General features: G+C 38.3%; 117 protein-coding genes, 2 tRNA genes, 3 rRNA genes, 1 pseudogene and 2 riboswitches (2 of these 125 running past the window's edge). Of the genes and pseudogenes, 20 read left to right on the top strand and 103 right to left on the bottom strand.

The genetic code is table 11. The annotated features are described in order from the left end of the window. The 6 genes from dltC to IGL49_RS09865 form a co-directional block, all read right to left on the bottom strand. Positions 1-194, bottom strand: the 5' portion of a protein-coding gene (gene dltC / locus IGL49_RS09840; protein ID WP_002356389.1) for a D-alanine--poly(phosphoribitol) ligase subunit DltC. Its footprint begins 43 nt before the window's first position; only the first 194 of its 237 coding nucleotides appear in the window; its start codon is at positions 192-194; its stop codon lies beyond the left edge, outside the window. Positions 195-226: 32 nt separating this feature from the next. Then, the gene (gene dltB / locus IGL49_RS09845; protein ID WP_104855309.1) at positions 227-1,432 is read right to left on the bottom strand and encodes a D-alanyl-lipoteichoic acid biosynthesis protein DltB; all 1,206 of its coding nucleotides are present in this window, start codon (positions 1,430-1,432) and stop codon (positions 227-229) included. Further along, positions 1,429-2,949: a D-alanine--poly(phosphoribitol) ligase subunit DltA gene (gene dltA, locus IGL49_RS09850; protein WP_104855308.1), complete on the bottom strand. Its 1,521-nt coding sequence runs from the start codon at positions 2,947-2,949 to the stop codon at positions 1,429-1,431. Before dltA ends, dltB begins: the two co-directional genes overlap by 4 nt. Positions 2,950-2,963: 14 nt before the next feature. Further along, positions 2,964-3,113: a teichoic acid D-Ala incorporation-associated protein DltX gene (locus tag IGL49_RS09855; RefSeq protein WP_002356384.1), complete on the bottom strand. Its 150-nt coding sequence runs from the start codon at positions 3,111-3,113 to the stop codon at positions 2,964-2,966. Positions 3,114-3,317: 204 nt separating this feature from the next. Continuing rightward, complete coding sequence (locus IGL49_RS09860; RefSeq protein WP_104855307.1) at positions 3,318-5,414, bottom strand: ABC transporter permease; 2,097 nt, start codon at positions 5,412-5,414, stop codon at positions 3,318-3,320. Then, on the bottom strand, positions 5,404-6,171 hold the full coding sequence (locus tag IGL49_RS09865; protein WP_104855306.1) for an ABC transporter ATP-binding protein: 768 nt from the start codon (positions 6,169-6,171) through the stop codon (positions 5,404-5,406). The genes IGL49_RS09860 and IGL49_RS09865 overlap by 11 nt, the downstream gene beginning before the upstream one ends. Before the next feature lie 405 nt (positions 6,172-6,576). On the opposite strand from IGL49_RS09865, the gene nrdD reads away from it, so the two are divergent. Continuing rightward, complete coding sequence (gene nrdD / locus IGL49_RS09870) at positions 6,577-8,760, top strand: anaerobic ribonucleoside-triphosphate reductase (RefSeq protein WP_104858187.1); 2,184 nt, start codon at positions 6,577-6,579, stop codon at positions 8,758-8,760. A gap of 32 nt (positions 8,761-8,792) precedes the next feature. Further along, complete coding sequence (gene nrdG / locus IGL49_RS09875) at positions 8,793-9,389, top strand: anaerobic ribonucleoside-triphosphate reductase activating protein (RefSeq protein WP_002356379.1); 597 nt, start codon at positions 8,793-8,795, stop codon at positions 9,387-9,389. A 44-nt stretch (positions 9,390-9,433) separates the two neighbouring features. On the opposite strand, the gene dinB is transcribed toward nrdG, so the two are convergent. The 14 genes from dinB to IGL49_RS09945 all read right to left on the bottom strand — a co-directional run bounded on the left by dinB (position 9,434) and on the right by IGL49_RS09945 (position 20,533). After that, complete coding sequence (dinB, locus tag IGL49_RS09880) at positions 9,434-10,552, bottom strand: DNA polymerase IV (RefSeq protein WP_104855304.1); 1,119 nt, start codon at positions 10,550-10,552, stop codon at positions 9,434-9,436. Between the two features lie 125 nt (positions 10,553-10,677). Then, complete coding sequence (locus IGL49_RS09885; protein WP_104855303.1) at positions 10,678-11,436, bottom strand: ABC transporter permease; 759 nt, start codon at positions 11,434-11,436, stop codon at positions 10,678-10,680. Then, the gene (locus IGL49_RS09890; protein WP_104855302.1) at positions 11,420-12,082 is read right to left on the bottom strand and encodes an ABC transporter ATP-binding protein; all 663 of its coding nucleotides are present in this window, start codon (positions 12,080-12,082) and stop codon (positions 11,420-11,422) included. Before IGL49_RS09890 ends, IGL49_RS09885 begins: the two co-directional genes overlap by 17 nt. A 14-nt stretch (positions 12,083-12,096) precedes the next feature. Continuing rightward, entirely contained in the window at positions 12,097-12,969 is an 873-nt protein-coding gene (rsmI, locus tag IGL49_RS09895) for a 16S rRNA (cytidine(1402)-2'-O)-methyltransferase (protein ID WP_104855301.1), read from the bottom strand. A 111-nt stretch (positions 12,970-13,080) separates the two neighbouring features. Continuing rightward, complete coding sequence (locus IGL49_RS09900; RefSeq protein ID WP_002356372.1) at positions 13,081-13,428, bottom strand: DNA replication initiation control protein YabA; 348 nt, start codon at positions 13,426-13,428, stop codon at positions 13,081-13,083. Further along, a complete protein-coding gene (locus IGL49_RS09905; protein WP_129317373.1) occupies positions 13,421-14,260 on the bottom strand; it encodes a PSP1 domain-containing protein in 840 nt (279 codons plus the stop codon). Before IGL49_RS09905 ends, IGL49_RS09900 begins: the two co-directional genes overlap by 8 nt. A 116-nt stretch (positions 14,261-14,376) precedes the next feature. Beyond that, a complete protein-coding gene (gene holB / locus IGL49_RS09910) occupies positions 14,377-15,327 on the bottom strand; it encodes a DNA polymerase III subunit delta' (protein ID WP_002384059.1) in 951 nt (316 codons plus the stop codon). Position 15,328: 1 nt separating this feature from the next. Next, positions 15,329-15,658: a cyclic-di-AMP receptor gene (locus tag IGL49_RS09915; RefSeq protein ID WP_002356367.1), complete on the bottom strand. Its 330-nt coding sequence runs from the start codon at positions 15,656-15,658 to the stop codon at positions 15,329-15,331. Between the two features lie 19 nt (positions 15,659-15,677). Further along, on the bottom strand, positions 15,678-16,316 hold the full coding sequence (gene tmk, locus IGL49_RS09920; protein WP_104855299.1) for a dTMP kinase: 639 nt from the start codon (positions 16,314-16,316) through the stop codon (positions 15,678-15,680). Between the two features lie 208 nt (positions 16,317-16,524). Further along, the gene (recR, locus tag IGL49_RS09925; protein WP_002356363.1) at positions 16,525-17,121 is read right to left on the bottom strand and encodes a recombination mediator RecR; all 597 of its coding nucleotides are present in this window, start codon (positions 17,119-17,121) and stop codon (positions 16,525-16,527) included. Positions 17,122-17,296: 175 nt separating this feature from the next. Beyond that, positions 17,297-17,959, bottom strand: coding sequence for a thiaminase II (gene tenA, locus IGL49_RS09930; protein WP_104855298.1), 663 nt, complete (start codon positions 17,957-17,959; stop codon positions 17,297-17,299). Between the two features lie 11 nt (positions 17,960-17,970). Further along, entirely contained in the window at positions 17,971-18,624 is a 654-nt protein-coding gene (locus tag IGL49_RS09935; RefSeq protein ID WP_104855297.1) for a CbiQ family ECF transporter T component, read from the bottom strand. After that, positions 18,615-19,973 (bottom strand): ABC transporter ATP-binding protein, encoded by a 1,359-nt coding sequence (locus tag IGL49_RS09940; protein WP_104855296.1) that lies wholly within the window; start codon positions 19,971-19,973, stop codon positions 18,615-18,617. Before IGL49_RS09940 ends, IGL49_RS09935 begins: the two co-directional genes overlap by 10 nt. Then, positions 19,970-20,533, bottom strand: a complete 564-nt coding sequence (locus IGL49_RS09945) for an ECF transporter S component (RefSeq protein WP_104855295.1) — start codon at positions 20,531-20,533, stop codon at positions 19,970-19,972. The genes IGL49_RS09940 and IGL49_RS09945 overlap by 4 nt, the downstream gene beginning before the upstream one ends. Before the next feature lie 104 nt (positions 20,534-20,637). Continuing rightward, positions 20,638-20,728: riboswitch (TPP riboswitch) on the bottom strand. 178 nt (positions 20,729-20,906) lie between these two features. Here IGL49_RS09945 and IGL49_RS09950 point away from each other — a divergent pair. Together IGL49_RS09950 and IGL49_RS09955 are read left to right on the top strand one after the other, a co-directional pair. Beyond that, entirely contained in the window at positions 20,907-21,692 is a 786-nt protein-coding gene (locus tag IGL49_RS09950; RefSeq protein ID WP_104855294.1) for a TraX family protein, read from the top strand. Positions 21,693-21,854: 162 nt separating this feature from the next. Next, positions 21,855-23,216: an MFS transporter gene (locus IGL49_RS09955; RefSeq protein ID WP_104855293.1), complete on the top strand. Its 1,362-nt coding sequence runs from the start codon at positions 21,855-21,857 to the stop codon at positions 23,214-23,216. A 50-nt stretch (positions 23,217-23,266) separates the two neighbouring features. Here the strand turns inward: IGL49_RS09955 and IGL49_RS09960 are convergent, their stop codons facing one another. Beyond that, positions 23,267-24,457, bottom strand: a complete 1,191-nt coding sequence (locus IGL49_RS09960; RefSeq protein WP_104855292.1) for an MFS transporter — start codon at positions 24,455-24,457, stop codon at positions 23,267-23,269. 143 nt (positions 24,458-24,600) lie between these two features. Between IGL49_RS09960 and IGL49_RS09965 the strand changes: the two genes are divergently transcribed. Beyond that, entirely contained in the window at positions 24,601-24,957 is a 357-nt protein-coding gene (locus tag IGL49_RS09965) for a winged helix-turn-helix transcriptional regulator (protein ID WP_002356348.1), read from the top strand. Between the two features lie 93 nt (positions 24,958-25,050). Here the strand turns inward: IGL49_RS09965 and thiD are convergent, their stop codons facing one another. From thiD to galE, 8 genes are all read right to left on the bottom strand, one after another. Beyond that, on the bottom strand, positions 25,051-25,881 hold the full coding sequence (gene thiD, locus IGL49_RS09970; protein ID WP_104855291.1) for a bifunctional hydroxymethylpyrimidine kinase/phosphomethylpyrimidine kinase: 831 nt from the start codon (positions 25,879-25,881) through the stop codon (positions 25,051-25,053). After that, on the bottom strand, positions 25,878-26,513 hold the full coding sequence (thiE, locus tag IGL49_RS09975) for a thiamine phosphate synthase (protein WP_104855290.1): 636 nt from the start codon (positions 26,511-26,513) through the stop codon (positions 25,878-25,880). The genes thiD and thiE overlap by 4 nt, the downstream gene beginning before the upstream one ends. Next, on the bottom strand, positions 26,510-27,328 hold the full coding sequence (locus tag IGL49_RS09980) for a hydroxyethylthiazole kinase (RefSeq protein ID WP_104855289.1): 819 nt from the start codon (positions 27,326-27,328) through the stop codon (positions 26,510-26,512). Before IGL49_RS09980 ends, thiE begins: the two co-directional genes overlap by 4 nt. Continuing rightward, positions 27,312-27,800 (bottom strand): energy coupling factor transporter S component ThiW, encoded by a 489-nt coding sequence (thiW, locus tag IGL49_RS09985; protein ID WP_241690089.1) that lies wholly within the window; start codon positions 27,798-27,800, stop codon positions 27,312-27,314. The genes IGL49_RS09980 and thiW overlap by 17 nt, the downstream gene beginning before the upstream one ends. A gap of 140 nt (positions 27,801-27,940) precedes the next feature. Then, positions 27,941-28,029, bottom strand: a riboswitch (TPP riboswitch). 148 nt (positions 28,030-28,177) lie between these two features. Next, the gene (locus IGL49_RS09990) at positions 28,178-28,492 is read right to left on the bottom strand and encodes a YbaB/EbfC family nucleoid-associated protein (RefSeq protein ID WP_002382484.1); all 315 of its coding nucleotides are present in this window, start codon (positions 28,490-28,492) and stop codon (positions 28,178-28,180) included. Between the two features lie 20 nt (positions 28,493-28,512). Further along, positions 28,513-30,273: a DNA polymerase III subunit gamma/tau gene (gene dnaX, locus IGL49_RS09995; RefSeq protein ID WP_104855287.1), complete on the bottom strand. Its 1,761-nt coding sequence runs from the start codon at positions 30,271-30,273 to the stop codon at positions 28,513-28,515. A gap of 72 nt (positions 30,274-30,345) precedes the next feature. Next, positions 30,346-31,596, bottom strand: coding sequence for a UDP-glucose--hexose-1-phosphate uridylyltransferase (locus IGL49_RS10000; RefSeq protein ID WP_164982968.1), 1,251 nt, complete (start codon positions 31,594-31,596; stop codon positions 30,346-30,348). After that, the gene (gene galE, locus IGL49_RS10005; protein ID WP_104855285.1) at positions 31,577-32,569 is read right to left on the bottom strand and encodes a UDP-glucose 4-epimerase GalE; all 993 of its coding nucleotides are present in this window, start codon (positions 32,567-32,569) and stop codon (positions 31,577-31,579) included. The genes IGL49_RS10000 and galE overlap by 20 nt, the downstream gene beginning before the upstream one ends. Positions 32,570-32,836: 267 nt before the next feature. On the opposite strand from galE, the gene IGL49_RS10010 reads away from it, so the two are divergent. Further along, positions 32,837-33,004 (top strand): DUF3042 family protein, encoded by a 168-nt coding sequence (locus IGL49_RS10010; RefSeq protein WP_002356337.1) that lies wholly within the window; start codon positions 32,837-32,839, stop codon positions 33,002-33,004. A gap of 163 nt (positions 33,005-33,167) precedes the next feature. On the opposite strand, the gene IGL49_RS10015 is transcribed toward IGL49_RS10010, so the two are convergent. Both IGL49_RS10015 and IGL49_RS10020 read right to left on the bottom strand, forming a co-directional pair. Next, positions 33,168-35,006 (bottom strand): FAD/NAD(P)-binding protein, encoded by a 1,839-nt coding sequence (locus IGL49_RS10015; protein ID WP_104855029.1) that lies wholly within the window; start codon positions 35,004-35,006, stop codon positions 33,168-33,170. Between the two features lie 13 nt (positions 35,007-35,019). Beyond that, positions 35,020-35,370 (bottom strand): DUF488 domain-containing protein, encoded by a 351-nt coding sequence (locus IGL49_RS10020; protein WP_104855030.1) that lies wholly within the window; start codon positions 35,368-35,370, stop codon positions 35,020-35,022. Between the two features lie 442 nt (positions 35,371-35,812). Between IGL49_RS10020 and IGL49_RS10025 the strand changes: the two genes are divergently transcribed. After that, positions 35,813-36,364: a hypothetical protein gene (locus IGL49_RS10025; RefSeq protein WP_241690094.1), complete on the top strand. Its 552-nt coding sequence runs from the start codon at positions 35,813-35,815 to the stop codon at positions 36,362-36,364. A gap of 20 nt (positions 36,365-36,384) precedes the next feature. After that, entirely contained in the window at positions 36,385-36,783 is a 399-nt protein-coding gene (locus IGL49_RS10030) for a hypothetical protein (RefSeq protein ID WP_104855031.1), read from the top strand. 51 nt (positions 36,784-36,834) lie between these two features. On the opposite strand, the gene IGL49_RS10035 is transcribed toward IGL49_RS10030, so the two are convergent. The 6 genes from IGL49_RS10035 to IGL49_RS10060 form a co-directional block, all read right to left on the bottom strand. After that, on the bottom strand, positions 36,835-37,233 hold the full coding sequence (locus tag IGL49_RS10035) for a rhodanese-like domain-containing protein (protein WP_002356334.1): 399 nt from the start codon (positions 37,231-37,233) through the stop codon (positions 36,835-36,837). A gap of 15 nt (positions 37,234-37,248) precedes the next feature. Next, positions 37,249-38,220: an ROK family glucokinase gene (locus IGL49_RS10040; protein WP_002356333.1), complete on the bottom strand. Its 972-nt coding sequence runs from the start codon at positions 38,218-38,220 to the stop codon at positions 37,249-37,251. Continuing rightward, positions 38,221-38,439 carry a YqgQ family protein gene (locus IGL49_RS10045; RefSeq protein WP_002356332.1) on the bottom strand — a complete coding sequence of 73 codons (219 nt, stop codon included), beginning with the start codon at positions 38,437-38,439 and terminating at the stop codon, positions 38,221-38,223. Positions 38,440-38,456: 17 nt separating this feature from the next. After that, positions 38,457-39,167 carry a rhomboid family intramembrane serine protease gene (locus IGL49_RS10050; RefSeq protein ID WP_104855032.1) on the bottom strand — a complete coding sequence of 237 codons (711 nt, stop codon included), beginning with the start codon at positions 39,165-39,167 and terminating at the stop codon, positions 38,457-38,459. A 10-nt stretch (positions 39,168-39,177) separates the two neighbouring features. Further along, the gene (locus tag IGL49_RS10055) at positions 39,178-39,720 is read right to left on the bottom strand and encodes a 5-formyltetrahydrofolate cyclo-ligase (protein ID WP_002394065.1); all 543 of its coding nucleotides are present in this window, start codon (positions 39,718-39,720) and stop codon (positions 39,178-39,180) included. A gap of 87 nt (positions 39,721-39,807) precedes the next feature. Beyond that, positions 39,808-40,578 (bottom strand): alpha/beta fold hydrolase, encoded by a 771-nt coding sequence (locus tag IGL49_RS10060; RefSeq protein WP_104855033.1) that lies wholly within the window; start codon positions 40,576-40,578, stop codon positions 39,808-39,810. A gap of 165 nt (positions 40,579-40,743) precedes the next feature. Between IGL49_RS10060 and IGL49_RS10065 the strand changes: the two genes are divergently transcribed. The 3 genes and pseudogenes from IGL49_RS10065 to IGL49_RS10075 all read left to right on the top strand — a co-directional run bounded on the left by IGL49_RS10065 (position 40,744) and on the right by IGL49_RS10075 (position 44,059). After that, positions 40,744-41,319 (top strand): DUF805 domain-containing protein, encoded by a 576-nt coding sequence (locus tag IGL49_RS10065; RefSeq protein WP_104855035.1) that lies wholly within the window; start codon positions 40,744-40,746, stop codon positions 41,317-41,319. Positions 41,320-41,409: 90 nt separating this feature from the next. Next, positions 41,410-42,969, top strand: coding sequence for a hypothetical protein (locus tag IGL49_RS10070; protein ID WP_164982993.1), 1,560 nt, complete (start codon positions 41,410-41,412; stop codon positions 42,967-42,969). A 157-nt stretch (positions 42,970-43,126) separates the two neighbouring features. Continuing rightward, a pseudogene (locus tag IGL49_RS10075) lies at positions 43,127-44,059 on the top strand (DUF4950 domain-containing protein). Between the two features lie 294 nt (positions 44,060-44,353). Here the strand turns inward: IGL49_RS10075 and IGL49_RS10080 are convergent. Continuing rightward, positions 44,354-45,418 carry an FUSC family protein gene (locus IGL49_RS10080; protein ID WP_104855037.1) on the bottom strand — a complete coding sequence of 355 codons (1,065 nt, stop codon included), beginning with the start codon at positions 45,416-45,418 and terminating at the stop codon, positions 44,354-44,356. A gap of 371 nt (positions 45,419-45,789) precedes the next feature. Between IGL49_RS10080 and IGL49_RS10085 the strand changes: the two genes are divergently transcribed. Then, the gene (locus IGL49_RS10085; protein ID WP_104855038.1) at positions 45,790-46,308 is read left to right on the top strand and encodes a hypothetical protein; all 519 of its coding nucleotides are present in this window, start codon (positions 45,790-45,792) and stop codon (positions 46,306-46,308) included. A 211-nt stretch (positions 46,309-46,519) separates the two neighbouring features. Here IGL49_RS10085 and rpmG read toward each other — a convergent pair whose 3' ends face one another. From rpmG to IGL49_RS10115, 6 genes are all read right to left on the bottom strand, one after another. After that, positions 46,520-46,669 (bottom strand): 50S ribosomal protein L33, encoded by a 150-nt coding sequence (gene rpmG / locus IGL49_RS10090; protein WP_002356321.1) that lies wholly within the window; start codon positions 46,667-46,669, stop codon positions 46,520-46,522. Between the two features lie 125 nt (positions 46,670-46,794). Beyond that, positions 46,795-48,933, bottom strand: a complete 2,139-nt coding sequence (locus IGL49_RS10095) for a penicillin-binding transpeptidase domain-containing protein (RefSeq protein ID WP_104855039.1) — start codon at positions 48,931-48,933, stop codon at positions 46,795-46,797. Positions 48,934-49,098: 165 nt separating this feature from the next. Next, positions 49,099-51,036: a threonine--tRNA ligase gene (gene thrS / locus IGL49_RS10100; protein WP_104855040.1), complete on the bottom strand. Its 1,938-nt coding sequence runs from the start codon at positions 51,034-51,036 to the stop codon at positions 49,099-49,101. A 394-nt stretch (positions 51,037-51,430) separates the two neighbouring features. Further along, on the bottom strand, positions 51,431-51,610 hold the full coding sequence (locus IGL49_RS10105; RefSeq protein WP_002356318.1) for a 2-hydroxymuconate tautomerase: 180 nt from the start codon (positions 51,608-51,610) through the stop codon (positions 51,431-51,433). A gap of 162 nt (positions 51,611-51,772) precedes the next feature. Beyond that, positions 51,773-53,218, bottom strand: coding sequence for a L,D-transpeptidase family protein (locus IGL49_RS10110; RefSeq protein WP_164982994.1), 1,446 nt, complete (start codon positions 53,216-53,218; stop codon positions 51,773-51,775). Positions 53,219-53,363: 145 nt separating this feature from the next. Further along, positions 53,364-54,227 (bottom strand): aminoglycoside 6-adenylyltransferase, encoded by an 864-nt coding sequence (locus tag IGL49_RS10115; protein WP_104855041.1) that lies wholly within the window; start codon positions 54,225-54,227, stop codon positions 53,364-53,366. A gap of 122 nt (positions 54,228-54,349) precedes the next feature. Here IGL49_RS10115 and IGL49_RS10120 point away from each other — a divergent pair, with 122 nt between their 5' ends. Both IGL49_RS10120 and IGL49_RS10125 read left to right on the top strand, forming a co-directional pair. Then, the gene (locus tag IGL49_RS10120) at positions 54,350-54,931 is read left to right on the top strand and encodes a YdcF family protein (RefSeq protein WP_104855042.1); all 582 of its coding nucleotides are present in this window, start codon (positions 54,350-54,352) and stop codon (positions 54,929-54,931) included. Positions 54,932-55,087: 156 nt separating this feature from the next. Next, positions 55,088-56,032 (top strand): endo-beta-N-acetylglucosaminidase, encoded by a 945-nt coding sequence (locus IGL49_RS10125; RefSeq protein ID WP_104855043.1) that lies wholly within the window; start codon positions 55,088-55,090, stop codon positions 56,030-56,032. A 280-nt stretch (positions 56,033-56,312) separates the two neighbouring features. Here IGL49_RS10125 and IGL49_RS10130 read toward each other — a convergent pair whose 3' ends face one another. The 34 genes from IGL49_RS10130 to IGL49_RS10295 all read right to left on the bottom strand — a co-directional run bounded on the left by IGL49_RS10130 (position 56,313) and on the right by IGL49_RS10295 (position 84,619). Then, a complete protein-coding gene (locus IGL49_RS10130) occupies positions 56,313-57,143 on the bottom strand; it encodes a DUF6287 domain-containing protein (protein ID WP_104855044.1) in 831 nt (276 codons plus the stop codon). A 318-nt stretch (positions 57,144-57,461) separates the two neighbouring features. Beyond that, positions 57,462-58,181: a YebC/PmpR family DNA-binding transcriptional regulator gene (locus IGL49_RS10135; RefSeq protein WP_002356305.1), complete on the bottom strand. Its 720-nt coding sequence runs from the start codon at positions 58,179-58,181 to the stop codon at positions 57,462-57,464. Between the two features lie 86 nt (positions 58,182-58,267). Further along, a complete protein-coding gene (locus tag IGL49_RS10140) occupies positions 58,268-59,455 on the bottom strand; it encodes a nucleotidyltransferase (protein ID WP_164982995.1) in 1,188 nt (395 codons plus the stop codon). Positions 59,456-59,535: 80 nt separating this feature from the next. Beyond that, the gene (locus IGL49_RS10145; protein ID WP_002356302.1) at positions 59,536-60,276 is read right to left on the bottom strand and encodes a class I SAM-dependent DNA methyltransferase; all 741 of its coding nucleotides are present in this window, start codon (positions 60,274-60,276) and stop codon (positions 59,536-59,538) included. A gap of 1 nt (position 60,277) precedes the next feature. Next, a complete protein-coding gene (gene rsfS / locus IGL49_RS10150; protein WP_104855046.1) occupies positions 60,278-60,616 on the bottom strand; it encodes a ribosome silencing factor in 339 nt (112 codons plus the stop codon). A 46-nt stretch (positions 60,617-60,662) separates the two neighbouring features. Next, positions 60,663-61,253: a bis(5'-nucleosyl)-tetraphosphatase (symmetrical) YqeK gene (yqeK, locus tag IGL49_RS10155; protein ID WP_104855047.1), complete on the bottom strand. Its 591-nt coding sequence runs from the start codon at positions 61,251-61,253 to the stop codon at positions 60,663-60,665. Next, the gene (locus IGL49_RS10160; protein WP_002365150.1) at positions 61,231-61,890 is read right to left on the bottom strand and encodes a nicotinate-nucleotide adenylyltransferase; all 660 of its coding nucleotides are present in this window, start codon (positions 61,888-61,890) and stop codon (positions 61,231-61,233) included. The genes yqeK and IGL49_RS10160 overlap by 23 nt, the downstream gene beginning before the upstream one ends. A gap of 17 nt (positions 61,891-61,907) precedes the next feature. Further along, the gene (gene yhbY, locus IGL49_RS10165) at positions 61,908-62,219 is read right to left on the bottom strand and encodes a ribosome assembly RNA-binding protein YhbY (RefSeq protein WP_002356298.1); all 312 of its coding nucleotides are present in this window, start codon (positions 62,217-62,219) and stop codon (positions 61,908-61,910) included. 23 nt (positions 62,220-62,242) lie between these two features. Further along, positions 62,243-63,352: a ribosome biogenesis GTPase YqeH gene (gene yqeH / locus IGL49_RS10170; protein WP_104855048.1), complete on the bottom strand. Its 1,110-nt coding sequence runs from the start codon at positions 63,350-63,352 to the stop codon at positions 62,243-62,245. After that, positions 63,349-63,876 carry a YqeG family HAD IIIA-type phosphatase gene (locus IGL49_RS10175; protein ID WP_002356296.1) on the bottom strand — a complete coding sequence of 176 codons (528 nt, stop codon included), beginning with the start codon at positions 63,874-63,876 and terminating at the stop codon, positions 63,349-63,351. Before IGL49_RS10175 ends, yqeH begins: the two co-directional genes overlap by 4 nt. A 221-nt stretch (positions 63,877-64,097) precedes the next feature. Beyond that, positions 64,098-64,886, bottom strand: coding sequence for an acetyl-CoA carboxylase carboxyl transferase subunit alpha (locus IGL49_RS10180; protein ID WP_104855049.1), 789 nt, complete (start codon positions 64,884-64,886; stop codon positions 64,098-64,100). Between the two features lies 1 nt (position 64,887). Continuing rightward, entirely contained in the window at positions 64,888-65,754 is an 867-nt protein-coding gene (gene accD / locus IGL49_RS10185) for an acetyl-CoA carboxylase, carboxyltransferase subunit beta (protein ID WP_002356293.1), read from the bottom strand. Positions 65,755-65,848: 94 nt separating this feature from the next. Further along, a complete protein-coding gene (locus tag IGL49_RS10190; RefSeq protein WP_104855050.1) occupies positions 65,849-67,219 on the bottom strand; it encodes an acetyl-CoA carboxylase biotin carboxylase subunit in 1,371 nt (456 codons plus the stop codon). Between the two features lie 7 nt (positions 67,220-67,226). Next, positions 67,227-67,652: a 3-hydroxyacyl-ACP dehydratase FabZ gene (fabZ, locus tag IGL49_RS10195; RefSeq protein ID WP_002356286.1), complete on the bottom strand. Its 426-nt coding sequence runs from the start codon at positions 67,650-67,652 to the stop codon at positions 67,227-67,229. Positions 67,653-67,655: 3 nt separating this feature from the next. Next, positions 67,656-68,150, bottom strand: coding sequence for an acetyl-CoA carboxylase biotin carboxyl carrier protein (accB, locus tag IGL49_RS10200; protein WP_104858677.1), 495 nt, complete (start codon positions 68,148-68,150; stop codon positions 67,656-67,658). 1 nt (position 68,151) lies between these two features. Continuing rightward, positions 68,152-69,387, bottom strand: coding sequence for a beta-ketoacyl-ACP synthase II (gene fabF, locus IGL49_RS10205; protein ID WP_104855052.1), 1,236 nt, complete (start codon positions 69,385-69,387; stop codon positions 68,152-68,154). A gap of 18 nt (positions 69,388-69,405) precedes the next feature. Next, complete coding sequence (gene fabG, locus IGL49_RS10210) at positions 69,406-70,143, bottom strand: 3-oxoacyl-[acyl-carrier-protein] reductase (RefSeq protein ID WP_104855053.1); 738 nt, start codon at positions 70,141-70,143, stop codon at positions 69,406-69,408. 3 nt (positions 70,144-70,146) lie between these two features. Next, positions 70,147-71,076 carry an ACP S-malonyltransferase gene (fabD, locus tag IGL49_RS10215; protein WP_104855054.1) on the bottom strand — a complete coding sequence of 310 codons (930 nt, stop codon included), beginning with the start codon at positions 71,074-71,076 and terminating at the stop codon, positions 70,147-70,149. Between the two features lie 32 nt (positions 71,077-71,108). After that, positions 71,109-72,065, bottom strand: a complete 957-nt coding sequence (fabK, locus tag IGL49_RS10220; protein WP_104855055.1) for an enoyl-[acyl-carrier-protein] reductase FabK — start codon at positions 72,063-72,065, stop codon at positions 71,109-71,111. A 136-nt stretch (positions 72,066-72,201) separates the two neighbouring features. Next, positions 72,202-72,429 carry an acyl carrier protein gene (locus IGL49_RS10225; protein WP_104855056.1) on the bottom strand — a complete coding sequence of 76 codons (228 nt, stop codon included), beginning with the start codon at positions 72,427-72,429 and terminating at the stop codon, positions 72,202-72,204. A gap of 52 nt (positions 72,430-72,481) precedes the next feature. Further along, positions 72,482-73,447 carry a beta-ketoacyl-ACP synthase III gene (locus IGL49_RS10230; RefSeq protein ID WP_104855057.1) on the bottom strand — a complete coding sequence of 322 codons (966 nt, stop codon included), beginning with the start codon at positions 73,445-73,447 and terminating at the stop codon, positions 72,482-72,484. A 15-nt stretch (positions 73,448-73,462) separates the two neighbouring features. After that, positions 73,463-73,903: a fatty acid biosynthesis transcriptional regulator FabT gene (gene fabT, locus IGL49_RS10235; protein WP_002362455.1), complete on the bottom strand. Its 441-nt coding sequence runs from the start codon at positions 73,901-73,903 to the stop codon at positions 73,463-73,465. A gap of 389 nt (positions 73,904-74,292) precedes the next feature. Beyond that, complete coding sequence (locus IGL49_RS10240) at positions 74,293-74,523, bottom strand: YkuJ family protein (protein ID WP_002379802.1); 231 nt, start codon at positions 74,521-74,523, stop codon at positions 74,293-74,295. A 100-nt stretch (positions 74,524-74,623) separates the two neighbouring features. After that, positions 74,624-75,514, bottom strand: a complete 891-nt coding sequence (locus IGL49_RS10245; RefSeq protein ID WP_104855058.1) for an NAD(P)-dependent oxidoreductase — start codon at positions 75,512-75,514, stop codon at positions 74,624-74,626. A gap of 72 nt (positions 75,515-75,586) precedes the next feature. Beyond that, a complete protein-coding gene (gene bgsB, locus IGL49_RS10250; RefSeq protein ID WP_104858166.1) occupies positions 75,587-76,810 on the bottom strand; it encodes a cell wall glycolipid biosynthesis glucosyltransferase BgsB in 1,224 nt (407 codons plus the stop codon). 46 nt (positions 76,811-76,856) lie between these two features. Further along, positions 76,857-77,861: a cell wall glycolipid biosynthesis glucosyltransferase BgsA gene (bgsA, locus tag IGL49_RS10255; RefSeq protein ID WP_104855060.1), complete on the bottom strand. Its 1,005-nt coding sequence runs from the start codon at positions 77,859-77,861 to the stop codon at positions 76,857-76,859. A gap of 192 nt (positions 77,862-78,053) precedes the next feature. Then, positions 78,054-78,127 (bottom strand) — tRNA-Asn (locus IGL49_RS10260). Between the two features lie 6 nt (positions 78,128-78,133). Next, a 5S ribosomal RNA gene (gene rrf, locus IGL49_RS10265) occupies positions 78,134-78,249 on the bottom strand. A gap of 96 nt (positions 78,250-78,345) precedes the next feature. After that, positions 78,346-81,258: ribosomal RNA gene (locus IGL49_RS10270) — 23S ribosomal RNA — on the bottom strand. Positions 81,259-81,435: 177 nt separating this feature from the next. Further along, positions 81,436-81,508: transfer RNA gene (locus IGL49_RS10275), tRNA-Ala, on the bottom strand. Positions 81,509-81,587: 79 nt separating this feature from the next. Further along, a 16S ribosomal RNA gene (locus IGL49_RS10280) occupies positions 81,588-83,148 on the bottom strand. Together the 16S, 23S and 5S rRNA genes with 2 tRNA genes alongside form the textbook arrangement of a ribosomal RNA operon. A gap of 434 nt (positions 83,149-83,582) precedes the next feature. Continuing rightward, positions 83,583-83,831: a hypothetical protein gene (locus IGL49_RS10285; protein ID WP_002387756.1), complete on the bottom strand. Its 249-nt coding sequence runs from the start codon at positions 83,829-83,831 to the stop codon at positions 83,583-83,585. Continuing rightward, positions 83,815-84,186 carry a hypothetical protein gene (locus tag IGL49_RS10290; RefSeq protein ID WP_002385270.1) on the bottom strand — a complete coding sequence of 124 codons (372 nt, stop codon included), beginning with the start codon at positions 84,184-84,186 and terminating at the stop codon, positions 83,815-83,817. The genes IGL49_RS10285 and IGL49_RS10290 overlap by 17 nt, the downstream gene beginning before the upstream one ends. A 64-nt stretch (positions 84,187-84,250) precedes the next feature. After that, positions 84,251-84,619, bottom strand: a complete 369-nt coding sequence (locus IGL49_RS10295) for a CvfD/Ygs/GSP13 family RNA-binding post-transcriptional regulator (RefSeq protein WP_002365178.1) — start codon at positions 84,617-84,619, stop codon at positions 84,251-84,253. 183 nt (positions 84,620-84,802) lie between these two features. Here IGL49_RS10295 and IGL49_RS10300 point away from each other — a divergent pair, with 183 nt between their 5' ends. Further along, entirely contained in the window at positions 84,803-85,969 is a 1,167-nt protein-coding gene (locus IGL49_RS10300) for a MalY/PatB family protein (protein WP_104854188.1), read from the top strand. Between the two features lie 33 nt (positions 85,970-86,002). Here IGL49_RS10300 and IGL49_RS10305 read toward each other — a convergent pair whose 3' ends face one another. Together IGL49_RS10305 and IGL49_RS10310 are read right to left on the bottom strand one after the other, a co-directional pair. Continuing rightward, positions 86,003-86,209 carry a DUF3955 domain-containing protein gene (locus IGL49_RS10305; protein ID WP_104854187.1) on the bottom strand — a complete coding sequence of 69 codons (207 nt, stop codon included), beginning with the start codon at positions 86,207-86,209 and terminating at the stop codon, positions 86,003-86,005. Positions 86,210-86,373: 164 nt separating this feature from the next. Next, on the bottom strand, positions 86,374-86,964 hold the full coding sequence (locus IGL49_RS10310) for a peptidylprolyl isomerase (RefSeq protein WP_002361120.1): 591 nt from the start codon (positions 86,962-86,964) through the stop codon (positions 86,374-86,376). Between the two features lie 204 nt (positions 86,965-87,168). On the opposite strand from IGL49_RS10310, the gene IGL49_RS10315 reads away from it, so the two are divergent. Together IGL49_RS10315 and IGL49_RS10320 are read left to right on the top strand one after the other, a co-directional pair. Continuing rightward, a complete protein-coding gene (locus tag IGL49_RS10315; RefSeq protein ID WP_104854186.1) occupies positions 87,169-88,179 on the top strand; it encodes an NAD(P)/FAD-dependent oxidoreductase in 1,011 nt (336 codons plus the stop codon). A gap of 148 nt (positions 88,180-88,327) precedes the next feature. Beyond that, positions 88,328-89,290: a phosphoglycerate dehydrogenase gene (locus tag IGL49_RS10320; protein ID WP_104854184.1), complete on the top strand. Its 963-nt coding sequence runs from the start codon at positions 88,328-88,330 to the stop codon at positions 89,288-89,290. Positions 89,291-89,354: 64 nt separating this feature from the next. Here the strand turns inward: IGL49_RS10320 and IGL49_RS10325 are convergent, their stop codons facing one another. The 19 genes from IGL49_RS10325 to efrA form a co-directional block, all read right to left on the bottom strand. Continuing rightward, the gene (locus IGL49_RS10325; RefSeq protein ID WP_104854183.1) at positions 89,355-90,908 is read right to left on the bottom strand and encodes a bifunctional metallophosphatase/5'-nucleotidase; all 1,554 of its coding nucleotides are present in this window, start codon (positions 90,906-90,908) and stop codon (positions 89,355-89,357) included. Positions 90,909-91,005: 97 nt separating this feature from the next. Continuing rightward, positions 91,006-92,286, bottom strand: a complete 1,281-nt coding sequence (locus IGL49_RS10330) for an extracellular solute-binding protein (protein WP_002359172.1) — start codon at positions 92,284-92,286, stop codon at positions 91,006-91,008. Positions 92,287-92,309: 23 nt separating this feature from the next. Beyond that, positions 92,310-93,599, bottom strand: a complete 1,290-nt coding sequence (locus tag IGL49_RS10335) for an MBL fold metallo-hydrolase (protein ID WP_002359171.1) — start codon at positions 93,597-93,599, stop codon at positions 92,310-92,312. Beyond that, positions 93,583-94,401: a carbohydrate ABC transporter permease gene (locus tag IGL49_RS10340; RefSeq protein WP_002355144.1), complete on the bottom strand. Its 819-nt coding sequence runs from the start codon at positions 94,399-94,401 to the stop codon at positions 93,583-93,585. The genes IGL49_RS10335 and IGL49_RS10340 overlap by 17 nt, the downstream gene beginning before the upstream one ends. Before the next feature lie 4 nt (positions 94,402-94,405). Next, a complete protein-coding gene (locus IGL49_RS10345) occupies positions 94,406-95,281 on the bottom strand; it encodes a carbohydrate ABC transporter permease (RefSeq protein ID WP_104854182.1) in 876 nt (291 codons plus the stop codon). After that, on the bottom strand, positions 95,281-96,351 hold the full coding sequence (locus IGL49_RS10350; RefSeq protein WP_164982988.1) for an ABC transporter ATP-binding protein: 1,071 nt from the start codon (positions 96,349-96,351) through the stop codon (positions 95,281-95,283). Before IGL49_RS10350 ends, IGL49_RS10345 begins: the two co-directional genes overlap by 1 nt. 208 nt (positions 96,352-96,559) lie before the next feature. Then, positions 96,560-97,498, bottom strand: a complete 939-nt coding sequence (locus IGL49_RS10355) for a glycosyltransferase family 2 protein (protein ID WP_104854181.1) — start codon at positions 97,496-97,498, stop codon at positions 96,560-96,562. A gap of 202 nt (positions 97,499-97,700) precedes the next feature. Continuing rightward, a complete protein-coding gene (locus IGL49_RS10360; protein ID WP_002355140.1) occupies positions 97,701-98,030 on the bottom strand; it encodes a HesB/YadR/YfhF family protein in 330 nt (109 codons plus the stop codon). A 54-nt stretch (positions 98,031-98,084) separates the two neighbouring features. Next, positions 98,085-98,750 carry a potassium channel family protein gene (locus IGL49_RS10365; protein WP_002355139.1) on the bottom strand — a complete coding sequence of 222 codons (666 nt, stop codon included), beginning with the start codon at positions 98,748-98,750 and terminating at the stop codon, positions 98,085-98,087. Between the two features lie 103 nt (positions 98,751-98,853). Next, positions 98,854-99,486, bottom strand: coding sequence for a response regulator (locus tag IGL49_RS10370; protein WP_002355137.1), 633 nt, complete (start codon positions 99,484-99,486; stop codon positions 98,854-98,856). Beyond that, positions 99,461-100,564: a sensor histidine kinase gene (locus IGL49_RS10375; RefSeq protein ID WP_104854180.1), complete on the bottom strand. Its 1,104-nt coding sequence runs from the start codon at positions 100,562-100,564 to the stop codon at positions 99,461-99,463. Before IGL49_RS10375 ends, IGL49_RS10370 begins: the two co-directional genes overlap by 26 nt. Beyond that, the gene (liaF, locus tag IGL49_RS10380; protein WP_104854179.1) at positions 100,561-101,292 is read right to left on the bottom strand and encodes a cell wall-active antibiotics response protein LiaF; all 732 of its coding nucleotides are present in this window, start codon (positions 101,290-101,292) and stop codon (positions 100,561-100,563) included. Before liaF ends, IGL49_RS10375 begins: the two co-directional genes overlap by 4 nt. A gap of 151 nt (positions 101,293-101,443) precedes the next feature. Further along, positions 101,444-101,923, bottom strand: a complete 480-nt coding sequence (greA, locus tag IGL49_RS10385; protein WP_002355133.1) for a transcription elongation factor GreA — start codon at positions 101,921-101,923, stop codon at positions 101,444-101,446. 260 nt (positions 101,924-102,183) lie between these two features. Beyond that, a complete protein-coding gene (mltG, locus tag IGL49_RS10390; protein WP_002375722.1) occupies positions 102,184-103,569 on the bottom strand; it encodes an endolytic transglycosylase MltG in 1,386 nt (461 codons plus the stop codon). Positions 103,570-103,775: 206 nt separating this feature from the next. After that, positions 103,776-104,453 (bottom strand): HAD family hydrolase, encoded by a 678-nt coding sequence (locus tag IGL49_RS10395; protein ID WP_164982989.1) that lies wholly within the window; start codon positions 104,451-104,453, stop codon positions 103,776-103,778. 74 nt (positions 104,454-104,527) lie between these two features. After that, entirely contained in the window at positions 104,528-105,679 is a 1,152-nt protein-coding gene (wecB, locus tag IGL49_RS10400) for a non-hydrolyzing UDP-N-acetylglucosamine 2-epimerase (RefSeq protein WP_164982990.1), read from the bottom strand. 13 nt (positions 105,680-105,692) lie between these two features. Then, a complete protein-coding gene (locus tag IGL49_RS10405) occupies positions 105,693-106,184 on the bottom strand; it encodes a gamma carbonic anhydrase family protein (RefSeq protein WP_010717715.1) in 492 nt (163 codons plus the stop codon). 97 nt (positions 106,185-106,281) lie between these two features. Beyond that, entirely contained in the window at positions 106,282-108,051 is a 1,770-nt protein-coding gene (gene efrB, locus IGL49_RS10410; protein ID WP_104854176.1) for a multidrug efflux ABC transporter subunit EfrB, read from the bottom strand. Beyond that, entirely contained in the window at positions 108,048-109,775 is a 1,728-nt protein-coding gene (efrA, locus tag IGL49_RS10415; RefSeq protein WP_002414139.1) for a multidrug efflux ABC transporter subunit EfrA, read from the bottom strand. The genes efrB and efrA overlap by 4 nt, the downstream gene beginning before the upstream one ends. A gap of 227 nt (positions 109,776-110,002) precedes the next feature. Here efrA and IGL49_RS10420 point away from each other — a divergent pair, with 227 nt between their 5' ends. From IGL49_RS10420 to rnjA, 3 genes are all read left to right on the top strand, one after another. Then, on the top strand, positions 110,003-110,389 hold the full coding sequence (locus IGL49_RS10420) for a YbaN family protein (protein ID WP_104854175.1): 387 nt from the start codon (positions 110,003-110,005) through the stop codon (positions 110,387-110,389). A 304-nt stretch (positions 110,390-110,693) separates the two neighbouring features. Next, positions 110,694-110,906, top strand: coding sequence for a DNA-directed RNA polymerase subunit epsilon (locus IGL49_RS10425; RefSeq protein WP_002355123.1), 213 nt, complete (start codon positions 110,694-110,696; stop codon positions 110,904-110,906). A gap of 1 nt (position 110,907) precedes the next feature. Beyond that, positions 110,908-112,593, top strand: a complete 1,686-nt coding sequence (gene rnjA, locus IGL49_RS10430) for a ribonuclease J1 (protein WP_104854174.1) — start codon at positions 110,908-110,910, stop codon at positions 112,591-112,593. A 104-nt stretch (positions 112,594-112,697) separates the two neighbouring features. Here the strand turns inward: rnjA and IGL49_RS10435 are convergent, their stop codons facing one another. From IGL49_RS10435 to IGL49_RS10450, 4 genes are all read right to left on the bottom strand, one after another. Beyond that, positions 112,698-112,898 carry a cold-shock protein gene (locus tag IGL49_RS10435; protein WP_002355121.1) on the bottom strand — a complete coding sequence of 67 codons (201 nt, stop codon included), beginning with the start codon at positions 112,896-112,898 and terminating at the stop codon, positions 112,698-112,700. Positions 112,899-113,051: 153 nt separating this feature from the next. Beyond that, a complete protein-coding gene (gene radC, locus IGL49_RS10440) occupies positions 113,052-113,750 on the bottom strand; it encodes a RadC family protein (RefSeq protein ID WP_085406584.1) in 699 nt (232 codons plus the stop codon). Positions 113,751-113,804: 54 nt separating this feature from the next. After that, positions 113,805-114,464, bottom strand: coding sequence for an HAD family hydrolase (locus IGL49_RS10445; protein WP_002385286.1), 660 nt, complete (start codon positions 114,462-114,464; stop codon positions 113,805-113,807). Then, on the bottom strand, positions 114,448-115,343 hold the 3' portion of the coding sequence (locus IGL49_RS10450) for a bifunctional folylpolyglutamate synthase/dihydrofolate synthase (protein WP_104854158.1). Its footprint extends 427 nt past the window's final position; only the last 896 of its 1,323 coding nucleotides appear in the window; its start codon lies beyond the right edge, outside the window; the stop codon is at positions 114,448-114,450. Before IGL49_RS10450 ends, IGL49_RS10445 begins: the two co-directional genes overlap by 17 nt.

A 115,343-nucleotide genomic window follows, 5' to 3' on the forward strand; every position in this document is an offset into this window, starting at 1 on the left:
CCCCATACTTCACGGTCAAAGTCTGATACAGGAACTTGGATTCCTAATTGTCCTTCAATTTCTACTAATAATTGAACCGTTGCTAAAGAGTCCAATAACCCTTCTTCAAATAATTGAATGTCTTGATTGTTCACAACTTCGTCTGTTCCTGTAATATCTTCTAAAATGTTTAATACTGTTTCTTGAATGTTCATGGTAAATTGCCCCTTTATATTTTTATTTTTGTTTATTTAAACCATAGTTTGTCTAAAAATCCTGAGAAAATCAGGAAGCTGACACAAACCGCTTGGAAAGTTAAAAAGACTGCAAATGCATGTGTAAATTTGTTTGATGGTAGCTTGTCTTTATGTTTTTTCTTAAAACGTAGCCAAGCATCTGTCATACAAATTAGTGTTGCATGGTAGAGCCCATAAGCGATGTAGAACCACGTTAATCCATGCCAAATGCCCATAATTAAGAACAACGCAAAGTAACCAATATTAGAAGTTACAATCCGACTCTTAAAGATTTTCTTTTTCATTAAGAAAAACATTAAGCGCATGTAAATATAATCACGGAACCAAAAAGATAGGGTCATGTGCCAACGATTCCAGAATTCTTTAATATTCCAACTTAGGAACGGTTTGTTAAAGTTCATTGGTGTATCATAGCCCATTAAATAACTTGTGCCAACGGCCAGTAAACTATAGCCTGCGAAATCAAAGAATAGATACAAACTATAATTATACATATAGCCGACTGTCCACCAGGATAAACCACCTTGTGCCAAGGCCATTTTTTCCACATGTGGTAAAAAGACACCACCAAGATAATGACTGATGATAAACTTATACAAAAATCCTAGAAATAAATAAAAAATTCCTTTTTCTAAAAAGTCTAAATATTTCTCCGCACTCGGCGGGTTTTTCAAATCTTTTTCAAAGCGCCGATAACGATCGATGGGCCCAGAGGAAATGGTCGGGAAAAACAAAAGAAACTGAATGTAACGAAACGGATGATATTCCTTCATTACGCCATCCCGTAAATCCATAACCACTTGGACCGCTTTAAAGGTTAAATAAGAAATCCCTAAAAAGCCAAGTAAGGTTGTTTTGCCTGTCATAAAGGGAGAAACTTTCACCCAAACAAGCGGTAATATAGCTAAAAAGACAGCCAGATAAAAGACCCAACCCGCATTTTTATTTTTTCGATAAGCAGCATAGCCCCACGTTAGTAACGTTTGATAAATAACATATACAATCAGAGCGACTCCTTGTTGCCAAAATTCGCCACCAAAACTGATATATAGAAAGACCAGTGTCACGAGTGTTTGGTACCAAGGCCAACGTGTCCCTTTAATGGCTAAGGTTAAAATCATCGGCAACAGGGCCGCAATTAGCAGAACAAAGTAATACGGTGCATTATAGGGAATCATATGAGGAAAATTCGTCATGTGGCATTCACCTCATTCATCAACCCTTTCCGATCAATTTTGCCATTGCTTGTCAAAGGTAATTGTTCAACGTATACAAATTTTTGTGGAATCATATAGTCCATTGTCAACGTGGCTAACTCTTGTTTAATTGCCTTAGTTAATTGAAAATCACTTGAAAATTCATGTGCTTGCGGCACGACATACGCAATTAATTGTTGGACTTTATTTCCTTGATATTTCGGCACAACGACTGCTTGTTTCACGTAGGAAACATTTGTTAAGTGATGATCGACTTCTTCTAACTCAATGCGGTAGCCATGCAATTTAATTTGAAAATCTAAGCGTCCTTCATACTGCAATAGGTTATCGACTAACTTTCCAGCATCGCCTGTGCGATAAGCTGGTACGCCATCTAATTGGAAAAAAGCTTCAGCTGTTTTCGCAGGATTATTTAGATAGCCCTTGGAAACACTTGGTCCAGCAATGACGATTTCGCCAATTTCACCTGCAGGTAATTTTGACATGCCTTCCATAATATAAATTTGCGTATCCTCTTTCACATACCCGATTGGTAAACGTTGGACATTTTTTAAAACTTCTTGGGTGATTTCAATGGCACTAATCGCTACAGTCGCTTCTGTCGGCCCATACGTATTATAAATATGCGCAGTTGGGAAACGAGCGGCTAATTTCTCAGCCGTTGGTTTTGGTAATTCTTCTCCACAGAATAAAAACGTGCGCAGTGCTGGTAGATGTTCACCATCAAAGGTTGGTTCCATTAGACACAATTCAATAAAGGACGGTGTTGAAACCCAGACGTCGATCGTTAATTGTGGCAAACGCGTAAATAATTGCTTAAAATCGTTAATGATTTCATTGGGTAACGGAGTTAATGAGCCGCCTAACGCCAATGCGGGATAAATAGACATCACCGATAAATCAAACGAATAAGGTGCCTGTGCTAAAAAGCGTGCCCCTTCTTCTAAACCAAAATCTTGCAACAACCAATTCGTAAAGCTAACTAAATTATCATGGCTGATTTGCACACCCTTTGGTACGCCAGTTGTCCCTGAAGTGAAAATGATATAGTAATTACTTGCTCCTGTGACAGGCGCCAACGCAGGCGCATGCCGGGGTGCATGCCTCATCATTTCTGTTAATTCTTCCGCCGTAATTACTGGCACTTCGGTGGCTAATTCAGGCCATTCATGCACAGCAATAACTGCGGTTGGTTTGGCTACGTTTAGAATTAGTTCAATGCGTTCTTTTGGTGTATGTGCATCAATGGGGATATAGCTAAAACCAGCTTTCGATGCGCCTAAAAAACTCACAATCATTTCAAAATCTAATTCTCCGTATACGACAATCGCTGACTTGTCCGTTTTCAGCTCAGCTAAATAAGCGGCTAGATTGTCTGATTTTTCTTTTAACTCTCCATACGTAGAGACTTTTTCTTCGGTTAAATAAACAGGACGTTGGGGTTCTTTACGTGCCCATTCATCAATCGTTTGAATCATATTAATTACTTTTTCCATATATAGCCGCCTCCTTAAAACTCGTTATAAATGAAGGTTCCTCCATTGATATTCTTGTAATGATAAAGATAAATTAATGCAATGACAATGAAAGAATAAAATAACGTTTTACCGATGAATTTAAGACTTTCGTTATTGAGAATTTTCTGAAAAGTTGTTTTCATTATCATTCACCTCCTAAGGTTAATCGCTATCCATTATTTTATGCTATATTTCAGCAAAGTCCATTGAAATTTCTTACAATTTAATAAAAAAACTAACAATTTCGTCACTTCTTAAATTTTCATGATTTTCATAAACTGAACTCTCATAATTTTTTCGCATAAAGAAACTGTAAAAACCGCTTCAAAACGGCTTTTACAGTTTCTTTAAAAATGGATGTGTCGAATCATCCGTGCATAAATGGCAGACGTTAAAATATAAAAAATTAGATAAACAATTATTAAGATTCCACAAGAAAGATATACTAACAAATATCCTGGACTCTTAATAAATTGGCTTAACAAATAAATGGCAAAGGTGGTATGCAAAATCCCAATGACCATCGGCGGAAAGAATATCAAACTATTTTGTCGATAAATTTGCTTAGTTATCGCTTTACTAGAAACACCCATCCTTTTTAAGGTCACGTAATCTTGACGCTCGCTCACAGCGGAAAACAGTTGCCGTAACATCAAAATACTTCCCGTAATAAACAACGCTAAAACCGCCACAAACATAGAGACATATAAAGTCAAACCGTTAATTTTTCGTTCATAGCGTAAAGATGCATAGCGATCATTAATATTTAGCCGCCAAGTTTCTGTGACATCATCTTGCGTATTATTCGCCTTTTCGTTTGGCATTCGTTTGGCAAAACCACTCAACTGCTGGTTGGTTTTTTCATACTTATACAAAATCGGCGCTTGCCATTCTGTGGCAATTTGTTTATTTACCGCTTCATAAAGTTTTTCACGGCTTTTCGTGTCAATATTTACAGCCTTAATCTGATACTGAATGGAAGTTTTTGTCACTTTCTGGTAAAGGGCATCGGAAACGACAATCGTTGGTAAGAAATATTGCAATAAAAAATTACCTAGATAGTTAGGCAGCACTTGTTGCAGTTGTGCCGTCTCCCCTTCAACAAATTGCAGTTTCGATTCATAACGAGACATACCACTTAAAATATTGGTAAAGCTATCCATATAGATTACACTTTTGTCATTTTTTAAATGCAGATCTTTCAAATAAGGATTAATTTTTTGATAGTTGCGATAATTGGAGAAGGATAAAACATTAACTGCTTCAATCGTTTCCTGTTCCTCTTGCGTTTGACCAATTCGCAAACTGCGTTCAATTCCAGTAATTTTATAAGAAAGTGTCACTTCATTTTTTATTTTGGTGTCCGCTGCTTCGTCGAGAACTTTCTTCAATTTAGGATAGCTTTCCTGCGAAACCAAAAAATCTACGGGACCATCACTGTTGACCTTGTGCATACTAATCGTATACACAAAAACCATCACACCGATCCCACTCAAAGCTGTCGCAATTAACAAGGTCAAACCAGTGAGTGTTTTGCTACTTTTAAATAAGTAACGTTTGGCGTTGCCTAAAGTAATCATGCGTAAATCTTGGTAATACCATTTTTTTCTATGATTAAATAAGCGAATGATAAAATACATGGTATAACGGAAAAATAAATAAGTTCCCACCACACATAGACCCAAAATGATAAAAGGTGTCAACGTAATAATCATTGGAATCGAGATATCAAGTGAATTATTTAATTGTTTATACACAATACCTGTCGCTAAATTACGAAAATCAAACGCAATAAAATAACCAGCCAGTAAACAAATAGGTCCTAAGATACCTAGAAACTGCCGCCGTTTCGTTAAACGACTATAATTAATTTGACCAATTTTTTCTTGGTGCATAAGCTGCGACAACGGATAACGATAAATCATCCAAATACTTCTTAAGCAGACGATCAAAATCATAAACGCAAAAGCTACACCGGTTTCAATAACAGAACGCCAAGAAATATAGAAGAAACTGGGCACTTCTAAAAACATAACTTTGGCTAAAATCATTGAAAACAACTTGGTGAAAATCACTCCTAAAATAATCCCATTAATTAGCGAAACAAAGCCTAAAACTAAATTTTCCACTAAGAAAATTAGTGAAACTTGACTCTTTCTCAAGCCAATTAATCGATACAACCCAATTTCTTGGCTACGTTTGCCAATAAAAAAGCGATTTGCTGCCAACATAAAGCCCAAAATAATAATGGTGACTAAGGTACTACCGAGTCCTAAAGATCGCTTAATTTCGATATCACGGCCTGCACCTGCGACCAGAGGCTGGTTATAAGCAATCGCACGGAAACAATAATAAACGACTGCTGCAAAAGTCATACTAATGTAATAAACCAGATAATTAGGTACGTGAGCTTTTAAATTTTTTAATGATAGTTTAAAAATCATTTGCGCGCCCGCCTCCACCAATCGTTGCTTGCATATCTATCACACGATTAAAAAATTCCTTACGTGATCCTTGACGAACAACTTCTGAGAAAATCGCACCGTCTTTAATGAACAAGATGCGATTGCAAAAACTGGCCGTGTACGGGTCATGTGTCACCATCAAAATTGTGGCATCATCATGTAGATTAATTTCAGCTAAATATTTCAACAATTCTGTTGCTGATTTTGAATCCAGTGAGCCAGTGGGTTCATCTGCAAAAATAATTTTAGGGTTCGTAATCAAAGCACGAGCAGCTGCTACCCGTTGTTTTTGTCCCACAGAAATCTCTGGTGGATAAGCAGATAAAAGCTCCTGAATCCCCAAAATCGAAGTCACATGTAACAAACGTTTATCCATTTCTTCTAATGAAACTTTTTCTACAGCTAAAGGCAACAGAATATTGTCCTTCACATTTAACGTATCAATTAAGTTAAACGATTGAAAAATAAATCCCATTTCGTTTCTCCGAAAATCACTTAATTGATTATCTCGCATTTTTAAAATATCTTGTCCGGCAATGCGCACAATTCCTGCGGTTGGTAAAACGATTGAGGATAAGACATTCAACAGTGTCGATTTTCCAGCACCGCTGGGACCCATAATCCCCACAAATTCACCTTCATCAATAGTAAATGAAATATTATCTAATACTTCTGTTTTATTATTTAAACGACCATATGTCTTGCTGACATGACTTACTTCTACAATTTTTTTCATTTTTCTCGCTCCAACGTTTTGTTATTACTCTTATTTTACCAAGAAAAAATCTGAATGAACATCGTTTTATCTTACAATATCGTTCGGTAGTCAAAGAATAATTGTCACTTCGTGAATAAATCCGCAAACAATTATTACTTAATAATTGTTATTTTTTAGTGTTTCTTTTAGCGAATTGGCAAAAAAATCTTTGCTGTTTTTTAATTTGGACAAAAAAATTTTTTCACGTAAAAAAATTTACTCAATCCTTTTCTTCATTTGTTTTCATATTTTTTCAAAACACCACAAGCACAATATATAGTGTTTGTCTAGTGATATTTTACTAAAAATACGCAATATATCGATTGAATTTAGTCGGTCTTTGTATTAGGATAGTTACTAACGAGATATAAGGAGCTGGATAAAATGATGAAGATTACTGATGAAAAAACCGAGAATGTCAATCTCTCAACAATTAAGGTCGTCAAACGAGATGGTCGTTTAGTGACTTTCGATGATCAAAAAATATACGACGCTTTGATCAAAGCTGAACAAAAAATACATGACCAAGTTACTCCTTTGACACATCAAAAAGTCCAATCGATTGTTGCCGATGTCAATCGAGAAATTGCCGAACGTTTTACCAATAACGTAAAAATTTATGAAATCCAAAATATTGTGGAACATACCCTCCTATCCAACAATGAATATGCCTTAGCCGAAGAATACATTCATTACAGAACACAACGTGATTTTGAGCGTAGTAAAGCGACTGATATTAATGTATCTATTGGTAAATTAATTAATAAAGATCAGACTGTCGTGAACGAAAATGCCAACAAAGACAGCGATGTTTTTAATACGCAACGTGATCTAACAGCTGGGATTGTTGGGAAATCGATTGGTTTAAAGATGTTGCCTTCACACGTGGCTAATGCCCATCAAAAAGGCGACATTCATTACCATGATTTGGATTATCATCCTTATACTCCCATGACAAACTGCTGTTTAATTGATTTTAAAGGCATGCTAAACAATGGCTTTAAAATTGGGAACGCTGATGTCGAATCACCAAAATCAATTCAAACGGCCACTGCACAAATTTCTCAAATTATTGCCAATGTAGCTTCCAGTCAATATGGTGGTTGCTCTGCCGATCGGATTGATGAATTATTAGCGCCGTTTGCGGAACGCAATTATGAAAAACATTTAGCAGATGCGCAAGAATGGATTGAAGGAGAAGAACGCCAAAAAGCATTCGCTCAGAAGAAAACGAAAAAAGATATTTTTGATGCCATGCAAAGTCTTGAGTATGAAATTAATACCTTATTTACTTCCAATGGACAAACCCCGTTTACTTCTCTGGGATTTGGTTTAGGTACTAACTGGTTTGAACGAGAAATTCAACGGGCGATTTTACAAATCCGAATCAATGGCTTAGGGATTGAAAAACGAACAGCTATTTTTCCAAAATTGATTTTCACGATTAAACGAGGCGTTAATGCGCAACCTACTGATCCAAACTACGATATTAAACAACTGGCACTAGAATGCGCAACGAAACGCATGTACCCTGATGTTTTAAACTATGATAAAATCGTTGAACTGACAGGTAGTTTCAAGGTACCGATGGGCTGTCGTTCCTTTTTACAAGGCTGGAAAGACGAACAAGGTGAAGAAGTAAATGTTGGCCGCATGAATTTAGGCGTTGTGACCTTGAACTTACCAAGAATTGCTTTAGAAGCGCAAGGAAGTCAAGAAAAGTTCTGGCAAATTTTAAATGAACGGTTGGCGATCGTTAAAGATGCTTTGGTTTATCGTGTCGAACGAGTTAAAGAAGCTAAACCAGCGAATGCGCCGATTTTATACATGTATGGCGCTTTCGGAAAACGTTTAGCTACACAGGATTCCGTAGATGAACTGTTTAAAAACAAACGTGCCACGGTTTCACTTGGTTATATTGGCTTGTATGAAGTGGCTTCTGCCTTTTACGGCGGTGCTTGGGAAGACAATCAAGAGGCCAAAAACTTTACACTCGATATTTTAAAAGAACTGAAAAAAAATGCCGACAACTGGGGCAATGAATATGGCTATCATTTTAGTGTCTATTCTACACCAAGCGAAAGCTTGACTGACCGTTTTTGTCGTTTAGATACTGAAAAATTTGGTCTCGTCGAAAATATTACAGATAAAGAATATTACACAAACAGTTTCCATTATGATGTACGCAAAAATCCAACGCCTTTTGAAAAACTTGATTTTGAAAAGGATTATCCAAAATACTGTTCTGGTGGTTTTATCCACTACTGTGAATACCCCATGTTACAGCAAAATCCCAAAGCACTTGAAGCAGTCTGGGATTACGCTTATGACAAAGTTGGCTATTTAGGAACCAATACGCCAATTGATCATTGTTATGCCTGTGGTTTTGAAGGGGACTTCAACCCGACCGAACGAGGCTTTGAATGTCCAGAGTGTGGCAATCATGATCCTAAGACTTGTGATGTCGTTAAACGGACTTGTGGTTATTTAGGTAATCCACAAGCTCGCCCCATGGTACACGGTCGTCACAAAGAAATTTCCTCTCGTGTGAAACATTTAAAAAATTAAACTCGATTATTCTATAGAAAGAAGTTTTGCTGATGCGTAATCCGAAACCACAAGAATGGAAAACCGAAGACTACAGCCAAAAAAAGATTGCCGATTACAAAGCGTTCAACTTTGTTGATGGCGAAGGTGTACGCAATAGTTTATATGTGAGTGGCTGTCTCTTTGCTTGTGAAGGTTGTTTTAACAAAGCTGTCCAAAATTTCAATTATGGTACGCCGTTTACAGAATCTTTAATGAATCAGATTATTGAAGATTTGTCCCATGACTATGTCCAAGGTTTAACTCTTTTGGGTGGTGAACCTTTTCTGAATACAGATGTTTGCCTTAGCGTAGTCAAACGTGTGCGGGAAACATTCGGCTCAGCCAAAGATATCTGGTCTTGGTCAGGGTATACCTTTGAAGAACTACTTTTAGAAACGCCTGATAAGCTTGAACTACTCCATTCAATTGATATTTTAGTCGATGGGCGCTTTGAACTGGCAAAACGTAATTTAAATTTACAATTTCGTGGCAGTAGTAATCAACGGATTATTGATGTACCCAAATCACTTGCTGCTGGCAAAGCTGTTATTTGGGAAAAATGTCATGATGCCGAAACGTCTTATGAACAAATCAAAAAATCAATTTAAAAAAGTTAGCCCTTTAGCCATCTCTTGAGGATGTGTCTAAAGGGCTAACTTTTTTCCCATAAAGGTAAAACAATGTTTTCATACGCTAGTGGATCTAAATTCGTTAAAGTAATGCCTAATAAACGGATTCCTTGTTCTAAACCTAAAATATCTTCCCAAATTAAATTCGCTTGATAGAAAAGTTCTTCTTTTTTAGAAATATATTCAGGTAGTGTCACGCGTTTCGTAATCGTCGTATAGTCAGTATAACGAACTTTTAGGACTACTGTTTTGCCATGCTTTTGCACTCGTTGCAACGCGCGTTCAACCCCTGCTGCTAATTGTCTCAATTGAGCCGTAACCTGCTCTTCCGTCGTTAAAGGGGTGCCGTAAGTATGTTCTTTCCCTACTGACTTACGATCTCTAGTCACTTGAACTGGCGCATCATGGATACCGCGGACTTTACGATACAATGAATAACCCATTTTACCGAATAACCGAATCAACGTCATCTCATCTTGCTTATATAAATCTGCTCCGGTAAAAATCCCTAGTTCATGCATTTTAGGCACTGTTTTTTTCCCGATTCCGTGGAAGTCTTCAATCGGTAATGCTTTCAAAAAATCTTCGGCCTCTTCCGGTAAGACAACTGTCAGGCCCTTTGGTTTCTGAAAATCTGATGCTAACTTGGCTAAAAACTTATTGTAACTAACACCTGCCGAGCAAGTTAAATGCAATTCATGCCAAATATCATATTGGATCATTTTTGCAATTTTAATAGCCGACTTACTGTTGGCCTTATTTTCAGTTACATCTAAATACGCTTCGTCAATAGATACTGGTTCAATCACATCAGTGTAACGGCGAAAAATTTCACGGATTTCTTGAGAAATTTCACTATATTTCTGATAATTACCTGGCTTAAAAATGGCACTTGGACATAGTTCATACGCCTTTTGAGCACTCATAGCCGAGTGAATGCCGTATTGTCGAGCAATATAATTCGCTGTGGTCACCACTCCTTTGCCCCCAGTATCACTTGGATGGCGCGCAATAACTAACGGATGTCCTACTAGCTCTGGATGATCTCGCTCTTCAACTGAAGCAAAAAACGCATCCATATCAATATGTATAATTTTTCTCGACGTATCTTTTTTTAAGGGAAAACGTAATTCGCTCATCATTTTGATTCGCCTCCTCCCTCCATTATATACGAACGTCCGTTCTTTTTCAAATTGAAACTTCTTTATTTAAACCAGAAAAAACTGAAAATCCGTGAAGTTATAAACACAGATTTCCAGCTTTTTAATTAAACGACCAATTGTTTTTGTTGATTATAGTAGCCTTTATAGGCAAGATAAGTTGCAATTACTGAACCAATACTTGTTGCTGATAGCAACATAAAGGTCACCATAATCTGATATTTTATCGCATGGACAGGATCAACGCCCGCAAAAATCAAGCCTGACATCATCCCAGGCAAACTAACAATTCCAACAGTTTTGGCAGAATCAATCGTCGGCGCCATCCCCGTTTTGACACTTTGTTGGATAATTGGTAAAGAGGCGAGTTTGATAGTTGCACCTAATGCTAGTTTCTCCATTACCGCTTGCCGTTGGTTTTGAAAAAGAGTATCTAAATTACGATAGCATAAACCAATTGCCACCATCGAATTGCTAGCAATCATCCCACTGATAGGAATGATTTGAGAAGGAATAAACTTAATAGAACCAGAAAAAATCAAAATACCAATGGTAATTCCTGTACTACAACCAATTGCAATAAAAGAAATCAAAAAGCCCTTTTGTAATTGCTGGCTGCGTTTTTTTGCATTAAAGGCTGCGTTGGAAACAATCACCAAAACCATGACGAGCGTTAAAATCAGGTTATTGACTTGAAAAACATATTTTAATAAATAGCCGACTGCGACTAATTGAATGACTGCTCGAATCACACTAATAATAATATCTTTTGTAAAACCTAATTTTTCTTTAGTACTAATAATTAATGCGACCACCACTAGCATGGCTGAAAAAAATAAGGATAAATTATTAACTGCTAAATCCATCTGTCGGTGCCACCTTTCCTGCTACAATACGAATCACTTGCTGTGCTTGCTGAATTTCTTCGGTATCATGTGTGACACGAATCAGCGTGACTCCTTGCTCTTTGTTTAATTGGTTTAACAATTGATTGACAATTTGTTTGCTTTCTTCATCTAATCCCGTTGTAACTTCGTCTAATAATAAAACATCTGGTACAAAAATAATGTTTCGTAGCAAAGCAACCCGTTGTCGCTCACCACCAGAGAGTTCGGCTATTTTCTTTTCAAGATAAGTAGCGGGCAATTTCACTTGTTGGAGCAATGCCACGACTTTTTCTTGATTAAACGCTTCTTGTCTGACAGTAAATGGAAATAACAAATTATCATACACGGTTTCACCAAATAAAGTTGGCTGCTGAAAACAATAAGACACCTTTTGGCGGTATGTTTCGATTGGCATTGTAGTAATTGGCGCTTCTTGATAAAAAATTTCGCCTTCTGTAGGACTTAATAATGAAGATAAAATTTTTAAAAATGTACTTTTCCCGCTACCTGAAGGACCAATAATTGTTGTATTGCTGCCTGTTTCAAATGACAAATCAATATCAGAAAGAATGCTACGACCATTTACTTGATAAGACACGTCTTCTGCTCTCAATAAATTACTCATGTTTCTCTCCTTTTTTAAATGGAATGATATTCTTTATATACTTCTTGTTTTTTTACATTTCTCAATTTAGCCACTTCTTTGATTGCCTCTTTGGAACTCCGTCCCTCTTCCTCCATTAGAACTTGCACATGTTCCTTGAGAGAAATAGCCGGCATTGCTGCTATTGTCTCTTTCTCACCAGTAAATCCGCTCACTAATAAACAACATTCGCCTTTTAGCGTATTTTCTGCTAAATACTCTGTTAGTTCTCCTAAGGTACCACGCAAATATTCTTCATGAAGTTTTGTTAATTCTCGACAAATCACCGCGGGGCGTTCTTGACCATAGACTTCAGCAAACGTTGCTACCGTTTTCGCAATCCGATAGGGGGACTCATAAAAAATCTGTGTCGGCCGTTCTTCTTTTAATTCTGATAACACGTCTTTCTGTTCTTTTTTCTTTCTTGGTAAAAAACCATAAAACGTAAATGGCTGTGGTAAAAGACCTGAAGCAATCAAAGCGGTCATTCCTGCCGTAGGTCCTGGCAAGGCAATCACTGCCAGTTCTTCTTCAAGACATGCCGTAACCAATTCATGACCAGGATCACTAATTGAAGGCATCCCTGCATCGCTAACTTGGGCAATCGTTTCACCGCTCAGCAATCGTGTAATCAGTTGAGGAATTCGCTCTTTGTAATTATGTTCATGTAAACTAATTTGTGGTGTCGTAATCTCAAAATGATTTAGCAATTTTTGTGTGTTTCTTGTGTCCTCACTAGCAATCACCGTTGCTTCTTTCAATATGTTTAAACAACGAATACTCATATCTTCTAGATTGCCGATCGGTGTTGGGACAAGATACAATTTTCCTTTTGTTGTTTGCTTATCAAAACTTTTCTGTTTTTGCATAGCGCATCCCTCATTTTCATTTTTCGTTCTATAAATAGATAAAGGTTTGATTTGACAATCGATTGACTGTCAAACCAAACCTTTCCTTTTTATTTGCAGTGTCCACTAGACTTAACGCGTGCGTTCCCCATAAATAACATCAAGACAAAAGGCACATTCTTCATCATTTTCACGTCTTGAACCATATAAAATATTGCAGACATGGAAGCCCTCTTCATAAAGTTTTTCCAAATTCATACGTGATTTTGATAGCTCTTGTTTTTCAGTTTCAGTTGTATTTCCTGCTAACTTATTCAGTTCTTGGAGATGCTCCCGTAAGCGTTGATTTTCGATTTCCAACGTGGTATTTTTTTCTACCAACTCATGGAGTGCTGCTTTAATTTCTCTTAATTGTGTCACGGAACTGTCTAAATCAGTTTCCAACGAATTTAATCCATCATAGAGCGAACGTTTATCCATTTTGATCACCTTTTTCAGCAGCAACTTTCGCAGTAGCTTCTTTGATTTCTTCGTAATCATAATCCGCTGCGATTTCACGACCATGCAGACGAACTTTGACAATCCGACTTAATAGATTCAACCCGACGACTTTGCCTTTGCCATCTGGCGTTATCACTTCTTTTCCATAATCTGGTAATTCTTTTTTAGCGGCTTCATATTCGTCGTTTTCGTATTTCAAACAACACATTAAGCGGCCACATAATCCCGAAATTTTGACAGGATTTAAAGATAACCCTTGATCTTTAGCCATTTTGATTGAAACTGGCATAAAATCTCCTAGAAATGTTGAGCAACATAGTTGTCTGCCACAAGGGCCAATGCCACCTAATATTTTCGCTTCATCTCGGACACCAATTTGACGTAACTCAATTCGCGTCCGGAAAATAGCCGCTAAGTCTTTGACTAATTCACGAAAATCAATTCGCCCATCTGCCGTAAAGTAAAAAATCATTTTGCTACGATCGAAGGTATATTCTACTCGCACTAATTTCATTTTTAAGTCATGAGCTCGAATTTTTTCATTGGCAATGCTTTTGGCAGCTTCTGCATCAGCCAAATTTTTTTGTTCTTTTTCTAAATCAATGGCTGTTGCTTTATTTAAAATGGGTTTTAGGTCCTCTGGTAAATCGTCTGAATCGACTGTTTTTTTAGGAATAGCAACAGTAGCTAATTGTTTTGACTGTTGAGATTCAACGAGTACTTTCTCATTATAAATATACTCAGATTTTCCAGGAGCAAAATAATAGATATGACCGGCTTCACGGAAGCGAACTCCTACTACTTCTACCATTTTATTCCTCCTAATCTAGTTCAAGTGAACGTCGCTTCAATCGGTTAAGGAACTTGCTGAAACAACTAAGTTCCTACTGTATTATGAAACTGAATGCCACTTGGCACTTTTTTCCTTTATGATTTAGGGTGAATCATTTGGATAACTAATTGTTCACAAACATTTTGCCAACTAACATTGGCTGTCCATTTTTGGCGTGCTTTCAAAATTAGCGCCAACCGTTCCGCCTGCTCTTCCGTTACTTTTTTGGCTTGCTGTGTCGCAACACTTTCTTCCAATAATTGACGGTAATAAACCATGAGCAAGTCAAAGCTAAGCGCTTGTTGTTCTTTTTCCTTAAATACTTTGACCATTTTCTTCTGAACGTAGATAAATGCCTGTAAATCATTACTTTTTAGATAATTAAACCATTGCAAAATGATTTCCCTAGCTTCATTAAACCATTCATCTTGAGAGATTTCAACTGCTTTCTCAAAACTATTTGTCAGCTCAGCTAAAAGGGTTGCAGTCTTTTCACCAATCCCCTGTTTGATTAAGCGATCAATTAATGTTTTTTTGACTAATGGTTGAAAATGTAAGGTTTGGCATCGTGATTGAATCGTTGGTAAAATTCGAGAGAGTGAAGTGGTTTCTAAAATAGCTAAAATTTGTCCTTCTGGTTCTTCTAAAAATTTTAAGAGACTATTGGCTGCGCCGGTACTCATTTTATCTGCTTCTTGAATTAAGAAAACTTTTTTAGCAGTCTCGACCCCACTTTTAGAAAACTCCGCTTTTAATTCACGGATTTGGTTCACTTTGATGGTCTGCCCATCTGGCGCAATTCTTAAAACATCTGGATGTTCATTTTCATTAATCCGCACACAATTATGGCATTCGTTACAAGGCTGTTGATTTACTAAATTCGTACAAAAGACATGTTTCGCCATCCATAAGCCAAATTCTTGTTTTCCAGTTCCTGTATCTCCTTCAAAAAGATAAGCATGGGCAAGACGACCATGCTCAAAACTTTTTTGGAGTTGCTTGTACAGCAAAGGTTGCATTTGCTGTAGCTGTTGCGCTTCATTCATCTTAATATTGATGGAATCCTTCAACTGGTAAGACGAAGCAAGTAGCGCCGCCTACTTCAACTTCCACAGGATAAGGAATTTGGCCATCCATTGTGATATCTAAAGTCACAGGTGTTGAAACATATTGTTTTCTTGATTGACATGTTTCTTTAATTAAAGCTAATGTTTCGTCGACACGTTCATCATCAATCCCAATAATAAATGTGCTGTTTCCCGCTTTTAAGAATCCACCTGTTGAGGATAATTTTGTAGCACGAATATTGGCATCAATAAATTCGTTGGCTAATCGGTTACTATCTTTGTCTTGTACAATGGCTAAAATAATCTTCATGGTCTACACCTTCCTATAATTAAAAGTTTTCTGAATAACGTTCAATAATCGCCTGATACGTTGCTTCTACGACAAGTTCTAAACTCATCCGTGCATCAATCTTTTTGATACGTTGTGGATTTTCTTCTGCTAATTTCAAATATTCATGGCGAACACGTTGATGAAATTCTAATCCTTCTGAATCTAAGCGATCAATTTGCTGTGTTCGATTTTCTTGAATCCGCCGTAAGCCAGTATCTGAGTCAACGTCTAAGTAAATTGTAAAATCTGGTGAGACACCTTCTGTCGCAAACGCATTAATTGAAGCAATGGGTGCAATCCCAATTCTACGCCCAGCGCCTTGGTAGGCTAATGAGCTGTCAACAAAACGATCACATAGGACTAAATGACCCGCTTCCAAAGCTGGCAAGATTTTTTCCACTAAATGTTGACGACGAGCAGCTGCGTAAAGTAAAGCTTCTGTTCGCTCATCCATTCTGTCATTTCTTGGATCTAAAATAACTGTTCGAATCTTTTCGGCAATCGGTATGCCGCCTGGTTCTCTTGTAGTGACAACTTTTCGTTTTGACTCTTTAGCTAATCTTTCAGAAACTTCCTTCAAAACACTGGTTTTGCCAGCGCCATCTGGACCTTCAAATGTGATAAAAATACCCTGCACGTGCGAAAACTCCAATCAATTTTTACTTGTATCTATTATACTTCATCTTGCTCTATCAGTCTAATTGAAATCCTTACGTCCTATTTAAAGTGATGCATCCGCTGAAAAAAAGAAACTGAAAAAGAAGTACTGAAAAGCTTGAACTGCGACATTTTCTCACAGAAACGACCTACTTCGATTTCAACCTCTTTTTCCAACGATGTTCCTTTTAAATTTCTCGACGTCCTTCGACTGCTTTTAGCAAGGTTATTTCGTCTGCATATTCAATATCGCTGCCGACAGACAAGCCGTGTGCCAAACGAGTAACGGTGATTCCAGCTGGTTTAATGAGCCGTGATAAATACATCGCCGTCGCTTCTCCTTCAGTGGTAGCGTTGGTTGCTATAATGACCTCTTTCACTTCATCATCGTGCAAACGTTTGATCAAAGAGGCAATATTAATATCTTCTGGCCCTGTTCCTTCCATCGGTGAAAGCACCCCGTGGAGTACGTGATACAAGCCTTGATATTCACGCATTTTTTCCATTGCCATAACGTCTTTTGGTTCTTCCACTACTAAAATAATACTACGGTCACGATTTTTATCTTGGCAAATTTCACAAGGATCTTCTTCAGTAATATTTCCGCAAATACTACAGAAATGGAGATCTCTCTTGACACTAATTAGCGCTTTTGCAAAAGCATTAGCGTCTTCTTCTTTCATATCAATTGTATAAAAAGCAAGCCGTGTCGCTGTTTTTTGACCAATTCCTGGTAATTTCATATAACTTTCAATCAATTTTGCAATCGGTTCTGGATAATTCATGAGGCTTCTACAGTCCTTTCTTAGCAAGGCGTTTCTGTTATTACTAAACGAGTTATAACAGATTTTGCGTCACTGAATATCTTATCACGCCCTGTCAAAAAAGCAACTGACAATTACTACTTTCTAATACAAAAACAAGTCGTTAGTTACGAGCACTAAACGACTTGTTTTTGTATTAACCAATCCAGGTTTCGTGTGTATAGGCCATTTCCCAAAAAGCGTATTCCATCTCACTGCTGATAACAAAAGCGGTGATCATAGCTGCTTGTTCTTGTGGTGAACTTTCTTCATATAATTGGTCTAACAGTTGGCGTTCCTCTTGGACGTGTTGGTACGCCTCCTCCCCAGCATAGGTTTCAATCCAACGTTGGTACAGTGGCTCTGGTGAGTGTTGTTTGACTAACTGTGCACCAATTTCTTGATAGAGCCAAGAACAAGGCAACATACTTGCTGCGGCCGTCTTAGGCGTTCCTTCAATAAGTTGGCGATACATATGAGAAACATAGTGATAAGCGGTTGGTGCAATCGGTGTCGCTGTAACTTCTTCTTCCGTAATCGCTAGTTCTTCAAAAAAAGTTTCACGAATAGCTAATTCGCCCAACGCGAGATTTTCCGCATTTGTTAAGAGTAATTTTTTTAATCGAGGTTGTTGCGTCTGTGCCGCAATCAAGCGATAAAGTTGACTAAAATGTTTTAAATAGTAATGATCTTGAATTAAATAGTAGCGAAAAATCGTTGGACTCAAGGTTCCTTCATGTAATTCTGTGATAAAAGGATGCTGAAAACTCCCTTGCCAAGAAGCTTGCGCTTGTTCTTTGGCTTGTTCTGTAAATGTCATAGGTTTCTCCTTTACGTTAGAAAAATAAACAAATTTGTAAAAATGATGATCAAAATAGCAAGCCCAAGACTGACTTTTGCTGACACAAAATGCTCTTTTCGACTTCTGGTGGCTCCTTCTTCATAGCCATGGGCAGACATTGCTTCAGTATATTTATCTCGCCAAGAAACAGCAACGAGCAGTGTTTTAACATAGAGCATCGGCGACCAAAAATGAAATGTTTTGCCACGGAGCAGGCTCGCTTCTTTTAAATCATTAATTTCTCTTTTCACTTCCGGTAAGGCGTGAACCACCACTAAAATTCCATAAACAAAGTTCGGTGCTAGCCCCTTTTGTTCCAATAACAACAATAATTCTTCAAAATCAACGCCTACAGCAAAAGCTAGTCCTAAACCGGCAAAGGCATATGTTCGACTAAACAAAAGCCAGGCTTGTTGACTACTTGTACCATGCAGATAAATAGACCAGAAAGTTCCGATGGCTGGTAAAAGTGGCAAGAAAAATAACCAAAGAAGTAAGCGGGATTTTCGCTGGCCTATTAAAAAAATGACACAACCCATAAAAACCGCCAAATTTGCCAAAATGGACTGAGAAAAAGATAATTCAAAGGTCAAAATAAGAATCAAAGAAGCATAGATCGCTGCATTCGTTTGCCTTATTTGCATGTGGTTCCCTCCTGCCAGATATTCAGTTGTTGCTGCAGCAATTCTATTCGGTAATTGCTCACGCCAGAGAGAGGTTCTAGCCGATGCGTGACGATTAGAAAATCTTGTTGCGCACTTTTTTCTTTGATCCATTCAACAAAATAACTGCATGCGCGCTCATCTAACCCAGCAAAAGGTTCATCTAAAAGTAAACAGTCCAAATCTAAGCTCAGCAAACTAATTAATTGCACCATCTTTTTTTGCCCTTCACTTAGTTGGAAAACACTATGCTCTAGTTTTTCTTTTAACCCTAAAAAAGTTAAGGCTTCCTCTTGTTTTCTTCTTTTTTCTGCCGTCATGTTCTGACCAAACAAAAGCTCTTCTCGTAAAGTCAACGTGACAAACTGACGATTGGCTTGTTGCACCGCTAATGTCATGTGTTGGTACAACTTTTTTGAAGACCGCAAGCGGCGGCCTGCCAAGAACATTTTCCCTTGATATTTTTGTCTTTGAACGATGGCTTTTAATAAGGTTGATTTACCCGCCCCATTTGGCCCCGTCAACGTGGTAATTCCTTTTAAAAAAAGAGCTTCTTTTTCTTCAAGTAGCACTCGTTTTTCCTGAGACAAACGAAAATTTTTCAATTGGAGCATCGGTTGTTTTACCGTAGAATTTGTAAGGTGAAATGTCTGCGGTTTTGTTTTGATAAACGTCAGCGGTTGTTTTTCAAACTGGCCGTTTTTCAACGTGACGACTTGGTCCACAACATCAGCGTAATCGCTGAAATCGTGGTCGCACACCAAAATCGTTTTGCCTGCTTGATGAAGTCTTGCTAAAATTTGAATAAATTGTTTTCGAGAGGTTGGATCAATACTTGCAAAAGGTTCATCTAATAAAAGAATATCTGGGTTCATTGCTAGCAGAACTGTCAACGCCGCTTTTTGTTTTTCACCACCAGATAACGTCGCTAATTCTCGTGTGAATAAGGTTTGAGTCTGAACAAGTTGAAGTGCTGTTTGGATTTTTCGGTTCATTTCTTCAGGAGAGATCCCTAGATTTTCTAAAGCAAAAATCAGTTCTCGTTCCAAGGTTTTCATTGTAAATTGTTGACTGGGATTTTGAAAAAGCATGCCAATTTTTTGCGCCTTTTCACGAGTTGATAATTGTCGGCGTTCCATTCCTTCAATCAAAATTTCTCCTTGATAGTCAAGCGGAGCAAACCCTGCAATCAAGCGTAAAAGCGTTGATTTTCCACTGCCACTATCACCAATTAATAAGGAAAACGTTCCTTGAGGAATTACTAAATTTGTCTTTTCAAACAAGGGTTGTTCTCGTGAAAAGGACACAGCTTTTAATTGAATACTATTCATTTTGCCTTCACAGCTAACCCTTGCGCAGACTGATACATTCGTATAATAACTTTCGTTAAGAAAATACCAAAGAAACAAATAGAAGCGAACCGAACGCTAATTAAAGCAATGTTCATCCCCAGACCGTAATTGCCATAACCAAACTTAAAGTATTCATACACATAACTAAAAATAGTCGTCCCAATCGCACTATAAAATAACGTTAGTGTATCGTAACGTTTATAGCGTGTTACCAAAAAGCCACTTTCACTGCCTAGGCCTTGAATCACACCAGAAATTAACACACTAGGTCCGAAATACGAACCGTAAAGCATTTCTGCTAAGGCGGCTAAAACTTCCGCCAAAACAGCACTCCCTGCTCGTGGAATCAGCATCGCTGCAATTGGTGCTACCATGGTCCACATTCCAAATAAAAGCTCATTGGCAAATGGACTCAGTCCTAATGGTAACAGCGCAGCATTCACTAACGCATAGAGGAAACCTGCTCCCATAAAAACACCGCCAAACAAAAAGGCTAAAAAAGCGAGTAAGACGACTTGTTGCAATGACCATTTTTTCAATAAAAAAACTCCTTTCTCTTAACAAAAAGCAAAAGGAGTGACTTAAATAAACCCTGATAAAAGAAAACACACTCATCCTAGGACAGAATGAGTGCGTGAAAAATCAAAGTAAATCGGCATTTCCCTGCGACAGTACTAACTGCATCAGGTTCAATGGGTATCATCTCAGCCATAACAGCACCCCAAATGTTTTTTATTAAAATGTACTTTTACTATAGCATAGAATAATTATAAAAACTAGTCTTGGTTCTTTTTTCTTTCATCAAAAGCTGACGAAATCAAACAATTTTGTAAGATAACTGTTAGGCAAATAAATGGTTGATTGTTATGGATTTTGTTATATTGTTCTTTATGAAAGAGAGGAGTTTATACTATGGGTAAAACATTAACTGGCTTTCATTTGAAAGTCATTGGAGTTATTTCAATGGTCTTTGACCATCTATTGCAATTTTTTAGTTTTTTAGGCGTGCCTGGTTGGTTCGGTTGGATTGGACGAATCGCTGCACCTATTTTCTTATTTGAAAGTTCTGAAGGCTTCATTCACACAAGTAATCGGCGAAAATACATGTTCCGGTTATTGTTAGGCTTCTGGATTATGGGGATTCTGAACGGCATTTTAAATGCGTATTTTTCAACAGGTGGCTTAATTATCAATAATATTTTTGGGACGTTATTTTTAGGTACGGTCTATATGCAGTCTATGGAATATTTTAAACAAAAACAAATTGGTAAAGGGCTTCTTTGGTTTATTGTGCCTTTATTAATCAGTGCTCTACCTTTCGTTATTTTTAGTTCTCCAGATATACTAAGCAACCCTGCTATCTTAATTGGTTTCCAACTTTTCAATCTGATTGTGCCATCACTAATGATGACAGAAGGTGGGTTTTTATTTGTTCTCTTAGCCGTCGCTTTTTATCTATTCCATGGCAAAAAATGGTTACAAATTTCAGCGATTGGCGTTGTTGCGTTAATTTCAGCAGCCAGTTATAATTTCCAAGAACTATTTGGAGCGAACCACCAATGGATGATGATTTTAGCAGCCATTCCAATTGTTCTTTATAACGGCGAAAAAGGCCGTGGCATGCGGAATTTCTTTTATATTTTCTATCCAGCCCACATTGCTATTTTTGCAATTATTAGTTTCTTCATGCAACGTTAATTATTTTCTGCTTGACGATTGCCTAAAAACTGTTTACAATGCAACATGTAAACAAATCGTACAGATAACACGCGAGTTGCGTGTCGAGAGAGAGGCGGTTTCTATTCTTATAGAAACTGCTTCTATTTTTTTACGAAAAATGAAAACTATAGAGGTGATTAAATGGAACAAAAAAACGTACGATTATTCCCTGCCGTTTTAGCGACAGGAATTATGTCTTTTGCTGGCGTTTTAATTGAAACGGCAATGAATGTAACCTTTCCGACATTAACGAAGGAATTTGGCGTTTCCACCGGTACCGTGCAGTGGGTAACAACAATTTATTTATTAGTTATTTCTATCATGGTGCCCTTATCCAATTATTTATTAAAAACCTATTCGCTAAGACGCTTATTTATTGTTGCGAATCTTTTCTTTTTGATTGGTTTAGCGATTGATGTTTATTCACCAACTTTCAGTATCTTGTTATTAGGCCGACTCTTCCAAGGGGCTAGCACTGGGATTGCTTTACCACTTATGTTTCATATTATTTTGAACTTTACTCCGCTAGAAAAACGGGGAACAATGATGGGAGTAGGCACATTGACCACTTCAATTGCTCCAGCCATTGGTCCAACGTATGGTGGAATTTTAACTTCTTCCCTGTCTTGGCATGCCATCTTCTTATTCTTAATTCCTGTTTTACTACTTTCTTTGTTTATGGGATTATCTGCTATTCCAGAAATACCTGTTAAAAAAACCACTACCCTTGATTTAGTTAGTTTAATTGGTATTGCCCTGTTATTTAGTGGTTTGTTGATGTTTTTAAGTAAAATTGGCACATTGTTTGGCTGGCTTTCACTTCTGGTAGCCATTATTGGCTTTGTTATTTTTTATAAACGAGCAACGACCGCTGAACAGCCACTAGTTCGTTTGACAATTTTAAAAAATCCCGCCTTCGTTTTATTTTTATGCGGCTTTTTAGTTTGTCAATTCTTATTGTTAGGTATTTCCTTTGTCTTACCAAACTTTGTTCAAATCGTCCTTGAAAAAAATGCGTTTGTAGCTGGGCTAGTCATGCTACCAGGTGCTACAGTTGGGGCCATTTTGGCACCACTTTCTGGACGAGTTTTGGATCAATACGGCGCTAAAAAACCCATATTATTCGGCTTAAGTTTGGCGACAATCGGTTGGCTAGCTTTAACAATTTTACTAGAGATGCCTGTTTTATTAGGATTCGTTACTGGACATGTTACCTATATGATTGGTCTAGGTTTTGCATACAGTAATATGATGACGACTGGTATGAGCTTGTTAGAGGAGAAAGATTTTGGCGACGGCAATACGTTATTTAATACCCTTCAACAATTTTCTGGCGCTATTGCAACGGCCATTGTAGCGACGATTATTAATATCGCTCAAGACCACGCAGATAATTTTGCTCAGGGGACAACGATGGGTTCACTCATTTCTCTGATTTTCTTGCTAACCTTATTAGTAATTGTTTTGATTGCTTGTTGGAATTATTTCCGCAAAAAAGTTTAAAAAAAAGCAGCTGGTCAGTTCCGTAGTGACCAGCTGCTTTTTTTAGTTTTCTAAAGATAGTTGTTTTTTTGTTCTTCTTGCTTCCGAATATAAAGTACAAACAAGACAGCAATCAACACGATAAAACCACCAAAAATCGGTGTATATGTTACTGATAAATGATCTGTGACCACCCCACCTGTCATTGAGCCGACGGTAATCCCAATATTAAAGGCTGCAATATTAAAAGCTGAGGCCAAAGTGATATCTTCTGGGACATACTTTTCCGCTAATTCTACAACATATAATTGTAAGCCAGGTACATTCATAAAGGCAAATAGCCCCAACATCAAACTTGCTAACAAGCCTAGAAGACTATTATCCATTAAAACAGTAATAAATAAAAAGACTAAGGACAGAATTAATAAGCTAAACATTTTTACTAACGAATCTAAGGGTTTATTATTTGCCCAATGACCACCTACTGTATTGCCAATTGCGACCATTACACCATAAACGACTAAAATAATCACTACCACGTTGGCTGAAAAGCCTAAATTTTCCAATAATGGTGACAAGTACGTATATGCAGCAAACGTTCCACCATAACCAAAAGCAGTAATTAGAAAAGAGAAAACGAGGGATTTGTTCGTAAAAATTCGCGTGATTCCTTTTAAGTCAACCTTTCCTGGTATCGGTAAATTTTTGGGAACTAAAAAATAACTAGCAATCAGTCCCACCAAGCCAATACTGGCTATAAAAAGAAAGGACATATGCCAAGCTGTTTGTTGTCCAATAAACGTCCCTAAAGGTACGCCAGTCACTGTTGCAACCGTTAAGCCCGTAAACATAATAGCAATAGCGCTGGCTCGACGTGATGGCGGCACAACATCTGCGGCGATGACAGTCGAAACAGACATGAAAATACCATGCGCCAATGCAGAAAGTATCCGCCCTATCAATAAAATAATAAACGTTGACGCAAACGCAGCAATTAAATTCCCACTAATGAAAAGAAGCATAATCCCCAGCATTAATGAGCGACGATTCCATTTTCCTGTCAAAATTGTTAATAACGGCGCCCCAATCGTCACACCTAAAGCGTATAAAGAAACAGTCAAACCAGCTTGGGAAAGACTAATATGAAAACTTTTAACAATCATTGGTAATAAACCCACACTAATAAATTCCGTTGAGCCGATTGCGAAAGCATTGATAGCTAATGCAAAGAGCGTTAAATTTGGTGAAATTTTCTTTTCCATTCTCTTCCTCCTAAAAACATTTGAATTTCAACAAAAATTACTATATACTAAGATTGATTTTTTGATAAGTACCTACTTTTTTGTATCATAGGTACCTTTTAGTAACTTTTGTTTATTATCAACCTATTAAGGAGGAATGTTTTTTGGAAACTCGTACATATGCGATTGGTGTGGAAGCAACGATGGATGTTATTGGCGGCAAATGGAAACCAATTATTCTGTGTAATTTACGGCACGGCGCCATGCGCCCCAGCGATTTAAAACGCGGCATTACTGGCATTAGTCAAAAAATGCTGACACAGCAATTACGGGAACTCGAAGAAGACAACATTATCGAGCGGAAAGTTTACAACCAAGTTCCACCAAAAGTCGAATATTATTTAAGCGATTATGGTCAAAGCCTCTCTGCTGTCTTAGATAATTTATGTAATTGGGGAGAATCTCACGTGGCTCATTTGCAAGAACAAGGCCAAGAAATTTATTTAAAATGTGAAGATTAGTGAACAAAACGTTTATAAACTATATCAAAAAGGAGCTTTAAGCTATTTAAGAGCCTGGGGAAAAATCTAAAATGATTTTTCCCCAGGCTCTTCTTATGCTTTAATAACTTGAATATCTTGCGTTAATTGGGCCCAATGATTAGTGGGTCCGTGGCCATGTCCAACAGAAATTGCTTGGCTGATGGCCCCTTGAATAAACTGTTTGCCAATCACAATCGCCGCTTCTAACGGCGTGCCTTTTGCTAATTCGGCTGCGATACACGCTGAAAAAGTATCTCCTGTTCCATGAGTATTTTTCGTTACAACTCGCGGTGCACTTAGCCAAAAGCTCGAACCGTCTTCCATTAACACATAATCAGCCGCTTGTTGATTCGTGCTATGTCCGCCTTTCATAATAATATTTTTTGTGCCCAATTGCTGTAATTTTTTTGCTGCTGTTTGCATTTCTTGCTCTGTCTTGATGGTTGTCTCTAGTAAAACTTCCGCTTCTGGTAAATTAGGTGTCACGACCGTTGCTAGTGGCAACAATTGCTCTTTAATTGTTTGAACTGCCTCGGCTTCTAACAAATGATGTCCACCTTTAGCCACCATTACAGGATCGACAATCAACGGACCAAAATCAACTTTTTGCAAATTGCGGACAACAGCTTCGACACGCTCACTATCTGCTAACATTCCCGTTTTTGCTGCCCCAATTTTAAAATCAGCCGCCAGTGATTGAAATTGTGCATCAATAAATGAACTAGGAATCGGTAAGCTATCTTGCACCCCGTACGTATTTTGTGCCGTCAATGCAATGACAATATTTAAGCCAAATACTTGCCGCGCTTGAAATGTTTTTAAATCTGCTTGCATGCCTGCTCCCCCACCAGAATCAGAACCAGCAATCGTGACTACTTGTGGGGTCAAATTATATTCGGTCATTTTCTCGCCTCCAACATTTGCTCCGTTACACGCATCAACCCCTGCACTTTCTCGGTTATCTGTTCAGCCAGCATAATTTCACTGACCAGTGAAACACCAGCCACTCCCGTTCCCATAAGTTGTTCTATATTTTCTTCTTTGATCCCACCAATCGCCACAACCGGAATCGTGACTGCTGCGGTAATTTCAGAAAGTGTCTGCAAAGAAGTTAACGGACTGTCCTTAGTCGTTGTGGGGAAAATTGCGCCCACGCCTAAATAATCGGCGCCCTCGTTTTCCGCTTCAACTCCTCGTGCCACCGTTTTGGCTGAAACACCTACGATTTTTGTAGACCCAACCAGTTTTCGCACAAGAGCAATCGGCAATTCATCATCACCTATGTGCACACCTGCCGCATCCACTGCCAAGCAAATATCGACGCGATCATTAATAATCAACGGAATCTGATACGCATCTGTTACCGCTTTGACTTTCACTGCTAATTCGTAAAAGCGCCGGGTTGACACTTCCTTTTCGCGCAGTTGCACCAATGTCACTCCACTGCGACAAGCAGTTTCAATTCGTTTTAAAAATTCAGTATCACTAAAATCATACCGTCCTGTCACCAAATAAACTTTCAATTGCTCTCTCATAGCACTCGTCCTTTCACCGCCTCAAACCAATCCTTCTCCTTCATTAAAAGAGATAACTGATTTAACGTATTTTGGCGAAAATCGGCCAGCCCTTGGCTCTTAGTCTTGGCTTTTTCTCCGCAAAGATTAAAATAGCTCACTGCGGCTACTGCCGCAGTCATTGGCGCGTTGCCTTCACCTAATAAAGCGGCAACTAATGCGCCGACTAAATCACCTGTGCCAGTGAAACAATCCAACTCAGGAACGCCATTTTGTAAGACAATCACTTGCTCTTGGCTAACCAAAACATCTTGAATCCCTGTTGCTAAAAATACCGTCTGGGGAAACTTTTGCGTTTGTTGACGTAAAGCCTGAATCAGTTCCTCAATTGCTTCTTCACTTTGATCCAAAGGACTGCCATCCACTCCTCGGCCATGACTAACCAACTGACAAAAAGTCCGCATTTCTGAAAGATTCCCTTTCACAACGGTTGGCTGATTGCGCACCAGCTTTTCCCCGACTTCACTCCGAATATCACTGGCGCCATAACCGACTAAATCGACTACGGTCGGTTTATTCACTTGCCGAGCATAATCACTAGCTGCTAACAAGCTCTGCTCTCGTTCTTGTGATAAATGGCCTAAATTCAAAACCAAGGCACTGGTTTGCTGAAACAATTGCGGAAATTCCCGTGGATCATCTGCCATAATGGGCTTAGCATCAATATAAAGTAATGCATTCGCCATAGACTCACACGTAATTTCATTCGTAATGCACTGAATTAATGGTGCTGTTGTCAGTGGAAAAATCGTTTCAAACTTAACGCTTGTTTTCATAAAAGTACCCTCCCAAAAATAATTCCTGTGTTTGTTTAAATACCCGAGTTTCTTTCAGCTTTACTAAGACAAGCCAGGCAATCACTGAACCAATCAGTGTGGCGCCAATAAATCGTGGTGTATAAATGAACCAATAAAAATCCTGCTTACTGCCAGTAAACCAAACCATTATAGGATAGGACAATAACGAGCCAATGATGCCTGTACCAAAAATTTCTCCTAGCATCGACCAGCCTAATTTTTGTCCCCATTGATAAAATAAACCAGCAAAAAATGCGCCAAAGACGGCACCTGTTAACGCTAATGGCGGAATACCTAAGAACGTCATACGGATTAAGCCGCAGACAAGTGCCATGAGCGTTCCGTAAAGAGGACCTAATAAAACTCCGGCAATAATGTTCATGACACTGGACATAGGGGCCATTCCCTCAATTCGCATTAACGGCGATAATACGACGTCCATCGCAATCATTAAAGCTAGTAACGTAACTCTGTGGATTCGATTTTTTTCCACGTAAAAAAACTCCTTTCTGCGAGAAGCAAAAGGAGGCGCGACTGAAAAAGACAGAAAAACCCAACCACAAATAAACGTAGTTGGGTGCAATAATCGGTCAAAATTTCAAGACATTTCCCTGCGCCAGTCCTAACTGTTTCAGGTTCCATGGGTATAATCTCAGCTAATAGCACCCCAAATGTTTCTCTTCAATTGGCTTTAGTATAGCATAGTTTTTTGGAAGCGACTACTAAAATTGCCAAAGAGTTTTCCCGCCAAAATAGAAAAAAACACCATGCCCCAAAAGTTCGATTTTTTGGGCATGACGTTTTTCATACTCGCGTTTGTCTTATTTTTTAGAATCCTGGCATTCCTTTGGTGTATTTACCTAAAGTTGCTTCGGTTTCTTTTTCAATTTTTACTAACGCATCGTTGACAGCCATAATGACTAAATCTTGTAACATATCGACGTCTTCAGGATCAACCACGTCTTCTTTAATCGTCAAATCTTTCATTGTGCGATCACCAGTAAATGTCGCTGTCACAAGTTGATTGGTTGCTTCACCGATAAATTCTTTTTCATTTAGCGCTTCTTGCGCTTTGGCCATTTCTTTTTGCATTTTTTGTACTTGTTTCATCATGCCTTGCATGTTGCCCATTCCTCGCATCATAATTCCTCGACTCCTTCATATTAATCATCTAGTACTTCGACAAGCTCTTCACCAAACATAGCGATTGCTTCATCTACTACTGGATTTTCTTGTGAATTTTCATTTGTTACAGGCGGTTCGTCCGCTAGACGAGCCATTTCATTTTCAGGTTCAGAATGATTCAAACTGCCCTGATTTTGGTTAATAAAACTTTGTCTTAGTTTTGGCCAACTTTCTCTAGTAATGCAGACCATCTCTGGTGTATAGTCCATCAAACGGCTTAAATTATTATTGAAAGCTAACTGCATCTCTTCATCGTCTGTTGCACGAGCACAAACAATCTCATAGTCAAATGCCACCACGATCCCCTTAGGACTCGCTGCGACAGGTTCACTAGCCTTTAGCATCGCACGTTGAGTCACAGATAGTGTTTGCAGTAAGTCTTCCCAGACATTTTTCACATTCATTAAATGCGTTCTAGTCGCTTCGTTTAAGACTTGATATACCCGTTCTGTGGGTACACGGAACGAACTTTTTGGCGCTTGTGGTCGTGCTTGTTGACGTGGCGCATCTGCTTCTTTGGCAGCTACACCGTGTTTCTTTAATTCAGTCAGTTCTTTCTTCAGTTGCCCAATTTGATTTTGTAAATCGGCTAATTCTGGATTTTCTTCTGCGCTACCACCTTGATTAGCTGTTTCTGGCGTGTTGTGTTTATTGGGCTGCACCGTTTTAGCCAATTTGACAGTGGCTACTTCCAAATAGATATTCGCATTGTTGGTAAAGCGGATCTCATTTTGTGTGTCACTTAAAATTTGGATTAGTTGGTAGATTTTTTCAGCAGGCGTTTGTGTAGCTAGTTCCTTAAATGCTTCTGTCAAGGTTCCTGCTTTTTCTGCTAATAACTTCGGTGCTTGCTGATACATCAGCAAATCTCGACAATATAATAACAAATCTTCTAAGAAACGGCGCGCTTCTTTGCCTTCGCCTAAAATACTTTCCAAGCCTTCTAATGCTCGTTCAACATCACCGGCGACACAACACTGAATATAATGATCCATCATTTCATAGGTTAGGCTGCCCGTCACTTGCATTGCATCTTCCAATGTTACTTTTTCATCACTAAAGGAAATCGTTTGATCCAAGATACTCAAGGCATCTCGCATCCCGCCTTCCGCAGCACGACCAATCACATATAGGGCTTGTTCCTCATAATCAAGAGCCATTTCCTGCATGATATGGGCCATATGATCGACGATATCTTGCGTACTAATTCGCTTAAAATCAAAGCGTTGTGTCCGCGAAATAATCGTTAACGGAATCTTGTGTGGTTCAGTCGTTGCTAAGATAAAAATAACATTTTGTGGCGGTTCTTCCAAGGTTTTTAAAAGTGCATTGAACGCGCCTGTCGATAGCATATGAACTTCATCAATAATATAAACTTTATAGTCTGCTTGCGTCGGTGCATACTTTGCTTTATCACGAATATCACGGATTTCTTCCACGCCATTATTACTCGCCGCATCAATTTCAATGACATCATTTAAACGACCTTCCGTAATGGCTACACAGGTTTCACAAACATTACAAGGTTCACCATCTTGACTATGTTTACAGTTAATCGCTTTAGCGAAAATTTTTGCGGCACTGGTTTTACCTGTACCACGAGGGCCAGTAAATAAATAGGCATGAGATGTTTTCTTTTTCACTATCGCATTTTTCAGTGTCTGAGTAATTGCTTTTTGTCCTACTACGTCATCGAAACGTTGTGAACGCCAGACCCGATAAAGTGCTTGATAAGCCATTTTTTTACCCTCCCTTATTTTTCATTCTTATCTATTATACGTGATTTTTAGTCATTCGGCATCTTTTTTCTTTTAATGAGTCACTGGCGCAACCATTGCTAAAAAAGCCGCTTTTCCTTCACTTGTTTCTGCAAACGCACTGGCTTCTTTTAGACGCTGTTGATACGCTGAAACCACATTTTCAAGTGTCTGCGTTTCCTGGTTGCTCCAAGTCGTTAAACCTTGGACTTCCGCTAACGTTAACGAAGGCTTTGCTTGAGGTCGACTAAAAATTAAGTCCATGACATATAAAAGTTCTTTTCGTCGTGCAACGATTTGTATCTCATCCGTTGGCAGTTTCAGCATTTGCCATTGCTCAAAAATATCATTTGCGGCTTGGGCAACTTCTGACGCATTCGGCCCCTCTAGGCGAAATGTCGCAACTGGCCAATTCACCATTCCTGCGTTGATTAAAGGATAGTTAGCTAACTCAACATATTCTGAAATACTCGCGGCGGCTAATGGAAATTGTTGCAAACCCGTTTGATAATAGACATGCTCATTTTGTTCAAAGACAGCATCAATCCCAGCAAAATAATGAGGAAAGACCTCCACAATTTTCAACAACTGCTGAAAAGTCTTAACTGAACGTTTCACTGCCTGATGTTTTTCAAACGCAATCACACCTTGTTGCTGATATTGTGCCTGTTTTACAAAGGAAAACCCCCAGCTTTCGCCATCTAAGTTCATCCGAATCACCCGATGGTTCGTAGTCGCAGGAAATTGCTGACTTCCCTGGTAGCCTTCTGTTGCCATGCACCATTCACAGCGGGGATATCTTTGGTCAGAGAGCGTTGCTTTTGGCGCCTCACTGTGTACCTTACTTGCTAAAAAATCACCATAGACCGTTGAAAAAACAACAGGTTCTTCCTGTTCAATGACCGTACCGTTTTTTTGACAAAGTTGGTAAAAATACTCGGTAGCCTCTTGTGGCTCTTTAGCATAATGTTGTGCAAAAAAAGCATTAACCACAGAAGGGGGCGGTGTCAACAAATCCATCAATTGCACCATGAACTGTTCTTTTTGTTGCTCTGTTTTTACAAATTGGTTGGCAATCGCAATTTGACACAATTGTTCCGCCAAATCAGCGGCGGGTGTTGCCACAGGCCGTATGTCTACTTCGCCTAATTCTTGTTCACCAATCATTGCTAATAAACGGTTCTGAAGATATAAGCGATCCAATTCCATCCAACCACCTGCTTGAATAGCAAGTGTGGTAAAATCGGCAATCATTTGACTCGTGGTCATCGATTCATTCCTCCTATTACTTTTCTTGATACCCATGTGGATGAGCTTGGTGCCATTGCCAAGCGGTGGCGATAATGTCCTTGACCTCAGTTACTTCTGGTTGCCAGCCTAAAACCCGCTTGGCTTTTTCACTAGAAGCAATCAACGTGCTAGGATCCCCTGCTCGGCGTGGCGCGATTGTCGCAGGAATTTCTTGGCCTGTCACTTCACGAGCAGCATCTAACATTTCTTTAACAGAATAGCCGTTGTTGCTGCCAAGGTTAAAGACGTCACTTTCGCCGCCATTTTTCAAGTATTCTAAAGCCAAAATATGTGCTGCAATCAAGTCTTCAATATAAACATAATCTCGAATGCACGTGCCATCTGGTGTATCATAATCATCCCCAAAAATACTTAGCTCTGCTCGTTGGCCTAATGCTACTTGTAAAATAATCGGCACAATATGCGTTTCTGGCGTGTGATCCTCCCCAATTGAGGCATCTTTTTTTGCTCCTGCGACATTAAAATAACGCAAAGCAACATATTTCATTCCATAAGCGTTGTCGCACCATTTCATGATTTTTTCCATCATTAATTTACTTTCCCCATACGGATTTTTAGGATTCGTTGGGGTTTCTTCTGTAATAGGCATTGCTTTTGGTTCGCCATAAGTGGCTGCTGTGGAAGAAAAAACAATATGTTTCACTCCGAATTCTTGCATGACTTCCAAGGCAATTTGAGTGCCGTGAACATTGTTATTGAAATACATTAACGGTTGCTCCACGGATTCTCCTACTAAAGAATTGGCCGCAAAGTGCAACACCCCTTCAATTGATTCCTTTTCAAAGACACTACGTAAAAAAGCTTTATCACGAATATCGCCTTCATAGAAAGTCGCTTGTTCATGAACGGATGCACGATGCCCCGTTAATAAATTATCAACAACCACAACGGCATATCCTTTTGAAATTAATTGATCAACGGCATGTGAGCCAATGTAGCCTGCGCCACCTAATACTAAAATAGACATAAATACGCTCCTTTTACTCTCTAATTTCTTTTTCTATTGTACCATTAAATAAGGTTTACTTCTGAATTATTTCATTTTGTAAACAGGATTTAATTTGGCCATTTCTCCTTATTCATTTTTCCTATAAAAATACAGAAAGGACTTGTTAAATTTTAACAAATCTCTAAATTAGTCGTAGAGTTTATGAAAAATCATTGTAACTATTGGATTTTTTTGCTGTTTTCCGTCATAATAGAAACAAATACAATTTGAAAGAAGGAATGAACGATGAAAAAATTTGTATCAGGTATGTTAGTCGGTACTGCTATCACAGTTGCTGCTTTAGCCGGTGTGGCTACAACTATTAAAAAAACAGTTATTGATCCAATTGAAGAAAAAGAAGATATGATTGAAGAAAACCGTAAAAAAGCGATGCGTAAACGTATTGCACGTTAAAAAATAGCTGTGACGTTGAGACAAAAAATCTAACGCCAAGAAATCAGCAGGAGCGCTTCTGCCTCTGTTGATTCGCTTAAGCATAACAAGTGGTCATCCATCGCTTTGATGGATGACCACTTGTTATGCTTTCTTTTTTTATAAAAGGAGCTGACTACTTTTCTTAACTATTAAAAATAGTGGCAGCAATCCGATCCATGTCGCGCATATTCCAAGGATCCACACCAGGACGAGTTGCGGCGGCTGTTAACCAATGAATACCTTCTGTTGGAATACCACAACTAAAAAGGCCTGTTGCCACCTGTCCATCTTTTGTGATGACTTGATTCGTGGCAGGCACAATCAAGAGTGCGCCTGTTTTGACTATTTGACCATCGGCTAATACCAGTTGATGGAGCGTAGCTAGCTTATCGGCTAACAACTGCCTCGTTAAAGAATTCAAACTTTTTTCATTATTGACTTTGGGAATGCGCGCTTCAATTAAAAAGTGACTATTACACCGATTTTCAGGAAACAAATTAGCATAAGTGATAAATTGACCCGCTTTCATTTCGACACGCATTTCTGGCCCCAGAATCGTGACTAGTCCCAGTTCAACTAATACCTGTAGCTCTTCTGTTCTTTCAACAGAAGGTCCCACCGACAAAAAGGTATTCAACGGTGTAAACCATTGCCACAACCACTTTTGACTCTCGTCATTCGTTAATAACCCTTCATCCAAAACAAAGCGAATCTCATCTCTCAAATCTTTTAAACTGTCTAAAGCAGTGGTCAAAGGACCGCTAAGATTGCCTTTCTTTGCTTCTTGAATATCCCATTTTAAATACTCTAGTAAGAACGAACGAAAACTTTCATGAGTGGTTTTCTCTTTTTCAGGATGTTCTAACGCTTGCCAATCAAACCAATCTTGTTTTTTAAAGTGGACTAAGCTTTCAGACGCTCCCTGGGTTTGAATAAACAGCTGTTGAAAGGCCTCTTTAGAAAGATGCGGATATTTTTCTTCGATTAAGCAGGTGTAATACACATATTCCACTTCTTTTTTTAAATACCCAAAAAACTCTGCGCCTGTAACCTGTCCTTTTTTACGACATTCAGCTAAATACGTTTCGGTTAAAAAAACAGGCTGATAGATTTCACCGTAGCCTTTTTGATTAATCCCTCGAGGATGAGAAGGAAAACCGCGACCAGAACCAGCAATAATAATGGGCTCTCTTCCAGAAGGTTCATAACGTAAGCGGCCATTTTGACGAGAAAAAACACCTCCGCGGCCAATCGTCAAGGCAGATAAATAGTCAAAAAATGCCAAACCTAAGCCTTTTAACACAACGGGTTGTTTTGCGGGTATATTGGCAAGTGCCAATAAAGCATCCGCCGCATTTTTAGGAGAAGAATAAAACAAACGATACTCCTTGGCGTAGTCCGCAAGTTCTTGTTCAACAGTCGTCAATTCATTTTCTTGATGACCCAAGGCTAAAATTACTTTATCTGCCGTAAACTCAATGGATTGGGTATACACATAATAGTTATCATCTCCTGCCCGCACAGCAGTTACTGGCTCTTTAAAAAACGTCAGCGATGTTTGTTCGTTACACCGCGTGGCTAAATACGTATAAAACCATTTTTGGTACATACCATAAAAAGCCCTCGAGCAGTGATCGTTCGGTCCAAGGCGATGACATTCTTTCAACAACTCAAGATAATTATAAGGTTGTTGCTGTTGAATGTACTGCGCAGCTTCTGTTTGGGTCCATTCATAGAGAGTGGGGCCCTTGACAATTGGTCCTTCGCCACTAAAAGATTCATCTGTAAATAAAGTGACTTGACTAATCACGGTGTTCATTAATAAATAATTAGGTTGCTCTGCTCGCCAAATTTTCCCACCTGGACCGTATGGATCAAACAACGTGAGCTGAACATTTATTTCCGTTTTACGAGCCCATTCAATGACTCGTTCTGCAGCTGATAAGCCTCTGGGTCCAGCACCTACAATTGCAATTTTCATCCAATCACCTACTCTATTTTTCTAATAATTCTTTTAAGACAACCGCTTGATTATGCGCTGTATCTTTCGCTCCATAGACCAGCGTAACTATTGGCTGATTTTTTACAATTGTCTGTAACTGCTTAAACGCTGTGGCAGTTGGCTCATGTTTCAATTCTTCTTGGTATTTTTGTTTAAACTCGGAATATTTATTTGCTTCATGATTAAACCATTTCCGTAGCTCCGTACTAGGGGCCACTTCTTTGAGCCATTCATCTAACTTTTCAGATTCCTTGGATTTTCCTCGTGGCCAAACACGGTCAACTAAAACACGATAGCCATCTTGCTCTGTCGGTGCTTCATATGCTCGCTTGATTTGAATCATCTGCCTTCACCTCTTCTCTTTATTGTAGCTCAAAAAATGAGGACTGACAAAAAAGAAAGTAAGTTCTTGTAATTAAAATACTAATAAACACAGAATATTTTTATATTAGCTGTGAAAAGAAAAATTATTTTTTAACCATAAAAAAATTGATACTATTCTAAAAACGAGGCGAAGAGATACTAAATATGGCTTTTTGAAAAACCTTGTATCATTCTGTTAATATAAATGGTTCTATCATAAATTCTTATGATTAAACAACCATTGATTTCTACAGCAGCAATTATTACAATTTAATTAAATAAAAAAAGGATGGATGAGTATTATGAAAAAAATTTTTATCAGATTTACAAGTGTTGGTTTGTTGTCTTTGGTTTTTTCTCCTATTGTCACTTCTGCCGCTGAATTAAAACAATCACCCCCAGATATTGATAGTATGTAGACTTTGCTTTATAAAATGCAGGCAGATGAAAAAATTGCTGTTCTACCTGATGGTTCTATCGTTTCTGGAAATGGCATTGAAATTATAAATCCTGATACACAAAATGTAGTTGCTGTTGTAGAACCTGAAACATCCCCTTTATCTATTACAGTCGAAGAGTATCGAAACAAACAAAAATATTCACTTAACGAAGACTTAACTACTTCATTAATCAGACGAGGTTCACCTGCACCTAATAACAAAAATTATAATATAATGGTTCGTAAAGATACTTATCTTACTTCAAATTCCTTCAGTTCTCGCGGTTGGCGCTTTGCTGGTTATAACTATTTTCCGCAAAGCGGCACTGGAGCTTATCTTCTTTGGTATACATTTAAAGACTCTGCTATGATTGGTAGTATTTCAGAGGCACGAAATACGTATAGAACAGGTATCGCTCACGGAATTAGCGTCTACCCAGGTTCTCCTCGTTACCATACAGGTCCAGGCAATTTGACTACCTATTATACCTATAACCCAATTCCTGGTGCAAGCTATCTTGTTGCGAACTGGTAACTATAGAAAGGAGTATTGACATGAAAAAAAAGAACCTATACCCAGCGCTGATACTTTTTTTCCTAGTCAGTAGCATCGTGTGCTTATTTACTTTCAAACAAAATTTGCTGACAGTTAAAGCAGATGCTTTGTCAGCACAGCAAGCAGTAAAAACTGAAATTAACCCCACTATTCAAGCAGCATTGAAAGATGCAGAAAAACAAGAAAACCCACTCGAAAAATGGAGTGAAATGGTGCAGTTAAGTTCAGCAGATGATACAACGATTTTATATGCTTTAGAAGGCTTCATTCATGGACAAGTTATTCAAGGCGAAGGCACACCCGATGAAATCGTCTATGATAGCGACACCGATTCTAACGCCACAACTTTAGGTGAAATTCGTCAAGCCATTCGAGAACATTACAATTTAAACGAATAAAAGAGACAGAACGTATTTATCATTAATGATAAATACGTTCTGTCTCTTTTATTAACTATTTCTCTTTTTCACTTTCCCAGTCCAGCCATCATAGCCGCCTTTTAAAATATAAATATCAGTATAGCCATTTTTGCGTAATAAATTAGCTGCTCGGATACTTAAAGCTTTCTTCTGATCATAAAGATAAACAGGTTGATCCTTACGAAGAGAGCCAATTGTTGTTTTTAACATGCTGTATGGCATGCTGCGCGCCCCTAAAATATGCCCAGCATCAAATGTATCTTTCTCACGAACGTCAATCACTTGTGCTTTACGCATTGTTTCTTTGAATTCTTCTTCCGTCAACATTTTTGCTGAACGTTTCACCATAATTTTCAAATATAATTCATTGAATACCATCGCTAGTACAATAACTAGCAAAATACCATTGATTACCCATAAAATACTCATTCTAAAAAGCCCTCTCTATTTCTCTTTTGAAAATTGTAATGCTAGTGAAGCGGCACCAATCACGCCGGCCTCATTACCTAGCTCTGCTAATTTGATTTTTGTACTATTTCGAACTTGCGGGAAGGTAAATTCTTGGAAATATTTTTCTACACGACTACGTAAAAATTCTCCTGCTGCAGAAACACCTCCACCGATAACTACGCTGTCTGGATTTAGCGTGTTACCTAAGTTTCCTGTGGCTAAGCCTAAATAGAAACAAACACGATCCACCACCATTAAAGCAAAATGATCGCCTTTTTCAGCAAATTCAAAAACGTCTTTACTTGAAACATCTTGTCCATCATCAATCGCTTGTTTCAGTTCAGAGTCACCTGCAAACTCTTCTGATAAATGACGTGCAACACGAACGACACCAGTGGCACTAGAAACGGTTTCTAAACAGCCGCGTTTGCCACAAGTACAGTCAAAACCGTTAGGATCAACCGTCACATGCCCAACTTCACCAGCACAGCCAGCAACACCGTGGAGCAATTCTCCCGCTGCAACAATGCCTCCGCCAACACCTGTTCCTAAAGTAATAAAAATCACGTCGGGATTGTTTTCCCCCGCGCCCTTCCAACGCTCACCTAAAGCAGCAACATTGGCATCATTATCTAAGGCAAACGGAATTCCTAAAGCAGATTCGATTTGTTCTTTGACAGGCTGTACAGTCGTCCAGTTTAAATTATAGGCACCTACAACAGTTCCTTTTTCAATGTCGACACTTCCTGGTGTTCCCATACCAATTCCCACAAAATCTTCTTTTTTCATATTATAAAGATCTATACGGTGACGAATACTTTCAATAATTGATGGCACAATATGCTTGCCATCTTCTAAAATATTCGTTTCAATACTCCATTTTTGTTGAACAACGCCATCAGTTGTTAAAATAGCAAATTTGATGGTCGTTCCACCTAAATCAATCCCAATAATTTTCTTATCCATTTAGTCGATTCCTTTCTGCTTCCCTCTAGATTCTTCTATTCGATGCTCTCTTTGCAAAATATGCCGGGCCTGTAAATACGTATCTCGGTCTACCAATTGACCTTCATACAATTTTTTTAATTCAATCATCATTAACTCAATATCATAAATCCGTGCACCGACATAAATATACATCCCAAACTGTTTAAAAAGTTGTTGTACATCATATAACGTTTCCATACGAAAACACTTCCTTATTATACAGGTAAACCGTATTTTTTAAAACCCAATAACAGACAAATTACGACAAGAAAAATAAAAATTAACGTGGCCATAATTCGCTCGTGCTTATTAAATGCTTCTTCACGATTTGGAACAGCAAAAGCCGTCGCTACTAATAGTCCACCAATTAGACCGCCAACATGACCCATCATATCTACAGAGCTACTAAACAAGTTAAATAACAAATTAATCACAATAAACATTGAATAGCGTTGCACCATATACATAATCGCTGGATTGTTTCTAAAATGGCGTCCTAAAATAACAAATGCGCCAAACAAACCAAAAAGCGCTGTACTAGCACCCGCTGAGACACTGTTGGGTGTCCCAAAGGCAAAACTGGCGATATTCCCAGCAATCCCACTCAATAAATAGATTCCCAAATAGCGCCAATGCCCATAAATTGCCTCAACCTGTGCGCCGATATAATAAAGAGTAACCATATTCAAAATAATATGCATAAACCCAATATGAAGAAACATTGGCGTGATAAACCGCCAGTATTCATGATTTTGAGCTACCAGTGGACGAACCATTGCCCCCCAATTAACTAAGTTTAAAATATTTTCTGATCCTCCAGTTAATTCCAATCCAAGGAAAACAATGATTGAAATACCCAAAAGGGCATACGTAATGAACGGCTGATTTTTTAGCCGTTTCAATTTCATTTCTGTTTGATAATTCATTCCATTCCTCCTATTGTATAAATAATTGTTCGATTGGCTGATCAAACGCTTCTGGTTGCCATTGTTCATGGAGTTGTTCACTAAAAACTAAACTACATGAATGGCCCGAAAAATGTTCCAAATAACGATCATAAAAACCACCGCCGAAGCCTATTCGATAGCCAGCACGATTGAAAACAATCCCTGGCACAATCAATAAATCAATCGCTGTAGCTGTTATTTCTGCCGCTGTTAACGGAGGTTCTTCCACGCCAAATGCACTGGTGTCATAAACCGTCTCTGGAAAGACTTGATAAAAGTGCATTTTGCCTCCTTTAAATGTTCGCGGCACCGCCACTTGCTTACCCTCTTGCATGGCCCTTTCGAAAATTGGCTGTGTTGATAATTCTAGCGGTAACGACCGAATCATTCCGATTGTTTGTGCTTGTTGCCATTGCTGACTAGCAAACAACTGTTCATAGAGACTTGATTCTTTATGTTGTTTAATTTCTGGATGTTGTTTTAGCCATTCCAGGGCAGTTAAGCCCACTTTTCTCAACTTGTTTTTCTCCATGTACACCTTCAACCCCTTTTCTGTTAAGTTTATAGAAAGTGTTCTTAAAAAACAAGCTGATTCCCCTTTTCTCTTTGAAAAATCCCGTTATTTTTCTAACGTTTTTGACGCTTCTTTAAAAAAGTCAACAACCAAATCCATTGTTTCTCCTTTCACTAAATGTCGCTCACCGACTTCCGTTATAAATTGCGTATTTTTTGCATACGTTTTCCCAGACACTAATTGTTCAAAAGCAGCCATGTCTTCATAGGGAATTTTTTCGTCTTCTGTTCCATGCCAGAACAGCATCGGTCGTTCTTGCAGTCTTTCTGGCGTTTGTGATAAATCGTATTGGTGCACCCAGCTTAGCAACAATGGCAAGTCTTTAGGCACAAAAATATCAAATTCTTTCGCCCGTTGAATCACTCGCTGAATATAGCGCGCTGGATATGGCGTTCCCATTAAGCAAGCAGCAGCTTGAATCTCAGGATGTTGTGTCATAAGAGCGCTGGTAGTAATACCGCCCATGGATACACCACCCACACCAATCCAATTTTCTGTAATCAGCCCTAATTTATGAAAATGATGAATAATTACTGGAAATTCAATCAAATTATATTGAATACTACTCCAAAATGTAATCGAAGGGATCGTGGAAATAGGTCCTGTTTTTCTTTCTCCGTGGTTCATGGCATCTGGTAAAATGACCCGAAACCCCTCGTATGCTAATTTTCTCGCTTGTGTTAAAGATAATTCTTTTGCCGATTGCCAACCATGATAGTAAACAATTAAAGGTAAGGCTTCGTTTTTTTGCTCTTCCGTTGTCACTTCTAATACTGGAATTTTTGCTATGTAACGATGTCTAATACTGATTTTCATTCATAATTCCTCCATTATAAAATATCTTCTCTTATTTTACCGTTTTTTGATAAAACCTGCTTCTTATATGATTTATCAAAAAAAACACAAAATATGCGAATTCGCATTTTCCTATTTTATTACTTTCCGTTATAATCATTTTATTAAATACAAAGGGGTGTTTTTATGGTTAAAATTGAGGAAAAAGGCAAAGTAACATTTGGACAAGCTTTTAAAGATTATTTTCGTGGATATGTGGATTTTAAAGGTCGGACCACACGTGCTGGTTATTGGTGGATGACCTTGGTATTAAGCATTTTAGGACTTATTTTTTATATTGCTATTGTCGGCAAAGCCGTGTCAGCCATTTTAGCAGCTGAATATTTTGAAACCTATGATTTTGGAAACTTATTACCGTTGATGCTTTTTGCACTTGTTTTATGGTTAGCTTTATTATTACCAACGTGGGCAATGTGCGTACGTCGTTATCGTGATGCTGGGATGACAGGTTGGGGAGTGCTTGTTTTATATCTACTTTCTATTGCATGTAGCTATACACAAGTTTTCTCTGTTATGTCAACATTTAAATATGATGTTCAAACAGATACTGTGATAACAGGTGGCAGTCCCGTCTTCTTATTTTTCACTCTTGTGATTAGTCTGTTTTTCTTCTTACTAACAGTCTTACCGACAGATAAACTAACAACAACTAGCCAAAATAGCGTCTTACGCTTCTTCTTCCGTTACAAAGAAGTGAAGTAAGGAAAAGTTTTAAGCCTTTCTTTTAAAAGAAGGGCTTTTTTCTTATTTTAAAATCTTTATGATAAAATAAGAACTAGTCTAGCTAAAAAAATGGAAGGAGAAAATATGGCTACTTTTAAACGGATTCTGAATCTAGAAAATTATATTTTTACTTTTTTTATTTTATTCGTCTTTTACGGCGCAATTAACTCTCCCTATTCGCTGGTAAAAATTCTTTTGGAAAAGCCTAAGCACTTGCTTGTTTTACTTCCTCTATTAATTATTCTATTGTTGATTATTTATAAAAACAAAAAATTTCTTTACACTAAGATTCAAGCACTCTGGCACTTAATAAAAACCCATGATTGTGTGGTTATTATTGGTAGTTTGATCAGTTTATTTTTACTGCAACTTTTACTCCTGACGCAGATTACTGTGCCAATTGGTTGGGATGTTTTTGACAACTTTCATAGTATTACCACTGAAAATAAGGATTATTCAAAAATCGTACTGTCTTTAAATCCCAATAACGAATTTTTCTTTTTCATGATGTATTACCTTAATAAATTTTTGCGTTTCGTTGATGTAACAGGGAGCTGGAGCAATACTTGGTTTAGTTGGCAAGTGGTTAATTGCTTGTTTATTAATAGCAGTTTATTTCTCTTTTATCATGCCTCTAAACGTGTCTTTAATCCATTAACGGCCTTCGTTGCTTACAGTTTATTTTTTCTTTCTTTCGGATTGTCTCCATGGTTACTCACGCCTTATACAGATACGGCCGTCTTATTGTTCATCAACCTAGTCTTTTTTGCATATAGCCTTTTTGACCAAGTTTCCCCTCCCTTCGTAAAATATTGTTTATTACTGTTTATTGGAATTGGCTTAGCTTGGTGTTTTTTAATGAAACCTTCGTCTATTATCTTTTTTATTGCATTTAGTTGTTTAAAAGTGCTGCAACTTCTTTTAGTAAATCGGAACAAACAGTCTATCGTAAAATTAACCGTGGTTGCTCTCTTTTTACTGACCGGTTTCGCTAGCGCATATTCTAGTTTTCAATTTTTTGTAGAAAAACAAACGATTACGGAAATCGATAAACAACAAGCCAAACCTTGGACACTTTTTGTAATGATGGGCTTGACGGGAACTGGCGGTTACAATGATGCAGATACACAAGCAGTAAATCAGTTGCCCACACAAGAAGCCAAAAAAGCTTATACCATAAAAACAATCCAAGAACGTTTAAAAAATAAAGGCTTCTTTGGTTATCTCCGTTTTCTGGTTCAAAAAAATCGTCATAATACTGCCAATGGTGATTTTGACTGGGGTTGGGATGGTGGTGATTTAATACCAGAAACACCTTCTAAAAATCGTTGGCAAGAACACTTGCGGGCACTGTATTATCCGCAAAATCCAAAAAGTAACTATCTACGAATTTATATGCATTTCTTCTATTTACTCACATTATTAGGTCTATTGTTCAGTATTCCTCTAAAAGATTCAAAAAATAACTACGCGATTTTAAAATTAGCTTTCATTGGAGCTATTCTATATTTATTGCTCTTTGAAGGCGGCCGTTCTCGCTATCTAATCCAGTTTATGCCGTTTTGGTACTTGTTATCAGCGAGTGGTTGGCTGGGGTTGAGAGATATCCGAAGATACAAAAAACAGTAAAATAGAAAAGAGGATTTAGTTAAAAATGAAAAAAAGTTTACTGGGGTTGATTGTTTTTTTATCCTTACTGACCCTTACTTCATGCAGAAATAAAGTGACCACAAAAGAGCTAATGGCAAACGAGTGGACCGTGAACTCCAACGTTGATGAAGTAATAATGATTGTATCATTCAGCGAAGATACCGCTACTTTCAAAATCAATACAGATGAACGCACATCAACTGCAAAAAATGATTTGGAAAAAGTAGGCGAAGAATTAGGTAAGCAAATTGCAAATAAAATAGACTACAAAGTCAAATACCATCTAAAAAACAATCAAATTCGTTGGGAAAATGAAGGAAAAGAAGTAGCTTACAAGATAAAAAAAGAAAAGCAAAATCTACTTTTCACGCCTACTAAGACAAACAATTCTGATAACCAAACAAAACTAGTTTTAAAACCTTACACAAAGAAAAGTATTGATTCTTCCACTCAAAAAGATAAAACGAAAGAAACCAGCTCTAATTATCAAAACATCTCATCTGGAACAATCCAATCTACCCCTTCATCTACTACTAAAGAACCGCTAGCACAAGCTAGCTTAGCTGATTTTATAGGCGGTTGGGGTATTCCTCAAAGTGATAACTTATTTTTTATAAATGCTGACGGAACGCTTACTAGCACTACTCAATCGAATGTTCCTCTTCAAAATGTAAGTTTTTCTGTGGATGAGAATGGTAATCAAACAATGACGTTTCTTTTGAATAATACGCCCCGAATAGTAACGAAAAATAATGACGGTACTTTAACTGTTGATGAACAAGTATACACTTATCTAGGTAATATTACGTTGGAACAATTAATTAAAAGAAATAATCAAGCTCAACAAGTTTTTGAACAATCTGAACAGCAACCGCCACAAAACTCTGATTCTGGTGAATAGATACAAAATTCTAAATCAGACCAACCTATATACGATACGGTACGAAGTGGTGAAGGTGGGCGACAGTTAGCTGAAAGAAATGGTTTAACCTTAAAAGAATTATTAGCGTTAAATCCAGGCATTGAAACCTCTGTTTTTTATCCGGGTCAGTCATTACGAATTAAATAGAATTTTAGGTATACTAATAGATAAATAGTCTATAAAAGTAGAACTGGACCATCTACAATTTACTTTTGGGTACCAGTTGATGACAATCAGTTTGACGAAGTGGAACTAGACCTTGTCCCGACTGGCTCAGCAAAAATTGCGGCATTTAAAGATAACAGTTGCTCATTGATTAACAGCATGCGTATAATTTGATAATATGGAATATACGCTAAAATGAATCTTTCCCCATTCTCTATAATTAAAGTAATGCCTAAGGAGCCTAACACTCTTTCAAGAAAGAGTGTTAGGCTCCTTTTATTCCGACAATTTCAGCCACTGCTTGCGATTGCAATAAGACATAGTTTTTACAAAGACAAAATGATAAAACAAACCATAAGCTAGCCCCAACATATTTAACAAAATTCTTAAGTAAAGACTTGTTTCTAGCCCAAATATCATAGAAGCTGCCATGATAGCACCAACACAATTAAAAATCGTTTTACTTTTATAAGACGTACATAGGCCTAAACAAAGACCTCCTAAAATACCAAGCAGGTTCGTTGGTAAATAAAATAACAAGATAGCCGATACTATAGAGCCAATAACGACCCCTATTATTCGTTCTTTGGCTCGTTCAGACAATTTAAACGTGTCATACCCAGAAAATAATGAAGAACTAGCAAATGTTGCCCACATAAAGCGGTCAATCTGAAGGTGCGTTCCTATAAAAAGTAATAAGCTAATGCCTAAAGCGTAATAACCAAACCAAATATTTCTTTGATTAAAAAAACCATTTTCCTTAACCATCTGTATAAAAGTAATCTCATGATCCAACTTTTTATGTTTCACATGATAAACAAAAGCTAAAAGTAGATAGGCAAACACTAATACAAAGAAAGTTTGTTCTAATTGCTGAAACGATTGATAGTGAACAGTGCCAACTAAATATAAGTAGGAGAACGTATACAAGCCAGGATTACCCATTTTAGGGTTTTTACCAGTTAAGAAAAACAATGCCAGCAAGCAGATAAAATGAAGAACTAATTGTAAAAATGATACAGAAATCAATGAAATTAGTGGACTAACACCCAGAATTGTTAACACGATTCCTAAACTAAGCAAGGCCTGTTTTTCCCTATAGCCGTATGAGACGAAACGGATACTCAACAGCAAACAAAATAATACAATTGAAAAAGGCGCTACAGCTTTTCCAAAGAAAAAAGTAATCGTCGACACCCATAAAATCGCAAACGAAACTAATAAAAGATCTCTTATTAACAAAGCGCGCCAAAAATATCTCCGCTGTTTTTTAGTGTCCGCTTGATGAATTTTTTGTTTTAAAATAAATGGATCTAACTGCAATAATTGATAAAAAGTCACCAAAAATCATCTCCTAAAACTCGACTCTTCTCAATTCATTATTCCAACTTTTCCTTCTACAAAATCATAAAAAAAGTAGTTGTGACGAAAATTTTACTACAACTTTTTTTCTGAATCAATACATGCTTTATTTCTTAATTCAATACCTCTCCCGATACGATTTGCTTACTTCATAAAAAATAAGCCTAGAAAAAATCAAAACGATTAATTCTAGACTCAAAATTAAATAACTGTTGAACAAAAGCTAGCGCTTTTTTATGTGCGTACATTTTTATACAAATATAGCTAAAAAAATTTTTTATACAAAAAAAATATTGATAATAAGTATAGAGTATGATTTAATTATAATATAAAGAAAAGGAGGTTTTTTTATGAAAAACAAGTTTAAAGTTGTTGTTGTTATTGGTTTGTTGTATGCTAGCTTATCATCTTTTGCTTCTAACGTTAATGCAGTTGCTATCGGTGGAACAGAAAACTTCAAGGTTGATGAAAGCGATAACAAAAAAGCATTAGAGTTTGTTGAAAATACTAGTGACTTAAAAAGTTCTCCCGTACCTATTAAAAATTTGACTACTCAACAGCCCGTCTCATCATCTAATATTTTATTACGAGCTACTAAAAAGTTATACACCTCACAAGACAATAGTCAATATCCAGCAATGTTTCGTATCAATTACCTTGTCCCTGTAGGATTTAACTGGCACGAAAATGGTATACCTGCAGCTGCAGTAACTATTACTTCCAATCATAAGTATCTTTATTTTGTTAATGTTCAGGATACAGGTATAGGAGGTTATGGAACTGGAGGCTATTATTGGCGTTATTTCAAAACCAGCAATAAATACTATTGGTTGTCCGCTTGGAATTACAACCATTTAGTTTACGGTTAAAAATATCTATAGATAGAATAGGTCGAATCAATAATTTAAAACTTACCAAACAAAGTTAGACCAATAGTCTAACCTTGTTTGGTTGTTGATGCTTCTTTTTACTATGATGATTTTCAAAAAAACTACATCAATAACTAAATTAACAATTACTGATAACAAAAAAAGCCTAGAATCCTTGTTGGATAAGGATTCTAGGCTCTATCTAACTAAATTATTTAGTTTCACGATGTAAAGTAACTTTTCTTTCACGTGGGCAATATTTTTGTTTTTCTAAACGATCAGGATTGTTACGTTTATTTTTATTTGTTAAGTAGTTACGTTCTTTACAAGAAGTACACTCTAAAGTAATGTTTACGCGCATGTTTTCCCCTCCTACTAATAATTGATCTTTCCAAGAGATTTCTTAGACTTGAATATCATACCATTTTTTTTGTCGTTTGACTACCCTTTTGGGCAAATTTGTAAAGTAGAACTACTTTACAAATTTTATTTTTTGTACATCTCCATATACGCTTCTAAAACTTCTTTAGCAATCGTTTGGTTTGGTTTGGATTCTTCGTCATTTAAGTGTGGTAAAACAACGCTAATTGCAATTTCAGGGTTTTCGTAAGGTGCGTAAGCTACCAAGTTACTATTAACCGTTGTGTGAACAACTCCGTTAGCATCCGTTGCTTGCGTTTCAGCGGTCCCTGTTTTAGCAGCAATTGAAAATTTGTCTGATTTTAAACCCGGTGCCGTAGTAAATTGACTAGTTCCATGTACCACATTATAAAAACCTTGTTGAAGAATTCCTATTTGGTCTTGAGAAATATTTACCTTATTCAAAACTTTGGGTTCGATTTCTTTCAAAATTTTTCCTAAAGCTCCATTTTCATCATTACCATAGATTCCTTCTACTACATGAGGTTGCACGCGAATACCATTATTTGCGACAGTGGAAACGTATTGTGCTAATTGTAACGGCGTGTAGTTATCGTATTGTCCAAATGATAAATCTAATAGATTCCCACCTTTAGGCGCTTCAGCAGGATCTTTGAAATCTTTATTTATATATCCAGGACTTTCACCAGGTAAATCGATGCCTGTCTTAATCCCCATTCCATATTCAGCATAAGCGTTTCTTAGCTCTTTGAAAACTTTGTCATCGCCAATTTCATACGGGAAGACCATATTGGGATAGTAATTTACGCCCATCAATTTAAACACGACTTTCATCATATAGGCATTAGAAGAGTACTCTAACGCTTGCTCAGCAGTTAATTGCATTTGTGCGTTGCGACCACCACTATTCCACCAAGAAGCTTTTGGATTTGTACCAGCTAAAATAATTGGTTCATCTAATAGAGTATCATTTCCTTGTAATACTTTTGCCTCATAACCAGCTGTTAAAGTGCCTGCTTTCACAACAGATCCAGGTACCTCAAAGTTTAAAATAGGACCTAAAGGATTAGGTGTGACTTCTCCTGTCTGTAAATCATGACTAACTCCGGACATCGCTAAAATAGCACCTGTTTGAGGGTTCATAGCAACGACATACGCATTTTCTGAGTATGGTCCAATGGTTTTGACAATTTGTGAATAGTTTCGTTGTAAAATTTCATCAACTTTGTTTTGGAAATTTGAATCAATCGTTAATTTTAAGTTGGAGCCTTTTTCCCCTTTGGAAATTGGGGTTTGTGAAACAATATTTCCGTTATTGTCTAAAACGACTTCTGATTTTGCTTTTTTACCTTGTAGAACGTCTTCATATTGTTTTTCTAAATAGCTAGTCCCGACACGGTCATTTCGTGCATAGCCTTTTTTCAAATATTCATCGACTTCTTCGGCTGGCAATCCTTGTTTTTCAGTTGAAACGGTGCCCAACAGGCTACGTAATGCACCACTTTGAGAATAATCACGCGTCCAATCAGTCCCTGTTGAAACACCAGATATTTCCGCTGTATGTTCACCAATTGTCGCAATTTCACCTTCTGTCACACCTTCATTCTTGATGAAGACTGTGTTCATTTGTGACGCTGCATTCATTCGTTTAAAAATCGTCACTGCTTGTAAGGTCCGATCATCAAACGCAATTTCTTCAGGAGTGACTTTTTCAACTGCTTTGGCATATAATGTGCCTTCGTCCGTAATTTTGTTGCCTTTTTCATCTTCTTTATCTTGATCGGTTAAACGGGCTTGAGCTGCTTTTAAATTTTCAGGATTCGCTAACCAATAATCTTTTTTGTCACGATCCGTTAAGTTTGGATCAACTGGAACGTTAATAAGTTCGTTGACTTTATTCGCAATCGGCAAAATATCTTTTCCTTCAATATTTTTTCCTCGTGTGTAAGTGATTGCTAAATTGGCTTTGTTAGAAACCAAGACTTTTCCTTGTGAATCATAAATTTGTCCTCGAGGGGATGGTGTCGTGATTTGTAGTGAAGAGTTGGCAGTGATTTTTTTGTTAAACTCTTCTCCTTCTACGATCTGTAAATACCCTAAACGGACAATTAATGAAACAAATAAAGTGAATATCACAAAAAATAATAAGTTCAATCGAAAAGGAATATGTGGCTTTCTACCTCGTTGACTCTTTGCTGCGGCATCTGTTTTTTTTATTTTATCTATAAATGAGTTTTTCTTCATACCTCTAGTCCCTTCACTAAAAAGTTTCGCATTCTCATTGTAACAAAAAATAGTCAAAAAATCAGGATTATTCCTAGCTCTAAGGAAATATTTAATTATTTTGTTGTTGAAAAAAAGTCAAAAGGACTTCTAAATTCAGAAGTCCTTTTGACTTTTTCTCTTTTTTTAACGGCTGTAGTTGTGAACTTCAGCAGCCATGCTGTCAACGAAAATTGATAAATCTTCGACAGACGTTTCTTTGCTTCCATAACGACGGACGTTCACCGTTGCGTCTTCCATTTCTTTGTCCCCGACCACTAATTGATAAGGTACTTTTTGTGTTTGAGAAGCCCGAATTTTGTAGCCCATTTTTTCGTTACGATCATCGACTTCAACACGTAAGCCTTGTGCTTGTAAACGTTCTTTGATTTCATAAGCATAATCCGAATGTGCTTCTACAGAAACTGGGATAATAGTTGCTTGAATTGGTGCTAACCAAGTTGGGAAAGCGCCTTTGTAAACTTCTGTTAAGTAAGCTACAAATCGTTCCATTGTTGAGACAATACCACGGTGGATAACAACTGGACGATGTGTATTTTCACCATCTTCGCCGACATAAGTTAAGTCAAAACGTTCTGGTAATAAGAAGTCTAATTGGATTGTTGATAGTGTTTCTTCCATTCCTAAAGCTGTTTTTACTTGAACATCCAACTTAGGACCATAAAAGGCGGCTTCACCTTCTGCTTCAAAGTAATCTAATTCTAATTCATCCATGGCAGCTTTTAACATCGCTTGCGCTTTTTCCCACATCGCATCATCATCAAAATATTTGTCTGTATTATTTGGATCACGATAGCTTAAGCGGAAACGATAATCCGTAATGTTAAAGTCAGCATAGACAGCTACCATTAACTCCAAAGTACGTTTAAATTCGTCTTTAATTTGGTCAGGACGAACAAAAGTATGGCCATCGTTTAAAGTCATTTCACGAACACGTTGTAATCCTGATAATGCGCCAGATTTTTCATAGCGGTGCATCATGCCTAATTCAGCAATTCGAATGGGCAATTCGCGGTAACTATGAATGTCATTTTTATAAACCATCATATGGTGTGGACAGTTCATTGGACGTAATACTAGCATTTCGCCATCGCCCATATCCATTGGTGGGAACATATCTTCATGGTAATGATCCCAGTGACCAGATGTTTTGTATAATTCCACATCAGCCATAATTGGTGTATACACATGTTGGTACCCTAAGCTAATTTCTTTGTCCACAATATAACGTTCAATTGTACGACGAATGGTTGCGCCTTTTGGTAACCAGAAAGGTAACCCTGAACCAACTTCTTGTGAAACCATAAATAAATCTAACTCTTTTCCTAATTTACGGTGGTCACGTTCTTTGGCTTCCTCGCGCATTTTGATAAACTCTTTTAAATCTTTTTTATCGAAAAAGGCAGTGCCGTAAATTCGTTGCATCATATGATTGTCAGAATTTCCGCGCCAATAAGCACCAGCTACTGAAAGTAATTTAAAGACTTGAATCCGTCCTGTTGAAGGAACGTGAACGCCACGACATAAATCAACAAAATCGCCTTGATCATAGACAGTGATGATTTCATCTTCTGGTAAATCTGTAATTAATTCAACTTTGTAAGGATCATCAGCAAATAATTCTAACGCTTCTGCACGTGAGATTTCTTTACGAACGATTGGGTTATTTTCCTTCACAATTTTCATCATTTCGGCTTCAATTGCAGGTAAATCTTCCGCTGTCACGGGGGATTCTCCATTATCTGTATCGTAGTAGAATCCAGAATCAATCGCAGGACCTACGCCAAATTTAATGTTAGGGAAAAGACGGCGTAAAGCATTAGCCATTAAATGAGCTGCCGAGTGACGTAAAATTCCTAAAGCATCTTCATGATCAGGTGTCACGATTTCAAGCGAACCATCTTCTACGATAGGACGATCTAAATCGATTAAAACACCATTGAATTTACCAGCTAAAGCTTTTTTGGCTAAACTGTTGCTAATGCTTTTAGCAACATCAAATGTTGTAATCCCAGAATCAAACGGTTTGACAGCGCCATCTGGAAAAGTAATGTGAATAGACATAATAAAATTCTCTCCTTTTAATTTTTGATTTGAAGCGTTTCATTGTGTTCCTGTTTTTCACAATGAAACGAAACAGCCACCTGTTCCCCTTGTTAAAAAACAAAAAGTCCTAGTATTCTAACGAATACTAGGACGAAAATATCGTGGTTCCACCTAATTTTGAACACAAATAATCTGTGTTCCTCTAGCGTGTTAACGGTGCGACCGCCTTTGTTTCAACAAAGGTTTCGAAAGTGGTCATCCCTTGTGCCAATCTGGAAAATTTTCAGCCAAGATTTTCCTCTCTAATAGATCGCGGGCAAGTTCAGTTGTCTTTCTCATCAATCATTTATGCACTTATTTAACCACTTATTTTCAGAAAAAGCAAGTGATTCAACAGAAATTCTCTGAAAACTTATTTTTTCCATTCGCCGCCTTGTGCATAGCGGTCTTTTTTCAATTCGTTGACAATCACATGGATATTCTCTTTTGGTGCACCAGCGTTTTTTGACACAGCTTCTGTAATATCTTTGACCATATTAGTTAACTGTTCTTCTGTGCGGCCTTCAATTAATTCTACATGTACAAATGGCATCTTCGTTCCCCCAATTTAATTTGCTTGTTCTGTTTGTATCATAGAGCGGGTTATGACGCTTGTCAATAAAAAATTGGGAACATCAGTCGTTACGCTGACGTCCCCAATCTTCACTCTTCAGATAAATAAGTGGACTAAAATACGATTTTGCCTAGTATCTCTCTATACTTCTTCGCCGTAATCCACAGGTTTATCAAATTCACCTGGTGCATCATCATAGATATGCCCGTAAATAATTACCGGCATTCCGTCATAAGATACGTCAAAGATTTTCGAAACTTCTGTTCCTGGCGTATTGATACAGCCATTACTACCAGCATCGGTTTTAAAGGCTTCTTTATCGCCATACTTATCCAATTTATGGTCGGAGTCATGAATCCCAATTTGTGTGACAACGCCCCCTTGACTTAATAACGGCATCCAATATTTTACTGGCACACTGTATCGAGAACCATCAAGCATTTGACCTTCTAAATTCACATCGGTTGTCCGATATAAAATTGTATGGAAGCCTGGTACTGTTGCAGTTCCTTTGTTATATCTGCCAGTAATGACATCTGTGGTGACTATTTTTTTACCATCAATGAAACAATACATTTTTTGATCTTTTAAATCAATTTCAATGTAATTATTGGCAATTTTACTATTTTCTTTGGTATCGCCAACCAACGGAGCAGTGATTGCATTCGTTTGTTCTTGGCTATTCAGCGCATTTACTAGTAGTTCTTGCGTTTTGGCCCCATCAATCGACCAGCCATAACTTCCGTTGTTTTTAAAACGACGTGTCGTGCCGTGAACATCTGTAAATAAAACTGGTTGATTAGCAGAACCATATGTTGTTTCTAATTGTGTCACCCAAGTAGTTAGTTTTTCTTTGTTGATTGTGCCATCATCATTCAGCACGTTTTGAATTTGTGTTTTATCAAAGGCTACTTTTTCACCATTAATATCAACTGTAATTGTTTTATTTAACTTGTTATTGAGCGTTGTCAATGTTGCCTTTAACGTTTGATCCTCTTTTGTAATTTCAGGGGCTTTATAAAAATCTTTGGCATTGTATTGATAGTTGCCTTTTCCCGCTTCAACATCCGCAATAATCTGCTGATTTAAGCGCTGTGTGTCCACTACTGTGCCTTGTTCTTCGGGAACAATTTCAAAAATGCCATTGCCTCGACGGATACTCGCATTTTTGCTTGGCGTCCCCTCTGGAAAACTCAAAGTCGCTAATTTAGCCTCTAGTTCTTTTTTGAACGCCTCATTTAACGGTAGCTTCACCTTGCTACTGTGTAAATGATCTTTTAAAAATTTTTGATCCAATTGGTATTTTTTAGGAAGTTGAATTTTTTCTTCTTTTGTCCCCGTTTGAACCACAACTTCTTCGGTTTGATTAACTTGCGCTAATTTTTCTTCTGCGGCATTTACATTTAACCAGCCCACAGAAACTCCATTTACTTTTGTGGTTGGTAAAAAGTGACTTTGAAAATAAACATAGCTGCCCCCAGCAACCAGAGCTAGTCCAACCAAAGAAGTAATAATTACTTTCTTTTTATTATTTTTTCCTGATTTTTGACGACGTGTATTACGTATTTGCATTTCTTCTTTTTTCATTTGTTCATCCTTTATATCAATAATTTTAGGTTTATTTCTTAGAGACTAGGCAACAAACAACTGCGGTGATTTACAAGTAAAAAAGATGCCCTATCTTCGCTGATTAATTTTTTCAATTATACACTATTTTTATGTTGTTTTCAGCTTATTTTCCTTGTAAATCCTTTAATCTTAAAGAATTTGTATACTCTGTGACTTTTTTTGCTTCTTGTAAATGATACGTAAACTGGGCCATTTTAGCAAAATCCTGAGCGACGACGTTAAAAAAGGCTTGTGTCTTTATTAAGCTGTTCCAACAAGCTTCTTTACTAGAAAAATCTAGCAACGATGCTAATTGATCCATCGTGTCAGGAGTGACATAATTTTTCAGATACTTAAATTGTTTCCCAACAGAAATTGGCTCTGGTTCCTGCCAAGCCGCTTGCCAAGAAAGCAAGCGCAACAGTTCCTGCTGACAATATTCATAGAGATGTGTGACAGCGTAAAATAATTCATTCCGACAAAGCCCCTTAACTACATACGTACTAACCCACCAAAATTCATTGCAACAATCGTTAAATTGCTGCTGATCCGGAACTGTTACTGTATAATTTTTATCAGATGCTACAGGTAAAGGTGGCAAGCTGTCATCTTTGTCTAACAAGATAATTGCTAAAGAATCTCCTTCATTCCAATTGTCTTTTTCTGCGAGAGGACACAACGTTAAATCGATACGTTGACCATCTTCAAATAACATTAAAAATGTTTCCCGAGTCTTCGGTTCTGTGGGAAATAAGGTCATTTCCTTGGGACGTTGCATAATTAATGGTTGACCAAATTTTGCTGTCCACGTTGCTGTTTTAAAAAACTCAGCACGTGGTTCTACAATATAAACAATGTCGAAATCTTGAAAACTATCTTTTGGCGCTTTCACATTCGTGCGAGAACCCACCATTCCCATGGCTCGAATGTGTTCTTCTTGTTTTGCTACATCCAGAATAAGTTGAAACATTTCTTCTTCTGTACGCATTCACTCGCTCCCTTTCTTCAAAAGTTTCTATCTAAAACATAGATTTTTTTATAAGTCTTTTGTTTTCTATCGCTTTTTCTATGGTACTTCGTATACACTAACATTACAAGGAGTGATGTTTTATGCATTGGTTAAAAATAACAAGTTTATCCATTGTCAGTTTTGGCTTTTGTATTCTTTTGATTTTAGGTCTACTTATTTTTACTGGCAAAAATACGCAACCCACCGATAAACCAGATGCTATTTTAATTTTAGGGGCCCGCGTTCTAGGAACGTCTAAAGAAACCGCACTGCCCAGCCGTGTTTTGCAAGCTCGGTTAGATGTGGCTATCCCCTATATTAAACAACACCCCGAGACACCCGTGATTGTTAGCGGAGGGCAAGGAGCAGATGAGCCGACTACGGAAGCAGCGGTTATGAAACAATACTTGCTAAATAAAGGTGTTCCAGAAAAACAGATTCTTTTAGAAAGTCGTGCGACACGCACCAAAGAAAATATTGTCAATTCACAAAAAATCCTTTCTTTTAAACGTCTAGTCATTGTTACTAGTGACTTTCATATGTATCGCTCACAACTTTTAGCCAAGCGAGCGGGCATCGCAAACGTTTCAGGCATTACTGCGGCTTCTTCTTTTCCAAAAGACATCAAAAACTTCAGTCGAGAGCTTCTTTCTTTAGGCTATGCCTTACTCTTTGATTGGTAAAATCGTGTCCTTCGTAAGATTATTTTGCGGAGGACATTTTTTTATTCTGTGGATTTGCTCACATTTGTTCTCTTCTTCTTGTGTTTAAATTATAAAAATGATAACATATCTTTGTTAGCGCTTACAAAAAATATTTATTTATAGGAGGAGAAAGTTATGGGGCATCAATTAAACACTCATTTTTTTAACAAGAAAACTGGGATTATTTCAACTTTTTTAAGTTTGATCCTTTTAGTCGGTGGTTTACTGTTTGCACTACCTGAATTTGAAGTACAAGCAGCATCAAATGTTACGCCTAAAACAGTCATGTATGTAGAAGTAAACAACCACGATTTTAACAATGTGGGAAAATATACTTTAGCGGGGACCAATCAACCTGCTTTTGATATGGGGATTATTTTTGCAGCCAATATTAATTATGATACGGTCAATAAAAAACCTTACTTATATCTCAATGAACGGGTCCAACAAACTTTAAACGAAGCTGAAACACAAATTCGTCCAGTTCAAGCACGCGGCACTAAAGTCCTATTGTCTATTTTAGGCAACCATGAAGGCGCTGGCTTTGCTAACTTCCCAACTTACGAAAGTGCGGATGCCTTTGCAGCCCAATTAGAACAAGTCGTTAATACGTATCATTTAGATGGTATTGATTTTGATGATGAGTATGCTGAATACGGAAAAAATGGTACGCCTCAACCAAATAATTCTTCGTTCATTTGGTTACTTCAAGCCTTAAGAAATCGCTTAGGCAATGATAAATTAATTACTTTTTATAATATTGGACCAGCAGCTGCGAACTCTTCGTCTAATCCTCAAATGAGTTCTTTAATTGATTATGCTTGGAATCCTTATTATAGTACCTGGAATCCGCCACAAATTGCGGGTATGCCTGCTTCTCGTTTAGGTGCTTCTGCCGTTGAAGTTGGTGTCAATCAAAATCTAGCGGCGCAATATGCTAAACGTACAAAAGCGGAACAATATGGTATTTATTTAATGTATAACCTCCCAGGAAAAGATTCATCTGCGTATATCTCGGCGGCAACACAAGAACTTTATGGTCGAAAAACGAATTATTCACCAACTGTTCCAACACCTTAATTATTATCTCGTGTCTACAAGCGCCAACATATAAAGAGTTAAAAGCCAGCTTACTACAAGCTGGCTTTTTGGTATCTTGAGCGAATAGTTTTGAACATAAAAAAGACCCGCCCTTTGGGTAAGGACGGGAAAGGAGTTAAAAATGAAAAAGTGTTTTGTGTTGTTAAGGTTGTTTGTTGGTATGCTTATATCTTACAAACTAAATGTGAATATTTTATGATCATTTCATTCTTATTTTGCTACTTTTATAGGAATTAAATAGATTGCCACGAGACTATCTTTAGTTGCCTTGTGCATCCGTTATTCTGACTGCTCCTTGTGGTGATACTCTGTAAAAACCGACAGTGCCAGTCCCTCCATTTGCAACCATCTGTTTCGACTGCGCTCTAAAAAAGAAGTCATTTCCATTCATACCCAAAAATCCAAGGTTCGTATCATTATTTTCTGCATCAGGCAATGTCTTTCTGATACATGCCTCTGCTTTTTCTTGTGTATCGATGATCTTTGTATCTTCATTTTGGTCTTGAATCCCCTCTTCAGAAGAACGATAGTAATACTCTTCCGCAGGATAATTCCCACTGTCTTGAGTAATTAACAATCGCGGTTTCGTCTTATCCGATTGGTCGCCGTTAGGATTTTCAACACCAATTTTATATAATAATAAAGCGGCACCAGTAGGACCCCACCTAATACTTAGGCTTGTAATTGGTCGCGACTCATCAGTAGGTGAATCCTTCGTAATCATTCCTTCGGTATTTGTACTGCCATCAGGATGAATGATCAAACTATCTCCTTTGCCATTTTTCCATGTTCCAGCTAAAGTAGTAAAATCGCCAGTATTAATCGCTGTAGTGTCTAAATCAGCTACGGTTAGCTGACTGTTGTTTTCATCAGCTGTGGGCTCTTCACTTTTCACTGATTCGTTAGACTCGACACTGCTGCTCACTTGTTTGTTTGTCTTATCAATTGTTTCACTCGTTTTTTCATTCGTCTCTTCAACTTTAGAGGATGCCTCAGTTGGAGCGGTTACTTTCTTTTCTTTTGGTTCCCGACAAGCGGCTAACGATAAAACCGCTACCCCTACAAGAATCGCTAGTCTTCCCTTTTTCACGCCTATTCACCCCGTTCAATAATCTATCTTACTAAAATATTGTACTATTAATTCAACTGTTTAGACAAATATTTATGGAACAGACAAAAGTTGAACCTGTCATTGAATGCTTTGCGTCACATTGACCTATCAATCAACTGTCTTTTTTTCTATGTATTCTATGGAAAAAAGAGCGTGGGACAAAAATCACTTTGGATTTTTGCTCCACGCTCAAAAACTGATAAACGGCGGGAACAGAAGCAACTCCTTCTTATTTCTCGGAGTTAAACACTTCTGTCCCGACCTCTTTCTAAATCTTCAAATAAACGAACAAATGGATTATTCAGGTAAATCTACATTATGATGAACTTTTTGAACATCTTCTAAATCTTCTAAAACGTCTAACATTTTTTCAAAGTTCGCTAAATCGTCGCCTTCTAATGTTACTTCGTTTTGTGGAACCATTTCTAACTCAGTAACCGTGAATTCTTCAATGCCTTTTTCTTTTAACGCTTCTTGTGCATGGTGAAAATCTTCTGGCTCTGTGTAAACGATAATTTGACCGTCTTCTTCAACAACGTCGCGAACATCAATGTCTTTTTCCATTAAGTATTCTAAAATTTCATCCGCATCGTCACCAGCAAAGCCAATGATACCTGTATTATCAAACATGTAGGAAACAGCACCGCTGACACCCATGTTTCCGCCGTTTTTACCAAATGCGGCCCGCACATCTGCTGCTGTTCGGTTCACGTTGTTTGTTAAAGCATCAACAATGACCATTGAACCATTTGGTCCAAATCCTTCATAGCGTAATTCAGAATATTGTTCATCTGCTGAACCTTTTGCTTTTTCAATAGCGCGATCAATAATATGTTTTGGTACATTGTATGTTTTGGCGCGTTCGATTACAAACCGTAATTTTTGGTTTGCATGAGGATCAGGGTCTCCTGACTTCGCTGCTACGTAAATTTCAATCCCGAATTTTGCATAAACACGGCTATTGTTTGCGTCTTTGGCAGCTTTTTTCTCTTTAATATTTGCCCATTTACGGCCCATATTCTCACTTCGCTTTCTCTGATTTGTTGTTAGTATCTTATCCCTTGTTTATTATACTGGGGAAACTGATTTTTGTTAAGTATTTTTTAGGTATCTGGCGAAAATCGTAGGGGAAACCGACCAAAATTTTGTTCTTTTAAAGAAGAATCTCCCATCTGGTATAGTTGATTGGCGCGAATATCTAACGAAAGCATTGCGCGGTTTTCTTTAGATACTTTAGAAATTACCGGCAATTGAATCTGTGTTTTGGTTTCTTTTAGATAAGCTTGTCCCTTTGGCGTAAATCCTAGCACATGGAGATAACTGTCTTGCCAAACATTTTCAACTTCTTCTTTGGTCATATTTAACAATATATAGGTTGCTAATCGTTGCAATCTTGTCCAAGTATAACGCTTCGTTTTCATGCGTTCCATTAATTCGTGAAAAGAACCTGCTGCTTGGATTTGATCTTTTAGTCGATATTCAAGTCCTTCCGTCATTTGGTAAATGGCTTGTAACTCTTCTAGCGAGGATTGAACAATTTTATACTTTAGGAAGGGCCAGTAGTTTTCCCATGAAATCATGGCCTGTGTTTGTAAATGTTGTGCGGTTATAGAAGGAACCGTTGGCAGTACTTGCGTTATTTCTTGTTGAAAAATACTTTGCCTAATCGCCGTGGCGCTAGCAACTTTCCCGGAAATCGTTGCATCATGAAAGCCCGCTTGTTTTCTAGCAATTGGGTAGAGCGTCATCGGGGTTGGATACGTGGCATTCTCTTTTGCATAACTCATCCCCAAAATATGATTAGGCGAAGAAAAATCAAACCTACTTTCAGGATATACTTGACGAAAAACAGCAGTCATTTTTTGTGGATAACTCAACTGTTTGTCTGTCAATGCGTGGAACGTTTGATCAATTAAGGATTGATTTTCTTGGACAAACTGGCCGAAAGCCGCATAATCAATTGCGCTTGTACTATCTGTTCCAAAACATAAGCTCTCACATTGCAACGCCTGCAATAGCTTTATACCGCCTTTGGCAAAGTAATCCGCAGACTGTACCGACCAAGCTGTCGGCAATTCAATGACTAAATCCACACCATTTTGCAAAGCTTCTTCTGCTCTGGCCCACTTATCTAGTAAGGCTGGTTCTCCTCTTTGTAAAAAATTCCCACTCATTATAGCAATCACTACTTCAGCTCCGCTTTGTTGGCGAGCTTGTTGGGCATGATAGCGATGTCCATTATGAAAGGGATTATATTCCACGATAATGCCACAGGCTTTCACTCTAGCCACCTCCGTTATAAAAAAATGGACTTATCAGCAAAGAGACAAACGTTTTTAAGCGCTGTCCCAAGCTCATAAGCCAAATCTTATTAATCTCTTTGACAAACAAAGAACCAGCGTTCACTTGTTTCAGTTGGTGCTTCATCTGTAAAATCTGCATAAACTTTGACGTTCATGAAACCAGCGCTTTCTAACATTCGTAAATAGTTATCTAACGAATAGGTTCGTTCTTGATGCAATTCATCATACCGAACAAAGTGTTCATCTGTTTCCTGTTCTTTCACAAAAAATGTTAAGAAATGTTCGATGCTGTGTTCTTTTTCACCAGCGTAACTATCCCATAGAAAAGCAAATTCTTCTGTTTGATAATGATAGCTATATTCCGGAAAAACTGAATCAATTTTGTAAGTAGAATGAACATCAAAAATGAACGTTCCTTCCTCTTCTAACGCTTGATAAACTTCATCGAACACTTGTTGTACTTCTTGGCGATTAGCCATGTAGCACAGTGAATCAGAAAAACAAGTGATGGCTTGGTATTGTCCCACTTCAGATAAATCTAGCATATTTCCCTGAACAAATTGAACTGGCACTTCTTCTTCAAAAGCTCGTTCACTAGCAATCATCAACATTTCTTCTGATAAGTCTAAGGCCGTCACATCGTAACCACTTTTTGCAAAATCAACTGCTAAAGCGCCTGTACCACAAGCCATTTCAAGAATTTGTTGGGTTCCTTGTGGGAGATGACGATTGGAAAAATCCAACCATTTTTGGTATAGGCTTTCGTCCATCACTTCGTCATAGACGAAAGCAAACGTTTCATAGGCCATTTTAGTCGACCCAAGCGCTTAGATCAACCATTGGGGCATCTGACCATAATTTTTCTAAGTTGTAAAAGGCACGTTCTGAAGATTGGAATACGTGGACAATAACATCACCTAAATCGATTAAAATCCATTTTCCGCCTTCTTTACCTTCCACACGTTTGACTTCTATTTGATTTTTGGCTTCTTGTTCGTTAATTTCATCAACAATCGCATTGATTTGACGTTCACTATTGGCTTGGCAAATTAAAAAATAATCTGCTAATAATGAAATCTCTCTTACGTCTAATGCGACAATTTCTTCTGCTCGTTTTGAATCTGCTGCTTTGACAGCAATTTCTAAAATTTTCTGGCTATCTATGATAGTTCCCTCCTAGTAATTCTTTCTTCTTTTATTTTTGATTAACGACCCATTGATTGTAGGTCTCTAACGTTTTTGGATAAATTTTATGTTCTTGTTCAATCAAATGTAACAAGGTATGTTTCGTTTCATAAGCAACCGCTGCATCTAAGTCAACAAGGGCAATTTCACGGGCTTCTTTCACACCTGGAAAATCACGTCCTGGTTCAATGTAATCTGCGACATAAATAATTTTATCTAGCAAGCTCATCTCAGCAGCCCCAGTTGTATGCACACGAATTGCTTGCAAGATTTCTTCGTCATCAATGGCTAATTCCCGTTGAACAATATCCGCCCCAACTAAGCCATGCCAAATTTCATTGCCATAGTTTAATAAACCCAAATCAAAGCCATCACGGCGAATAATCAACTCGAATTCATCGTTTGGACGTTCTTTGGCGTAATCATGCGTCAAAGCAGCAATACTGGCTTTGGCTTCATCGGCACCATATTTTGCTGCCAAGGCCACAGCTGTTTCCTCGACCCCTAACACATGGCGAAAGCGACGTTCACTCATTTGCATTTGAACTTTTTGCATTAATAATTCGCGTTGTGCAGCATCATAATTTGTTATCCAGCTCATCTTGATACAGTCCCTTCTCTTGAATATAGTTTATCACATTCTCTGGAAGAAGATAGCGTGTTGAGCAACCACTTTTCACTTTTTGTCTAATCAAAGTGGAACTAATCGCCATCTGCGGAACGTCGACCCAAATAATTGGATAGGTAGATTCCGTTGGATAATTAGGACGCCGAATGCCGACAAATTGAACTAAATGGAGTAAGTCATCAATCCGATGCCATTTGGGCAAGTATTCCACCATATCTCCACCAATTATAAAATAATAATCAGTATCTGGGTTGGCTTCTTTTAAGGCTTTCATCGTATCATACGTGTAACTTTTGCCTTTGCGAATTAATTCAATTGGCTCAATATCTAAGCAGGGATTATCAGCCACCGCTAGTTCTAACATCGCTAACCGATGTTCGCTGCTAATTGTTTTCTTTTCGTCTACATGTGGTGGTAAGTACGTAGGCATTAAGTAAACTTTGTCCAATCCTAGTTGATTTTGAACTTGATCGGCCATGACAAGATGTGCTAAATGAACGGGATTAAAATTACCACCTAACAAGCCGACTTGCTTTCTTGTTTGAAAACGTAACGGTTCCTCTTGCAAGAGAACGTCCGCTCCTTGACGCGCTTGTCTTTTTTCTCCCATTGTTCATCCCTCCAATATTAAATCTCTTTGACTGCTGCTGAAATTTTTTGATATTTTTCTTTACTTGATGGCTTGAATAAGACCAACACGCGACCAATAATTTGTACCACATCGCAATGAATGGCTGCTGTTAGTTCTTCTGCAACCTCTTCTGCTACTTCATCTGTATTTTGTAATAACGTGATTTTAATCAATTCACGTTTTTCCAACGCTTCATCAATTTGTGTAATCATTGCGTCATTCAAACCACCTTTGCCTACTTGAAAAATAGGTTGTAAATGGTGTGCCTGACTACGTAAATAACGTTTTTGTTTTCCTCTAAGTTTCAAATTGTTTGCCTTCTCTCTAAAATTTAAATTAATGCTTTTCTACGTAAAACATCGACACCTTTAGGCGCCCAACCAGCGACGACACCAGGTTCTGTGACAGTAATCCAACCTAGACCAGCAAACACAATATCCGTTTTTTCTTTCACGGAAAATTCAAAGCGCACTAATTCAGGAAACTCAGCGACTTCATCGGCACGTGGAGGCTGCAATAAGCCACCAACATGTTTTTCATAAAAAGCATCGGCGGTTGCTGTTTTTGTTCGGTGTAAATTTAAGTCATTGGAAACATAGGCAATGAAGGAACTTTTAGCACCTTGGACATAATCAAAGCGAGCCAAGCCACCTAAAAACAAGGTTTGTTCAGCATTTAATTGGTAAACTTTCGGTTTGATTTCTTTTTGCGGTGCAATAATTTTCAAGTCTTTTTTACCTAGGTAATGTGCCATTTGATGACGGTGAATAATTCCGGGCGTATCGATTAAAAAGTGGCCATCGTCTAATGGAATTTCAATTTTATCTAGCGTTGTGCCAGGAAATTGTGATGTTGTAATCACATCTTGAACACCCACTGTTTGTTGAATGATTTGATTGATTAGTGTTGATTTTCCAACATTGGTCACACCTACGACATAAACGTCTCGGCCTTCACGATATTTTTCGATTATATCTAATAACTCTTGCATTTCTTGCGGTTTCTTGCCACTTGTTAGTAAAACATCAACAGGGCGTAATCCTGCTTCATGGGCCCGTTCTCTCATCCATTGAACCATTTTAGGTTTTTTTAATGATTTAGGCAAAATATCCACTTTATTGCCAACTAACAACACGGGATTGTCTCCGATAAAACGATGTAATCCTGGAATGAGAGACCCATTAAAGTCAAAAATATCCACTACGTTCACAATCAGCGCATCTTCTGTTCCTAAACCATTCAATAAACGTAAAAAGTCATCGTCTGTTAATTGGACATCTTGAATGTCATTATAATGTCTTAAGCGAAAACAACGTTGGCAATAAACTTCCCCTGTTTCCATTCCTTTTTCGAAAGCTGTTTTTGGTGTATAGCCTAATTCATGAGGATTTTCCGTTTGGATAATCGCACCACAGCCAATACAATGAATTGCCTCTGTCATTCTAATCCGCCTCTCCATGTCATTTCTGGATGTTTTTTTGATAAGTATTTCATAATTTTCCGTTCAAAGAACCGATTGATTCTAGTATTCCAACCATCTGTATCAACAATCGGTTGAACTAAAACATTGCGTATGCCCGCTGCGTTAGCTCCCCGAATATCTGTCATAATCTGATCGCCGACCATTAACATTTCAGACGGCTTCAAACCTAATTTTTTTTCTGCTAATTTGAAGCCACGTGCGGTTGGTTTCAAGGCACGTGCTACATAATCTAAGTCAAACTTTTCAACAACGCGTTTAATCCGGCTGTCTTTGTTGTTTGAAACAACGAGGACAGTAATTCCTGCATTTTTCATTTCTAATAACCAAGTTTTTAATTCTTCTGTTCCATCGGGATTATTCCAAGCAATTAACGTATTATCTAAGTCAGTTAGCACTGCCTTAATCCCCAGTTTTTTTAATTGTGCGGGGGTAATTTTATAAATCGCATCAATCATCCATGTCGGTTTATATTTTGAAAACATCGTGACTCCTCTCACTGACACTATGTAGTTTCTTCGATTTTAAGAGACTGAAACATAACTAAACAATTATGCTTCAGTCTCTACCTATTGTATTATACTGCATTTTACTGAAAATTTCTATAAAGGACGGTCGTTCCTTGTAAAAGAACAAGTAAAATAAAAGAAAAAATAAAAAAAGCCACCCATCAACCCCTGAAAAGTTCGTTGATGAGTAGTAACTTCTAATATTTGCGAAAACGTTGGTATCTTTTTTCTAGTAACGTTTCCGTATCTAATTTAGCTAATTCAGTTAATTTTGAAATAAACGCTTTTTGTAACATGCGATTAATTTTTGCTTGTTCCAGAGGCTGACCGTTCATAACTTCTGGAATTACTTTATCTACAATAGCTAGTTCCTTCAGCTCTGTCGCTGTGATTTTCATCAATTCTGCTGCTTCTTTCGCACGACTGCCATCTTTCCACAAAATAGAGGCGAAACCTTCTGGCGAAAGGATCGCATAAATCGTGTGTTCCAACATCCAAACTTCATCTGCGACTGCTAAAGCTAAAGCACCGCCACTGCCACCCTCACCAATGATGACTGAAATAATTGGCACTTTCAAATCAGACATCTCTAACAGGTTTTGCGCAATGGCTTCCCCTTCTCCTCGCTCTTCAGCACCAATGCCACAATAGGCACCAGCAGTATTCACAAAGGTAATGACTGGGCGATTAAATTTTTCCGCTTGTTTCATTAAACGTAACGCTTTGCGATACCCTTCAGGATTAGGTGAACCAAAATTACGTTCAATATTTTCTGGTAGATTTCGGCCTTTTTGAATACCTACCACTGTAACTGGTTTCCCTTGCAAAGTAGCAACACCACCGACTACAGCTGAGTCATCGGCAAAGTAACGATCCCCATGAAATTCTAAGAAGTCATCAAAAATTGCTTCTATATATTCTAAAGTTGTTAAACGATCTTGGGCTCTGGCCAAGGTAACAACATCATTGGCTGTTTTCTTTTCCATGCTAGCGCCACCCTTCCAAAGAATGTAAACGTAACAAGTCGCTCAATCGTTGACGCAAAAGATTTCTTGGCACAATCTGGTCTACAAAGCCATGTTCTAAAAGAAACTCAGCCTTTTGAAAATCATCTGGCAACTCTTGACGAATTGTTTGTTCAATTACACGGCGGCCAGCAAAACCGATTAAACTCTGAGGCTCTGCCAAAATAATATCGCCATCCATCGCAAAACTTGCGGTAACACCACCAGTCGTTGGGTCAGTCAAGACCGTAAGATACAGCAAGCCTGCTTTGTTATGCCGTTGCAAAGCAGCCGAAATTTTCGCCATTTGCATCAATGAAAAAATTCCTTCTTGCATACGGGCACCACCAGATGCAGTGAAAATCACCACTGGTAAATGCTTTTCTGTCGCCCGTTCAAACAAGCGTGTAATTTTTTCACCAACAATCGTTCCCATACTGCCCATGATAAAATTAGCGTCCATGATTCCAATTGCAACAGCTTGTCCTTCAATTGTTGCTTCTCCCGTTAAGACAGCTTCATCTAGTCCAGTTTTTTCTTGCATTTTTTCAATCTTTTCAAGATAACCAGGAAAATTTAGTGGATCTTTTGTCACTAATTCACTGTCCCAATTGTGGAAACTTTTTTCATCAACGGTTATCGCTAATCGTTCCCATGCACCAATCCGAAAACTATAGCCACAATGCGGACAGATTTTTTCTGCACCCATTTCTTTTGTATACAGTGTTCGCTTACAAGAAGGGCATTTTGCCCACATATTATCTGGAACAGAAGGCTTCTTTGATGCATCATTTGCATCAGCACGATTTGGATTAATGCGAATGTAATTTTTCTTTTTAAATAATGCCATTTGCTTACTCCTCGTATTTTAGCGGCAAGAGCACAGCTCCTTTCAAAAGATCAATGATCTTTCCAAGCAAGAGAGCTCTTGCGGCGTTCTTTCTTTAATGATTGCTTTCTGGCTCCCAATTTGGTAGAAATGTTTCTTGTAAAAAGCTTGTGTCATAGTCACCCGTCAAAACATTGTCATGTGTAATTAAATCCAATTGGAATTCGGCATTCGTAATAATACCTTCTGTTACAATTTCATTTAAAGCCCTTTGCATTTTCATCAAGGCATCAAAACGATTTTCACCATGCACAATGACTTTCGCAATCATTGAATCATAATAAGGCGGAATTGAATAACCTGAATACATAGCGCTGTCTACACGCAAGCCCATTCCACCACTAGGCAACAAGAGATTTTGAATTTTACCTGGTGAAGGGGCGAAATTAAAGGCAGGATTTTCAGCGTTAATTCGGCACTCAATCGCATGCCCAGTCATGATAACATCCTCTTGGGTATAGGCTAAAGGTTCACCTGAAGCAATTTCTAATTGTGCTTTGACTAAATCAATCCCTGTTACCATTTCCGTAACTGGATGTTCGACTTGGATGCGGGTATTCATTTCCATGAAATAAAAGTCGCCAGCTGGATCCATCAAAAATTCAATGGTTCCGGCATTTTCATAATGCACAGCTTGTGCTGCTCGAACGGCCGTTTCGCCTAACATCTGACGCTTTTCTTCAGAAATAGCAATCGATGGTGATTCTTCTAATACTTTTTGATTATTTCTTTGTAGTGAGCAATCACGTTCCCCTAAGTGAATCACATGCCCATATTGATCACCTAAAATTTGCACTTCGATATGACGTGCTGGATAAATAATTTTTTCTAAATACATATCATCATTACCAAATGCGGCTTTGGCTTCTTGCTGCGCTGAAGTAAAGTGTTTCGGTAACTCTTCTTTTGAAAGAACTTTTCGGATTCCTTTTCCGCCACCACCAGCAGCTGCCTTCAGCATCACTGGGTAACCAATTTCTTCAGCAATCGACAACGCTTCTTCGACAGAAGCAATGACGCCATCACTCCCTGGAATAACAGGTACCTTCGCTTTTTGCATCAGTTGACGTGCGTTTATTTTATTGCCCATTGCATCAATCGTTTCTGCTTTAGGACCGATAAAAGTAATGTTGCATTCTTCGCACATTGAAGCAAATTGACTATTTTCAGATAAGAAACCAAACCCTGGATGAATCGCTTCAGCATTGGTAACAATCGCTGCACTTAAAACAGCTTGAACATTTAAATAAGAATCAGTTGCTTTCGCCGGTCCAATACAAATGGCTTCATCTGCTAACTGTGTGTGTAACGCTTCTTGATCCGCTTCAGAGTAAACAGCAACTGTTTGAACGCCTAATTCGCGACAGGCACGAATAATGCGAACAGCGATTTCTCCGCGGTTTGCGATTAATACTTTCGAAAACATTTTTCACCTATCCAATCATAAAGGTTAATTCAGCCTCGGCAACTTTTTTTCCATTAACTTTTGCCACACCTTTACCCATTCCAGCAGAAGCGCGGACTTTTAAAAGTTCAACTTCTAAAATTAATGTGTCGCCTGGTGTTACCTTTTGTCTAAATTTTGCTTTATCTAATCCACCAAAGTATGCCGTTTTCCCTTTGAATTCAGGCATTGAAAGTAGTGCCACGGCGCCTGCTTGAGCCAATGATTCAATAATTAGAACTCCTGGCAAAACAGGATTTCCAGGAAAATGACCTTGAAAAACTTGCTCATTAACCGTTACATTTTTTTTCGCTACAACGCGTTCCCCGGGAATGACTTCTTCAACACTATCTAATAATAAAAAGGGATAACGATGGGGTAAAATTTCTTGAATTTCTGTAATTGTTAATTTCATGTTTTATTCTCCTTTAGCAACTCGGAATAGCAGCTGACCAAATTCAACCACATCTTCATTGTTGACTAACACTTCGGTAATCACACCGTCAACTGTCGCCGTAATTTCATTCATTAATTTCATCGCTTCAACGATACACACAACGTCACCCGTTTTAACAGTGTCTCCTACTTTGACAAAGTTTTCTTTATCTGGAGCTGGTTGTAAATAAACGATTCCTACAATTGGTGACGTAATTTCTTCAGTCTTTTCATTGGCTGTCGGTGTATTGGTTGGCGTTTCTTCAACAACAGAAACTGTTTCAACAGGCACTGACACACTACTAGTACTAGAGGCTATTGGTGTTTCTTGTGGTTGCGCTACTGATTCTACGGCACTTCGTCCAGAAGCTGTATTTTTATTCATATATAATTCAAACGAGCCTTCTCGTAAATCAAATTCGGTTAAAGTTGATTGATCAAATTGTGTTAATAATGCTTTTACTTCTTCTAACTGCATGTTAATCCTCCCAGCGTTTTAAGCAAATAACTGCATTGTGGCCACCAAAGCCTAGCGAGTTACTTAAAGCATAATCAAATTTATGCTCTTTGCTTTCGTTTAAAACAACGTTCACCGTAATTGCTTCATCTTGCTTTTCCACATTAATGGTTGGTGGAATAAATTGATGTTGTAAAGCATTTAGGGTAGCAATTCCTTCAATTCCACCAGCGGCACCTAAGAGATGTCCCGTCATACTCTTCGTACTACTTACATACGCCGTTTTTGCGGCATCACCTAAAGCCAACTCAATTGCTTTAGATTCTGCACTGTCATTGGCTTGTGTGCTTGTTCCATGGGCGTTAATATAGCCAATTTTTTCTGGAGAAATCCCAGCTTCTTCCATTGCTAGTACCATGGCTTTCGCTGCGCCGCTCCCATCTGGGGTTGGTGATGTCATATGATAGGCATCGCAATTAGCACCATAGCCTACTACTTCACCTAAAATAGTTGCGCCTCGTTCTAGAGCATGATCTAATGATTCTAAAATAAAGACACCCGCACCTTCTCCCATCACAAATCCACTACGTTCTTTGTCAAAGGGAATTGAGGCTTTTTCTGGGTCAGTCGCCTTTGTTAAAGCGGTCAAGGAAGCAAATCCTGAAATACCGATTTCTGTAATAGGCGCTTCTGCTCCACCGGCAATAATGACATCGGAGTAGCCATGTTTGATATTGCGGAACGCTTCCCCAATTGAATGAGTTGCACTAGCGCAAGCCGTCACTGTTGAAGTACAAATTCCTTTGGCACCAACACGTAAAGCGATATTTCCCGCCACCATGTTTCCAATCGCCATTGGAATAAATAACGGTGCAACACGTTCAGGTCCTTTGTCGTGCATCCGAATTACTTGATTTTGAATTGTTTCTAAACCACCAATACCAGAGCCTACCATAACGCCGAACCGATCCACATCTAGTTGACTGGTATCCAAGCCACTCATAGCCATTGCCTCTAAGGCAGCATAAATGCCAAATAACGAAAACTTATCCATGCGTTTGCCATCTTTTTTAACAAAATATTTTTCCATTGGAAAGTCTTTCACTTCAGCTGCTAAGGTCACACCTGTTTCACTGACATCAAATTTACTAATCGGTCCGATACCATTTTTCCCTGTTTTCAAACTTTCCAAAAAAGTCTCAGGTTCATTGCCAATCGGCGAGGTGACACCGTAACCGGTAATTACTACTCGATTCATCCTTTTGACTCCTTTCGTTTATCCGTGCATGACTAAGCCGCCATCAACGTTCACGACTTGCCCAGTAATATAGGGATTTTTAGCTAAGAAAATCGCTGTAGCTGAGACATCTTCGACTTGCCCAAACGTTTGTAAGGGAATTTGCGCATTCATTTGTGTTTTAACTTTTTCTGATAAAACATCCGTCATTTCGGTTTGGATAAACCCTGGTGCAATCGCATTGCAGGTAATACCACGAGGCGCAACTTCTCGCGCCACCGATTTAGTAAAACCAACAACACCCGCTTTACTCGCAGCGTAGTTTGCTTGACCAACATTTCCCATTAAACCAGAAACGCTAGCCATATTAATAATCCGACCACTTCGTTGTTTCATCATACGTTTAACCGCTTGTTGGGTCATGTTAAAAGTTCCTACCAAGTTAATATCTAAACAGGCATTAAAATCCTCTTTTGTCATTCGTAATAATAATTTGTCATTCGTAATCCCAGCATTATTCACCAGAATATCAATCGAGCCTAATTGGTCAACGGTTGCTTGAATCATCTCACCTGCTGCATCAAAATCGGAAATATCTCCTGAAAGGCCAATACATTTTACCCCAAAGGCTTCAATTTCTTGTCGTTGTTCTGGCGTAATCTCACTCCGACCGTTTAAAACAATATTGGCGCCCTCTTTCGCAAAAGCTAACGCAACTGCTTTGCCAATCCCACGAGTGCTTCCAGTAATAAATACGTTTTTTCCTGTTAATTCCATTTTTTACCTCCCAGTAAGTGCTGTTAACGTTTCTGTGAATGTTGCAACATCTTCCACACGGTGCATTTCAATTGTTTTGTCAATTTTTTTAACAAAACCAGTTAATGTTTTCCCTGGACCAACTTCAATCATCGTTCCTACGTTCATAGCCTTCATCGTTTCGATACTGTCTTCAAAACGCACCGCAGACATGACTTGCTTTTCCAATAACGCTTGAATTGCCTCTTGTGGCATAATTTCGGCAGTCGTATTACTAATGACAGGAATTTGCATCGTTTGAAAGTCCAATTTCGCTAAATCCTGAGCCAATTTTTTTGATGCTGGTTGTAACAGTGCCGTATGGAAAGGGCCACTCACATTTAACGGAATCATTCGCTTCACACCAGCTTCTTTGAGAAGTGTCATCGCTTGATTAACAGCAGCAACCTCACCACCAATCACGATTTGTTGTGGTGTATTATAATTTGCTGGAGCCACAATTCCGAAAGCACTGGCTTCTTGACAGGCTTTTTCAATTACTTCACGCTCAGCATTCATGACAGCAACCATTTTGCCAGTTCCTTGTGGTGCTGCGTCTGTCATGTACTGTCCGCGCTTTTGGACCAAGGCCACTGCTTCTGAAAAACGCAAAGCCCCGCTGGCAACCAAAGCACTATATTCCCCTAAGCTTAAACCCGCTACGACATCAGGCGTTAGTCCTTTTTGTTTCAAAAGACGATAAAATGCGACACTGACTGTCAAAATAGCAGGTTGCGTGTATTCTGTTTCATTTAAACGTTCATTTTCAGTAAAACAAAGTTCTGCCATCTCATAACCTAAGATATGACTTGCTTCATCGAAGGTTTCCCGAACAATCGCTTCTTGGTGATATAATTCTTCACCCATCCCTTGATACTGGGCTCCTTGTCCACTAAATAAAATCGCTGTTTTCATACGACACCTCATTTTTTGTTAAAATTATTCACTTAGCCCCAACGCTGATTCATCTTATGTACACTCGCTTTGTATTCAGACATGAGTGAATCAATGATTTCTTGGGCTGTTTCTTCTTTTTTTATTAACCCGGCAATTTGTCCCGCCATGACGGAACCGTAATCCATATCCCCGTCAACGACAGCTTTGCGCAAAGCGCCTTGCCCAATCTTTTCAAACATTTCTAAATCAGGAACTTCTTTTTGGAGTTCTTGTTTTTCTAATTGATTATATTGAGCGGTTAATTTATTTTTTAAAGTACGCACTGGATGGCCAAAATGTTGGCAGGTAATTACTGCATCTAAATCACGTGCCTTTAAAACTTTCTGTTTATAATCTGGATGAACGTTGCATTCTTTGGCAATTAAAAAGCGTGTACCTAACTGGACTGCTTCAGCACCTAACATAAAGGCAGCAGCCATACCACGACCATCACCAATCCCACCTGCTGCAATCACAGGAATTGACACAGCGTCAACGATTTGCGGTAAGCCACTCATAGTGGTTAACTTTCCGATATGTCCACCAGCTTCCATTCCTTCAAAAATGACAGCATCGGCACCAATTTTTTCCATTCTTTTTGCTAAAGCAACAGAAGGAACTACTGGAATTACTTTAATATTATGTTCTTTAAAACGAGCCATGTATTTGGCTGGATTGCCCGCACCTGTCGTAACGACAGGAATCTGTTCTTCACAAACCAAATCGACAATTTCATCTACAAAAGGTGAAAGTAACATGATATTGACACCAAAGGGTTGCTCCGTTAATTCTTTAACTTTTTTAATTTCTTTTTTTACGACTTCTTTTGGGGCATTGCCGCCAGCAATAATCCCTAATCCACCAGCGTTTGACACGGCACTTGCTAATGAAGCATCGGCTACCCAAGCCATACCGCCTTGAAAAATGGGATAATTAATTCCAAGCAACTCACATAACTGTTGATTCATTGATTTTATACGTCCTTTAGTTCTAAGATAAGTACACTTCATTCAAGTAAAAAAGGATTTTTCCGGCTTATTTACTTGTTTTTTTAGGGACTGGGTCATTTAGCAATTAAATGTCCCAGCCCCCTATTTTCATGTATTAGTTTGCTTGTTGTTTTTCTACATATGTTACTAAATCTTGAACGGTTTGGATGCCATCTTCTGTTTCGATTTTCACATCAAATTCATCTTCGATTTCGTTAATGATTTGGAATAAATCTAAGCTATCCGCGTCTAATTCTTCTTGAATGTTTGTAGTTAATTGGACCTCTTCAGCATCTTTTCCTAATTCTTCTACGATAATTTCTTGAATTTTTTCAAATACCATGTGTATATTCCTCCAAAATAGTCATTTTCTTCATTTATATGTGAACAGTTTTTTACAGCGTTAGGAGCAGTGAGCCCCATGTTAAGCCGCCGCCAAATCCTGTTAGCACCACGCGTTGCTGGGAACCTAAAATTAAGGTCCCATTTTCAACTGCTTCATCCAGCAAAATGGGAATGCTAGCAGCTGAGGTATTGCCATATTTATCCATATTCGTTAAAAACTTCTCGCGGGAAATCTTCGTCTTACGTGCAATTTTATCGATAATGCGCACATTTGCTTGATGTAGCAGAAGATAATCCACGGTTTCGTCCGACACGAGTGATAAAATATTTTGTGAAACATCTTTGATCGCAAAATCAAAAATACTACGTCCTTCCATCTGTAGCGTCTTGCTAGCTTGCTCTTGCCCCTGATAAAAAGGACTTTCATTGTTCGTGTAGCCTGACGTTAAAGCCGCCCAGCGTTGCCCGTCTGCTTGTAATTTTTCATTTAGAAAATGCGGTGTCTCAGCCGCTTCAATCAAAACGCCGGCAGCCCCATCACCGAAAAGCACCGCTGTGGAGCGATCGGTCCAATCTAACATTTTGGAAAATGTTTCACCACCGATTACTAGACCTGTTTGATAACGACCACTTAGGACTAGTTTTTCTGCCATGCTTAAGGCATAGACAAAACCAGAACATGCTGCACTGATGTCAAAAGCAAAGGCCTCAGTAGCACCAATTGCGCCTTGCACTTGGCAAGCAACAGATGGCATATTGAAATCTGGTGTCACTGTTGCGACTAAAATAAAGTCAATCTCACTTGCTTGCTTTCCAGATTTTTCCAATAACTGTTTTGCGACTTGATGACATAAATCAGACGTATTTTCTTGCGTAACGATGCGACGTTCACTAATGCCTGTTCGCGAATGTATCCATTCATCAGAGGTATCCATCATTTCACTCAGTTGGTGATTCGTGACACAATTCTCTGGAACATAACGGCTTGTACAACTAATTCGTGCATAATTCTTCATGGGGATCCTCACTTTTTATTTGTATTCTTGCAAGAAATCATGAAGATTTTTCAGGGCTCTTAACAGCGCTTGTTCTTCTTCTTGCTCCATGCCTTTCAAAATGTTTTTAACCATTTCACGATGAAAATGCTGATGGACTCTAAAAAGTAATTTTCCTTTTTTGGTTAAGCCAAGTTTTACTACACGTCGATCATCTTCACTACGCAAACGTTCAACATAGCCTTTTTTAACTAAGTTGTTAATTGCTACAGTAAGTGTTCCGACGGTAATTGACAGTTCTTTGGCTACTTCTGAAGACGTTTTTTTCTTGTACATACCAATTGCTTCGATTGTGTGCATCTCCGTAATGGATAAATCATTAAATTGTGATTTTTTCAATTCAGATTCTTCAATCGTTAAGATGTCATTAAAGACACTGACTAAGTAATCATTGACTGTTTCTAAATTAGGTTCCATTCTGTGCACCATCCATATACTTTGATTATCAAAACATTTGATGTTCAAACTATATCGTAAATAAGCAAAGAATGCAAGAGAATTTTCTATATTTTTAATGAAATATTCTTCAAACATTTCAAAAAAGGTAATTTTTCAAGGGACGGGGCTTTTAAAAAAAGTATCAATTACTTTGATACCCAAACTATTTTCACAGAAAAAGGAAAGAAGTGCAACTAAAAAGCATCACTGGCACTCCCCTGATTGAGAAGTGCCAGTGATTTTTGTTATATAATTCTTAAACTCCCACTAAGCTACTGCAACAACTTGACTGGATAATACGAGAAGAGAGTGAACCAGAAGCTTTGGTGCTTCTACTCCACTCCCTTATTAAAATGTAGGACGATTAATTATTGAATTAAGTCGTAAATTTCCATTGCTACAATATCGATGTTATCGAATTGATAGCTTTGGTGCGTATCAGATTCTGTTAATTCAAATGTTTCTGTTGATTTATCAAAACTTACAATACATTTCTCTACGCCTTCACGTTCAAAGCGGCGTACTTGTACTTCATTATCTGCTGCTTCGATCATTGCTTCCAGTCTCTTAATAATCGCCACAAGTTGTGAATGTTTCATCAGTGGGCCTCCTTTTGCAAACTAGTTCTGTACCATTGTAACAAAACATTGCCTAACTTGCATGATTTTTCGTCATTTTTTTTGATTTTTTTGTTGTTCTTTAATTTTTATTGGTTGGTTGCTTGCCATCTGTCCACCAAAGCTTAATTAGGGCCTGTGTGCCATCATTTTCAAACCCTTTATCTGCAAGGCTTTCATATAATTCTGTCGCTTTTTGCGTCGCTGGTAATGGAAGGTCAAGTTTTTTTGCTTCATCTAAGGCAATCTTTAAATCTTTGATAAAATGTTTAACAAAAAAGCCTGGCGTATAATCTTCTTTTAAAATACGCGGTCCATAATTACTCAATGACCAGTTCGCAGCACTGCCACCACCAACCGTTTCCAGAACTTTTTCTAAAGTTAATCCTGTCGCATTTGCGTATACGAGCATTTCAGTCAAGCCAGTCATAGTACCTGCAATCATTAACTGATTCGCCATCTTAGTGTGTTGCCCTTTTCCAGCTGAGCCATGTAGCATAAACGTTTTACCAAATGTTTTGAAAATTGGTAAGACGGTGTCATAACTTTCTTGATCGCCACCAACCATAATTGTTAAGGTTCCATTTTTAGCACCTAAGTCACCACCAGAAACTGGCGCATCCAACGCATGAGCACCCACTTCTTCTGCCTTTTTGGCAATCTTTTCAGCCAGGGTCGGCGTACTTGTAGTTAAATCTACTACTATTTTACCTGTAAGATCTGCTTGAAAAATCCCTGTTTCGTTAAAATACACGCCTTCAACATCTGAAGGAAAGCCAACCATTGTAAAAATGATATCGCTCGCTTCCGCAATTGCTTTGGGCGTATCATACCAAACTGCTCCTTCTGCAACTAAATCATCTGTTTTACTTTTTGTTCGATTGTAAACATTGACAGATAAATTATTTTTCATCATGTTACGAATAATTGATTTTCCCATGACACCCGTTCCAATAAAGCCGATTTTAGACATAGTAGCTTCCTCCGTTCTTAAAATAAAAAACTTTCCTCCTTCAGTATAAACGAAGGAGGAAAGTTTTGCAGTTTATTTTCTTAAAGATGTAAATTTTACTTTAATTTTTTTTATTGAGTCCGTATTTTCTTTTTCCATTTGAAGTTGATCAAAGTAAATCAGTGTATCTTGATAAAATTCAATCATTTTATTGCCAAAGTTTGTAGAAGAAATTTCAAATAATTTTTCATCTAAAATGGTTTGATCCATTTTAATATTTGCTTGTATATAGTCAATCAATGTTGGAGCAAAGTCACTGTCTGTCTTAAAAGTTTTGCCTAAGCTTTCATGATCAAATAAATTATTTAAATAGGCGTTCCCTTCTGCAACACATTGAACGCCAGCAGCCATCGCTTCTGTATAAGTTAAGCCTTGTGTTTCCGACGTTGAGGCGCTGACAAAATAGTCTGCAGCTTTATAATAAATGGCGACTTCTTCATTTGGCACTTCACCAGTAAATTGAACGTATTCACTGACTTCTAGTTCTTCTGCTAATTCTTTTAAATCCTCTAAATAAGGACCATTTCCAACTATTACTAAACGAGTTTGTGGTAATTTTTCAATAACTTGTGGTAATCCTTGAATAATTGCTTGAATATTTTTTTCATAAGAAATTCGGCTTAACGATAATAACATAATCTGTTGCTCTTCGATACCTAGTTGTTGACGCATTCCGGCGATCATTTCTTCGGTAATATCGGGACGTAAAAACTTATCAATTTCGATGCCAGTTGGAATAATTCTCATTGGTGCAGTCACCCCATAATCCCGTAATTTTTCAATTACACGTTCACTAGGACAAACAACACCTGTTGTATGATTTGTAAAAACTCTTGAAAAGAATTTAACATGTGATGGACGGACAACTTTTCCTTTAGCAATATAATGTAAGTAATCTTCATACATTGTATGATACGTATGGATGACAGGAATTTTCATTTTTTTCCCAACCATTTTCCCTAAAATACCCGCACCAAATTCAGTATGTGTATGAATTAAATCTAATTCCAATTCTTTGGCAATTAAATAGGCGTACCACATGCCGCGTACCACTACTCGGCGATCTTTAAAAGACACAAACGGCACACTAGGCATTCGTATGACATCTTCTTCAAAATCAGTCGCGTTAGGATCAGTTGTCGTAAAAATATACACTTCATGGCCATGTTTTTCTAATTCATCTTTTAAGGTCTTAATAGAAGTCGCTACCCCACTCACTTGCGGGAAATACGTATCAGTAAAAAAACCAATTTTCACTCTCATTACCTCCATTTCATCTAACAATAACTGCCTTCAATACTTGTTAAGATAAGACTGTTTCATAGACTTCTTTTAACTCGTAACCAATTTGCTTGATACTTCTTTGCTCTGCTACTTGATAGCCTGCTTGTCTAGTGCTAGGTATTTTCCCTTCTAATAAGCCTTCAATATATTTTTTAAATTCGTCAATAGAATGGCCCATATAACAATTTTCATTAGCCACTAGCCAGCCTTGATAAACTGGAATATCACGCACTAAAACTTGTTGCTGACTAGCTAATGCTTCTAAGACAACAATTCCTTCCGTTTCTTCACGCGAAGGGAAAAAGAAGAGATTGGCTGCCGCATACGCCCCTTCGATGACATCTCCTTTAATATAACCTGGAAAAATAACGTTTTCTGGGTGATCTTCTTTAACTAATTGTCGAATATTTTTAGGGATAGAATACATTGGTGTATCACCAAACCAAATAAATTGATACTCTGGTAACTGTCGCGCAACTTCAATAAAATCAGTGATTCCTTTACGTTCAAAAAATAATCCCACACAAATAATTACTTTTTTCTCTTCATCTATTTTAAAATATTCTCGGAATTTTTTTTCCTTTGCTTCTGAAGGATAAAAACGTGATAAATCAATACCATTTGAGATAGCCGAAATAGGTACTTTAATGCCATATCCTTCTAGCAATGTTTTAGAATACGGTGTTGGTGTAATTAAATGATCTGCTTTGGAGTACAAACTGATCAGATATTTTTTTACTAATGGTGCCAGTTGATTAGACCCAATAAAGGAATTACGAAAATCTTCTTCTGTCGAATGGGCATGATAAATCACTTTTTTTCCTAGTTTACGTGCTTTTCTAACCATACGATGGCTATTTATGCCATATGTATTAATATGCAATATATCATAGTCACTGCAATCAGCATCTAATGTATATTCTATTCCAACTTCAGAGAGCGCTCGTTTCTGGTGATCTAGTGCTCGACCAATACCTGATTTAGCTAGGATTTTCTCACCTTCAAAATATAATAATATTTTCAAACCCGCTCCTCCTTTTCTGCTTTACTAACTATAATAAACACATTATACCATAGCTAAAATTTGATGTATTCATTCTTCGGTAGGATCCTTTTAATCTTATAAATGTTTTTAAGGTCTCTTCTTTAAGCTTATCAAAAAATAGTGAATAAAACAAAAAAAGCAAAAACCAAGTTGGTTTTTGCTTTTGCTCAACTCCGGCAGTAGGACTCGAACCTACGACATCATGATTAACAGTCATGCGCTACTACCAACTGAGCTATGCCGGAATAATCGCGTGGCGACGTCCTACTCTCACAAAGGGAAACCCTTCACTACAATCGGCGCTAAGAAGCTTAACTTCTGTGTTCGGCATGGGAACAGGTGTATCCTTCTCGCTATCGCCACCACACTGGGTGTTGTTTCTTATTGAGTTGAATCTTCATTCACTCAAAACTGGATTGAAGTTTGAATCAAAATAACCAAGTTGCTTTTACTTATCCATTCTTTGGTTAAGTCCTCGACCGATTAGTATTGGTCCGCTCCAACTATCACTAGCCTTCCACTTCCAACCTATCTACCTGATCATCTCTCAGGGGTCTTACTTTCTTAAAGAAATGGGAAATCTCATCTTGAGGTGGGCTTCACACTTAGATGCTTTCAGCGTTTATCCCTTCCCTACATAGCTACCCAGCAATGCCCTTGGCAGAACAACTGGTACACCAGCGGTAAGTCCATCCCGGTCCTCTCGTACTAAGGACAGCTCCTCTCAAATTTCCAACGCCCGCGACGGATAGGGACCGAACTGTCTCACGACGTTCTGAACCCAGCTCGCGTGCCGCTTTAATGGGCGAACAGCCCAACCCTTGGGACCGACTACAGCCCCAGGATGCGACGAGCCGACATCGAGGTGCCAAACCTCCCCGTCGATGTGGACTCTTGGGGGAGATAAGCCTGTTATCCCCAGGGTAGCTTTTATCCGTTGAGCGATGGCCCTTCCATGCGGAACCACCGGATCACTAAGCCCGACTTTCGTCCCTGCTCGACTTGTAAGTCTCGCAGTCAAGCTCCCTTCTGCCTTTACACTCTTCGAATGATTTCCAACCATTCTGAGGGAACCTTTGGGCGCCTCCGTTACCTTTTAGGAGGCGACCGCCCCAGTCAAACTGCCCATCTGACACTGTCTCCCACCACGATTAGTGGTGCGGGTTAGAGGGTTCATAACACAAGGGTAGTATCCCACCAGCGCCTCCTCCGAAACTAGCGTTCCGGTCTCATCGGCTCCTACCTATCCTGTACATGTGGTACAAACACTCAATATCAAACTACAGTAAAGCTCCATGGGGTCTTTCCGTCCTGTCGCGGGTAACCTGCATCTTCACAGGTACTAAAATTTCACCGAGTCTCTCGTTGAGACAGTGCCCAAATCGTTACGCCTTTCGTGCGGGTCGGAACTTACCCGACAAGGAATTTCGCTACCTTAGGACCGTTATAGTTACGGCCGCCGTTTACTGGGGCTTCAATTCTGAGCTTCGCCGAAGCTAACCCATCCTCTTAACCTTCCAGCACCGGGCAGGCGTCAGCCCCTATACTTCATCTTACGATTTTGCAGAGACCTGTGTTTTTGATAAACAGTCGCTTGGGCCTATTCACTGCGGCTGACCGAAGTCAGCACCCCTTCTCCCGAAGTTACGGGGTCATTTTGCCGAGTTCCTTAACGAGAGTTCGCTCGCTCACCTTAGGATACTCTCCTCGACTACCTGTGTCGGTTTACGGTACGGGCAGTTGTTTTCTCACTAGAAGCTTTTCTTGGCAGTGTGACATCAGGAACTTCGCTACTATTATTTCGCTCCCCGTCACAACTTGTCCTTAAAGAGTAAAGCATTTAACTCTACTCAAGACTCATTGCTTGGACATGCACTTCCAATCGCATGCATTCCTTAGCCTACTGCGTCCCTCCATTGCTCAAACAAAAACAACTGGTACAGGAATATCAACCTGTTGTCCATCGCCTACGCCTATCGGCCTCGGCTTAGGTCCCGACTAACCCTGGGCGGACGAGCCTTCCCCAGGAAACCTTAGTCATACGGTGGACAGGATTCTCACCTGTCTTTCGCTACTCATACCGGCATTCTCACTTCTAAGCGCTCCAGCCGTCCTCACGATCGACCTTCAACGCCCTTAGAACGCTCTCCTACCACTACACCTAATGGTGTAGTCCACAGCTTCGGTAATATGTTTAGCCCCGGTACATTTTCGGCGCAGGGTCACTCGACTAGTGAGCTATTACGCACTCTTTAAATGGTGGCTGCTTCTAAGCCAACATCCTAGTTGTCTGTGCAACCCCACATCCTTTTCCACTTAACATATATTTTGGGACCTTAGCTGGTGGTCTGGGCTGTTTCCCTTTCGACTACGGATCTTATCACTCGCAGTCTGACTCCCGGATATAAATGAATGGCATTCGGAGTTTATCTGAATTCGGTAACCCGAGATGGGCCCCTAGTCCAAACAGTGCTCTACCTCCATCATTCTCAATTCCGAGGCTAGCCCTAAAGCTATTTCGGAGAGAACCAGCTATCTCCAAGTTCGTTTGGAATTTCTCCGCTACCCACACCTCATCCCCGCACTTTTCAACGTACGTGGGTTCGGTCCTCCAGTGCGTTTTACCGCACCTTCAACCTGGACATGGGTAGATCACATGGTTTCGGGTCTACGACTACATACTCATTCGCCCTATTCAGACTCGCTTTCGCTGCGGCTCCGTCTCTTCGACTTAACCTCGCATGCAATCGTAACTCGCCGGTTCATTCTACAAAAGGCACGCCATCACTCATTAACGAGCTTTGACTTGTTGTAGGCACACGGTTTCAGGATCTATTTCACTCCCCTTCCGGGGTGCTTTTCACCTTTCCCTCACGGTACTGGTTCACTATCGGTCACTAGGGAGTATTTAGCCTTGCGGGATGGTCCCCGCGGATTCCGACGGAATTTCTCGTGTTCCGCCGTACTCAGGATTCTCCTAGGTGTTGTTAGCATTTCGTCTACGGGGCTTTCACCCTCTTTAGCGGAATTTTCCAAATCCTTCAACTATACTAACAGACTACCATATTGGAGTCCTACAACCCCAACAAGCAAGCTTGTTGGTTTGGGCTCTTCCCGTTTCGCTCGCCGCTACTCAGGGAATCGAATTTTCTTTCTCTTCCTGCAGGTACTAAGATGTTTCAGTTCTCTGCGTCTACCTCTAATCAGCTATGTATTCACTGAAAAGTAATATCCTATAAAAGATATTGGGTTCCCCCATTCGGAAATCTCTGGATCATAGCTTACTTACAGCTCCCCAAAGCATATCGGTGTTAGTCCCGTCCTTCATCGGCTCCTAGTGCCAAGGCATCCACCGTGCGCCCTTATTCACTTAACCTTATCAACCTTACGGTTGGGTCTTGATCACTTCTTCTAGCGATAGAAGGTTAATCAATAAATAAGCAATTGAACTTATTAAAAAAACTCATTCAACGCGGTGTTCTCGGTTTGTTTTGATTCTTTTTACTTCAATATCCAGTTTTCAATGAACGAATCTGATAGCAAAAGCTATCAATGGAGCCTAGCGGGATCGAACCGCTGACCTCCTGCGTGCAAAGCAGGCGCTCTCCCAGCTGAGCTAAGGCCCCGAACTTATTTGATTGAGAGTAGACCTCTCAAAACTGAACAAAGTAAAGACGAAATGTGTATTTCCGTAATATTCCTTAGAAAGGAGGTGATCCAGCCGCACCTTCCGATACGGCTACCTTGTTACGACTTCACCCCAATCATCTATCCCACCTTAGGCGGCTGGCTCCAAAAAGGTTACCTCACCGACTTCGGGTGTTACAAACTCTCGTGGTGTGACGGGCGGTGTGTACAAGGCCCGGGAACGTATTCACCGCGGCGTGCTGATCCGCGATTACTAGCGATTCCGGCTTCATGCAGGCGAGTTGCAGCCTGCAATCCGAACTGAGAGAAGCTTTAAGAGATTTGCATGACCTCGCGGTCTAGCGACTCGTTGTACTTCCCATTGTAGCACGTGTGTAGCCCAGGTCATAAGGGGCATGATGATTTGACGTCATCCCCACCTTCCTCCGGTTTGTCACCGGCAGTCTCGCTAGAGTGCCCAACTGAATGATGGCAACTAACAATAAGGGTTGCGCTCGTTGCGGGACTTAACCCAACATCTCACGACACGAGCTGACGACAACCATGCACCACCTGTCACTTTGTCCCCGAAGGGAAAGCTCTATCTCTAGAGTGGTCAAAGGATGTCAAGACCTGGTAAGGTTCTTCGCGTTGCTTCGAATTAAACCACATGCTCCACCGCTTGTGCGGGCCCCCGTCAATTCCTTTGAGTTTCAACCTTGCGGTCGTACTCCCCAGGCGGAGTGCTTAATGCGTTTGCTGCAGCACTGAAGGGCGGAAACCCTCCAACACTTAGCACTCATCGTTTACGGCGTGGACTACCAGGGTATCTAATCCTGTTTGCTCCCCACGCTTTCGAGCCTCAGCGTCAGTTACAGACCAGAGAGCCGCCTTCGCCACTGGTGTTCCTCCATATATCTACGCATTTCACCGCTACACATGGAATTCCACTCTCCTCTTCTGCACTCAAGTCTCCCAGTTTCCAATGACCCTCCCCGGTTGAGCCGGGGGCTTTCACATCAGACTTAAGAAACCGCCTGCGCTCGCTTTACGCCCAATAAATCCGGACAACGCTTGCCACCTACGTATTACCGCGGCTGCTGGCACGTAGTTAGCCGTGGCTTTCTGGTTAGATACCGTCAGGGGACGTTCAGTTACTAACGTCCTTGTTCTTCTCTAACAACAGAGTTTTACGATCCGAAAACCTTCTTCACTCACGCGGCGTTGCTCGGTCAGACTTTCGTCCATTGCCGAAGATTCCCTACTGCTGCCTCCCGTAGGAGTCTGGGCCGTGTCTCAGTCCCAGTGTGGCCGATCACCCTCTCAGGTCGGCTATGCATCGTGGCCTTGGTGAGCCGTTACCTCACCAACTAGCTAATGCACCGCGGGTCCATCCATCAGTGACACCCGAAAGCGCCTTTCACTCTTATGCCATGCGGCATAAACTGTTATGCGGTATTAGCACCTGTTTCCAAGTGTTATCCCCCTCTGATGGGTAGGTTACCCACGTGTTACTCACCCGTCCGCCACTCCTCTTTCCAATTGAGTGCAAGCACTCGGGAGGAAAGAAGCGTTCGACTTGCATGTATTAGGCACGCCGCCAGCGTTCGTCCTGAGCCAGGATCAAACTCTCATAATAAAAGTTAGAACAATCTTACGATTGTTAAGCTCAATTTGTTTGCTAGCATATTGCTTGCTTGTTAAAAATGTTTGTTGTCTTGAATTGAATCAAGACGCCCTACACATTTGGTTCGTCTATTCTTTGTTCAGTTTTCAAAGGTCTACGTTACCTCGCAGCAACTTTTATATCATAACAAACTTTCGTTTGAATGTCAAGAACTTTTTTGAAAAAGTTTTTTTAAGTTGTTTTGCTCGGTCGTTGTTGCCTGTTGCGACAACTTCTATATCTTATCATCTCGTTTGTTATTTGTCAACAACTTTTTTGTTGTTTTTTCAAACTTTTTTCGAGAGATTTGAAATCAAGAATTGTTATTTAATTATTGATTTCTGAATCGCTCAGCTGTGTGACTCGCCTTGCGACATGTAATAATATATCAAGATTTTGATGTTTGGTCAACACTTTTTTTCAAAAAAATTAAAAGAAGTTTTCAATCTGTTTTCATTCTTTTCAATTATTTCGTTTTTAAACTTTTTAAATCCTAATTGTCTATCAAAACAGTTTAATTCCTTACTAAAAATCGAACAATTCGAATCATATATTTGAAATAGTTCGATTAACTTTTTTACGTCCAACATAAAAAAAGAAAGAATCTGTTCGATTATCGACAGATTCTTTCTTTTTTGTTTAAAACATTGGGACACCTTCAATATGATATTTTGACCAAATCGTTTTTAATTCTGCAGGTGCTACCCATGTATAGTCTTTATCCATTTCATTTTTAAGTGCTTGTTCATCCATCTCGAAGACAAACAGCGGAACATTTTCTTTATTGATATGCGCGTTAGTTAATTCTACTAAGCTAATTGAAGTAACGTCCAATTGAACCTCTTCTTTGAACCATTGTAGCATACTAGCTAAACCCGTCATCTCATCAGAAACTTTTGCCATCGCAAACTCAATCGCTTCACCTATTGGATGCATCAAAAATTTTTTACTACCATCGTTTAAGTTCAGTATGATTGTTCCAGCGACCTTTTTGTTAGACACGACATCCACCTCAATTAATTTTTAGATTCACTAACAAAAGAAATTGTAACACACTTTCTGAAAAAATACAGAATTATTTTTCAAGCAATTTATCCATTGCTTCATCAATCCATTCTGGAAGTTCTTTGTCTAAGGTTGCAAAGCCAATTTTTTTATTCTTATCCGTAAAATATTTTTTGCGTCGATGGTTCACTGAATGAACTTTGTCTTCAAGGGTCCGTAAAGATAAGCTAATCTTTTGAGAATATTCATCAACATCAATAACTTGAACGGTTACTTTTTGTCCAACGGTTAAGAGTCCATGGATATTTTTAGTAAAGCCAGCTTGTACTTCCGAAACATGAATCAGTCCTTGTGTTTCTTCGTCTAAAGAAACAAATGCGCCATATGGTTGAAGTCCGGTAATTGTGCCAGAAAGTACCATACCAATTTTGTACTTCATCAAATTTCCTCTTTTCATACGATAAATTTCTTTTTCCGTTTCTACTCATTTAAAATAATAGCATTTTTTCAACGTTTGTGCATTATTTCTTCCCTAGTTGTTAAAACTATTGTTTCATCTTTCAAGCAAAATCTACTATACTATAGGAAGCAAGACTTTATATAGAAGAAAAGGAGTTATCTTATGTTTAATTTTAATGAAACCATTGATCGTCGCCACACGAATTGTGTTAAATGGGACACCGTTGAAACGAGTTACCACGAAAAAGATTTACTACCTTTATGGGTTGCTGATATGGATTTCAAAGTGCATCAGCCCATCCTTGATGCCTTGTCACAAGTTATTGAACAGGGCATTCTAGGATATGCAGTTGCACCTAATGAACTGTATCAAGCAATTCAAGCTTGGCAACGGCAACACCATCAATTGATTGTTGAAAAAGAAGAAATTTTGTTTAATAGTGGCGTGGTACCCAGTTTGGCCACAGCCGTTCAGGCTTATACAGCGCCTGCGGATTCTGTCATGATTTGTGATCCAGTCTACCCCCCTTTTGCAGATGTCGTAAAACAAAATGAGCGTAGACTTGTGCGACATTCTTTAATAGAAGTTAACGGACATTATGAAGTTGATTTGGTTAAAATGGAACAACAGATAATCGAAGAAAAGGTGAAGCTGTTACTTTTTTGTAATCCCCATAATCCTGGAGGACGTGTTTGGACAAAAGAAGAATTGCTAGCAATTGGCCGTTTATGCCAAAAACACCAAGTAACTGTGGTTAGCGATGAAATTCATCAGGATTTGATTTTTAAACCGCATACCTTCACTTCCTTCACTGTCGCTGATGAAGCATTTAAGGAATTCACTGTTACCTTAACAGCGGCAACGAAAACCTTTAATTTAGCGGGGATTAAAAATTCAATGCTGTTCATTCCTAATGAAAAACTACGGCAGTCTTTCGTATCTTTACAAGACAAAAATCATCAAGGCGGTATCAATACTTTTGGCTACGTGGGAACGGCAGCTGCCTATCAAACAGGGGAAGAATGGCTAACGGCGTTACTTGATTATTTAAAAGAAAATATTGATTTTGCCCTTTCCTTTTTCCGTGAAGAGATGCCTGGCGTTCATGTAATGGAGCCTGAAGGAACCTATCTTTTATGGTTAGACTTTAGTTCTTATTCACTAACGGATCGAGAACTTCGCGATACCTTAATTCACAAGGGAAAAGTGGTCTTAAATCCAGGAATTAGTTTTGGTCCCCAAGGTTCTCAACACATGCGTTTAAACTTAGCTTGTTCAAAAGAAACTCTCGAAGAAGGCCTTTTACGCATCAAAAAAGCCTTTAATTAAAAACAGCTGTCCTAGTTTTTAGGACAGCTGTTTTTAATTCTTTCTTTTGCGTTTAGCTAAATAAACTCTGACGAACCAGATACCTGAAAATAGAAGTAAAATTTCTCCAATGATTATTGTATAAAATCCTGGTTCATGAACGATTCCTTGCTGATCTACATACGTAAAAAACGTTCCTATAAACGGGAGTATTACTGCAAGCAAAGCCAAGGCAATTGGATATCTGTATTTTTCTAACAAATTCGCTTCCTCTCCTTCTATTCTTTAACTCAGTATCCTATAAAGACTTCATTAAAAAAAGTGATTTGGATGCTTTTTAAAAAAAGTTAGTTGTTTTAAGAAAAAAATAAAGAGTACCAACGAATTTGTCCCTCGTTGGTACTCTCTTTTTCGATTGGTTAAACTTATTCACCAATGATTTCAACTGTATCCATCACGACATCAAATGTTGGACGGTCTTGGGCATCCCGTTGGACTCCGCCAATTTCATCTACTACATCCATGCCATCAACAACATGACCAAAAACAGTATGACGGAAGTCTAACCAAGGTGTTCCGCCTTGTTTGTAAGCTTCAATAATTTCTTCTGGAAAACCAGCATCTTCTAACTGACTCATCATTTGAGCTGGAACATTTTGATTAGTAACAACAAAGAATTGGCTACCATTTGTGTTAGGACCAGCATTTGCCATTGACAATGCGCCACGCAAATTGAAAACATCCCGAGAAAATTCATCCTCAAATGCTTCTCCATAAATACTTTCGCCGCCCATTCCTGTTCCGGTTGGGTCACCGCCTTGAATCATAAAATCAGGAATCACACGATGGAAAATAACGCCATCATAGTAGCCCTTTTTCGCTAATTCAACAAAATTTTCAACCGTTTTAGGCGCTTGTTCTGGGAATAATTGAACAGTGATGTCGCCTCGGTTTGTTTTAATGACCGCTTTTGGGCCTTTAGCATTTTCTAAATCTAATTGTGGAAATTGTGACATGAGAATGTCCTCCTAGATAATTATTTTATAGTTCCATCATATCGAAAAATGCTGAAAATTGCTATGATCTTTTTCCAATGATTAAAGAATGCTTTGATTCGTTAGCCAAACTTGCTTTTTTCGAAAAGCCGTGCTATTTTGTGAAGTGTTCGCAAAACGATCAATAGTTGTCTCAACCCTAAATGAATTAGGAGGAATTTTCAAATGTCTGATGAAAAAGATATTTATGATTTAACGATTATCGGCGGCGGTCCTGTTGGATTATTTGCCGCTTTTTATGCGGGGATTCGTAAAGCGAAAACGAAAATCATTGATAGCCTGCCACAATTAGGTGGTCAGCTAACAATGCTGTATCCCGAAAAATATATTTATGATATTCCTGGATTCCCTGCTATTAAAGCCGGTGAGTTAATTGCCAATTTGGAAAAACAGATGCAGCCATTTCAGCACGATGTTTGTTTGGAAGAAGAGGTCACACACCTTGCACAGGAAGCAGATGGACTTCTGCGCTTAGACACAACTAAAGGCACACATTATTCTAAAACGGTTATCTTTGCGATTGGTAACGGCGCTTTCCAACCTCGACGTTTAGCTATCGAAAATGTTGAAGCCTTTGAAGGTGAGTCAATCCATTATTATGTGACTGACATGAAAAAATTCGCTGGCAAAAAAGTTGCGATTGCTGGTGGCGGCGATTCTGCAATTGACTGGGCTTTAATGCTAGAAAACGTCGCAGAAGAAGTATCTATTATCCATCGTCGCCCACAATTTCGCGGCCATGAACATAGCGTGGAACAACTGGAAAAATCTAGTGTTTCTATCAGAACTCCTTATATCATTAGTGATATTTTAAAGGAAAACGAAACGTTCACAGGCATCCAATTAACGGAGACAAAAGGCGACCAAACATTGGACCTCCCTCTGGATGATTTAATTATCAATTATGGCTTCACCTCTTCTTTAACACACCTCAAAGAATGGGGATTAGACGTTTCTAGAAATGCTATTAATGTTCATTCCGATATGTCAACTAACATTCCTGGCGTATACGCTGTAGGGGATATCTGTTCCTATGAAGGAAAAGTGAAATTAATCGCTACGGGCTTTGGTGAGGCACCTACTGCCGTAAATAATGCCTTACATTACTTACGGCCCGATGCTCGACGTCAACCAGTTCATAGTACAAGTTTATTTGAAAAAGGCGTACCTAAATAAGGTTAGCGCCGGACTTTAGCAGTTTTTAAGCCAAGGACAAAAATCTATTTTGGATTTTTGTCCTTGGCTTTCTGCTTTACTGAAAAGCCTTTCTTTTTCTCTTTTAAATTTATTTTTGATACAATAAAAAGTGCTAGGAGGAAGAAAGATGAACCAACCAATTATTTATTTAAATGAAGCATTCAACGAAGAACAAATGGAACAAGTGAAAGCTGTGGCGCCCAATTATCTAGTCAAAACATCTACCGATCATTTATCCTCTGCTGAAGAAGAGGCCATTGAAATTATGTTAGGCTGGCATAAAGAAATTGGTCCGCGTTTATTGGCCTCTGATACTAGTCACCTAAAATGGATTCAGCTAATTTCTGCTGGTGCTGATTATATGGATTTTGATAAATTAAGAGAAAAAGGTATTCTGTTGTCTAATGGTAGCGGAATTCATAGTGTTTCTATCTCAGAACATGTTTTAGGCGTTTTATTAGCACATACCCGCGGACTGCAAGAAAGTATCCAACAACAAATGCAACACACATGGGATCAAGCAGCCCCTTCCTATCAACAACTTTCTGGGCAAAAAATGTTAATCGTAGGCACGGGGCAAATCGGACAACAATTAGCTAAATTTGCTAAAGGTTTAAATCTTCAAGTTTATGGCGTGAATACCTCTGGACATGTGACGGAAGGTTTCATTGAATGCTACTCACAGAAGAATATGAGTAAAATTATCCATGAAATGTCCATTGTTGTGAACATTCTTCCTTTGACTGAAACAACAAAACATTTATACAATCAGGCGCTTTTTGAAAAAATGGCTCCTGAAACAATTTTCGTAAATGTTGGTCGCGGCGCCTCAGTAGCAACGAACGATTTGATAACTGCCTTAAACAATAAAACCATTGCTTTTGCTGCCTTAGATGTCTTTGAAGAAGAACCTCTTCCCGAAGATAGCCCTTTATGGGAGATGCAGAATGTTTTATTAACACCTCATATTTCTGGCATGACACCGAAGTTCAAATCAAAATTACTGGCGATTTTTATTCCAAACTTAAATCAATTTGTGACGGATCAAACCCTCGTCAAAAACCAAGTTTCCTTAAAAAAAGGCTATTAAGTCAAAAAAGGCCTTCAACCATCTTTCAAGTAATTGCATGGTTGAAGGCTTTTTTGCTATTTTTTTACCAGATAACCTTGAAGTTATCATTTGTCGACGCTTGAATGATTGGATGTTTTTTTAAATATTCTGCAATCAGTTCCGTCATATCAATTTGGATTTCTCGAATAATTTTTTCAGGTTGGAACATTTGATAGTTTCCGCCACCGACTGCTCGGTATTGATTTGTCACGATTTCCAAAACATCTTCTGCTTGCACTGCTTTGCCATGATAATTAAGTTTCGTCACTCTTTCACCAAACGGTTGTCTTAAATCAAGCGTATACTCAATGCCTTCATACATATCATAATTATAGTATTGTGGTTTTGGATCGACATATTTCGGGTTAAAAATTGGTTGGCCTTTTTCTAACACAAAATAAGTAGCGCTTTGTTCTAGCGCTTCACGGAGGTCTTGTCCAGTGACACGCAATACAGCCAAGGTATTTGGATAAATGTAGTTGGTAATGATATCGCGCATCGTAATTTGGTTATTAAACCCTTTGCCTTCATTGTTAAAAAGTGCAGTCCCTGAAATATCTGTTCCGCTTGAAGCCATTTGGACGTTATTAATAAATTCTATATATGGATGTTCTTTGAGGCGTACGGCATTCGGATCTTGAATCGTCATGTCCCCTTCCACATTTCCTACTGGTTGGTCAAGCCACTCTTCTACCTCGTCATGTAACGCTGTTGTCAAAGCTAAAATTTCTGCATCTGGTTGTTCGTCTCCAACAGGATGAATAGCTGCGTCACTTTCAATAACGCGATAGCCTTTAGCCATAGGTTCAATTTCTAAAGTAATTTCTCCAACAAAAGCTCCTCGAAAACCTGGTTGAATCACGGGTATCCCATTCAGTTTTGTAGCAATTTCTCGATGTTGGTGACCAGTGACTAAGGCATCAATCCCAGGAACTTTTTCCAATAAATCATAGCCTTCATTTTCTCCTGTTAGTAATTCCGTGGGTTCCCCTGTTTCTAAATCTTTTTCAAACCCGCCATGGTAAGCGACAACAACTAGATCCGCTTCTTCCCGTAATTTTGGCACGTATTCTGCCGCTGTTTCAACAACACTTTTAAACGTTAAATCTTTGACTGTTGCCGGCTGCTCCCAATGAGGAATATATTGGGTCGTCACGCCAAGGATGGCTACTTTAACCCCTTGTTTTTCTATGATGACATACGGCTGACCGAAATAAGGTTGTCCATCCTTACCAAGAATATTGGCAGCTAAAACTGGCTGTTGATAACTGGCAATCGTTTCCTTTAAATAATCTAATCCGTAATTAAATTCATGGTTGCCTAAAATACTAACATCATACTTCATTTGATTAATAATCTTAGTGATGGCAGCCACTGAATGTGTTTCTGCTTTTCTTACGTAGTAACTAAGTGGCGAACCTTGAATAAAATCCCCATTTTCAATTTGAAAAACTGGACCTTTGGCAGACGCACGTAACTTTTTCAGCATGGTTGCTGCTTTTGCGGTTCCAAAAGGCAAATCCATCTTTTTTTCACTATAACTTGTCGACATAATATATCCATGCATATCACTTGTTGCTAAAATTTTTATTTGCATTTTGTTTCTCTCCTTCTTCCGCCCAAAAGAACAGGAAGGTTAGAACACGAGCCATAACGACTCAGATCCCAACCTCCCACGTCTGTTTATTTATTGATTATTGGTTCCATGCTTGTTCAAATTGTGACGTTGCATCTTTCAATAATTTTTTCGTGTCTTTATTTGATGAAGCAAAAATACTTTCCATAATTGTCCGCATTTCATTATAGGCTGAATCAGCATTTTCTTCTACTGGGATAGCGAATAAATCTTTTACTGCGTTTTCAAGTTGTGCAGGTACTTTGGTAGTCTTAGAATTTTTGTACTCGTCACTGTGTAAAACAGATTCTAAAATTGGCATATAACCTGTTTGTTGTGCCCAGTACAATTGTGAATCAGGCGTTGCTAAGAATTTCATGAATTCAAATGCCGCTGTCCGTTGTTCTGGCGTAGCACTATCGAACATATAAATATCTGTTCCTTGTTGTAAGTTGATTTTTTCAGGACGTGGTGCAACACCGTATTCATAGCCACCAGCTTCAGCATCTTTTTGAACAAAACCAGCACCAGCAATACTACCGACAAACATTGCTACTTTTTTGTTTGCAAATGGGCCAGATAAATATTTATCTGAACCAGCTGTGCGGAAGTAACCTGCTTCGATACCATCACGGTAATAGTCCACGACTTCTTGTGAATCTTTGCTTGTTAAATCTAAGTCTTTATTAAAATCAACGCCTTTGTTTTTCATTCCAATTGCGTAATAGTTATTTAACGAGTCAAAACCAGCACCAACGACTTCTTTGTTGGATTTTTCGTAAATTGTTTTAGAAGCTTCTTTTAATTCCTCTAATGTTTTCGGTACTTCAACACCATATTCTTTCAACAAATCAGCATTATAGAATAACATTTCTGTCGATTTATTAAATGGAATGCCGTATTGTTTGCCGTCGATTTTGGCGCCGTCTAACAATACTTCACGAATTGGCTCTGCATCTTTCCAGCCGATTGTGTCATCATCCATATATGGTTTTAAGTCCACTAACATTTCATCTTGTGCAGCATTCCATAACCAGCCTGGGTACGCTTGCGTAATTGTTGGTAAATCTTTTGGTGAAGTTAAAGTCGAATTGATTTTGGCTTGTAAATCAGGGTAAGCAGATTGATTTTGTAATTCCACTTTAATTTTTGGATTTTCTTTCATGAAGTCTTTCGTTAATTTTGTTAACGCTTCTTCTTGAACCCCATTCATTGCATGCCAGAAAGTGATTGTCGTATCTTCCTTCACTTCTTTCACAATATCGTTTGATTCTTTGGCCCCATTACCGTTACCACAAGCCCCCAATGCGAAAATAGCTGCGGTTGCTAACACTGTTGTTGCTAGAGTTTTGAACTTCATTTTTTTCTCTCCCTTAAAAAAATTTATAAAACAATTTGCTCGCCACGTTCTGGCAATATTCTTTCACCATACGGGTTTTCCAGTTTTTCTGGTTTTAACGTATGGATTGGAACCAATACTTGAGGTTCAATCAATGCAATAATTTTATCCAGATCTTCTGGAATTGCATGTCCTGAACAAGCTAAGCGGACAAAAGTAATGTCTTTTTTAGCCAACAAATCTAAAAACACGCGATACTGTGGATCAAAGTCCCCTAACGGTTGTGCATCACTGTGAATGTATAAACTACCTTCTTGGAGGTTGTCAAACTGGTTCACAACTTGCCACAAATAGTCTGTTTTGTCCTTTAGTAACGTGTCATACGGGATTTCTAACGCTGGATTCAATTCTGGTATTTTACCAGATTCAGCATAATAATAACGAACTTCTATTCCAAATACTTCAAGTAACAACGCAGCCATATTTGCTTCTAAAACGACTGTACGAGGTGACTTTTCAATAATCTTAGCAAAACGTTCCACGTTTGCTGGATAACCATTAAAGGTAATTTGTCGATTCGGGTTTTCTAGTTCTAAACGAACCAAGTGCTGAACAAGATCTTCTTCACTGACCACCGCTATTTGGGCTGGATCTGGTTCACGTTCTGGGAAGCTAATGCTTACGCCTTCCATCATTAATAATTCAGTATGTTTGGCTTTTTCACAAAAAGCCAAAGTCTCTTCACGATTATGGCCATGTAAACGTAAATCACCTGTGTATGTGATAAAATGGTCGGGCGTGCGAATCAGTAGTGCCGAAGCACCATACGCATCATGATCAACAGGTACGATTTCCACTGAAATTTCGCCAACTTTAATCACATCGTTCTTATTAAGACCAATCATTTCTCGGGTAAAATTCTTTTCTTCAAACGGTGATGGAATCAAAAAATCACCTTTGCGATTTAAACTATTTAGAATCATCTTCGTTTCTTTTAATGTGTACAAAGGAACAGCTGGGTCTAAATAATTAATCATGCGCGAATGATCTAAATGGGCATGAGATAAGAAAACAGCTGTGTGTTGATACTCTTTGTCTTCTGCACCATGATATTCATAACCTAAACGTGGATCATATAAGTCTTTTAATTCTGGCACTAAACGATTATTAATTAAGGTTTCAATGTGATCATCGGGCAAATCTAATTCTGGTCGAAATTCTGTACCAAAATCAAAGAAGATATGGGCATCTTTATACGCCACTTCAATCACGGTTCCTCCAATTGTTAAAATGCCACTGTGAAAAGTCACAGTTGTTTTAGCCTTTGATTCCATTTTTTGCAACTCCTCTGATAATTTCTTTTCTGAAAATCAAGTAAATAATTAAAATTGGAATAACGGTTAATGTTGCAGCAGCCATTTGTAAATGTACGTCACTACCGCTCTCTGTCGCAAAGGCCGATAGTCCATTATTCAATAGACGGTATTTTTTCTCGTTCGTCACCAACAATGGCCACAAGAAAGAATTCCAACTAGAAATAAATGTTAAAATCCCTACTGTTACTAACGCTGGTTTTGACATCGGTACTAAAATACGCCAAATATATTCTAAATCACTAGCGCCATCAATCTTGGCAGCCTTATAAAAAGTATCAGGAATGCCTTTTAAATAACCGTTTAAATAGTAAATATAAAAAATACTCGTTAAAAATGGAATAATTAAGGCGCTGTAAGTATTTAACAAACCTAATTGCGCAATTGTTTGATAATTGGTAAAAATAATAGATTCATACGGAACCATTAATAACGAAATCATCAAAGCAATGACCACATTTTTAAAACGGAACTTCAAACTCGTTAACGCGAATGAAGCTAAAACGGCGGTGACTACCGTAGCAATCGTTGTAACGCCTGAAACAAAGACTGTGTTCAAGAAATACCGAAGAAATGGTGCTTTTTGAAAGACCTCTGTGTAGTTTTGCCATTGTGGTTGTTTTGGAAACATGGTTGGCGGCATGCTGGTCGCTTCAGAGTAACTCATTAAACCAGCTAAAATCATATAGACAAATGGAAATAACGTAATAACGGCTAAAATGCCTAAGAAAACAAATGCGATAATCGTTAAAACTTTTTTCATTGGTTTATTGCCCCACTTTCTTTAAGAGTTTATTTTGTAAGAAAGTGACCACTAAAATAATCACAAATAAAATCACTGTGGCTGCCATCGCAATTCCGGGACGTCCTGCAATGTGGAATTTGTCATAAATATAGTACACTGCGGTTGTGGCACTATTGGCAATCCCCGCACGGCCACCGAATAAAGCATAAACTTGTGTATAAACTTTAAAGGCGCCAATTAAATTGACGGTTAATAAAAAGGCAATGGTCGGGACTAGCTGTGGAAACGTAATACGTCGAAAAATTTCGCCGTTTGAGGCGCCAAACATTTTCGCTATTTTAAAATGTTCTTCATCAATATTTCTCAACCCAGCCAACAAAATAATAATATTAAATGCTAAACTCGTCCAAACCCCAAAAATAATCAATGTCGGCATACTCATTTGAACATTATCTAGCCAGTTGACAGAAGGAATGCCGAAAAATCCTAAGACGTAATTGACAATTCCATAATCGCCATTAAAGAAGTAACGGAAGACAATCCCAATGGCAATCGTACTCGTTACATAAGGCATAAAGAAAATCGTTTCAAAGAAACTCTTATGTTTAACTTTTTCAAAGATAATCCAAGCAATTGCTAGGGAAATTATCAAGGCAATCGGTACCACTGCAAATGCATAGAGCGCTGTATTTTTTAACGCTTTATAAAAGATTGGATCATTCAATACACGTTGATAATTTTCTAAACCAGCGTAACGTTGGTTAATTAAGGAACCTTTTTGGAAGCTCATCCACAAAGAACGAAACAGCGGATAAACGCTAAACAGTAAAATAATTCCTAATGATGGCAGAAGGAAGAGCCATGCTTTTGGTTGATTTTCTGGATTGTATTTTTTCATTAGTAAACCCGGTCTCCCGCTTCGTTAAAGATAAATACTTTTTTATATGAAAAATCAAAAGATAAAGTGTCTCCTTCTTCAATCGCTTCTTCTACACTTACAATTGATTTCACTTGTTCATTTCCTAATGTAAATCGTAAAATACGTTCTCGACCAATCAATTCGACTAAATCTGCAGTTGTGGTAAAGAGACCTGTTTCAGTTGGCACCACATCTTCTGGACGAGAAGCAAACGTATATTTCCCATCAGTCATTGGCATTTTAAAGCGTGCTTGCTCAAAACGCTCAAGCGGAATTTCAAAACTTTCGTGGTACATTTTGCCGTCTTTCACTTCAACAGACAATAAATTAATAATTGGGTTACCTATGAACTGAGCAACAAATAAGTTATTTGGTTCTAAGTAAAGGTTTTGAGGTTCATCATTTTGTTGAATAACCCCTTCGTTTAATAAAATAATTTTATCACTAATTGATAGCGCTTCCTCTTGATCATGCGTTACAAAGATGGTTGTAATGCCAACTTCTTTCACCAAGCGACGGATTTCTTCACGAATTTTCAAACGCAAACGTGCATCCAAGTTACTTAAAGGCTCATCTAATAATAAAACATCTGGTTTTTGAACTAACGCCCGGGTAATCGCAACACGCTGTTGTTGACCACCAGAAAGTGTGCCTGGCTTTTTATGACTTAACTCTTCAATATTCGTCAGTTTCATATATTCTTCGGCAATAGCTTGTGCCTCTGCCTTAGGAATTTTCTTACTCCCTACCGTCAAAGGAAACATCACATTTTCTAGAACAGTCATATGTGGATATAAGGCATAGTTTTGAAAAACAAACCCAATGTTCCGATCTTTTGGTGCTGTTTTGACAACCGATTGCTGTCGAAACTGAATATCTCCATCACTTGGATGTAACAAACCTGCAATTAAGTTTAAAATCGTGGATTTACCACACCCACTTGGTCCTAACAAACAAACCAAGTCCCCCTGCTCAATCGTAAAATTGACCGATTTTAACGCTTCAAACCCATTATCGAATACTTTTTTCAAGTCGATAACTTCTATCATGACCCAACCTCCAAAAAAACATTTAATAGCATACTTTTTGATTTTAACATTTATTTCTTACAACCGCGAGAGCAAACCTGTTTCATTAAGATAAAAATAGGTAAAGTTAATGTATTTTTTATGTAAAAAATGTTGTTTTTCTGAAAAGCTTGTTCATATTTTTTTAACATATAACAAAAAAGCAGAGAAAAATTCTCTGCTTTTTTGTTTATTTTTTAGAATCTTTTTCTGATTCCTTTACAATATAAATTGGTCGTTTTTTCGTTTCTAAGAAAATTTTGCCGATATATTTACCAATAATTCCTAAACATAATAGTTGCAAACCACCTACAAAAAGTACAATACAAACCATTGAAGGCCAGCCACTTGTTGGATCACCATTGACTAATGTTCGAAAGATAATCACTAACATTGCTAGTGCAGAACCAATACATGAAAAGGCACCAACGTATGAAGCAATATTCAATGGTGTTTCTGAAAAATTGACAATCCCATCAATTGAATAACTTAATAGACTCCAGAAAGACCAAGAGGTTTCTCCAGCAATTCGTTCTCGATTTTTAAATTCAATATATTCTGTTTTAAAGCCGACCCAACTAAAAATTCCTTTTGAAAAACGATTATACTCAGATAACTCTAAAATCGCGTCGACCATTTGGCGGGTCATGACACGAAAGTCACGGGCACCATCCACCATTTCCGTCTCAGCAATTCGATTAATGAGTTTATAGAACATCCGTGCAAAAAAGCTACGAATGGGCGGTTCGCCGTCTCTTGTTATGCGGCGTGTTCCAACACAATCTAAATCTGTACTGGTTTCAATCATCTCAATCATTTGAGGTAATAACTCAGGCGGATCTTGTAAATCAACGTCCATGACTGTCACTAGATCACCGGTTGCTTCTTTTAAGCCAGCATATAAGCCCGCTTCTTTCCCAAAATTGCGTGAAAAAGAAAGATAACGTACCTTCTCTGGATGCTCGTGATAAAGCTGTCTTAAAACGGCTAATGTCTTATCTTTTGAGCCATCATTCACAAATATATATTCTACTGAATGAGGCAGTTGCTGGCTAATTTTTTCTACTTCTTCAAAAAACAGCGGAATCGCTGCTTCCTCATTATAACAAGGGACAACAATTGATAACATTTTATTTCCTCCACACTTCAGTTAATTATCATTATACCATATAATAGCCTTATTAAATAACGATATCCAACTAAAAATAACTTAAATAGAAAGAACCTGAGAAAAATCTAAAACGATTTTTTCTCAGGTTGACTAGCGGTTAAATGAAAGCAACAGAAATAGTCCTACGCACTACTTCAGCCTCTTCTGTTTAGCACTAAAATTATTTTGTTAAATCTTCTTGGTTTGCTTCAAATTGATAACGCGGTTCATCATTCTTTTCATCATAATCAACAATCAAATCATACCCCTTAAAGAACCAATCATCTGTTTCTTCAATAAAATAGGTAATCCCATCTAGGTTCTCTTTAATCATTGGCTCATCTGGCGCTTCTACAGACATCGCAATGGAAAAACCGTCATGAACAGGTGTTTTTCCGTAAATTTTTCCGAAAAAACGAATGCCTGTCTCAGGCTGAACCCCGGTTTCTTCTTTAAACCATTGTTGGGCTTTCGGTGTCACTTCTAATTTCATTCTTTGTTCCTCCTTCACATCTCTGTCGCCATTTATTGTAGCACAGCGCAGTGCTTTTAGAGAATAAAGTGCTTAGCCATTCATTTTTTCATCTAATAAATCAACATCTGCGGTATCACCGATAACTAATAAATTGTCGTTTTCTCGAACAATTTCAGAAGCATCTGGCGAAGCAATTACTTCTGTTTTCGAGCGGCGAATCGCTACCACAGTTAAACCAAATCGTTGACGGAAATTTAATTCTGCTAAGGTTTTATTGTAAAATTTAGGATTGGTGACCCGAACCTCAGCTAATGAAAATTCGCTAGATAATTCAATATAATCTAAAATATTGCGTGAAACAAGTTTGTGAGCAATTCGAATACCCATATCCCGCTCTGGGTGAACGACCATGTCTGCCCCAATTTTATCTAAGACACGGGCATGATATTCATTGACTGCTTTGGCTAAGACATTGGGAACCCCCATCTCTTTAACCATTAGTGTCACTAAAATACTCGCTTGAATATCTTCACCAATCGCCACCACTACGTGATCAAAATTCCGAATCCCTAAAGAACGCAACGTCATTTCATCTTGGGCGTTAGCCACCACTGCATGCGTTGCAATATTCATATATTCATTGACACGGTCTTCACTGCTGTCAATGGCCAAAACTTCTTGACCAGCTTCCACCAAAGTTTGGCATATGCTGCCGCCAAAACGTCCTAAACCAATAATTGCAAAATTTTGTTTCATTTCTTCTGACCGCTCCTGTCTGTTCGTTAAAATTAGTATAACAAATCCATAAATAAATTCCTAGAAGGATTTCCTAGAATTTATTTATGGATTTATCTGATATTTATTTGGCTAAACCGTGTTGAAATGCATAAATCGCCGCTTGGGTCCGATCATCCACATCTAGTTTTGCTAAAATGTTTGAAACATGTGTTTTAACTGTTTTCAAAGTGATAAAGAGTTCATCAGCAATTTCCTGATTACTTTTACCTTGTGCAATCAGCATTAAAATTTCGTGTTCTCGGTTTGTCAAATCTTCGTGTAGCACCGGCTCTTGTTTTTTTGTTAACCGTTCCATCATCTTATGCGTCACTTCAGGTTCCAACACACGCTCTCCGCGATAAGTCGCCCGAATCGCATCAGCAATCTCATGTGCTGTTGATGTTTTTAATAGGTAGCCCGCTGCACCAGCTTCAATTGCCGGATACACTTTTTCATCATCAATAAAACTCGTCACAATAATAATCTTGGCTTCTGGCCAATCTTTCAAAATCGCTTTTGTTGAATCAATGCCGTCCATTTCTTCCATTACCAAGTCCATCAAAATAACATCTGGACGTAGTTCCAATGCTTTTTCATAGCCAATCTTACCGTTTTCTGCTTCGCCTACGACTTCTATATCCTCTTGAATAGATAAATATGATGAAACGCCTAAACGGACCATTTCATGGTCATCCACTAACATTACTTTGATCACTTGCAGTTTCCTCCTTTATGACAGGAACTTTAATTTCAACGCTGGTTCCCTGCCCTTTAAAACTAATAATTTTAACTGTACCGCCCATGCCGACAACACGTTCTCGAATATTATTTAAGCCATAACTACCGGCCTTATTACTTTGTTCCTTCATATCAAAGCCGACACCATCATCAACAATGCGCAATAAAACATTTTTATCGACTTGGTGTAAGTATACCTCTAATTCTTTTGCTTTGGCATGTCTTAAGGTATTTGAAAGTAATTCCTGAACAATTCGGAAAAGATGATCCTCAATGCTGCTATTTAAATGAACATCTTCAACATCCCAAATCAATTCAATTTTAATTTTTGTTTGTAGTTCTTTCAATAATTGTTCAATGCCTTTACGCAAACTTTTCCCTTCTAGACTAATAGGACGCAAGTGTAATAGTAACGCGCGCATTTCCGATTGGGAGGCATTAATGATTTCTGCCACCATGGCTAGTTGTTTACGATATGGTTCAGGGGTTTCTGTTCGTTGTGCTTGTTCATTTAAGGCAGACAACATCATCATGGCTGCAAAAAGTTGTTGACTGACTGAATCATGCAACTCCCGTGCCAAACGATGCCGCTCGTTCTCTAAAATTTCTTCTTTTGTTTGCCCATCCATTAATTGCGGTCGACTGTTTAATAATTGCAATTCTTTAGACATCTCTAATAATTTGTTTTTAATCGACCAAATATCTTGTTCGACTTCGATTAGATAATGGTCTTGATTTTCACTAGTCATTGGTTTGTTTAAGACTGGACTTTCATAATTGCCATTGGCTAATAACCGAAGTTTTTCTTCAATCCGTCCATATTGGCCTTTTTGGACCAACGAAATCAGTAAAAAGGTCAATAAGCCTATTAGTAAGGATATAAGAACAATATGCACAATTAGTGGCAGATAAAAGACTTTTCTCTGAAGAAGTTCTAAGAGCCACCGGTTTTGTTTAATTGAATGAAAATATGAAAACAAGGTAATTAAAATAACAATAAAGGTGCTAAGGGACGCATATAATGAAATCATGCGTCTTGAAATCCGATCGGTCATACACGGATCACCTCAACATCTCCTACTAAAGTGTTCGTCATAATTTTCAAACGACGAAGATTGGTATCATAATCATTGCTGTAAATTTTTAATGATTCGTTTTTCAATTGATATTTTTCTTCTTCAAAACGCACTGTTCCGTAAAACGTTGAATGTTCTAACAAAATAGCTACACCTAACGGCACTAGAATTCGCGTGCGGCCAAAACCTTTACGAATAATAATAATATTATCTTCTTTCGGAAGTAGCGTATTGCCTAAATCAATAATAGTATCCCCAGAGATTAAATCAATATTGATGTCGTCCCATTCATAGATATTGTTGCCAATACGTTCGTTGGCAAACCAACGGCGTTTAAATCGTTTGCCATTTTTCGGTTCTTTGGCCGCCGTTTCCACCATAATCATTTGTTTTTTACGCCAAGGTGCTCGCTCAGCTATATCCACGCCTGAAATCTCAAAGCCTTTTAAGCCGATAAAGAGTACGCCAAAAATCAACATAAACCAAACAGCCGTGCTGTTCATTGCGCCAATGACAATAAAAACAATGCCAAGGACGAATTGAAAGTTGTTAAAATGTGTTTTAGATGCTTTCCTGGAAACATAGGCAACAAGTAAAACGCCAATTGTTAATAAAACAGCTAATCCAGGATTATGTACAATTTGCCATAACGCTAGAATAAAAAGTAATGCTTCTGCGACGATAAAAAAGCGCCAAGGGTTATTCATAGATTTGCCTCCTCCCTTATGTCATTTATTTTACTCGTTTATTTTATTTAATCATAGTGGTTTGCGCCTCAGGTTACCATAGGACTTTAGCCCTAAATGTCATAGATTGCGAAAGGACAGGCCTTAGAAGCTGCCTGCCCTACTCAATTATTTAGTTTGCTTCAACTTTGGTAATTTTAACTGTCATGTCGCCACCAGGTGTCGCAATAATTACTTGGTCGCCTAATTGTTTACCAATTAAGGCTTGCGCAATCGGTGAATCGTTAGAAATTTTACCAGAAAACGGATCGGCTTCGGCACTTCCTACGATTGTGTATTCCTCTTCTTCTCCATCAGGTAATTCTTGGAAAGTAACTGTTTTACCGATGGAAACTTCGTCTTGGTCAACGCCATCATTATCGATGATTTCTGCAAAACGAATCATATTTTCTAACGTTGTAATCCGTCCTTCAACGAAAGCTTGTTCATCTTTAGCTGATTCATACTCTGAGTTCTCTGAAAGATCCCCAAAGCTACGAGCGATTTTAATACGCTCTACGATTTCTTTACGTTTAATTGTTTTTAATTCTTCTAGCTCTTGTTCTAATTTTTCTTTTCCTTCAAGAGTCATTGGATATACTTTTTCTACCATGTTAATTCTCCTTTTTCGCTTAACGATACGTAGTTCTTGGTTGGTTATTGAAAAAAATTCCGCTTTCAATCCACAAAAGAGTACCACGCTTTTTCTAAATTGTAAATATAATTATTGAAATTTTGTGATTTTGCTAAATTTTATTTATATAAATTTCTAGTTGCTACTCTTTCACTCTGTTAAACAGATTGCTTTTTGAGTATCTAAAAGCTTGGTGAATCATGCAAAATTGATTCACCAAGCTCTTTTATGTTTTAATTTTATTCACTACTTGAATTATTGACATACTGATCTACTAACACTTGATGTTCTTCATATGTTTTTGAGAAGTATACTTTTCCTGTAGAAATATCTGCTACAAAGTATAAATAGTCACTTGGTGTCGGATTCAAGACTGCTTTAATTGACTCCTCACTTGGGCTATCTAACGGTCCTGGTCCATAACCAGTATTTTTATACAAGTTATAAGACGAGTCCACTTCCAAATCAGCATACGTCACAGTTTCTTTGTGTTCTCCTAGAGCATACAAAATAGAAATATCTGATTGGATTGGCATATCAGCAGCTAAGCGGTTAAAGAATACTTGCGCAATTTGTTTGCGGTCCGCTTCTTTGACTCCTTCTTTTTCAACCAGTGAAGCTAACGTTAAGACCTGCTGATTGGTTAAATTCTTTGCGTGAATTGTCGGCGTATATTGTTCCATTACCGTGTTCATTTTAGCAATCATCTGTTCGACAAATTCAGGAAGTGTTGCTTTTTTGTAGTAATCATAAGTTGCTGGGAACAAATAGCCTTCTAAGCGATAACGAACACCTTCTGCGGTTGCAGCACTTTCAAGTAAATCAGGATACTTAGCCTTCATTTGATTGAAGAAGTCTTCGTTTTTCATTAATGCAATGAAATCTGCTTTCTTGAAATCCGTATTTTTTTCAATGGCTTCGCCAATTTTATCTATATCGTAGCCTTCAGGAATCGTTACTTTGCCATCTGCGATTTTAGTTGGTTCTGGCGTGCCTCCTTCTTTTAGCATTTCACCAATTTCATCGAGTGTCATGCTTGGAGACATTTGATAATAGCCCGCTTGAAAATCTGTTAAGTTTTTAAATTTTACGTAGTAGTTAAAAACCATGCCGCTTTTAATAACGTTGCTTTCTTCTAAAACTGCAGCAATTTGCTTATTAGAAGATCCTTCTGGAATATGCACTTGAACAAGCTTCTTATTGTTCTTGTCTAGTGGTTGTAACCCAGCATCTACATATTTATAAAAAGTAAACCCAAAGATTGCCATCATTAAAACCAATACAGAAACTACAATTAACACAATACGACCGACTAAACGATCTTCTTTTTTACGTGTTTGTTTTTTTGTATTTGTTGGCTTTTCGTCTGTTTCAATCGGGGTTGGTTCTTCGACTGTCTGCGTTGTCTTGTCTTTCCCACGTCTTCGAGCAGCTCTAGAACCTGCACGTGTTTGTGTTGTGCGGCTCGCTGTTTCTTGTGATTCATCAGATGAAGGTTGGGGAGACCTATCATTTTTTTCAGAGGAATCAGGTTGATCGCCATCATTTCTGCCTTTTAAAGACCCAGTTACTTGATCTCTAAGCGAAGATTTGGGATCTTGGTTATTTTGGTTATCATTAGCCAAAACTAACCCTCCTTACTATTCTATCGTTTATGACTGAAACTATTATACATGAAACCTCTTTAAAATTAAATGTTTTTAATAAAAAGACCGTCATTCCCCGATAAAAAATTCATCATTGACAACGTTTAAAGCCTATGATGGCGCTTTTCTATTGAAACGATAATAAATCTTAAAATCCTTCTAAATTTTCGAAAATCCATTTTCTATTAAGGATTTTGCAGCAAAATAACGCCTAAGTCTTTAGGCGATTGCGCTAGGAATCTCGCTCCTGCCTCTTGTAATTCTGTCTCTTCGCCAAATCCATACAAAACACCTATACTATCTAAGCCATTTTGTCGGGCACCAAGAATGTCATGGTTGCGATCACCAACCATGATAATCGCTTCTTTGGTTGGGTCTAATTGAGCTTCCGTTAATGCATACTGAATCACATCTGCTTTTTTAGAGCGTTGACCGTCCATGCTCGCTCCATAGATGCCTGTGAAATAACGATCTAAATCAAAATGAGTAATAATCTTTTTAGCAAACTCTTCTGGCTTGGAAGTCGCAACGTATAACTTTGCTCCCGCTTCCTTTAACCTCGTTAACACTTCAGGAATCCCTGGATACACATGATTTTCAAACATGCCTTTTTTCTGATAATACTCTCGATAATAATCCACGGCTTGTTGCGCTGCTTCAGCTGAAGGCGCCACGTGCAAAAACGACTCGTATAAAGGCGGCCCTATGAAAGAACGTAACGTCTCCTCGCTAGGAGCTGGCCAGCCTAATTGTTCTGTTGCGTACAAAATAGAACGCATAATGCCGCTACCAGAATCCGTAATTGTGCCATCCAAATCAAATAAAATCGTTTGATACATCTTCACTTCACTACTTTCTAGCATTTTTTTCTAATTGATTCTTCAAAAATAAGATACGCAAAAGAAGCACATTTTTCAGCGCTTCTCTGCCTTTTTATTTATTTTGCTGTAAACGTATCTGGTTTTTTATCTGATTGCTGCATTTCATAAGCAATGGCTTCGACAATTCGGCGGCTAGCTTGACCATCCCCATATGGATTTTGTGCATGCGCCATCGCGTGGTAAGCATCAGAATCAGTCAACAATGTTTTAGCCTCTTGATACACTACTTGTTCGTCTGTACCGACCAATTTCAACGTTCCAGCCGCTACGCCTTCTGGACGTTCCGTGGTGTCTCGTAAAACTAAAACTGGCACACCTAAGGAAGGAGCTTCTTCTTGCACACCCCCAGAATCAGTTAAAATTAACGCACTTTTCGCTGCAAAATTTTGAAAATCTTTGACGTCCAATGGTTCAATTAAATGCACACGAGCTAATTCACCTAAATGTTCCGCTACTATTTCACGGACTTTGGGATTTTTGTGCATGGGGAAAATGACTTCAATTTCTGGATGTTCCATAACAAGTCGGCGAACAGCTTTAAATACATTTGCCATAGGCATGCCTAAATTTTCACGACGATGCATTGTAATTAGCACGATGCGTTGGGCTGTAGGGATTTTTTCCAATAAATCATTTTGATAGTGGGCCTCAACAGTGTACGCCATCGCATCAATCGCTGTATTGCCAGTCACATAAATATGTTCTTCCGGATGATTTTCTTTGATTAAATTGTCCTTACTTTGAGTGGTTGGGGCAAAATAAATATCAGTTAACACGTCTACCAGTTGACGATTCATTTCTTCTGGAAACGGAGAATATTTTTGCCAGGTCCGCAATCCCGCTTCCACATGTCCCACTGGAATCTGTTGATAAAAAGCAGCCAACGCAGCTGCAAATGATGTGGTTGTATCACCATGAACCAAGACAATATCCGGCTTTTCTGTCACAAGAACCTCAGTCAATAAATTCAAAACACGACTTGTAATATCTGTTAAGGTTTGCCCATCTTTCATGATATTTAAATCATGATTCGGTGTAATTTGAAAATCTTCTAACACTTGATCCAACATTTGGCGATGTTGCGCTGTTACGACTACTACAGAGTCAAATCCTTCACTTTGCTCTTCTAAAACTTTGATTAAGGGAGCCATTTTGATCGCTTCTGGCCGTGTTCCAAAAACCGTCATTACTTTAATTTTCTTCATCATTTTCCTCCTAAATTTATGTTAGTTTCGGATATTTTTGTTGGCGAAATTCTTCTGCTCGTTGAATATAATGTAAGGCGTTCGTATGATTACTGGCTATTTCTGCTGCCGTTAACGGACGGATAACCTTCGCGGGTCGACCAAATGCTAAAACATTTGGTGGGATAATTTTGCCTTCTGTCACTAAAGAGCCCGCACCGATCAGGCTGTTTTCTCCAATAATAGCATTATTTAGAATCGTTGAACCCATGCCAATCAAAGCCCCATCACCGATTTTACAACCGTGTAATATGCATTGATGGCCCACCGTTACATACTTTCCTACAATTGTCGGGGCATCTTCATCAACATGAATAATCGTACCATCTTGAATATTACTACCTTCACCAATGGTAATTGTGTTACTGTCACCTCTTAAAACCGACTGAAACCAAATATTACTATCCTTTGCTAGTTGTACGTTTCCATAGACATCTGCACTAGCAGCAATAAAATATTCTTTTTTCAAACTCTGTCACCTCTTTTCATTAAGTATAGACAAGAATTCCTCACTTTCATAGTAAAAAAGACAAGAAAAACGACTGTCTTTTCAGACAGCCGTTTTTTTATTCCTCATAGTCGCCTTCTTCAGCAAATTGACTATTGTATAGTTTTTCATAGAAGCCACCTTGTTCCAGCAACTCATGATGCGTACCTTTTTCAATGATTTCTCCTTGTTTCATAACAAGAATTAAATCAGCTTCACGAATAGTTGATAGGCGGTGGGCAATAACGAAACTCGTTCGTCCTTCCATAACACGATCCATTGCTTTTTGTATTAAGGCTTCCAAGCGTGTATCGACTGAACTAGTCGCCTCATCTAAAATCAAAATTTTCGGATCAGAAATTACCGCTCGGGCAATGGTCAACAATTGTTTTTGACCAAGGGAAACGTTATCTCCCTCAGAATTGATTTCCATTTCGTACCCGTCTGGCATTGTCCGAATGAAGTGATCCACATTGGCCGTTTTCGCTGCATCCACAACTTCATAATCCGTGGCATCTAACTTCCCAAAACGAATGTTATCTGCAATGGTACCTTTATACAACCAAGCATCTTGCAATACCATTCCAAATACAGATCGGACATCACTACGGTTCATTTTTTTCGTGTCAATACCATCAATTTTAATGGCGCCTTCTGTTACATCATAAAAACGCATCAGCAAATTGATTAAGGTTGTTTTCCCAGCGCCAGTTGGTCCCACAATCGCAACCATTTGGCCCGCATCAACTTTAAAGTTCAAATTACGAATTAACGGTTTTTCTGGGTCATAACTAAAGCTGACATTTTCAAATTCAACAGAGCCTAAAATAGGTTCTGGTAAAGGAACATCTTGTTCGTTAAGTTCTTCTTCTGGTTCATCTAGGATTTCAAAAATCCGCATGGTCGAAGCTGAAGCGCTTTGTAAAGCTGCAGACAACTGCGTAATATTCCCCATTGGTTGGCTAATTTGCCAAATATATTGAATAAACGCTTGTAATTGCCCCACTACGATCACACCAGCAACCACATAGTAACTACCAAGGACAGCTACACCGATATAGGTCCCATAAGCGGTCATTTGAACCAATGGCAACATTAATCCTGAGATAAAGGAGGCTTTGAAACCAAAACCATTTAAACGATGATTGACTTGTTTAAAGCCTTCAAGGGTTTCTTTTTCCCGACCATATAGTTTTAAGACACTGAACCCAGTCATATTTTCTTGGACATAACCATTTAATTCTCCTAAAGAATTTTGCATTCCTTGGAAATATTTCTGGGAGATTTTAACAATTGTTCTGGAAATAATCAGAGACAACGGAATCATAATCACTGAAAAAATCGCCATCAGCGGATTGATTAAAAACATCATCACTACCGCCATCACAATCCCTAAGACTGCTGAAACAATATTGATAAAACTTTGTTGCATCGCATTGCTGACAGCATCCACATCGTTCGTCACCCGTGACAAAATATTTCCTTGTTGGTTCTTATCAAAATAAGAAACTGGTAAACGGTTGATTTTTTCTTCAATATCGCGACGTAAATCGCGCATGGATTGTTGAACGACATTCGTCATTAAAAAGCCTGACAAAAATTGTGCCACACAATAACCTGTGCCCACAACTAAAATCCAAATTAAACATTGGATTACATAATCAAAATTGATGGATTCGCCGGCCGCAATATTACGGCTAATTTCTGTCGTTGGTAATCCAGTCAAATAAGGCAACGCTGCATTAAAGGCAACGGTTAATATTGTAAATAAAATAACTAAATAAAACGTCACCCGGTACGGTTTAATATAGCGACCGATTCGTTTCATAGAAGAAAAGGCGTGTTTCATGCTAATTCCTCCTCTGACAATTGAGAAGCCGCAATATCATAGTAAATTGGACAAGTCTCAAGTAATTCACGATGTGTGCCAATTCCGACCACGTCGCCTTCGTTTAAAACAACAATGCGGTCCGCATGCATAATTGTTCCAACACGTTGTGCCACAATTAAAACAGTAGATTCTGTTGTTTCTTTTTTCAGACGCGCTCGTAAATTTGCATCTGTTTGATAATCCAACGCAGAAAAACTATCATCAAATATATAAATTTCTGGATTGCGAATAATCGCCCGTGCGATAGCTAAACGTTGTTTTTGACCACCAGAAAAGTTCGTGCCACCTTCTGAAAGAGGCTCATCATAGCCTTGCGGTTTTTGCGACACAAATTCTGTTGCTTGAGCAATGTCAATTGCTCGTTCCATTTCTTCTAACGTCGCATCTTCCTTACCGTAGCGAAGATTGTCAGCAATTGTACCAGTAAAAAGTAACGCTTTTTGGGGAATATAGCCAATCTTATTGCGTAATGCGCTAAGTTTGTACTCTTTTACGTTGACTCCATCAATTAAAATTTCACCTTCTGATACATCATAAAACCGCGGAATCAATTGAATTAATGTTGATTTCCCACTACCTGTGCTCCCGATAAAAGCCACTGTTTCACCAGGCGATGCCTTAAAACTTACATTGCGGATAACTGGGCTTTCCGCATGTCCAGGATAGGCAAATGTTACATTTTTAAACTCTAGATAGCCTTTAGTAGCTGTTTCTGTTACGCCTTCTTCTTCACGAATAGCTGGTTCCATATCTAAGGCTTCTTGAATCCGTGAAGCCGAAACTGCAGCCCGAGGATACATCATAAAGACACTGGCAAATAACATAAACGAGAACAGCGCATGGAAAATATATTCAATAAAAGCAATTAAATTCCCAACTTCTAAATCCCCATGGCTGATTTGAACAGTCCCGCTCCAAATGATTAAGACCATCACAATATTAAATAAGAAAAAGAAACCTGGTTGGGCTGCTGCCATTAAACGAAACAGACTTTTTGAACTTTTAGTGTAAGTTTCATTGACTTTATTAAAACGAGATTCTTCAAATTTTTCATTAACAAATGCGCGTATTACCCGCAATCCAGAAAGATTTTCTCTTAAAATCCCATTGATGCCATCTAGGTTCTTTTGTTGCTTTTTAGATAACGGTTCTGACAAACGAGCAATTCCGACAACGGCTAGCAGTAGAAAAGGCAAGGCACCTAAAACGTACATTCCTAACGACGGACTCGTCCGCATCACCATGTAAAGACTGGCAATAAACATAACTGGCGTCATAAAGCCAAGACGTAAAATATTTCCCATGAAGAGCATAATTTGGTATGCATCATTGGTAGTTCGCGTAATTAAGGAAGAAACCCCAATACTTTCATATTCACTATGTGAGAAAGTTTGAATCTTTTCAAATAAATCATCACGAATATCACGAACAATGTTTGTTGTAATTCTGGCACCAAAGTACCCCAGCAAAATATTCATTGCGACACCAATAATCGTAATTACAACCATCCAAATCCCTTGCTGATAAATATAGTCCATATCTCTAGGAATAATTCCTTTGTCAATCATTCGTGCTAAAATGGTCGGCAAGCCTAATTCAATTAAAATAAAACCAAACACACAAATAAAATCAGCAAAAAGTAATTTCTTATAACGCATTGTGTAACGCCACATTAACTTCAATTAATCATCTCCTTCTTATCTTACTTTAAATTTTCTAGTACCCCCACTGTATCAAAAAGAAATCGGTAATACAAGCTGTCTAGCTAGAAAAACAGCCTTTCTCTTTCTATCCTTTCTCTTTTAGATTTTCTAAAAAACAGATAATTTTAATGATTTACTTATACGATTAAAATTGCTACTTCCTTTTGATTGTGCCATAATTGGGAAAAACTGAAAGGACCCTTTGAATGAAAAAATTATTCTTCATTTTTCTCGGTTCCTGTACGTTTGCTTTAGGCACGTTAGGAATCTTTTTGCCGCTTTTACCCACCACTGGTTTTTATTTATTAACGGCCTTTTTTTGGATGCGTAGTTCAGATAAACTTTATAACAAATTTTTAGCTTCTTCTTATTATCAAAAATATATCCAAGAAGCCTTCTTTGAGAAAAAAATTACTCGTAAAGGCAAATGGAAACTATTTATTTCCATGTTTCTTTTATTTGCCATTCCTTGTTTAATTGTCCGAAATACGTTGATGACTACGACTTTAGCGATTGTTTATTTAGCCCACGTGATTGGCTTAAGTTGGTATTGGCGTCCTAAAAAAAAGACACTCGAACTTGATCAAGAATAAGGCGAAACAAGAAGTTTGTTTTTTTTAAAAGTCCAGTGAGTGTTTCTATACTTCCTTATCATTCTATGATAAAATAAGCTTAATTGTTGTTATTCACAACACACGGGACGGTTGAAAAAGAACACATAAAATCAAATACCCAGAATGAAGCAAAGTCGAGGCTTCATTTCATCATTAACAGATGTTTTTGATGAGCATTCTTTTTTAGGTGATCAGCACCTCGTTTTGTTGTGTTTAATTTTCTGTCTTAAAATGAAAAAAACTATAAATTGCTACTATTAGTAGCTGAAGGAGAAATGAATCGATGATTTACAAAGTATACTATCAAGAAACAAAAATCAGAAACCCAAAAAGAGAAGACACAAAATCTCTTTACATGGAAGCCGATAGCGATGTAATCGTGCGCCAATTAGTTGAAGAAAATACCCCATACAATATTGAATACGTTCAATTATTAGACGAAAAACATCTTGCTTACGAGCAAGAACATGCGGACTTCACTCTAACGGAGTTTTAACATGAAAGTAAACATAAAAAATAACGAAACTGGCGTTTTTGCAATCGGTGGTTTAGGCGAAATTGGAAAAAACACATATGGGGTACAATTCCAAGATGAAATTATCATTATTGATGCTGGGATCAAATTCCCAGAAGATGATTTACTTGGGATTGACTACGTGATTCCAGATTATAGCTACATCGTTCAAAATTTGCATAAAGTCAAAGCACTCGTTATTACCCACGGTCATGAAGACCATATTGGTGGCGTTCCTTATCTTTTGCGTCAAGCGAATATCCCAATCTATGCGGGACCACTAGCCTTGGCTTTAATTACCAACAAACTGGATGAACATGGTTTATTGCGAGAAGCGGAATTACACGAAATTAATGAAGACACGGTGATTCGTTTTAGAAAAACAGCGATTAGCTTTTTCCGGACGACTCACAGTATTCCGGATGCCTTGGGCGTTGTGGTTAAAACGCCTTCTGGTAACGTTGTTGCAACAGGCGACTTTAAGTTTGACTTTACACCCGTTGGCGAGCCAGCCAACTTGCACAGAATGGCGAAATTAGGTGAAGAAGGCGTCCTTTGTCTTCTTTCGGATAGTACCAATGCTGAAATACCGACCTTTACAAAATCCGAAAAAACAATTGGTACCTCTATTTTAAAAATCTTTGAAAAAATTGATGGTCGGATTATCTTTGCCAGTTTTGCTTCAAACATTTTCCGTTTACAACAAGCTGCTGATGCAGCCGTGAAAACAGGTCGTAAAATTGCTGTTTTTGGTCGTAGCATGGAAAATGCCATTGTCAATGGCGAACGCTTAGGCTACATCAAAGTGCCAAAGGGAACGTTTGTCGATGCGTCGGAACTGAATCAATTGCCAGCAAATGAAACAATGATTTTATGTACTGGCTCGCAAGGAGAACCTATGGCCGCGCTTAGTCGGATTGCTAATGGTACACATCGCCAAATTAGTATTCAACCAGGCGATACGGTTGTTTTCTCAAGCTCACCAATTCCTGGAAATACGACAAGTGTTAACCGTTTAATTAACTTATTATCTGAAGCTGGTGCGGAAGTTATCCATGGAAAAATCAATAATATCCATACTTCTGGTCACGGTGGACAAGAAGAGCAAAAATTAATGCTTCGCTTGATGAAGCCTAAATATTTCATGCCTGTTCATGGTGAATTCAGAATGTTAAAAATCCATGCTTCGCTCGCTCAAGATACAGGGGTTCCTGAAGAAAATTGCTTTATCATGGGCAACGGCGATGTCTTAGCTTTAACGGCTGATAGCGCACGTCCTGCTGGTCACTTCAACGCTAACGACGTGTACGTTGATGGAAATGGTGTCGGTGATATCGGAAATGTCGTTTTACGGGATCGTCGCATCTTATCTGAAGAAGGTTTAGTTCTGGCGGTAGCAACGGTTGATATTAAAAATAAAGAAATTATGGCTGGTCCAGACATTCTTTCACGTGGTTTTGTCTACATGCGTGAGTCTGGTGATATGATTCATGAAGGCCAACGTCTTTTATTCAATGCTCTACGTGAAGCAATGAAAGATAAAAACTGTACAGAAGCAAAATTAGGCGAAGCCATGACGACCGCTTTACAGCCTTTCTTGTTTGAACAAACAGAACGTCATCCAATGATTCTGCCAATGATTATGACTGCCACAGTTAGTGATCAATAAAGCTCTTTTAATAGAGAAGAAAAATGTTTGTCCATTTTTCTTCTCTATTTTTTTATAACAAAAAAACACCTAACATGCGTTAGGTGTTTTTGGATTATTTTTTATTAGTTTTTTTCTACGTTAACTGCTTGAGGGCCACGGTCTGAATCTTCAACATCAAAAGTCACTGCTTGACCTTCTTCTAAAGTTTTGAAACCATCACCTTGGATAGCTGAGAAGTGTACGAATACGTCGCTTCCGTCTTCGCGTGAGATAAACCCAAAACCTTTTTCTGCGTTAAACCATTTTACTGTTCCTTGTTCCATTCTTTTGTTCCTCCTCGTGCATTTGCACATAAATAGTCGTAACTTTGCTCGCTTCCAATAGAATATTTAAAAAAATTTAAAAAGTCTACATAATTCCAAACAAGATTACCCTTTCATTTTACACGTGATAAAATATTTTTGCAAGAATTGTCCTCATTCTGAAGCAAAAAAATTCTCTTCTCTCAAACTAATGTATCCGCTATCACCAACAATAATATGATCCAACAATTGAATCCCCATCATTTCGCCACATTCTTCCATTCGTTTGGTAAATTGAATATCTTGTGGTGACGGTGTCGGATTGCCAGATGGATGATTATGAGCTAACAGTATGCGAGCAGAAGAATATTTAACCGCTTCCCGAAAAATTTCGCGTGGATGAGCGATACTTTGATTCAGTGATCCTTTAAAAATCGTTTTCTGTTGGATAATGTCATTCTTGGTATTCAAGTAAATACAAATTAAATGTTCTTGTTGCAGCCCCTTCATCTCTTGGAGTAATCGTTGAGCGACTTGTTGACTGGACGTAACTTTGCCAAATTTGATTTGACTACTTTGATAAATTCGACACCCCAATTCAATGGCCGCACGTAATTCAATGGCTTTCACTTGGCCAATGCCTTTAATAGCCATTAACTCGTTCAACGTGGCTTGCTGGAAATAAGAAAGTTGCTTAAACTGTTTTAATAGCGTTGCGGCAACAGTCATCACGTCTGCTTCTTTTGAGCCAGTTCGTAACAGAATCGCCAACAACTCTTGATTCGATAATGCTTTTTCTCCTATCGCTAAGAGCCGTTCTCGTGGTAAACAATCACTCGGCATCTCGCGAATAAATAGATCCGATACTTGCATAAAAAACCTCCTTTGCTAGTCATTAATAAACTACGCAAAGGAGTGTTGTTTTTATTATTTTAAATAATGTGGCGCTTGATGTAAACTCTCCAAGACATGTAATGTTTTCTCTTGGATAACTTCAGTTGGTTGCAATAAATCAGGTACCATGATCACTGGAATGCCCGCACTATGAGCCGCACTTACCCCATGAAATGAGTCTTCGAAAATCAAGGTTTTCGGGGCTTCTGTTCCTAAAAGTTGACGAGCTTTTTGAAAAATTTCTGGGTCCGGTTTTGCTCGTTTAACATCCTCTGCTGAAACAATTCCTACAAAACGATCCTGAATCCCAGCATGGCTTAATAACATTTCAATTGCTGGACGGACGTTACTTGAAGCAACTAATCGAGGAATTTTTTGATCATCTAAAAAGTCGAGAAATTCCACCACCCCTGGTTTTAAAGGTACATTACCAGATCGAAACTCTTGCAGGGTATCATCATAAGAACGGCGGATAAATTCTTCCACTGTGTCGTGACCATAGGATGCATAAATACGTCGGTAATTCTCTTGTACTTCTTCATCGGAAATCCCAACATAGTCTAAATAGACTTCTTTACTATATGGTAACCCCATTGCATCTGCTACTTTTTGAGTAGATGTATAGTAAATCAACTCCGTATCAAAAAGCAACCCATCCATATCAAAAATTACGCCATCAAATTTCTTCATCATTTCCTCCTATAGTTAAAAGTAATTCTCTTACTTGAGAAACAAAATATAATGAACCTGTTACTAATAATAAATCATCTGCCGACATTTTTTCTAAAATTTCGCCTAAGCCAAATTGCCATAAAGACACAATTTCTGTTAAATCGTCTTCATATTTTTCCATTTCTGTGAGTGCAATAGCTTTAGGATAATCGAAGCTAGTTAAGTAAAGATGCGCATTCGGTACTTGCTTTAAGTCCTGAATCATCTCAGCCACATCTTTAGTTGCTAAAGCTGAAAATAAAATATGAATCGTGTGTTGTGGAAATTCTTTGCGCAAGTTTTCAACTAAGCGTTTTACTGCATGATCATTGTGCGCACCATCTAAAACAATCAACGGTTCATCACTAAGACGTTCCATTCGAGCTGGCCATTGCGCTTTAGCTAACCCTTGAGTAATGTCTCGTTCTTTAAATGGCAAATGTTGTAGTTGGCAATACTTGTCAAATAATTGAATAGCTACCGCCGCGTTTTCTACTTGGTGACGCCCCAACAAGGGAACTTTAATTTTTGTCAGTTTGCCCATTTCTCCATAGAAATTAAATACTTCCCCCCATTGTGTGTCGGGATGTAGGTATTCCACTTGATACTCTTTGCCAAAACGAAAAATTGGACTCTGTTTTTCTTGTGCGACTTTTTCAATGACTGCTAGCGCATCAGCACAAATATTGCCCGTTACTACTGGGACTTTTTCTTTAATAATACCCGCTTTTTGATAGGCAATTTCAGCAATTGTTTCACCTAAAATTTCTGTGTGATCCTTCCCAATTGTCGTAATTCCCGTCAATAAAGGCTGCACGACATTGGTGCTATCAAGTAATCCACCTAAGCCAACTTCAACAA

Origin of the sequence: Enterococcus sp. DIV1337a (genome assembly GCF_051712285.1) — a bacterium.
Lineage (GTDB): Bacteria > Bacillota > Bacilli > Lactobacillales > Enterococcaceae > Enterococcus > Enterococcus faecalis.

Bases quoted from the DNA above. Each gene is read 5' to 3' on its own strand.
- IGL49_RS10160 (WP_002365150.1), bottom strand. From the start codon at position 61,890: ATGGGAGAAAAAAGACAAGCGCGTCAAGGAGCGGACGTTCTCTTGCAA.
- IGL49_RS10110 (WP_164982994.1), bottom strand. From the start codon at position 53,218: ATGAAAAAAGAAGAAATGCAAATACGTAATACACGTCGTCAAAAATCA.
- efrB (WP_104854176.1), bottom strand. From the start codon at position 108,051: ATGAAACACGCCTTTTCTTCTATGAAACGAATCGGTCGCTATATTAAA.
- IGL49_RS10070 (WP_164982993.1), top strand. From the start codon at position 41,410: ATGGAAGGAGAAAATATGGCTACTTTTAAACGGATTCTGAATCTAGAA.
- IGL49_RS10190 (WP_104855050.1), bottom strand. From the start codon at position 67,219: ATGTTTTCGAAAGTATTAATCGCAAACCGCGGAGAAATCGCTGTTCGC.
- IGL49_RS10245 (WP_104855058.1), bottom strand. From the start codon at position 75,514: ATGTCTAAAATCGGCTTTATTGGAACGGGTGTCATGGGAAAATCAATT.
- thiE (WP_104855290.1), bottom strand. From the start codon at position 26,513: ATGAGAGAGCAATTGAAAGTTTATTTGGTGACAGGACGGTATGATTTT.
- IGL49_RS10000 (WP_164982968.1), bottom strand. From the start codon at position 31,596: ATGGGTATCAAGAAAAGTAATAGGAGGAATGAATCGATGACCACGAGT.
- liaF (WP_104854179.1), bottom strand. From the start codon at position 101,292: ATGAATAACCCTTGGCGCTTTTTTATCGTCGCAGAAGCATTACTTTTT.
- nrdD (WP_104858187.1), top strand. From the start codon at position 6,577: ATGATGAAGATTACTGATGAAAAAACCGAGAATGTCAATCTCTCAACA.
- fabT (WP_002362455.1), bottom strand. From the start codon at position 73,903: ATGGAACCTAATTTAGAAACAGTCAATGATTACTTAGTCAGTGTCTTT.
- rsmI (WP_104855301.1), bottom strand. From the start codon at position 12,969: ATGCAAAAACAGAAAAGTTTTGATAAGCAAACAACAAAAGGAAAATTG.
- thrS (WP_104855040.1), bottom strand. From the start codon at position 51,036: ATGTCTATTCACATTACTTTTCCAGATGGCGCTGTCAAACCGTTTGAT.
- tenA (WP_104855298.1), bottom strand. From the start codon at position 17,959: ATGACATTTACAGAACAAGCCAAAGAACAAGCGCAAGCTTCTTGGCAA.
- IGL49_RS10020 (WP_104855030.1), bottom strand. From the start codon at position 35,370: ATGATTCAAATCAAGCGAGCATATGAAGCACCGACAGAGCAAGATGGC.
- IGL49_RS09960 (WP_104855292.1), bottom strand. From the start codon at position 24,457: ATGGAAAAGAAAATTTCACCAAATTTAACGCTCTTTGCATTAGCTATC.
- IGL49_RS10240 (WP_002379802.1), bottom strand. From the start codon at position 74,523: ATGAAACATTCACAACTTGTGGCGATTATTAAGAGACTGGAAGCAATG.
- IGL49_RS10055 (WP_002394065.1), bottom strand. From the start codon at position 39,720: ATGGAGAAAAACAAGTTGAGAAAAGTGGGCTTAACTGCCCTGGAATGG.
- IGL49_RS10295 (WP_002365178.1), bottom strand. From the start codon at position 84,619: ATGAAGTACAAAATTGGTATGGTACTTTCTGGCACAATTACCGGACTT.
- IGL49_RS10365 (WP_002355139.1), bottom strand. From the start codon at position 98,750: ATGAAACAAAATTTTGCAATTATTGGTTTAGGACGTTTTGGCGGCAGC.
- wecB (WP_164982990.1), bottom strand. From the start codon at position 105,679: ATGATGAAGAAAATTAAAGTAATGACGGTTTTTGGAACACGGCCAGAA.
- IGL49_RS10060 (WP_104855033.1), bottom strand. From the start codon at position 40,578: ATGAAAATCAGTATTAGACATCGTTACATAGCAAAAATTCCAGTATTA.
- rnjA (WP_104854174.1), top strand. From the start codon at position 110,908: ATGAAAGTAAACATAAAAAATAACGAAACTGGCGTTTTTGCAATCGGT.
- rpmG (WP_002356321.1), bottom strand. From the start codon at position 46,669: ATGCGCGTAAACATTACTTTAGAGTGTACTTCTTGTAAAGAACGTAAC.
- IGL49_RS10035 (WP_002356334.1), bottom strand. From the start codon at position 37,233: ATGAGTATTTTATGGGTAATCAATGGTATTTTGCTAGTTATTGTACTA.
- nrdG (WP_002356379.1), top strand. From the start codon at position 8,793: ATGCGTAATCCGAAACCACAAGAATGGAAAACCGAAGACTACAGCCAA.
- IGL49_RS10010 (WP_002356337.1), top strand. From the start codon at position 32,837: ATGAAAAAATTTGTATCAGGTATGTTAGTCGGTACTGCTATCACAGTT.
- recR (WP_002356363.1), bottom strand. From the start codon at position 17,121: ATGAATTATCCAGAACCGATTGCAAAATTGATTGAAAGTTATATGAAA.
- IGL49_RS10375 (WP_104854180.1), bottom strand. From the start codon at position 100,564: ATGACCGATCGGATTTCAAGACGCATGATTTCATTATATGCGTCCCTT.
- IGL49_RS10050 (WP_104855032.1), bottom strand. From the start codon at position 39,167: ATGAATTATCAAACAGAAATGAAATTGAAACGGCTAAAAAATCAGCCG.
- yqeK (WP_104855047.1), bottom strand. From the start codon at position 61,253: ATGAGCTGGATAACAAATTATGATGCTGCACAACGCGAATTATTAATG.
- IGL49_RS10315 (WP_104854186.1), top strand. From the start codon at position 87,169: ATGTCTGATGAAAAAGATATTTATGATTTAACGATTATCGGCGGCGGT.
- fabK (WP_104855055.1), bottom strand. From the start codon at position 72,065: ATGAATCAACAGTTATGTGAGTTGCTTGGAATTAATTATCCCATTTTT.
- IGL49_RS10230 (WP_104855057.1), bottom strand. From the start codon at position 73,447: ATGAAGAATTATGCACGAATTAGTTGTACAAGCCGTTATGTTCCAGAG.
- IGL49_RS09940 (WP_104855296.1), bottom strand. From the start codon at position 19,973: ATGAATAGTATTCAATTAAAAGCTGTGTCCTTTTCACGAGAACAACCC.
- accB (WP_104858677.1), bottom strand. From the start codon at position 68,150: ATGCAGTTAGAAGAAGTAAAAGCATTATTAACACAATTTGATCAATCA.
- IGL49_RS10030 (WP_104855031.1), top strand. From the start codon at position 36,385: ATGAAAAAAAAGAACCTATACCCAGCGCTGATACTTTTTTTCCTAGTC.
- greA (WP_002355133.1), bottom strand. From the start codon at position 101,923: ATGGTAGAAAAAGTATATCCAATGACTCTTGAAGGAAAAGAAAAATTA.
- IGL49_RS10135 (WP_002356305.1), bottom strand. From the start codon at position 58,181: ATGGGCCGTAAATGGGCAAATATTAAAGAGAAAAAAGCTGCCAAAGAC.
- dltA (WP_104855308.1), bottom strand. From the start codon at position 2,949: ATGGAAAAAGTAATTAATATGATTCAAACGATTGATGAATGGGCACGT.
- IGL49_RS10420 (WP_104854175.1), top strand. From the start codon at position 110,003: ATGAAAAAATTATTCTTCATTTTTCTCGGTTCCTGTACGTTTGCTTTA.
- IGL49_RS10120 (WP_104855042.1), top strand. From the start codon at position 54,350: ATGCATTGGTTAAAAATAACAAGTTTATCCATTGTCAGTTTTGGCTTT.
- holB (WP_002384059.1), bottom strand. From the start codon at position 15,327: ATGAATGAAGCGCAACAGCTACAGCAAATGCAACCTTTGCTGTACAAG.
- IGL49_RS09915 (WP_002356367.1), bottom strand. From the start codon at position 15,658: ATGAAGATTATTTTAGCCATTGTACAAGACAAAGATAGTAACCGATTA.
- IGL49_RS09950 (WP_104855294.1), top strand. From the start codon at position 20,907: ATGGGTAAAACATTAACTGGCTTTCATTTGAAAGTCATTGGAGTTATT.
- thiD (WP_104855291.1), bottom strand. From the start codon at position 25,881: ATGACCGAATATAATTTGACCCCACAAGTAGTCACGATTGCTGGTTCT.
- thiW (WP_241690089.1), bottom strand. From the start codon at position 27,800: ATGATTGCGATGGACGTCGTATTATCGCCGTTAATGCGAATTGAGGGA.
- IGL49_RS09980 (WP_104855289.1), bottom strand. From the start codon at position 27,328: ATGAAAACAAGCGTTAAGTTTGAAACGATTTTTCCACTGACAACAGCA.
- IGL49_RS10085 (WP_104855038.1), top strand. From the start codon at position 45,790: ATGAAAAACAAGTTTAAAGTTGTTGTTGTTATTGGTTTGTTGTATGCT.
- IGL49_RS09955 (WP_104855293.1), top strand. From the start codon at position 21,855: ATGGAACAAAAAAACGTACGATTATTCCCTGCCGTTTTAGCGACAGGA.
- fabZ (WP_002356286.1), bottom strand. From the start codon at position 67,652: ATGAAATTAACAATTACAGAAATTCAAGAAATTTTACCCCATCGTTAT.
- IGL49_RS10350 (WP_164982988.1), bottom strand. From the start codon at position 96,351: ATGATAGAAGTTATCGACTTGAAAAAAGTATTCGATAATGGGTTTGAA.
- fabD (WP_104855054.1), bottom strand. From the start codon at position 71,076: ATGAAAACAGCGATTTTATTTAGTGGACAAGGAGCCCAGTATCAAGGG.
- yqeH (WP_104855048.1), bottom strand. From the start codon at position 63,352: ATGACAGAGGCAATTCATTGTATTGGCTGTGGTGCGATTATCCAAACG.
- IGL49_RS09885 (WP_104855303.1), bottom strand. From the start codon at position 11,436: ATGGATTTAGCAGTTAATAATTTATCCTTATTTTTTTCAGCCATGCTA.
- IGL49_RS10040 (WP_002356333.1), bottom strand. From the start codon at position 38,220: ATGGATAAGAAAATTATTGGGATTGATTTAGGTGGAACGACCATCAAA.
- IGL49_RS10335 (WP_002359171.1), bottom strand. From the start codon at position 93,599: ATGGAATCAAAGGCTAAAACAACTGTGACTTTTCACAGTGGCATTTTA.
- fabF (WP_104855052.1), bottom strand. From the start codon at position 69,387: ATGAATCGAGTAGTAATTACCGGTTACGGTGTCACCTCGCCGATTGGC.
- galE (WP_104855285.1), bottom strand. From the start codon at position 32,569: ATGTCTATTTTAGTATTAGGTGGCGCAGGCTACATTGGCTCACATGCC.
- IGL49_RS10345 (WP_104854182.1), bottom strand. From the start codon at position 95,281: ATGAAAAAATACAATCCAGAAAATCAACCAAAAGCATGGCTCTTCCTT.
- IGL49_RS10225 (WP_104855056.1), bottom strand. From the start codon at position 72,429: ATGGTATTTGAAAAAATTCAAGAAATTATCGTAGAAGAATTAGGAAAA.
- IGL49_RS10340 (WP_002355144.1), bottom strand. From the start codon at position 94,401: ATGAAAAAAGTTTTAACGATTATCGCATTTGTTTTCTTAGGCATTTTA.
- dinB (WP_104855304.1), bottom strand. From the start codon at position 10,552: ATGATGAGCGAATTACGTTTTCCCTTAAAAAAAGATACGTCGAGAAAA.
- IGL49_RS09905 (WP_129317373.1), bottom strand. From the start codon at position 14,260: ATGGTAGAAGTAGTAGGAGTTCGCTTCCGTGAAGCCGGTCATATCTAT.
- fabG (WP_104855053.1), bottom strand. From the start codon at position 70,143: ATGGAATTAACAGGAAAAAACGTATTTATTACTGGAAGCACTCGTGGG.
- IGL49_RS10045 (WP_002356332.1), bottom strand. From the start codon at position 38,439: ATGGAAACGTTATATGATGTACAACAACTTTTTAAACAGTTTGGGATG.
- IGL49_RS10180 (WP_104855049.1), bottom strand. From the start codon at position 64,886: ATGGAAAAGAAAACAGCCAATGATGTTGTTACCTTGGCCAGAGCCCAA.
- IGL49_RS10320 (WP_104854184.1), top strand. From the start codon at position 88,328: ATGAACCAACCAATTATTTATTTAAATGAAGCATTCAACGAAGAACAA.
- IGL49_RS10300 (WP_104854188.1), top strand. From the start codon at position 84,803: ATGTTTAATTTTAATGAAACCATTGATCGTCGCCACACGAATTGTGTT.
- radC (WP_085406584.1), bottom strand. From the start codon at position 113,750: ATGCAAGTATCGGATCTATTTATTCGCGAGATGCCGAGTGATTGTTTA.
- IGL49_RS09900 (WP_002356372.1), bottom strand. From the start codon at position 13,428: ATGGATAAACGTTCGCTCTATGATGGATTAAATTCGTTGGAAACTGAT.
- IGL49_RS09865 (WP_104855306.1), bottom strand. From the start codon at position 6,171: ATGAAAAAAATTGTAGAAGTAAGTCATGTCAGCAAGACATATGGTCGT.
- IGL49_RS10445 (WP_002385286.1), bottom strand. From the start codon at position 114,464: ATGATGAAGAAATTTGATGGCGTAATTTTTGATATGGATGGGTTGCTT.
- IGL49_RS10095 (WP_104855039.1), bottom strand. From the start codon at position 48,933: ATGAAGAAAAACTCATTTATAGATAAAATAAAAAAAACAGATGCCGCA.
- IGL49_RS10065 (WP_104855035.1), top strand. From the start codon at position 40,744: ATGGTTAAAATTGAGGAAAAAGGCAAAGTAACATTTGGACAAGCTTTT.
- IGL49_RS09855 (WP_002356384.1), bottom strand. From the start codon at position 3,113: ATGAAAACAACTTTTCAGAAAATTCTCAATAACGAAAGTCTTAAATTC.
- dltB (WP_104855309.1), bottom strand. From the start codon at position 1,432: ATGACGAATTTTCCTCATATGATTCCCTATAATGCACCGTATTACTTT.
- IGL49_RS09935 (WP_104855297.1), bottom strand. From the start codon at position 18,624: ATGCAAATAAGGCAAACGAATGCAGCGATCTATGCTTCTTTGATTCTT.
- IGL49_RS09860 (WP_104855307.1), bottom strand. From the start codon at position 5,414: ATGATTTTTAAACTATCATTAAAAAATTTAAAAGCTCACGTACCTAAT.
- IGL49_RS10435 (WP_002355121.1), bottom strand. From the start codon at position 112,898: ATGGAACAAGGAACAGTAAAATGGTTTAACGCAGAAAAAGGTTTTGGG.
- IGL49_RS10425 (WP_002355123.1), top strand. From the start codon at position 110,694: ATGATTTACAAAGTATACTATCAAGAAACAAAAATCAGAAACCCAAAA.
- IGL49_RS10395 (WP_164982989.1), bottom strand. From the start codon at position 104,453: ATGCTAGAAAGTAGTGAAGTGAAGATGTATCAAACGATTTTATTTGAT.
- IGL49_RS10325 (WP_104854183.1), bottom strand. From the start codon at position 90,908: ATGCAAATAAAAATTTTAGCAACAAGTGATATGCATGGATATATTATG.
- IGL49_RS10175 (WP_002356296.1), bottom strand. From the start codon at position 63,876: ATGTTTTCAAAATATAAACCGACATGGATGATTGATGCGATTTATAAA.
- IGL49_RS10145 (WP_002356302.1), bottom strand. From the start codon at position 60,276: ATGGCCTATGAAACGTTTGCTTTCGTCTATGACGAAGTGATGGACGAA.
- dnaX (WP_104855287.1), bottom strand. From the start codon at position 30,273: ATGGCTTATCAAGCACTTTATCGGGTCTGGCGTTCACAACGTTTCGAT.
- IGL49_RS10125 (WP_104855043.1), top strand. From the start codon at position 55,088: ATGGGGCATCAATTAAACACTCATTTTTTTAACAAGAAAACTGGGATT.
- IGL49_RS10355 (WP_104854181.1), bottom strand. From the start codon at position 97,498: ATGTTATCAATTGTTGTCCCTTGTTATAATGAGGAAGCAGCGATTCCG.
- IGL49_RS10115 (WP_104855041.1), bottom strand. From the start codon at position 54,227: ATGCGTACAGAAGAAGAAATGTTTCAACTTATTCTGGATGTAGCAAAA.
- IGL49_RS10105 (WP_002356318.1), bottom strand. From the start codon at position 51,610: ATGCCATTTGTACATGTAGAATTAATTGAAGGCCGCACAGAAGAACAG.
- IGL49_RS09890 (WP_104855302.1), bottom strand. From the start codon at position 12,082: ATGAGTAATTTATTGAGAGCAGAAGACGTGTCTTATCAAGTAAATGGT.
- IGL49_RS10310 (WP_002361120.1), bottom strand. From the start codon at position 86,964: ATGTCACAATTTCCACAATTAGATTTAGAAAATGCTAAAGGCCCAAAA.
- IGL49_RS09990 (WP_002382484.1), bottom strand. From the start codon at position 28,492: ATGATGCGAGGAATGGGCAACATGCAAGGCATGATGAAACAAGTACAA.
- IGL49_RS10015 (WP_104855029.1), bottom strand. From the start codon at position 35,006: ATGAAAATTGCAATTGTAGGTGCTGGACCCAGAGGCTTATCAGCTGCA.
- IGL49_RS10330 (WP_002359172.1), bottom strand. From the start codon at position 92,286: ATGAAGTTCAAAACTCTAGCAACAACAGTGTTAGCAACCGCAGCTATT.
- accD (WP_002356293.1), bottom strand. From the start codon at position 65,754: ATGGCATTATTTAAAAAGAAAAATTACATTCGCATTAATCCAAATCGT.